This is a genomic window from Rhizobium sp. YIM 134829 (assembly GCF_046546455.1).
On record NZ_JBKHKI010000002.1, the window covers coordinates 279045 to 394387 of the forward strand.

Annotated in this window: 103 protein-coding genes and 1 pseudogene (2 of these 104 cut by a window edge); 53 read left to right on the forward strand and 51 right to left on the reverse strand. The window is 65.3% G+C overall.

Annotated elements, in window-relative coordinates:
* From ACLE20_RS06230 to ACLE20_RS06285, 12 genes are all read left to right on the forward strand, one after another.
* On the forward strand, positions 1-945 hold the 3' portion of the coding sequence (locus tag ACLE20_RS06230; RefSeq protein WP_410939391.1) for a Zn-dependent hydrolase. The gene continues 306 nt to the left of window position 1, outside the view; the window shows 945 of its 1251 coding nt (coding positions 307-1251); the start codon falls outside the window, past its left edge; its stop codon occupies positions 943-945.
* Between the two features lie 32 nt (positions 946-977).
* Positions 978-1190 (forward strand): antitoxin MazE-like protein, encoded by a 213-nt coding sequence (locus ACLE20_RS06235; protein WP_410939392.1) that lies wholly within the window; start codon positions 978-980, stop codon positions 1188-1190.
* Positions 1187-1552, forward strand: coding sequence for a type II toxin-antitoxin system PemK/MazF family toxin (locus ACLE20_RS06240; RefSeq protein WP_410939393.1), 366 nt, complete (start codon positions 1187-1189; stop codon positions 1550-1552). Before ACLE20_RS06235 ends, ACLE20_RS06240 begins: the two co-directional genes overlap by 4 nt.
* 8 nt (positions 1553-1560) lie before the next feature.
* Entirely contained in the window at positions 1561-3015 is a 1455-nt protein-coding gene (gene hydA / locus ACLE20_RS06245; RefSeq protein ID WP_410939394.1) for a dihydropyrimidinase, read from the forward strand.
* 5 nt (positions 3016-3020) lie between these two features.
* The gene (locus tag ACLE20_RS06250; RefSeq protein ID WP_410939395.1) at positions 3021-3383 is read left to right on the forward strand and encodes a hypothetical protein; all 363 of its coding nucleotides are present in this window, start codon (positions 3021-3023) and stop codon (positions 3381-3383) included.
* Positions 3380-4201, forward strand: coding sequence for an ABC transporter ATP-binding protein (locus tag ACLE20_RS06255; RefSeq protein ID WP_410939518.1), 822 nt, complete (start codon positions 3380-3382; stop codon positions 4199-4201). Before ACLE20_RS06250 ends, ACLE20_RS06255 begins: the two co-directional genes overlap by 4 nt.
* A 7-nt stretch (positions 4202-4208) precedes the next feature.
* Complete coding sequence (locus ACLE20_RS06260) at positions 4209-4664, forward strand: GNAT family N-acetyltransferase (protein WP_410939396.1); 456 nt, start codon at positions 4209-4211, stop codon at positions 4662-4664.
* Positions 4661-5533 carry an ABC transporter permease gene (locus ACLE20_RS06265; protein WP_410939397.1) on the forward strand — a complete coding sequence of 291 codons (873 nt, stop codon included), beginning with the start codon at positions 4661-4663 and terminating at the stop codon, positions 5531-5533. Before ACLE20_RS06260 ends, ACLE20_RS06265 begins: the two co-directional genes overlap by 4 nt.
* Complete coding sequence (locus ACLE20_RS06270) at positions 5530-6393, forward strand: ABC transporter permease (RefSeq protein WP_410939398.1); 864 nt, start codon at positions 5530-5532, stop codon at positions 6391-6393. The genes ACLE20_RS06265 and ACLE20_RS06270 overlap by 4 nt, the downstream gene beginning before the upstream one ends.
* 31 nt (positions 6394-6424) lie before the next feature.
* Positions 6425-7417 (forward strand): ABC transporter substrate-binding protein, encoded by a 993-nt coding sequence (locus ACLE20_RS06275; RefSeq protein WP_410939399.1) that lies wholly within the window; start codon positions 6425-6427, stop codon positions 7415-7417.
* A gap of 281 nt (positions 7418-7698) precedes the next feature.
* The gene (locus ACLE20_RS06280) at positions 7699-8895 is read left to right on the forward strand and encodes an efflux RND transporter periplasmic adaptor subunit (protein WP_410939400.1); all 1197 of its coding nucleotides are present in this window, start codon (positions 7699-7701) and stop codon (positions 8893-8895) included.
* 13 nt (positions 8896-8908) lie between these two features.
* Positions 8909-12229, forward strand: a complete 3321-nt coding sequence (locus ACLE20_RS06285) for an efflux RND transporter permease subunit (RefSeq protein ID WP_410939401.1) — start codon at positions 8909-8911, stop codon at positions 12227-12229.
* Positions 12230-12834: 605 nt separating this feature from the next.
* Here ACLE20_RS06285 and ureG read toward each other — a convergent pair.
* The 17 genes from ureG to ACLE20_RS06370 form a co-directional block, all read right to left on the reverse strand.
* Positions 12835-13449, reverse strand: a complete 615-nt coding sequence (gene ureG, locus ACLE20_RS06290; protein ID WP_410939402.1) for an urease accessory protein UreG — start codon at positions 13447-13449, stop codon at positions 12835-12837.
* Between the two features lie 52 nt (positions 13450-13501).
* Complete coding sequence (locus tag ACLE20_RS06295) at positions 13502-14197, reverse strand: urease accessory protein UreF (protein ID WP_410939519.1); 696 nt, start codon at positions 14195-14197, stop codon at positions 13502-13504.
* Positions 14190-14816 (reverse strand): urease accessory protein UreE, encoded by a 627-nt coding sequence (locus tag ACLE20_RS06300; RefSeq protein ID WP_410939403.1) that lies wholly within the window; start codon positions 14814-14816, stop codon positions 14190-14192. The genes ACLE20_RS06295 and ACLE20_RS06300 overlap by 8 nt, the downstream gene beginning before the upstream one ends.
* 84 nt (positions 14817-14900) lie before the next feature.
* On the reverse strand, positions 14901-16613 hold the full coding sequence (ureC, locus tag ACLE20_RS06305) for an urease subunit alpha (RefSeq protein WP_410939404.1): 1713 nt from the start codon (positions 16611-16613) through the stop codon (positions 14901-14903).
* A gap of 5 nt (positions 16614-16618) precedes the next feature.
* The gene (locus ACLE20_RS06310; protein ID WP_410939405.1) at positions 16619-16987 is read right to left on the reverse strand and encodes a PIN domain-containing protein; all 369 of its coding nucleotides are present in this window, start codon (positions 16985-16987) and stop codon (positions 16619-16621) included.
* On the reverse strand, positions 16987-17607 hold the full coding sequence (locus ACLE20_RS06315) for a Urease operon accessory protein (RefSeq protein WP_410939520.1): 621 nt from the start codon (positions 17605-17607) through the stop codon (positions 16987-16989). Before ACLE20_RS06315 ends, ACLE20_RS06310 begins: the two co-directional genes overlap by 1 nt.
* 90 nt (positions 17608-17697) lie before the next feature.
* The gene (locus ACLE20_RS06320; protein WP_410939406.1) at positions 17698-18084 is read right to left on the reverse strand and encodes a lysozyme inhibitor LprI family protein; all 387 of its coding nucleotides are present in this window, start codon (positions 18082-18084) and stop codon (positions 17698-17700) included.
* A gap of 65 nt (positions 18085-18149) precedes the next feature.
* Positions 18150-18455 (reverse strand): urease subunit beta, encoded by a 306-nt coding sequence (locus ACLE20_RS06325; RefSeq protein ID WP_410939407.1) that lies wholly within the window; start codon positions 18453-18455, stop codon positions 18150-18152.
* 17 nt (positions 18456-18472) lie between these two features.
* On the reverse strand, positions 18473-18727 hold the full coding sequence (locus tag ACLE20_RS06330) for a DUF1272 domain-containing protein (protein WP_410939408.1): 255 nt from the start codon (positions 18725-18727) through the stop codon (positions 18473-18475).
* Positions 18728-18737: 10 nt separating this feature from the next.
* Positions 18738-19040 (reverse strand): urease subunit gamma, encoded by a 303-nt coding sequence (locus tag ACLE20_RS06335; protein WP_410939409.1) that lies wholly within the window; start codon positions 19038-19040, stop codon positions 18738-18740.
* A gap of 24 nt (positions 19041-19064) precedes the next feature.
* On the reverse strand, positions 19065-19898 hold the full coding sequence (locus ACLE20_RS06340) for an urease accessory protein UreD (RefSeq protein WP_410939521.1): 834 nt from the start codon (positions 19896-19898) through the stop codon (positions 19065-19067).
* Between the two features lie 62 nt (positions 19899-19960).
* Positions 19961-20656: an urea ABC transporter ATP-binding subunit UrtE gene (gene urtE / locus ACLE20_RS06345; protein WP_410939410.1), complete on the reverse strand. Its 696-nt coding sequence runs from the start codon at positions 20654-20656 to the stop codon at positions 19961-19963.
* A gap of 348 nt (positions 20657-21004) precedes the next feature.
* Entirely contained in the window at positions 21005-21757 is a 753-nt protein-coding gene (gene urtD / locus ACLE20_RS06350) for an urea ABC transporter ATP-binding protein UrtD (protein WP_410939411.1), read from the reverse strand.
* 5 nt (positions 21758-21762) lie between these two features.
* Positions 21763-22956, reverse strand: coding sequence for an urea ABC transporter permease subunit UrtC (gene urtC / locus ACLE20_RS06355; RefSeq protein ID WP_410939412.1), 1194 nt, complete (start codon positions 22954-22956; stop codon positions 21763-21765).
* Positions 22956-24596: an urea ABC transporter permease subunit UrtB gene (gene urtB, locus ACLE20_RS06360; protein WP_410939413.1), complete on the reverse strand. Its 1641-nt coding sequence runs from the start codon at positions 24594-24596 to the stop codon at positions 22956-22958. The genes urtC and urtB overlap by 1 nt, the downstream gene beginning before the upstream one ends.
* 374 nt (positions 24597-24970) lie before the next feature.
* Entirely contained in the window at positions 24971-26257 is a 1287-nt protein-coding gene (urtA, locus tag ACLE20_RS06365; RefSeq protein WP_410939414.1) for an urea ABC transporter substrate-binding protein, read from the reverse strand.
* A 141-nt stretch (positions 26258-26398) separates the two neighbouring features.
* Positions 26399-27055, reverse strand: a complete 657-nt coding sequence (locus tag ACLE20_RS06370; RefSeq protein WP_410939522.1) for a GntR family transcriptional regulator — start codon at positions 27053-27055, stop codon at positions 26399-26401.
* Between the two features lie 174 nt (positions 27056-27229).
* Here ACLE20_RS06370 and ACLE20_RS06375 point away from each other — a divergent pair, with 174 nt between their 5' ends.
* The gene (locus ACLE20_RS06375) at positions 27230-30622 is read left to right on the forward strand and encodes an ATP-binding protein (RefSeq protein ID WP_410939415.1); all 3393 of its coding nucleotides are present in this window, start codon (positions 27230-27232) and stop codon (positions 30620-30622) included.
* Positions 30623-30694: 72 nt separating this feature from the next.
* A complete protein-coding gene (locus ACLE20_RS06380) occupies positions 30695-31630 on the forward strand; it encodes a response regulator (protein WP_410939416.1) in 936 nt (311 codons plus the stop codon).
* Positions 31631-31968: 338 nt separating this feature from the next.
* On the opposite strand, the gene ACLE20_RS06385 is transcribed toward ACLE20_RS06380, so the two are convergent.
* The 6 genes from ACLE20_RS06385 to ACLE20_RS06410 form a co-directional block, all read right to left on the reverse strand.
* Positions 31969-33090 carry a branched-chain amino acid ABC transporter substrate-binding protein gene (locus ACLE20_RS06385; protein WP_410939417.1) on the reverse strand — a complete coding sequence of 374 codons (1122 nt, stop codon included), beginning with the start codon at positions 33088-33090 and terminating at the stop codon, positions 31969-31971.
* 101 nt (positions 33091-33191) lie between these two features.
* A complete protein-coding gene (locus ACLE20_RS06390) occupies positions 33192-33536 on the reverse strand; it encodes a DUF6867 family protein (protein WP_410939418.1) in 345 nt (114 codons plus the stop codon).
* Between the two features lie 58 nt (positions 33537-33594).
* Positions 33595-34317 carry an ABC transporter ATP-binding protein gene (locus ACLE20_RS06395; RefSeq protein WP_410939419.1) on the reverse strand — a complete coding sequence of 241 codons (723 nt, stop codon included), beginning with the start codon at positions 34315-34317 and terminating at the stop codon, positions 33595-33597.
* Complete coding sequence (locus ACLE20_RS06400; RefSeq protein WP_410939420.1) at positions 34314-35189, reverse strand: ABC transporter ATP-binding protein; 876 nt, start codon at positions 35187-35189, stop codon at positions 34314-34316. Before ACLE20_RS06400 ends, ACLE20_RS06395 begins: the two co-directional genes overlap by 4 nt.
* 35 nt (positions 35190-35224) lie before the next feature.
* Entirely contained in the window at positions 35225-36619 is a 1395-nt protein-coding gene (livM, locus tag ACLE20_RS06405; protein WP_410939421.1) for a high-affinity branched-chain amino acid ABC transporter permease LivM, read from the reverse strand.
* 2 nt (positions 36620-36621) lie between these two features.
* The gene (locus tag ACLE20_RS06410; protein ID WP_410939422.1) at positions 36622-37524 is read right to left on the reverse strand and encodes a branched-chain amino acid ABC transporter permease; all 903 of its coding nucleotides are present in this window, start codon (positions 37522-37524) and stop codon (positions 36622-36624) included.
* 379 nt (positions 37525-37903) lie between these two features.
* Here ACLE20_RS06410 and cysQ point away from each other — a divergent pair, with 379 nt between their 5' ends.
* Together cysQ and ACLE20_RS06420 are read left to right on the forward strand one after the other, a co-directional pair.
* Entirely contained in the window at positions 37904-38680 is a 777-nt protein-coding gene (cysQ, locus tag ACLE20_RS06415) for a 3'(2'),5'-bisphosphate nucleotidase CysQ (RefSeq protein ID WP_410939423.1), read from the forward strand.
* A gap of 98 nt (positions 38681-38778) precedes the next feature.
* Entirely contained in the window at positions 38779-39810 is a 1032-nt protein-coding gene (locus ACLE20_RS06420; RefSeq protein WP_410939424.1) for a DUF2793 domain-containing protein, read from the forward strand.
* A 164-nt stretch (positions 39811-39974) separates the two neighbouring features.
* Here ACLE20_RS06420 and ACLE20_RS06425 read toward each other — a convergent pair whose 3' ends face one another.
* Positions 39975-40352, reverse strand: a complete 378-nt coding sequence (locus ACLE20_RS06425; protein WP_410939425.1) for a response regulator — start codon at positions 40350-40352, stop codon at positions 39975-39977.
* 253 nt (positions 40353-40605) lie between these two features.
* On the opposite strand from ACLE20_RS06425, the gene ACLE20_RS06430 reads away from it, so the two are divergent.
* A complete protein-coding gene (locus ACLE20_RS06430; protein ID WP_410939426.1) occupies positions 40606-40782 on the forward strand; it encodes a hypothetical protein in 177 nt (58 codons plus the stop codon).
* A 36-nt stretch (positions 40783-40818) separates the two neighbouring features.
* Here the strand turns inward: ACLE20_RS06430 and ACLE20_RS06435 are convergent, their stop codons facing one another.
* Entirely contained in the window at positions 40819-41574 is a 756-nt protein-coding gene (locus tag ACLE20_RS06435) for a Crp/Fnr family transcriptional regulator (protein ID WP_410939427.1), read from the reverse strand.
* Positions 41575-41785: 211 nt separating this feature from the next.
* Here ACLE20_RS06435 and ACLE20_RS06440 point away from each other — a divergent pair, with 211 nt between their 5' ends.
* Together ACLE20_RS06440 and ACLE20_RS06445 are read left to right on the forward strand one after the other, a co-directional pair.
* Complete coding sequence (locus ACLE20_RS06440; protein ID WP_410939428.1) at positions 41786-42658, forward strand: SDR family NAD(P)-dependent oxidoreductase; 873 nt, start codon at positions 41786-41788, stop codon at positions 42656-42658.
* Positions 42655-44217, forward strand: a complete 1563-nt coding sequence (locus ACLE20_RS06445; RefSeq protein ID WP_410939429.1) for a VOC family protein — start codon at positions 42655-42657, stop codon at positions 44215-44217. Before ACLE20_RS06440 ends, ACLE20_RS06445 begins: the two co-directional genes overlap by 4 nt.
* A gap of 64 nt (positions 44218-44281) precedes the next feature.
* Here ACLE20_RS06445 and ACLE20_RS06450 read toward each other — a convergent pair.
* A pseudogene (locus tag ACLE20_RS06450) lies at positions 44282-44809 on the reverse strand (NADPH-dependent FMN reductase); the annotation flags it as partial.
* Between the two features lie 53 nt (positions 44810-44862).
* Positions 44863-45402: a DUF3833 family protein gene (locus ACLE20_RS06455; protein WP_410939430.1), complete on the reverse strand. Its 540-nt coding sequence runs from the start codon at positions 45400-45402 to the stop codon at positions 44863-44865.
* 250 nt (positions 45403-45652) lie between these two features.
* Between ACLE20_RS06455 and ACLE20_RS06460 the strand changes: the two genes are divergently transcribed.
* Positions 45653-46828: an aminotransferase gene (locus ACLE20_RS06460; RefSeq protein ID WP_410939431.1), complete on the forward strand. Its 1176-nt coding sequence runs from the start codon at positions 45653-45655 to the stop codon at positions 46826-46828.
* Positions 46829-46881: 53 nt separating this feature from the next.
* Here ACLE20_RS06460 and ACLE20_RS06465 read toward each other — a convergent pair whose 3' ends face one another.
* Positions 46882-47037 (reverse strand): hypothetical protein, encoded by a 156-nt coding sequence (locus ACLE20_RS06465; RefSeq protein WP_410939432.1) that lies wholly within the window; start codon positions 47035-47037, stop codon positions 46882-46884.
* 232 nt (positions 47038-47269) lie between these two features.
* On the opposite strand from ACLE20_RS06465, the gene ACLE20_RS06470 reads away from it, so the two are divergent.
* Complete coding sequence (locus tag ACLE20_RS06470) at positions 47270-49171, forward strand: PAS domain-containing protein (protein WP_410939433.1); 1902 nt, start codon at positions 47270-47272, stop codon at positions 49169-49171.
* Between the two features lie 65 nt (positions 49172-49236).
* Here ACLE20_RS06470 and ACLE20_RS06475 read toward each other — a convergent pair whose 3' ends face one another.
* The gene (locus ACLE20_RS06475) at positions 49237-49632 is read right to left on the reverse strand and encodes a response regulator (RefSeq protein WP_410939434.1); all 396 of its coding nucleotides are present in this window, start codon (positions 49630-49632) and stop codon (positions 49237-49239) included.
* A gap of 326 nt (positions 49633-49958) precedes the next feature.
* On the opposite strand from ACLE20_RS06475, the gene ACLE20_RS06480 reads away from it, so the two are divergent.
* The gene (locus ACLE20_RS06480) at positions 49959-50843 is read left to right on the forward strand and encodes an FkbM family methyltransferase (protein WP_410939435.1); all 885 of its coding nucleotides are present in this window, start codon (positions 49959-49961) and stop codon (positions 50841-50843) included.
* A 16-nt stretch (positions 50844-50859) separates the two neighbouring features.
* On the opposite strand, the gene ACLE20_RS06485 is transcribed toward ACLE20_RS06480, so the two are convergent.
* Positions 50860-51342, reverse strand: a complete 483-nt coding sequence (locus ACLE20_RS06485; protein ID WP_410939436.1) for a class I SAM-dependent methyltransferase — start codon at positions 51340-51342, stop codon at positions 50860-50862.
* A gap of 146 nt (positions 51343-51488) precedes the next feature.
* Here ACLE20_RS06485 and ACLE20_RS06490 point away from each other — a divergent pair, with 146 nt between their 5' ends.
* Positions 51489-52652, forward strand: coding sequence for a DUF3095 domain-containing protein (locus tag ACLE20_RS06490; RefSeq protein ID WP_410939437.1), 1164 nt, complete (start codon positions 51489-51491; stop codon positions 52650-52652).
* Here ACLE20_RS06490 and ACLE20_RS06495 read toward each other — a convergent pair.
* Positions 52642-54009 carry a nucleotide sugar dehydrogenase gene (locus tag ACLE20_RS06495; protein ID WP_410939438.1) on the reverse strand — a complete coding sequence of 456 codons (1368 nt, stop codon included), beginning with the start codon at positions 54007-54009 and terminating at the stop codon, positions 52642-52644. The two genes, ACLE20_RS06490 and ACLE20_RS06495, sit on opposite strands and share 11 nt — an antisense overlap.
* A 320-nt stretch (positions 54010-54329) precedes the next feature.
* Between ACLE20_RS06495 and ACLE20_RS06500 the strand changes: the two genes are divergently transcribed.
* The 10 genes from ACLE20_RS06500 (at position 54330) to ACLE20_RS06545 (ending at position 69032) form a co-directional block, all read left to right on the forward strand.
* Positions 54330-55688: an adenylate/guanylate cyclase domain-containing protein gene (locus ACLE20_RS06500; protein WP_410939439.1), complete on the forward strand. Its 1359-nt coding sequence runs from the start codon at positions 54330-54332 to the stop codon at positions 55686-55688.
* A 195-nt stretch (positions 55689-55883) separates the two neighbouring features.
* On the forward strand, positions 55884-57839 hold the full coding sequence (locus ACLE20_RS06505) for an ABC transporter ATP-binding protein (RefSeq protein WP_410939440.1): 1956 nt from the start codon (positions 55884-55886) through the stop codon (positions 57837-57839).
* Positions 57836-59755 (forward strand): ABC transporter substrate-binding protein, encoded by a 1920-nt coding sequence (locus tag ACLE20_RS06510; protein WP_410939441.1) that lies wholly within the window; start codon positions 57836-57838, stop codon positions 59753-59755. Before ACLE20_RS06505 ends, ACLE20_RS06510 begins: the two co-directional genes overlap by 4 nt.
* A 3-nt stretch (positions 59756-59758) precedes the next feature.
* A complete protein-coding gene (locus tag ACLE20_RS06515; RefSeq protein ID WP_410939442.1) occupies positions 59759-60757 on the forward strand; it encodes an ABC transporter permease in 999 nt (332 codons plus the stop codon).
* The gene (locus tag ACLE20_RS06520; RefSeq protein ID WP_410939443.1) at positions 60754-61929 is read left to right on the forward strand and encodes an ABC transporter permease; all 1176 of its coding nucleotides are present in this window, start codon (positions 60754-60756) and stop codon (positions 61927-61929) included. The genes ACLE20_RS06515 and ACLE20_RS06520 overlap by 4 nt, the downstream gene beginning before the upstream one ends.
* A gap of 69 nt (positions 61930-61998) precedes the next feature.
* The gene (locus ACLE20_RS06525; protein ID WP_410939444.1) at positions 61999-63207 is read left to right on the forward strand and encodes a glycosyltransferase family protein; all 1209 of its coding nucleotides are present in this window, start codon (positions 61999-62001) and stop codon (positions 63205-63207) included.
* A gap of 6 nt (positions 63208-63213) precedes the next feature.
* The gene (locus ACLE20_RS06530; protein WP_410939445.1) at positions 63214-64458 is read left to right on the forward strand and encodes a glycosyltransferase family 4 protein; all 1245 of its coding nucleotides are present in this window, start codon (positions 63214-63216) and stop codon (positions 64456-64458) included.
* A gap of 5 nt (positions 64459-64463) precedes the next feature.
* The gene (locus ACLE20_RS06535) at positions 64464-65600 is read left to right on the forward strand and encodes a glycosyltransferase family protein (protein ID WP_410939523.1); all 1137 of its coding nucleotides are present in this window, start codon (positions 64464-64466) and stop codon (positions 65598-65600) included.
* Between the two features lie 137 nt (positions 65601-65737).
* Entirely contained in the window at positions 65738-68452 is a 2715-nt protein-coding gene (locus tag ACLE20_RS06540; RefSeq protein WP_410939446.1) for an ABC transporter transmembrane domain-containing protein, read from the forward strand.
* Positions 68453-68555: 103 nt separating this feature from the next.
* Positions 68556-69032: a cyclic nucleotide-binding domain-containing protein gene (locus tag ACLE20_RS06545; protein WP_410939524.1), complete on the forward strand. Its 477-nt coding sequence runs from the start codon at positions 68556-68558 to the stop codon at positions 69030-69032.
* A gap of 36 nt (positions 69033-69068) precedes the next feature.
* Here ACLE20_RS06545 and ACLE20_RS06550 read toward each other — a convergent pair whose 3' ends face one another.
* On the reverse strand, positions 69069-70805 hold the full coding sequence (locus tag ACLE20_RS06550; RefSeq protein WP_410939447.1) for a metallophosphoesterase family protein: 1737 nt from the start codon (positions 70803-70805) through the stop codon (positions 69069-69071).
* 228 nt (positions 70806-71033) lie between these two features.
* On the opposite strand from ACLE20_RS06550, the gene ACLE20_RS06555 reads away from it, so the two are divergent.
* Positions 71034-71864, forward strand: a complete 831-nt coding sequence (locus ACLE20_RS06555) for an MBL fold metallo-hydrolase (RefSeq protein ID WP_410939448.1) — start codon at positions 71034-71036, stop codon at positions 71862-71864.
* Here the strand turns inward: ACLE20_RS06555 and ACLE20_RS06560 are convergent, their stop codons facing one another.
* Positions 71865-72599, reverse strand: a complete 735-nt coding sequence (locus tag ACLE20_RS06560; protein WP_410939449.1) for a polysaccharide deacetylase family protein — start codon at positions 72597-72599, stop codon at positions 71865-71867.
* Positions 72596-73699: a glycosyltransferase family 4 protein gene (locus ACLE20_RS06565; protein WP_410939450.1), complete on the reverse strand. Its 1104-nt coding sequence runs from the start codon at positions 73697-73699 to the stop codon at positions 72596-72598. The genes ACLE20_RS06560 and ACLE20_RS06565 overlap by 4 nt, the downstream gene beginning before the upstream one ends.
* Positions 73700-73894: 195 nt before the next feature.
* Between ACLE20_RS06565 and ACLE20_RS06570 the strand changes: the two genes are divergently transcribed.
* Both ACLE20_RS06570 and ACLE20_RS06575 read left to right on the forward strand, forming a co-directional pair.
* Positions 73895-75193, forward strand: coding sequence for a PQQ-dependent sugar dehydrogenase (locus ACLE20_RS06570; RefSeq protein ID WP_410939451.1), 1299 nt, complete (start codon positions 73895-73897; stop codon positions 75191-75193).
* Between the two features lie 84 nt (positions 75194-75277).
* Entirely contained in the window at positions 75278-76078 is an 801-nt protein-coding gene (locus ACLE20_RS06575; protein ID WP_410939452.1) for a Ku protein, read from the forward strand.
* Between the two features lie 84 nt (positions 76079-76162).
* Here the strand turns inward: ACLE20_RS06575 and ACLE20_RS06580 are convergent, their stop codons facing one another.
* Positions 76163-77005, reverse strand: coding sequence for an alpha/beta fold hydrolase (locus tag ACLE20_RS06580; RefSeq protein WP_410939453.1), 843 nt, complete (start codon positions 77003-77005; stop codon positions 76163-76165).
* 262 nt (positions 77006-77267) lie between these two features.
* Here ACLE20_RS06580 and ACLE20_RS06585 point away from each other — a divergent pair, with 262 nt between their 5' ends.
* The gene (locus tag ACLE20_RS06585; protein ID WP_410939454.1) at positions 77268-78254 is read left to right on the forward strand and encodes a GlxA family transcriptional regulator; all 987 of its coding nucleotides are present in this window, start codon (positions 77268-77270) and stop codon (positions 78252-78254) included.
* Between the two features lie 71 nt (positions 78255-78325).
* Here ACLE20_RS06585 and ligD read toward each other — a convergent pair whose 3' ends face one another.
* Both ligD and ACLE20_RS06595 read right to left on the reverse strand, forming a co-directional pair.
* Complete coding sequence (gene ligD / locus ACLE20_RS06590; protein WP_410939455.1) at positions 78326-80965, reverse strand: DNA ligase D; 2640 nt, start codon at positions 80963-80965, stop codon at positions 78326-78328.
* 3 nt (positions 80966-80968) lie between these two features.
* On the reverse strand, positions 80969-81784 hold the full coding sequence (locus ACLE20_RS06595) for a Ku protein (RefSeq protein ID WP_410939456.1): 816 nt from the start codon (positions 81782-81784) through the stop codon (positions 80969-80971).
* Between the two features lie 217 nt (positions 81785-82001).
* Here ACLE20_RS06595 and ACLE20_RS06600 point away from each other — a divergent pair, with 217 nt between their 5' ends.
* The gene (locus ACLE20_RS06600) at positions 82002-83123 is read left to right on the forward strand and encodes a Fic family protein (protein WP_410939457.1); all 1122 of its coding nucleotides are present in this window, start codon (positions 82002-82004) and stop codon (positions 83121-83123) included.
* A 16-nt stretch (positions 83124-83139) separates the two neighbouring features.
* Here ACLE20_RS06600 and ACLE20_RS06605 read toward each other — a convergent pair whose 3' ends face one another.
* Positions 83140-85443, reverse strand: a complete 2304-nt coding sequence (locus ACLE20_RS06605; protein ID WP_410939458.1) for an FdhF/YdeP family oxidoreductase — start codon at positions 85441-85443, stop codon at positions 83140-83142.
* Between the two features lie 302 nt (positions 85444-85745).
* Here ACLE20_RS06605 and ACLE20_RS06610 point away from each other — a divergent pair, with 302 nt between their 5' ends.
* The 5 genes from ACLE20_RS06610 to ACLE20_RS06630 are packed head-to-tail and all read left to right on the forward strand — an operon-like array spanning position 85746 to position 91510.
* Complete coding sequence (locus tag ACLE20_RS06610; protein WP_410939459.1) at positions 85746-86879, forward strand: c-type cytochrome; 1134 nt, start codon at positions 85746-85748, stop codon at positions 86877-86879.
* Positions 86876-89413 (forward strand): cytochrome c oxidase subunit I, encoded by a 2538-nt coding sequence (gene ctaD, locus ACLE20_RS06615; protein WP_410939460.1) that lies wholly within the window; start codon positions 86876-86878, stop codon positions 89411-89413. The genes ACLE20_RS06610 and ctaD overlap by 4 nt, the downstream gene beginning before the upstream one ends.
* Positions 89413-89790 (forward strand): hypothetical protein, encoded by a 378-nt coding sequence (locus tag ACLE20_RS06620; protein ID WP_410939461.1) that lies wholly within the window; start codon positions 89413-89415, stop codon positions 89788-89790. Before ctaD ends, ACLE20_RS06620 begins: the two co-directional genes overlap by 1 nt.
* Complete coding sequence (locus ACLE20_RS06625) at positions 89787-90464, forward strand: cytochrome c oxidase assembly protein (protein WP_410939462.1); 678 nt, start codon at positions 89787-89789, stop codon at positions 90462-90464. The genes ACLE20_RS06620 and ACLE20_RS06625 overlap by 4 nt, the downstream gene beginning before the upstream one ends.
* Positions 90461-91510, forward strand: a complete 1050-nt coding sequence (locus ACLE20_RS06630; RefSeq protein ID WP_410939463.1) for a c-type cytochrome — start codon at positions 90461-90463, stop codon at positions 91508-91510. Before ACLE20_RS06625 ends, ACLE20_RS06630 begins: the two co-directional genes overlap by 4 nt.
* 91 nt (positions 91511-91601) lie before the next feature.
* Here the strand turns inward: ACLE20_RS06630 and ACLE20_RS06635 are convergent, their stop codons facing one another.
* The gene (locus ACLE20_RS06635) at positions 91602-91877 is read right to left on the reverse strand and encodes a DUF2934 domain-containing protein (RefSeq protein ID WP_410939464.1); all 276 of its coding nucleotides are present in this window, start codon (positions 91875-91877) and stop codon (positions 91602-91604) included.
* 142 nt (positions 91878-92019) lie between these two features.
* On the opposite strand from ACLE20_RS06635, the gene ACLE20_RS06640 reads away from it, so the two are divergent.
* From ACLE20_RS06640 to ACLE20_RS06650, 3 genes are read left to right on the forward strand one after another with little or no spacing between them, the layout of a single operon-like run.
* On the forward strand, positions 92020-92220 hold the full coding sequence (locus ACLE20_RS06640) for a hypothetical protein (RefSeq protein WP_410939465.1): 201 nt from the start codon (positions 92020-92022) through the stop codon (positions 92218-92220).
* Positions 92221-92251: 31 nt separating this feature from the next.
* Positions 92252-92452, forward strand: coding sequence for a hypothetical protein (locus ACLE20_RS06645; RefSeq protein ID WP_410939466.1), 201 nt, complete (start codon positions 92252-92254; stop codon positions 92450-92452).
* A 3-nt stretch (positions 92453-92455) separates the two neighbouring features.
* Positions 92456-92680, forward strand: a complete 225-nt coding sequence (locus ACLE20_RS06650; RefSeq protein WP_410939467.1) for a hypothetical protein — start codon at positions 92456-92458, stop codon at positions 92678-92680.
* Positions 92681-92736: 56 nt separating this feature from the next.
* On the opposite strand, the gene yjfF is transcribed toward ACLE20_RS06650, so the two are convergent.
* From yjfF to tal, 8 genes are all read right to left on the reverse strand, one after another.
* Entirely contained in the window at positions 92737-93711 is a 975-nt protein-coding gene (yjfF, locus tag ACLE20_RS06655; RefSeq protein ID WP_410939468.1) for a galactofuranose ABC transporter, permease protein YjfF, read from the reverse strand.
* Positions 93708-94757, reverse strand: a complete 1050-nt coding sequence (locus ACLE20_RS06660) for an ABC transporter permease (protein ID WP_410939525.1) — start codon at positions 94755-94757, stop codon at positions 93708-93710. Before ACLE20_RS06660 ends, yjfF begins: the two co-directional genes overlap by 4 nt.
* Positions 94754-96271, reverse strand: a complete 1518-nt coding sequence (gene ytfR / locus ACLE20_RS06665) for a galactofuranose ABC transporter, ATP-binding protein YtfR (protein WP_410939469.1) — start codon at positions 96269-96271, stop codon at positions 94754-94756. Before ytfR ends, ACLE20_RS06660 begins: the two co-directional genes overlap by 4 nt.
* A gap of 237 nt (positions 96272-96508) precedes the next feature.
* The gene (ytfQ, locus tag ACLE20_RS06670) at positions 96509-97471 is read right to left on the reverse strand and encodes a galactofuranose ABC transporter, galactofuranose-binding protein YtfQ (protein WP_410939470.1); all 963 of its coding nucleotides are present in this window, start codon (positions 97469-97471) and stop codon (positions 96509-96511) included.
* A gap of 189 nt (positions 97472-97660) precedes the next feature.
* Positions 97661-98362, reverse strand: coding sequence for an L-ribulose-5-phosphate 4-epimerase AraD (gene araD, locus ACLE20_RS06675; protein WP_410939471.1), 702 nt, complete (start codon positions 98360-98362; stop codon positions 97661-97663).
* Positions 98363-98374: 12 nt separating this feature from the next.
* Positions 98375-99883: an L-arabinose isomerase gene (gene araA / locus ACLE20_RS06680; protein WP_410939472.1), complete on the reverse strand. Its 1509-nt coding sequence runs from the start codon at positions 99881-99883 to the stop codon at positions 98375-98377.
* A 42-nt stretch (positions 99884-99925) separates the two neighbouring features.
* The gene (locus ACLE20_RS06685) at positions 99926-101587 is read right to left on the reverse strand and encodes a ribulokinase (protein WP_410939473.1); all 1662 of its coding nucleotides are present in this window, start codon (positions 101585-101587) and stop codon (positions 99926-99928) included.
* Positions 101588-101949: 362 nt separating this feature from the next.
* Complete coding sequence (gene tal / locus ACLE20_RS06690; protein WP_410939474.1) at positions 101950-102900, reverse strand: transaldolase; 951 nt, start codon at positions 102898-102900, stop codon at positions 101950-101952.
* A gap of 364 nt (positions 102901-103264) precedes the next feature.
* Between tal and ACLE20_RS06695 the strand changes: the two genes are divergently transcribed.
* Complete coding sequence (locus ACLE20_RS06695) at positions 103265-105640, forward strand: glycoside hydrolase family 3 N-terminal domain-containing protein (RefSeq protein WP_410939475.1); 2376 nt, start codon at positions 103265-103267, stop codon at positions 105638-105640.
* A gap of 65 nt (positions 105641-105705) precedes the next feature.
* Here ACLE20_RS06695 and ACLE20_RS06700 read toward each other — a convergent pair whose 3' ends face one another.
* The 3 genes from ACLE20_RS06700 to ACLE20_RS06710 all read right to left on the reverse strand — a co-directional run bounded on the left by ACLE20_RS06700 (position 105706) and on the right by ACLE20_RS06710 (position 108280).
* Entirely contained in the window at positions 105706-106461 is a 756-nt protein-coding gene (locus tag ACLE20_RS06700) for an SDR family oxidoreductase (RefSeq protein WP_410939476.1), read from the reverse strand.
* A 64-nt stretch (positions 106462-106525) separates the two neighbouring features.
* Entirely contained in the window at positions 106526-107326 is an 801-nt protein-coding gene (locus ACLE20_RS06705) for an inositol monophosphatase family protein (protein WP_410939477.1), read from the reverse strand.
* A 102-nt stretch (positions 107327-107428) separates the two neighbouring features.
* Positions 107429-108280, reverse strand: coding sequence for an AraC family transcriptional regulator (locus ACLE20_RS06710; RefSeq protein ID WP_410939478.1), 852 nt, complete (start codon positions 108278-108280; stop codon positions 107429-107431).
* A 247-nt stretch (positions 108281-108527) separates the two neighbouring features.
* Between ACLE20_RS06710 and ACLE20_RS06715 the strand changes: the two genes are divergently transcribed.
* The 6 genes from ACLE20_RS06715 (at position 108528) to ACLE20_RS06740 (ending at position 115287) form a co-directional block, all read left to right on the forward strand.
* On the forward strand, positions 108528-109652 hold the full coding sequence (locus ACLE20_RS06715; RefSeq protein ID WP_410939526.1) for an MFS transporter: 1125 nt from the start codon (positions 108528-108530) through the stop codon (positions 109650-109652).
* Positions 109653-109699: 47 nt separating this feature from the next.
* Entirely contained in the window at positions 109700-113074 is a 3375-nt protein-coding gene (locus ACLE20_RS06720; protein WP_410939479.1) for a DEAD/DEAH box helicase, read from the forward strand.
* 174 nt (positions 113075-113248) lie between these two features.
* Positions 113249-113569, forward strand: coding sequence for a Dabb family protein (locus ACLE20_RS06725; protein ID WP_410939480.1), 321 nt, complete (start codon positions 113249-113251; stop codon positions 113567-113569).
* Between the two features lie 29 nt (positions 113570-113598).
* Positions 113599-114576: an NAD(P)/FAD-dependent oxidoreductase gene (locus ACLE20_RS06730; RefSeq protein ID WP_410939481.1), complete on the forward strand. Its 978-nt coding sequence runs from the start codon at positions 113599-113601 to the stop codon at positions 114574-114576.
* Positions 114577-114586: 10 nt separating this feature from the next.
* Positions 114587-115039, forward strand: a complete 453-nt coding sequence (locus ACLE20_RS06735; RefSeq protein ID WP_410939482.1) for a DUF3429 domain-containing protein — start codon at positions 114587-114589, stop codon at positions 115037-115039.
* 125 nt (positions 115040-115164) lie between these two features.
* Complete coding sequence (locus tag ACLE20_RS06740; protein WP_410939483.1) at positions 115165-115287, forward strand: hypothetical protein; 123 nt, start codon at positions 115165-115167, stop codon at positions 115285-115287.
* A gap of 52 nt (positions 115288-115339) precedes the next feature.
* On the opposite strand, the gene ACLE20_RS06745 is transcribed toward ACLE20_RS06740, so the two are convergent.
* Positions 115340-115343, reverse strand: partial view of a fumarylacetoacetate hydrolase family protein gene (locus ACLE20_RS06745; protein WP_410939484.1) — the final stretch only. It continues 1145 nt past the right edge of the window; 4 of the gene's 1149 nt are visible here — the last part of the coding sequence; its start codon lies off the right edge, out of view; it ends in the stop codon at positions 115340-115342.

Below are 115343 nucleotides of genomic sequence, written 5' to 3' on the forward strand. Positions count from 1 at the left end.
GTGCTGGCCGGGCTCGAAGTGGTTCGCACGCTGAACGACCTCGGCCTGCAGACCCGCCATCCCATCGTCGTCACCAATTGGGCGAACGAAGAAGGCGCCCGCTTCGCCCCCGCCATGCTCGCTTCCGGCGTCTTTGCCGGCATCCATGCGCTGGACTGGGCCTATGCCCGCCGCGATCCGGACGGCAAGACCTACGGCGAGGAGCTGGAGCGCATCGGCTGGCGCGGCGAGGAAGAGGTGGGCGCGCGCAAGATGCACGCCTATTTCGAGTATCACATCGAGCAGGGGCCGATCCTCGAGGCGGAGAACAAGGCAATCGGCGTCGTCACCCATGGCCAGGGCCTCTGGTGGCTTGAATTCACGCTCGCCGGCCGCGAGGCCCATACCGGCTCGACCCCGATGACCTTGCGCGTCAATGCCGGGCTGGCCATGGCCCGCATCCTCGAAATGGTGCAGACGGTTGCCATGGAAAGCCAGCCCAATGCGGTGGGCGGCGTCGGGCAGATCTTCGTCTCGCCCAATTCGCGCAACGTCCTGCCGGGCTCCGTCACCTTCACCGTCGATATCCGCTCGCCCGAGCAGGCGAAGCTCGACGTGATGCGCGCTCGCATCGAACGGGAAGCAGCGGCAATCTGCGAAGCGCTCGGCGTCGGCTGTTCGGTCGAACCGGTCGGCCATTTCGATCCCGTCACTTTCGATCCGACGCTGGTCGATACCGTGCGTCGATCCGCCGAACGGCTGGGTCTGTCCCATATGGATATCGTTTCCGGCGCCGGCCACGATGCTTGCTGGACGGCACGCGTCGCCCCCTCCACCATGATCATGTGCCCCTGCGTCGGCGGCGTCTCCCACAACGAGGCCGAGGAGATCTCCAAGGACTGGGCGAGTGCCGGCTGCGACGTGCTCTTCCACGCCGTCGTGGAGACGGCGGGGATTGTGGAGTAGGATCGAGGAGGACCGACAGGAGGGAGCGCGCGATGGGACGTCCAAGAGAGCTTTCGCCGGAAGAACGCGCCGATCTGCTGCGCCAGGGTTATCGGCCGATCGAGATTTGGGTACCAGACTTTTCGAGCCCCACCTATCGGGCGGAGGCCGCTCGACAAGCGCAATCGTCCGTCCAAGCGGATCGGCGCGAAGGCCTGACTGATCTCCTTGGCGAGGCCGACTATCAGGATTGGGACGAAGCGTGACACCCAAGCGCGGCGACATGGTGACGGCGGCCTTTCAAGGCGATCTTAAGAAACCGCGCCCGGCCGTCATCCTCCATGCGGACGAATTCATAGAAGCGCATGAAAGCCTGATCCTCTGTGCCTTCACGTCCTCGCTTGCGGACGCGCCGAGCTTCCGGCCGACGATTGAACCTTCGGCTGAGAACGGCCTCGAAGTGACCTCGCAGATCATGGTCGACAAGATTACCCATCTTCGCAAGACCGCCATCCGACAGGTGATCGGCCGGTTAAGCGACGAGGATATGCAGCGGCTGGAAGCTGCTCTCATCACCATCACCGGATTGCATCGAACCAGTCTGCCCCTGCTGGCAGCGGGAAGATAGGAGAGCTCATGACCACCATCATCAAGAACGGCACCATCGTCACCGCCGACCTGACCTACAAGGCGGATCTGCGGATCGAGAATGGGGTGATCGCCGAGATCGGGCCGCACTTGTCCGGCGGCGAGGAGCTGGATGCGACCGGGTGCTATGTCATGCCCGGCGGCATCGATCCGCATACCCATCTCGAAATGCCCTTCATGGGCACCTATTCCTCCGACGATTTTGAAAGCGGCACCAGGGCCGCCCTCTCCGGCGGCACGACCATGGTGGTGGACTTCGCGCTCCCCAATCCCGGCCAGTCGATGCTCGACGCCCTGACCATGTGGGACAACAAGACCTCGCGCGCCAATTGCGACTATTCCTTCCATATGGCCATCACCTGGTGGGGCGAGCAGGTCTTCAACGAGATGGAGACGATCGTCCGCGACAAGGGCATCAACACCTTCAAGCACTTCATGGCCTATAAGGGCGCGCTGATGGTGGATGACGACGAGATGTTCTCCTCCTTCCAGCGCTGCGCCGAGCTCGGCGCGCTGCCGCTCGTCCATGCCGAGAATGGCGACGTGGTGGCGCAGATGCAGGCCAAGCTGATGGCCGAGGGCAATGACGGGCCGGAGGCGCATGCCTATTCCCGCCCGCCCGAGGTCGAAGGCGAAGCCACCAATCGCGCGATCATGATCGCCGACATGGCCGGCTGCCCCGTCTATATCGTCCATACCTCCTGCGAGCAGGCCCATGAAGCGATCCGCCGGGCGCGGCAGAAAGGCATGCGCGTCTATGGCGAACCTCTGATCCAGCACCTGACGCTGGACGAAAGCGAATATGCCCATCCGGACTGGGACCATGCCGCGCGGCGCGTCATGTCGCCGCCCTTCCGCAACAAGACGCACCAGGACAGCCTGTGGGCCGGGCTCGCCTCCGGCTCGCTGCAGGTGGTGGCGACCGACCACTGCGCATTCACGACCGAGCAGAAGCGCTTCGGCGTCGGCGATTTCCGCAAGATCCCGAACGGCACCGGCGGGCTTGAAGACCGCATGCCGATGCTCTGGACGCATGGGGTGGCGACCGGGCGCATCACCATGAACGAGTTCGTAGCGGTCACCTCCACCAATATCGCCAAGATCCTGAACATCTATCCGAAGAAGGGCGCGATCCTCGTCGGCGCCGATGCCGACCTCGTCGTCTGGGATCCGAGCCGCTCCAAGACCATCACCGCCAGCACCCAGCAATCGGCGATCGACTACAATGTCTTCGAGGGCAAGGTGGTGACCGGCCTGCCGCGCTTCACGCTGACGCGCGGCGTGGTGGCGATCGAGGAGGACACGGTCAAGACCCGCGAGGGCCACGGCGCCTTCGTCAAGCGCCCGCCGGTCACCCCTGCCGCCAAGGCGCTCTCGACCTGGAAGGACATCACCGCGCCGCGCAAGGTGACCCGCAGCGGCATTCCGGCGAGCGGGGTTTGACAGTCATGAAGCTTGCCGCCCTCCTGCTCGCGTGCGGCTGCGTCATCGATGCAGCCGTCGCCTCGCCGAGCTTCCTCGACGGTGCCTATGGCAATGCGGAGGGCTGCCGCTATGCGAAGACCGGCGAGTCGAGCGGCGCAGACGTGTTCTTTCTGCTCAACGACGAGGGCGTGACGACGGCGGCCTCCTACTGTCAGTTCAAGAGTACCGCCAAAAAGACGTCGAAAGGCTTTTCGATCCGCATGCAGTGCGAGTCGGAGGGCGAGACTGGGGACGAGGAAACCGTGACGCTCGAGAAGACCAAATCCACCTACCTCGTTCGCTTCGCGGACGGCACCAGCTGGGGGCCGCTCGCACAATGTCGATGATCTCCCGCGAACAAAGCGTTGCAGCGTCCGCGCCCTCCGCTTCTTCCGTCGTCTCCGCCCGCGATCTCGGCCTGGTGTTTCAGACCAATGACGGGCCGGTAACGGCGCTGACGGGCGTCAATCTCGATATCCGCAAGGGCGACTTCGTCTCCTTCATCGGCCCGTCGGGTTGCGGCAAGACGACCTTCCTGCGCGTGATCGCCGATCTCGAGAAGGCGACCTCGGGGACGATCACGGTCAACGGCACCACGCCGGAGGATGCGCGGCGCAACCGGTCCTATGGCTATGTCTTCCAGGCGGCAGGGCTCTATCCCTGGCGCACGATCGAAAAGAACATCGCCCTGCCACTGGAGATCATGGGCTATCCGGAGGCCGAGAAGCGCGCGCGCATCGAGCGCACGCTGGAACTCGTCAACCTCACCGGTTTCGGCAAGAAGTTCCCCTGGCAGCTGTCCGGCGGCATGCAGCAACGCGCCTCGATCGCCCGGGCGCTGGCCTTCGATGCCGATCTCCTGCTGATGGACGAACCCTTCGGCGCGCTGGATGAAATCGTCCGCGATCACCTGAACGAACAGCTGCTGAAGCTCTGGTCACAGACGGAAAAGACCATCTGCTTCGTGACCCATTCCATCCCCGAAGCCGTCTATCTCTCGACCAGGATCGTGGTGATGAGCCCGCGCCCCGGCCGCGTCACCGACATCATCGACTCGACCCTGCCGCGCGAGCGCCCCCTCGACATCCGCGAAACCCCCGAATTCCTCGACATCGCCAGCCGCGTCCGCGACGGCCTGCGCGCAGGGCACAGCTATGAGGAATAGTCAGGGTTTGACGATCCGCTCGGCGAACTTTGGGGACATGCGATCCTGCGCCTCGATCGTGAACGACTGGATCGACGGCACTCCCCGGATGCCGCGGTGTCATGACCATCACGATGTTGTTCGGTTCTACGAGAACGACGTGTTTAGGGACGGTCGCGTTTTGGTGGCACAGATCGGCACGGAAATCTGCGGCTTCACCAGCTTGGACGACGACGGCACAGTTACAGCTCTCTACGTCGATGAAAGCCAGCGTGGCTGCGGCATTGGTAAGGCGCTTGTCGATCGATTGAAGCGAGAGCGCGCTGATGGACTTAAGCTCTGGACGATGCAGGCGAATCGTTCTGCGCAGCGCTTCTATCTACGGGAAGGTTTCAGCGAGGTTCGACGCACTGACGGCGACAATGAAGAGGGGCTCCCGGATATCCTTTATGGCTGGGGGCCCCTAGCGAGGGTATCAGCATGACCCTGCGCGAAAAAATTATCCCCGTCCTCACCGTCCTCGCCGCGCTGCTGATCCTCTGGTACGCCGCGGTCGTCTTCCTCAACGCCCCCTTCGAGCGCGACACGGCCGCACGGGCGGGCACCACGATCGGGTTTGCCGATCTCGTCAAAAACACCATGGCACAGGCCCGGCCCGTTCTGCCGGCGCCGCATCAGGTCATGGCGGAACTGTGGGATACGGTGGTCGACAAGCCTGTCACCTCCAAGCGCAGTCTCGTCTACCATGCCTGGATCACGCTTTCGGCGACGCTCATGGGCTTCGGCATCGGCACGGTGCTCGGCGTCCTGCTTGCCGTCGGCATCGTCCACAATCGCGCCATGGACCGATCGCTGATGCCCTGGATCATCGCCAGCCAGACGATCCCGATCCTCGCCATCGCGCCGATGATCATCGTCGTCCTGAACGCCGCCGGCGTCTCCGGCCTGTTGCCGAAAGCGCTGATCTCGACCTACCTCTCGTTCTTCCCCGTGGCCGTCGGCATGGTGAAGGGGTTGCGCAGCCCGGAGCAGATCCAGCTCGACCTGATGCGCACCTATCATGCGAGCGGCGCACAGATTTTCTGGAAGCTGCGCTGGCCCTCGGCCATGCCCTATCTCTTCGCCTCGCTGAAGGTGGCGGTCGCCATCTCGCTGGTCGGCGCCATTGTCGGCGAGCTGCCGACCGGCGCGGTGGCCGGCCTCGGCGCGCGGCTGCTCGCCGGCTCCTATTACGGCCAGACGGTGCAGATCTGGGCGGCGCTCTTCATGGCGGCCGGGCTGGCGGCGCTGCTGGTGCTTCTCGTCGGGGCGCTGCAGTCCCTCGTCAATGCCCGCATGGGAGCACGGCCATGAGCGCGATCCTGCCGGCTGTCGCCTTCTGGCTTGCAGCCTGGGCGCTGAACGAGTGGCTGGTGCGGCTCAAACCGCGCCATCGGGCCGTGGACCGGGCGATCCGGCTCGCCGTGCCACTTCTCTTCGGGCTCAGCATCCTGATCCTCTGGGAAGGGCTGGTGCGCGGCTTTAACGTGCCGAGCGTGCTGCTGCCGCCGCCGTCGATGATCTGGGCGCGGCTCATCACCTCGCTCCCCATCCTCTGGGCCGATTTTCGGCAGACCTTCCTGAAGTCCGTACTGACCGGTTATGCGCTCGGCTGCGGCCTCGGCTTCCTGGTCGCGATCGCCATCGACCGCTCGCCCTTTTTGCAGAAGGGCCTGCTGCCGCTCGGCAATTTCGTCTCCGCCCTCCCCGTGGTCGGCGTCGCGCCGATCATGGTCATGTGGTTCGGCTTCGACTGGCCGTCCAAGGTGGCGGTGGTGGTGATCATGACCTTCTTCCCGATGCTGGTGAACACCGTCACCGGGCTGGCGGCGGCGAGCAGCATGGAGCAGGACCTCATGCGCACCTATGCCGCCTCCTGGTTCCAGACGCTGGTCAAGCTCCGGCTTCCGGCGGCCTGGCCCTTTATCTTCAACGCCTTGAAGATCAACTCGACTTTGGCGCTGATCGGCGCCATCGTGGCGGAGTTCTTCGGCACGCCGATCGTCGGCATGGGCTTTCGCATCTCCACCGAGGTGGGGCGCATGAATGTCGATATGGTCTGGGCGGAGATCACCATCGCCGCACTGGCCGGATCCTTGTTCTATGGGGCGGTGGCGCTCATCGAGCGCGCCGTCACCTTCTGGCATCCGTCGGTCCGCGGTGGGCAGACGTAGGACGACCCCAATAACAAAAGAGGGAACTGACATGACCAAAACATTTGCATCCCTGCTGCTGGCGAGCGCGCTCTCGCTCGGCGCCTTCCAAGCGAATGCCGCGGACAAGGTGACGCTACAGCTGAAATGGGTGCCCCAGGCCCAGTTCGCCGGCTATTACGTGGCCAAGGACAAGGGCTATTACGAGGAAGAAGGCCTCGACGTCGAGATCAAGCCGGGCGGCCCGGATATCGGCCCGGCCCAGGTGATCGCCGGCGGCGGCGCTGATGTCGTGGTCGACTGGATGCCCTCCGCGCTCGCCACCCGCGAAAAGGGCGTGCCGCTCGTCAACATCGCTCAGCCCTTCAAGAAGTCCGGCATGATGCTGACTTGCCTCAAGGAAAGCGGGGTCGCGACGCCGGCCGACTTCAAGGGCAAGACGCTCGGCGTCTGGTTCTTCGGCAATGAATATCCGTTCCTTTCCTGGATGAGCCAGCTCGGCCTCAAGACCGATGGCGGGCCGGATGGCGTCACCGTGCTCAAGCAGGGCTTCAACGTCGATCCGCTGATCCAGAAGCAGGCCGCCTGCATCTCCACCATGACCTACAACGAATATTGGCAGGTGATCGACGCCGGCATCAAGCCGGAGGATCTGATCACCTTCAAATATGAGGACCAGGGCGTCGCGACGCTCGAAGATGGACTCTATGTGCTCGAAGACAAGCTCAAGGATCCGGCCTTCAAGGAGAAGATGGTTAAGTTCGTCCGCGCCTCGATGAAGGGCTGGAAATATGCCGAGTCCAATCCGGACGAGGCAGCCGGGATCGTGCTCGAAAACGATGCGACCGGCGCCCAGACCGAAGAGCACCAGAAGCGCATGATGGGCGAAGTCGCCAAGCTGACCGCCGGCTCCAACGGCGCGCTCGACGAGGCCGACTACAGCCGCACCGTCGCCTCGCTGATGAAGGGCGGTTCCGACCCGGTCATCACCAAGGAGCCGCAGGGCGCCTGGACACATGAGATCACCGACGCCGCACTGAAATAGACCATCCCGCGGGGCGACCCGCGCGATCCTGCCTGAAAAACGCCTCGGAGCTCTGTCACGACGCTCCGAGGCGTCTTCAATTCCGCTGTCGTATAAAATAGTGAGGCACCATTCTTTCTTCTTGCGGCAAGCGGAAATGCTGCTTAAATGCGCAGAGCTACGGTGCCGTCTTATGGGCTGGAGGGGCGTTCCGAGCAGCAGCACATCCGAATGGATGGTGCGGGCGTATATACGCCCAGTCGAAATGACGCAGATTCTCAGACAATGGGACGAACTGGCCGATGGCTGTCTTTAGAACCTATGCACCGGGCGCCTTCATCGCCCTTTCGCTCCTTGCCGGCGTGGCGCTTGCAGAGGAGCAGAAAGCGGCCGCACCGGCCGAGCCCTTGCTTCCATCGATCGTGGTGACCAAGGCGACGCGCACGCCGGTCGTTGACCGCGTTGTGGCGACGGGCACGATCCAGGCCGTTGAGGAAACCTATGTGGCGCCGCTGGTCGATGGGCTTTCGATCCAGAGCCTTGCCGTGGATATCGGCGATCGCGTCCAGGCCGGCCAGGTGCTGGCGGTGCTGAATTCCGATGCGCTGGTTCTGCAGAAGAGCCAGAACGAGGCCAGCTTGGCCAAGGCGAAGGCCGCTCTTTCGCAGAACGAGGCGCAGCTGATCGAGGCGCAGGCGAATGCCGAGGAAGCCGAGCGGGTGGCGCAACGCAATGCGCGGCTCAAAGAGACCGGCTCGGTTTCGACCGCGCTCGCCGACCAGACGGAGTCCGCCGCCGCCGTCGCTCGCGCTCGCGTTCGCTCGGCCGAACAGCTGATCGACGTCGCGAAGGCGGACATCCAGGTTTCCGAGGCACAGATTTCCGACGTGGACCTGCGGCTTGCCCGCACCGAGGTCAAGGCGCCGGTCGCCGGCACCATCTCCGCCAAGACCGCCAAGGTCGGTGCGATCGCCAATGGCAATGACGATCCGCTCTTCACCATCATCCGCGACAGTGCGCTCGAAATGCGCGCCGATGTGACCGAGGCGGATCTTCTCAAGATCGCCGTCGGCCAGAAGGTCGCGCTGCGCTTGACCGACAGCCGCGAGGTGCTGGAGGGAACGGTTCGTCTCATCTCTCCGATGGTCGACAGCCAGACCCGGCTCGGCACCGTCTATCTCTCCATCGCCAAGCCCGAGCGCGCCCGGATCGGCATGTATGCGACCGCCGATATCATCGTCGCCGCACGCGAGGGCCTGGCCCTGCCGCTGACCGCTGTGACCAGCGGCCGCGAGGGCACCACCGTGCGCAAGGTGGAGAACGGCATCGTGCAGATGGTCAAGGTCACGACCGGCATTCAGGACGGCAGCAAGATTGAGATCCTTTCCGGCCTGTCGGAAGGCGAAGCCGTTGTCGCCAAGGCGGGCGCCTATGTCCGCGACGGCGATCACATCAAGCCTGTGGACGCCGTGGCCTCCGCCGCGCCGAGCACCAACTGAGGAGAATGGACCCATGAATTTCTCCGCCTGGTCGATCCGCAATCCGATCGCCCCTCTCCTGCTCTTCGCGCTGCTGATGGTACTCGGCTGGCAGTCCTTCAACTCCCTGCCGATCACCCGCTTTCCCAATATCGACGTGCCGATCGTCGCGATCAGCGTGACGCAGAGCGGTGCGGCCCCAGCCGAACTTGAAAGCCAGGTGACCAAGGAGATCGAGGATGCCGTCGCCGGCGTCACGGGTGTCAAGCATGTCACGTCGACGATCACCGATGGCCTTTCGACCACGGCTGTCGAATTCCAGATCGAGATCCCGACCGAACAGGCCGTGCAGGACACGAAGGACGCGATCGACCGCATCCGCGGCGACCTGCCCGCCTCGATCGAGGAGCCGATCGTCTCCAAGATCGACGTCGAAGGCCAGGCGATCCAGACCTTTGCCGTCTCCTCGCCGGGCATGACGCTCGAAGAACTCTCCTGGTTCGTTGACGACACCGTCAAGCGGGCGCTGCAAGGCCAGACCGGCATTGGCCGCGTCGATCGCTATGGCGGGTCGGACCGCGAAGTGCGCGTCGAGCTCAATGCCGAGCGCCTGAACTCCTATGGGATCACAGCGGCGGATGTGAACACGCAGTTGCGCCGGGTCAATGTCGATCTCGGCTCCGGCCGTGGTCAGGTTGGCGGCGCTGAACAGGCGATCCGCACGCTGGGCGACGCCCGCTCGGTCGAGACGCTGTCGCGCACGATGATCGGCCTGCCGAACGGCCGCTTCGTCCGCCTGTCCGAGCTTGGCTCCATCACCGACACCTATGCCGAGCCGAAGAGCTTCTCGCGCTTCGACGGCAATCCGGTCGTCACCTTCGCCGTGTTCCGCTCCAAGGGCGCCAGCGAGGTGAGCGTCGCCGAGACGGTGGCGAAGACCTTGGACAAGGTGCGCGCCGCCAATCCGAATGTCACGATCAGCCTGATCAACGACCTCGTCTATTTCACCTATGGCAATTACGAGGCGGCGATCCATACGCTGATCGAAGGCGCGCTGCTGGCCGTGGCGGTGGTCCTGCTCTTCCTGCGCAACTGGCGCGCGACGCTGATCTCGGCCGTGGCCTTGCCGCTTTCGGCGGTGCCGACCTTCTGGGTCATGGACCTTCTGGGCTTCTCGCTCAACCTCGTCTCCTTCCTGGCGCTGACGCTGGCGACCGGCATTCTGGTCGACGACGCGATCGTCGAGATCGAGAACATCGCCCGCCACATCAAGATGGGCAAGTCGCCCTTCCGGGCAGCGATCGAGGCGGCGGACGAGATCGGCCTCGCCGTGATCGCCACCACCTTCACGATCATCGCCGTCTTCGTGCCCGTTTCCTTCATGCCGGGTATTCCGGGGCAGTACTTCATCCAGTTCGGTCTCACCGTCGCGGTCTCGGTCTTCTTCTCGCTGATGGTCGCCCGCCTGATCACACCGGTCATGGCCGCCTATCTGATGCGCTCCAGCGATGCCGACGGCCATGAAGAAGGCCATGAGGGCGCCTTCATGCGCGGCTATAGCTGGCTCGTCTCGGCAACGACGCGGCGTTGGTATATGCGCTATGTCACGCTCGCCTGCGCCGTCGCCTTTCTGGTCGGCTCGGTCATGTTGCTCGCCACCGTGCCCGGCAGCTTCCTGCCGCCGGAAGATGCCTCGCGCATCACCCTCTCTGTGGAGCTGCCGCCGAACGCCATGCTGGAAGACACCGACGCCGCCACGACAGCGATCTTCGACTGCGTCAAGTCGATCCCCGGCGTCGAAAGCGTCTTCGTGCTCGGCGGGGCATCGCCCAAGGGCGACCTGGAGCTGCGCCGCGCGACGGTGACGCTGGAGCTGTCCAAGCGCGACCATTCGCTGGTCAACAAGGTCGTCAACGACATCTTCGGCCGTATTCCGGTCGTCGGCCCCATGCTGCCCAAGCTGCCGCCGCAGGGCCGCACGGTGCCGCAATGGGAGATCGAGAAGGAGGTCTATGCCGCCATTCGCGACGTTCCCGATGTCCGGGTGCTGAAGCTCAATGACCGCGGCGAGCGCGACCTCGCCTTCAACCTGCTCTCGCGCAATGATGCCGATCTCAACGAGGCCGTCGGCCTGCTCGAAACCAAGCTGCGCGGCGAACCAACGCTCGCCAATGTCAGCCCGGACGGCGCCCTGCCACGACCCGAGCTGCAGATCCGGCCGCGCGCCGACCAGATGTCGCGCCTCGGCATCACCACGGCGCAGATCGCCGAGGTGGTTCGCGTCGCGACCATAGGCGATATCGACTCGTCGCTGACAAAAATCTCGCTCGACGACCGCCAGATCCCGATCCGCGTGCAGGTCGACACCGCCATGCGCGCCGATCTTGCCGCGATCCGCAACCTCAAGGTCCAGACCGCCGGCGGCGCGCTGGTGCCGGTCTCCAGCGTTGCGCAGATCGATTATGCCGAAGGTCCGAGCTCCATCCAGCGCTATGACCGGCTGCGCGTCATCAAGCTCGGCGCCGACCTGCCCTCAGGCGTGGCTCTCGACACGGCCTCTGGCCGCTTCAAGGCGATCGCGGCTGAGACCAAGTTGCCGGAGGGTGTGCAGTTCCTCGAGAGCGGCGACGCCGAGGTTCAGGCGGAAATGCAGAGCGGCTTCCTCAACGCCATGCTGCTCGGCCTAATGCTGGTGCTGGTGGTTCTCATCCTGCTCTTCAAGGACGTGATCCAGCCCTTCACCATCCTCTTCTCGCTGCCGCTCGCCATCGGCGGCGTCGCGGCGGGCCTGATCGTCACCCAGAACCCGATGTCGATGCCAGTCCTGATCGGCATTCTGATGCTGATGGGCATCGTGACGAAGAACGCGATCCTGCTGGTCGATTTCGCCATCGAGATGAAGCGGCACGGCATGGAGCGGGTGGAAGCGATGATCGAGGCGGGCCGCAAGCGCGCCCGTCCGATCATCATGACCTCGATCGCCATGTCGGCCGGCATGCTGCCCTCCGCGCTCGGCGTCGGCGAAGGCGGCACCTTCCGCGCGCCGATGGCAATCGCGGTGATCGGCGGCATTATCGTCTCCACCGTGCTGTCGCTGGTCGTCGTGCCGTCCTTCTTCCTCATCATGGACGACCTCTCGCGCCTGCTCGGCTGGGCCTTCGGCCGCCTGGTTGGCAAGAAGGAAGTGGAGACCGTGCCGCTCGACCGTACCGCGCTGACGGAAACCGTTCAGGATCAGGCAGAAACCATTGCCACCCTGCAAGAACGGATCGACCGCCTGGAAAACCGCAACGGCGGCACGCTGCGCGCCGTCGGCGGCACCGTGGTCACGCATCCGGCGCTGGCGGCGGAGTAAGCAGGCCGGCCCCGCGAGGGGCCGGCTCTCGCTGTTGCGTTTCCGGTCCAAGCCAGAAGCCCCCCTCTGGCCTGCCGGCCATCTCCCCCACAAGGGGGGAGAAACTTTGGGCTGGCTCCCCGCCTCAACATCCCTGTCAGAACCAAGCGCGCCGTTCTTCACTGCGGTCGTTCGCAGCGGCGTGATGACTTTCGACAAAAGGGAGCGAGCGGCGGCGGCTGGGTCTCTCCCCCCTTGTGGGCCCTTGTGGGGGAGAAACTGTGGGGCTGGCTCCCCACCTCAACATTTCTGTCAGAACGAAGCGCGCCGTTCTTTACTGCGGTCGTTCGCAGCGGCGTGATGACTTTCGACAAAAGGGAGCGAGCGGCGGCGGCTGGGTCTCTCCCCCCCTTGTGGGCCCTTGTGGGGGAGAAACTGTGGGGCTGGCTCCCCACCTCAACATTTCTGTCAGAACGAAGCGCGCCGTTCTTTACTGCGGTCGTTCGCAGCGACGTGATGACTTTCGACAAAAGGGAGCGAGCGGCGGCGGCTGGGTCTCTGCCCCCTTGTGGGGGAGATGGGCGGCAGCCCAGAGGGGGTTTTTCGTCTGAGAATCAGGAGAGCTTCTACAGCCCCCCTTCCACCCGAAGGAACTCCACAATCCGGTCCACGCCCTCTCCCCGTTTCATGTCGGAGAACACGAAGGGTCGCGATTGGCGCATCCGGTCGGCGTCGCGCTGCATGACGTCGAGGTCGGCGCCGACATAAGGCGCGAGATCCTTCTTGTTGATCACCAGCAGGTCGGACTTGGTGATGCCGGGTCCGCCCTTGCGCGGGATCTCCTCGCCCTGGCAGACGGAGATGACATAGAGGGTGATGTCGGCGAGGTCGGGGGAGAAGGTGGCAGCCAGATTGTCGCCGCCGGATTCGATGAAGACGACATCGAGATCGGGAATGCGGCGATTGAGATCGGCGATCGCCTGCAAATTGATCGTCGCATCCTCGCGGATCGCCGTGTGCGGGCAGCCGCCGGTTTCCACGCCGACGATGCGATCGGAGGGCAGCGCCTGCATGCGCACCAGAGCTTCGGCGTCTTCCTGCGTGTAGATATCATTGGTGACGACCGCCACCGAATAGGTCTCCCGCATCGCCTTGCAGAGCTTGTCCGTCAGCGCCGTCTTGCCGGAACCGACCGGCCCGCCAATGCCGACCCTCAAGGGGCCATGTGCTGATCTCGTCATCGTCATTCCTTTCCATCGCGCCGCGGCGGGCGCCCATTTGTCCGGGGTCGCTCTAGGAGCGAAACAGCCGCGGCTCCAGTGTTTCATGCGCCAGACTGGCAATATCGGCCAGGAGCGTCGCGGTTCCGAGACCGTCGAGATCGCTTTCAGCCGCGCGCGCCGCCTGCGCGAGGCTCAGCGGTTCCAGCGCGGCCAGAAGGATGACCGCCTGGCGCTGGCCGATCAGGCTGCAGCGGATGGCGACCGAGGCGAGCGTCGAGACCATGGCCTGGAGGAAGGCGGCCAGGGCCGCCTCCAGCCCGGTCTTATGTGCGCCCGCGACGGCGCCGACCGCGACAGGATAGGCTGCGCGCCCCTGCAGCGCCTCGAGCGCCGGATGCGGCCAAGCGGAGGCGGCGGTAAGGAAGGCCTCGCCGAGGCTCATCACCTCCAGATGCCGCTCGCGCCCGCCACTCATCGCTTCCGCCAGCGTCGCGAGTTCGCGCAGCGCCTCCGGCTCTTCCGATCGGCGATAGGCCTCGGCCAGCAGCACCGCATCGTTCCAGCCGGCACCATGCCCGATAAGAGCAGTGATCCAGGCTTGCAGCCCTTCGGCATCGCCGATCGCCCCGCTGCGGATCGCCTGTTCGAGCCCGCCCGAATAGGCAAAGGCGCCGACCGGAAAAGCCGGCGAAAGCCAGGCCGCGAGCCGGATCAGCGCCTGCGGCGCGCTTGTCGCCGGCAGAGCGCGGGCAACCCCCTCACCCATGGCGATGGCCGTGCGACCCATGCGCCGGATCGCCAGCGTGATCATGATCATGCTCATGGTCGTGGTCATGGCCGTGATGATCGTGGTCGTGGTGATCATGACCGCGGTGATCGTGGCCGGCGTGGCTCGCGTGAGAATGACCGCCATGGCTGCCATGATCGTGGCCTCCGGTGCCGTGATAGGCGCCCCGCATCGGGTGGAAGGCGGCAGTGATCTCCGTCACCTCGGCGCCGAGCCCGTTCAGCATGGTGCGGATCACCGGATCGCGCTGGATGAGGATGCGGTCTTCGCCGATCTCGACAGGCAGGTGGCGGTTGCCGAGATGCCAGGCGAGCTCGGTCAGATGCAGCCGGTCGCGGGCGGTTACCGCATAGAGCGGCTCCTCGACAGCGCCGATCTCGACATAGTCGCCGGTGTCGAGCAGCAGCACATCGCCATCCGCCAGCATCACCGCCTCTTTCAGGTCCAGCATCACCACATCATCATCCGGCAGATGCAGGAGCTTGCGGCGGAGATGCCGCTGGTCGCTCGGGAGCGCCAGCACATGAAGCGGCGCCTTGTCGCGCGGGCCGGGCGAGAGAACCTTGGTGGAGCGATAGGGCATGGCTTGAACTTTCATGCATGTCCGGCCAAGGCCGGAGGCTGGGGGCAATCCGCGCGGAGCCCGTGGCTCCGCCGCGTGAGAACTCGACCGACGGCCGGGTCAGAACAGGAAGTAGCGCTGCGCCATGGGCAGGACGGTTGCGGGCTCGCAGGTCAGAAGTTCGCCGTCGGCGCGGACCTCATAGGTTTCCGGATCGACCTCGATCACCGGCGTCAGGCTGTTGTGGATCATCGAGGCCTTGCCGATGCCGCCGCGGGTGTTCTTGACCGCCATCAGCGTCTTGGCAACGCCGAGCTTGGCAGCAAGCCCGGCATCGAGCGAGGCCTGGGAGACGAAGGTGACGGAGGAATTGGTGCGCGCCTTGCCGTAGGAGCCGAACATCGGGCGGTAGTGAACCGGCTGCGGGGTGGGGATCGAGGCATTGGGATCACCCATCGGTGCCGCCGCGATGGTGCCGCCGAGCAGCACCATATCCGGCTTCACGCCGAAGAAGGCCGGGTTCCACAGCACGAGATCGGCGCGCTTGCCAACTTCGATCGAACCGATCGCATGGCTGAGGCCATGGGCGATCGCCGGGTTGATCGTGTATTTGGCGATGTAGCGCTTGACCCGCAGATTGTCGTTGTCGCCGCTCTCGCCCGGCAGCCGCCCGCGCTGGCGCTTCATCTTGTCGGCCGTCTGCCAGGTGCGGATCGCCACCTCGCCGACGCGGCCCATGGCTTGGCTATCGGAGGAGATGATCGAGAAGGCGCCGATATCGTGGAGAATGTCTTCCGCCGCGATCGTTTCCTTGCGGATGCGGCTTTCGGCGAAGGCGATGTCTTCGGGAATGGAGGGCGAGAGATGGTGGCAGACCATCAGCATGTCGAGATGCTCGGCGAGCGTATTTATCGTATAAGGCCGGGTCGGGTTGGTCGAGGATGGGATGACGTTCGGCTGGCCGCAGATCTTGATGATGTCAGGCGCGTGGCCGCCGCCCGCCCCCTCGGTGTGGAAGGCGTGGATGGTCCGGCCCTTGAGCGCCGCAATCGAATCCTCGACAAAGCCGCTCTCATTGAGCGTGTCGGTGTGGATCATCACCTGCACGTCATACTCGTCGGCAACCGAGAGGCAGCAGTCGATCGCCGCCGGCGTCGTGCCCCAATCCTCGTGCAGCTTCAGCGAAGTGGCGCCGCCGAGCACCATTTCGACCAGCGCGCCGGGCAGCGAGGCGTTGCCCTTGCCGGCAAAAGCGAGGTTCATCGGAAAGGCGTCCGCCGCCTCGATCATCCGGGCGATGTGCCAGGGGCCGGGGGTGCAGGTGGTGGCGAGCGTGCCGTGGGCCGGCCCCGTACCGCCGCCGAGCATGGTGGTCAGCCCGCTCATCAGCGCTTCTTCGATCTGCTGCGGGCAGATGAAATGGATGTGGCTGTCCATGCCGCCGGCGGTAACGATCTTGCCCTCGCCGGCGATCGCCTCCGTGCCGGGGCCGACGATGATGTCGACATTGGGCTGCGTATCCGGATTGCCGGCCTTGCCGATCGCCACGATCAGCCCGTCCTTCAGCCCGATATCGGCCTTGACGATGCCCCAGTGATCGACGATCAGCGCGTTGGTGATCACCGTATCGACCGCGCCTTCCGCCCGCGTCACCTGGCTCTGGCCCATGCCATCCCGGATTACCTTGCCGCCGCCGAACTTCACCTCGTCGCCATAGGTGGTGAAATCCTTCTCCACCTCAATGAAAAGCTCCGTATCGGCAAGGCGCACCCGATCCCCGGTGGTCGGCCCGAACATGGCGGCATAGGCGGCACGCGGCATTTTATAGGACATGGGGCTTACCTCGAAAGCTCGGAGAAAAGGGGCGACCGAGCCGCAGCGCGGTCGAAGGTGAAGGTGGTGCTGCAGCCGTTCCGGCTGTTGATCTCGCCGATCGGGTGGTCGGCGACGTCGCCGGGATGTCGCTTGAAGGAGTGAAGCGCAGCCCGAACGACATCGGCATCATGCATGCGGATCTGATGTGCATCGAAGATACGCTCCACGATCGCGGCAATGGTCGCTCTGCTGCATTTGGTTTGCCTGGACAGGACCCAGATCGTTTCCGCGATCACCGCATGATTGACAAGCCCCAGCGTTTCGAGCACCGTTTCCCGAAGCTTGATCGTGCCGGCCGTGATCCGCGCCGTTTCGCCCATCATCCGCTCCATCAGGCCTGCGCCGCGCGCGTCGTTGGCTTCATACCCAGCCGTTGCAGCCGGCCGGCCGCAATCCAGCTGTCAACCAGCCGCGCCTCCGCGGCGAAAGGATGGCCCTCCCAGCCCTGGTGGGTGAAGCCGGTCAGCTGGATGACGGCCGCAGGGGCATCCTCCAGCATGGCCGCGATGACCATCAGGCCGCTGCTCGGCACGACATAATCGGATGGCGGCGAGAAGGGCGCGAGCGCGGCCGTCACGCGGTGATGCAGGCTGGCATCGAGCACGCGGAACGACTTGCCCGAGGCAGCGGCGAAGGCGGCGAAGCCCGGCGTGCCGTCATCGCAAAAGTCGTCGAGTTCGGGATGGCTGAGGGCAAGAGGGGCACGCAACGCCTCGAAGAAAACCGGATCGCGCACGCCCCAGATCTCGCCTGCCGCCATCACGGCCGGGTGGCGGGCCCAGGCTGGCTCCTGCAGCATGGCGCGGGCCGGTCGGCCGGTATTGCACACGGCAACGACATCGCAACGCTCGCCCGGCCGGAAGGAGTGGCAGTCATTGAAGCGGATCACCCGATCGGCCAGAGCGATCGCCGCACCGGCGCTCTCCGGCACCGGTCCATTCCCGACGATCACGATGCGCTCCGAAGCCACAAAATCCTCCTGACTGCTCCCCACCTTGCCAGGCGGTCCCGATCCTGTTCGACTCCCGCTCAGGCGGCGTCGTTATTGTGCCACCAGGGCGGCATCCAGTTCCTTGGTCCGCGCCCGGCTGAGATCAGCCAGGCACTGGGCCACCAACATTGGCTCCATGGACCCGCCGCGTGCCGAAAAGCCGACCAGCGCGCATTGCCCGTCGCGATAGGGGATCCAGGCGCGCTGGGCCGCCCGCAGCGCTTCCGCGGCGCCTGTCATGCCCTCGCCGAGATCGGCGAGATCCTTGTCCATGGCGATCGCCCTCGTCATGGCATTGCGGTAGGCGGTGTTCAGCGCCTGATCGGCCTCGCCATAGTCCTGCCGCGCGCAGATCGTCATGTCGGCCTGCGTGACCGCCTCGCTGCATGCGACCGCAGGCGCATCTTGCGCGCCGGCAGACGCAGGCAAGAGCATCATCAGGCCGAGACCGCCAAAGATCGCTGGGCGGAGCCCGACCAAGCGCCCGCCATGCCTGCGCATTCTCACAACGCGCCCATCACCATCCGGCGGAACCCATAGACGGCACGATTGCCGGAGAAAGGGATCAGCGTCACAGCCCGTGTCTGGCCCGGCTCGAACCGCACCGCCGTACCGGCGGGGATATCGAGGCGTCGGCCATGGGCGGCAGCCCGATCGAAGGACAGGCCGGCATTGGTTTCGGCGAAATGATAATGGCTGCCGACCTGGACCGGGCGATCGCCGGTGTTCGACACCTCGATCGTCACCGTCTCCAGCCCGACATTCAGCTCGATCTCGCCCTCGGCGGCAAGAATTTCTCCGGGGATCATGATCCTCCTCCTTTTCTTCAGGCCGCCTGTGCGGGCGGGCAGCCTTCGGCCTTCAGCACGCGCGCGGTGGATGCGGGATATTTGGCGAGCAGACGCGCCGCGCGCTGCGGCCGTTCGGTAAAGCCGCCGCCACAATTGGGGCAGACGCCGCGAAGCCTGTCTTCCACACAGTCGGCGCAGAAGGTGCATTCGAAGCTGCAGATCCGCGCCTCCGGGCTCTCCGGCGGTAGATCGCGGTCGCAGCATTCGCAATTGGGACGCATGGCCAGCATCGAAGCCTCCTCAGCGGATCGGTTCGTGAACGGTCACCAGCTTGGTGCCGTCGGGAAAGGTCGCCTCGATCTGGATGTCGTGGATCATCTCCGGAATGCCCTCCATGACCTGATCGCGCGAGATGACATGGGCCCCCGCCTCCATCAGATCGGGCACGGAGCGGCCGTCGCGAGCCCCCTCCACGACATAGTCGGTGATCAAAGCGATCGCTTCCGGATGGTTGAGCTTGACGCCGCGCTCCAGCCGCCGCCGCGCTACCATCGCCGCCATCGAAATCAGCAACTTATCCTTCTCGCGAGGCGTCAGATTCATGCGTGTTCACCGAGGTTCATGGGGTTACAGGCTCCAGACTTTCGGCACAGACGCGCCGTCGCGCAAGTGCGAAATCATCGGCACGAGCAGTTTTCTCAAGGAGTAGCCATCCGGCGCCACCAATCTGGCGATGAGCTTCTCCTGGCCGCCGATCGCGACATGGCTGACGGCGCCCCGCCCATCCGCAAGCAGGCTGCGTAAGGCCGGCACATGTCGCTCGCAGCCTTCATCGGTGAAGAGGAGCGTCGCAAAGGCGACCTGACCGTCGAGCGTCGCCGCCTGACTTGTCAGCGCCGCCAAATCGCCGGCAAAGCTGAGCTGGTCGGCATGCAGCAGCACGTCTCCCTTGCGGATGCGCCACTTGTCGCGGAACTGGCCGGTCACCATGCGCTCGCCCATGGCACGCCGGCCGAGCAGCACGGCCTCGACCGCGAGGAAGCGCGCATCGCCTGCCAGATCGACATCGAGCGAACGCGTCATTGAAGCACCGTCGAAGAGGATCGTCTCCTGCGGCAGCCAATGGACCGTGGCCCCGGCGCTTGCCCGGATGGCGGTCGTCACGGTGGTGGTGCCGGCGCTGGCGCGGTAGATCTTTTCGCAGGCCTGGGTGGAGAGCGTCAGATGCGTTCCCGCCCCCGCCTCGAAGCGCCAATCCATCACGTCGCCGCCGGTCAGTCCGCCGGAACTGTTGATCAGCACCGCCTCCATCCGCCCGTCGAACATTTCGGGCAGGCGGATCTTGGCGCAGCCCTCCTGGTAGAATTCCTGCAGCCGGGTCCGCCCGTCGAGCGGCTTGGCGATCAGCCGGCCGCGGCCCCAGGCGCGCTGGGGGCGGCCGATGCTCAAGGCCTCAGCCATCGGCGCGGCCGGACTTTGTGGCGCAGGAGCAAGCAGAGTGGCGGGGGGCATGCAGGCTTCGATCAAACGGTGAGGTGCCGGCGGGCGTCCTGCGTGTCCAGCGTTTCGGCGGGCCCTTCATGCACGATCTCTCCCCGGTCCATGATATAAACATGGTCGGCCAGCTCGCGGCAGAAATCAAGATATTGTTCCACCAGCAGAATTGCCATTCCGGTGCTGTCGCGGAGATATTGGATCGCCCGGCCGATATCCTTGATGATCGAAGGCTGGATCCCCTCGGTCGGTTCGTCGAGAACCAGGATCTTCGGCCGCGTCACCATGGCCCGGCCGATCGCCAGCTGCTGCTGCTGACCGCCCGAGAGGTCGCCGCCTCGCCGGCCGAGCATCGATTTGAGGATCGGGAAGAGCGTGAAGATTTCCTCGGGGATGAAGCGATCCTTGCGCGGCACGGGCGCATAGCCGGTTTCGAGATTCTCCTTCACCGTCAGCAGCGGAAAGACCTCCCGCCCCTGCGGCACGAAGCCGACGCCGAGCTTGGCGCGGTTATAGGGCGCGAGCCCGTTCAGCGCGACGCCGTTGAACCGCACCTCGCCGGCGCTGGTTGCTTGCTGACCGGTAATGGCGCGCAGCAGGCTGGTCTTGCCGACGCCGTTGCGCCCGAGCACGCAGGTGATCTTGCCCATCGGCGCCTCGATCGACACGCCGCGCAGCGCCTGAGCAGCGCCATAGTGAAGATTGATCTTGTCGACGGTCAGCATGGGGCACCTGTCGGGAGGAAGGGGGTGGATCTCGGGAGGGCTGGATGCCGCGCTTGGATGTGCGTCGCGGCTCGCTGTTGAGCGTGCGGAGAAGTCCCGCTCTGCCTGCCGGCATCTCCCCCACAAGGGGGGAGAGGACTCGCGGCAGCCGCCTCGCTCTGCCAAGGACCCTCTTCAAAGTGGACTGAAGAGCGTGCGCCCAGCGGTCTCCCCCCTTGTGGGGGAGATGCCGGCAGGCAGAGGGGGTCTTCGCGGCGGACACCGCCTCGCCCTGGCGCCGACGGCGGCAGCGCCCCACTCACCACCACGCTCTGAACCGCGAACATCGAAACATTGTAATGCATCGCCTCACCGCCCCAGATAGTTTTCGATGACCTTGGCGTCGTTCGAGACGAAGTCGATGGAGCCTTCGGCGAGCACCGAGCCTTCCGCCAGGCAAGTGACCTTGACGCCAAGGTCGCGGATGAAGCCCATGTCGTGCTCGACGACGACGACCGAGCGGGTCTTGGCGATCTCCTTGAGCAGGATCGCCGTTTCCGCCGTCTCCGCATCGGTCATGCCGGCGACCGGTTCGTCGACCAAAAGCAGCTTCGGCTCCTGCGCAAGCAGCATGCCGATTTCCAGCCATTGCTTCTGCCCATGCGACAGGCTGCCGGCCAGTCGGTCGCGCTTGTCACTCATGCGCACGGTTTCGAGGATCTCCTCGATGCGCGCCTTGTCGGCGGCGCTCAGCGTATAGAACAGAGTGGCAAAGACACCGCGTTTGCGGTTGAGAGCCAGCTCGAGATTGTCCCACACGGTGTGGCTTTCGAAGACGGTGGGCTTCTGGAACTTGCGGCCGATGCCGAGCTGGGCAATGTCGGCCTCGTCGCGCTTGGTGAGGTCCACTTGCCCGTCGAAATAGACCGTGCCGCTGTCCGGTCGGGTTTTGCCGGTGATGATGTCCATCATTGTCGTCTTGCCGGCCCCGTTTGGGCCGATGATGGCGCGCAGTTCGCCGGGTGCGACGACGAAGGAGAGCGAATTCAGCGCCTTGAAGCCATCGAAGGAGACGGAGACATTGTCGAGATAGAGGATGGAGTTGGTGATCTTCTGGTCCATGGTGCTCACTCGGCGGCGTGGGCTTGGGGGGTGAGACCGGGCGTTTCAGCCGGCCGCGCAGCGGCTTCGACCCGGCCCTTCTCGGCGGCGGCGGCCTCGCGATAGGAGCGGCGCGTCGCGAAACCCTGCTGAATGGTGCCGACGATGCCCTTGGGCAGGAAGAGCGTGGTGGCGATGAACAGGGCGCCGAGCGCGAAGAGCCAGAATTCCGGGAAGGCAGCGGTGAAGATGCTCTTGCCGAAATTGACGAGCACCGCCCCGATGATTGGCCCGATCAGCGTGCCGCGCCCGCCGACCGCGGTCCAGATGACCACTTCGATCGAATTGGCTGGCGCAAATTCGCCGGGATTGATGATGCCGACTTGAGGGACATAAAGCGCGCCGGCAATGCCCGCCATCATGGCCGAGACGGTGAAGATGAAGAGCTTCACATTCTCGACCCGATACCCGAGGAAGCGGGTACGGCTTTCCGCATCGCGCACGCCGACCAGCACCTTGCCATATTTGGAGCGGGTGATGGCCGAGGCGAGCAGCAGCGCCAGCGCGAGCGCGATGGCAGTGGCGGCAAAGAGCGTGGCGCGTGTGCCGGAAGCCTGGATGTTGTAGCCGAGAATATCCTTGAAGTCGGTGAGGCCGTTATTGCCGCCAAAGCCCATCTCGTTTCGGAAGAAGGCGAGCAGCAGCGCATAGGTCATGGCCTGGGTGATGATCGACAGATAGACGCCGGTGACGCGGGAGCGGAAGGCGAACCAGCCGAAGACGAAGGCGAGAAGGCCGGGGACCAGCAGCACCATCAGCGCCGCGAAGGGGAAGGAATTGAAGCCGTACCAGTACCAGGGCAGCTCCTTCCAGTTCAGGAAGACCATGAAATCGGGCAGGAGCGGATTGGCATAGACACCGCGCGCGCCGATCTGGCGCATCAGATACATGCCCATGGCATAGCCGCCGAGCGCGAAGAAGGCGCCATGGCCGAGCGAGAGGATGCCGCAATAGCCCCACACCAGATCGAGGGCCAGCGCCAGCAGCGCATAGGAGAGATATTTGCCGAGCAGTGGCACCAGATGATCGGGCACATGCAGGGGATTGGCGGGGTCGAGAAGCAGGTTGGCAGCCGGAACGGCGAAGGCGATCAAGAGGATGAGACCGGCGATGACGACCGTCTTCGTCTCATGCGCCGTGATGAAGCGGGTGGTGAACATTATTCGATCGCCCTTCCCTTGAGCGCGAACAGGCCCCGCGGCCGCCGCTGGATGAACAGGATGATGAGGACAAGGATGAGGATCTTGCCGAGCACGGCGCCGGCATAGGGCTCCAGAAACTTGTTGGCGATGCCGAGCGACAGTGCGCCGACGAAGGTGCCCCAGAGGTTGCCGACGCCACCGAACACCACGACCATGAAGCTGTCGATGATGTAGTTCTGCCCGAGATTGGGGGAGACATTGTCGATCTGGCTGAGCGCCACGCCGGCAATGCCGGCAATGCCGGAGCCGAGCCCGAAGGTCATGGCATCGACCATCGGCGTACGGATGCCCATGGAGGAGGCCATGCGGCGGTTCTGGGTGACGGCGCGCATCTGCAGGCCGAGCTTGGAGCGCTTGAGCAGGGTCAGGAGCGCCAGGAAGGTGACGAGCGAGAAGACGATAATCCACAGCCGGTTATAGGTGATGGACATGGCGCCGAAGTCGAAAGCGCCGGACATCCAGCTCGGATTGTCCACCTGCCGGTTGGTGGGCCCGAAAATGGTGCGGATCGTCTGCTGCAGGATCAGCGACAGGCCCCAGGTGGCAAGCAGGGTTTCCAGCGGACGGCCATAGAGCCAGCGGATGATGCCGCGTTCGATGGCAATGCCGACGAGGCCGGTGAAGAGGAAGGCGGCCGGCACCGCGAAGACCAGGGAGATGTTGGAGAGGCTCGGCGCATAGGTCGCGAGCGCCTGCTGCACCACATAGGTCGTATAGGCGCCGAGCATGACCATCTCGCCATGCGCCATGTTGATGACGCCCATGACGCCGAAGGTGATGGCAAGTCCGATGGCGGCGAGCAGCAGGACGGAGCCGAGCGACAGACCGTACCAGATGTTCTGCGCCACATCCCAAAAGGCGAGCTTGGTCTCGATCGATGCGATCTCCCGCTCGATCAGCGGCACGAGATCCGGCGGCGAGGCGGAAAGCGCGGCGGTGAGCAGCGTCAGCGCATCGCGATTGCCGCGGGCGGCGACGTTCTCGATCGCCTTGCGCTTCTCCTCGATGCTGACATCGGTCTTAAGCATGATGACGGCGCGGGCCTGCTCCATCACGGCCTTGATCTCGGCATCCTGTTCCTTGGCGAGCGCGCCGTCGAGCAGGGCCAGATTGTCGGCCTTGCCGCTGGCGAGGATATCGCGGGCGGCAGCCAGGCGCTGGGTGCGGTCGGGGCTGAGCAGGGTCAGCTGGCTCATCGCCTCGCCGATTGCGCCGCGCAGGGCATTGTTGAGTTTAAGGCGGGTGAGGCTCGCCGCCGGGACGCCTTCGACAGCCGCGCCGGTCAGCGGATCCGTCACGCTATCGCCATCGACGACATAGACCGCGCCGCCGGACTTCGGTGCATAGAGCTTTCCATCGCTGAGCTTGTTCAGGATATCCGGCACTGCTGGGTCGCCGCTCGCGGCCAGCGCCTTGACCGCCTCGACGCGCTGGGGGAAGCCGGTTGCGCCGAGGCTATACACCAGCGGCTTCAACCCTTCCTGCGCCATCGCGCCGGTAGCGAGCAGGCCGATCGACAGCGCGACGAGCAGGACCAGGCTTCGGCCCAGGCGGAGGAGTGCTGACGGGACTTGGCGGCGGGAAGAGAGTGAGATCATGGCGTGCGGCTCTCCAGCTCGAAGGCAGTGGGGGCTCGAAGGCAAAGGGGCCCGAACGCTTGGGCAGGTGAAGATCAGGGCGCCGGCCGATCAGCCGATGCTGCATTGTTTTTCCGCAAGATTTTCGCGGAGTTGGCGCGAGAAGTTGCATCCATCGTCAACACCGCTGGCAACCGGAGTGCGGACTATCGACGTTGCATAAACCGTGCCATCCGACGCTCGCCGTTGCGCAGCCCTCGGAAAAGCGCTTCCGCCCAGGTGGTGGGAGGGCGGAAGCGAAGGGGTCTGACTTTGGCGAATGTCATGGTGGGAGCGGCCGGACCGGCCGCCCCTTAGGCTTGCGTCATGAAAACGGTTGCTCGATGCGGGAAGGATCAGGAACCCTTGCCGCCGCACTTGCCCGTTGCAACGTTGAAGTTGCCGCAGGACATCGGCTTGCGCCAGTCGGAGATCAGGTCCTTGGAGTCTGGCAGATAGTCGGACCATTCGTCGCCGACGACCTGTGCGGTCTGCTGGACGATCTCGAACTGACCATCGGCCTGGATTTCCCCGATCAGCACCGGCTTGGTGATGTGGTGGTTCGGCATGACGGTGGAATAGCCGCCCGACAGGTTCGGAACCGAGGTGCCGATGATGCTGTCGAGAACGGCGTCGGTTTCGGTCGTGCCGGCGGCCTCGACGGCCTTCACCCAGGCGTTGAAGCCGATATAGGCGGCTTCCATCGGGTCGTTGGTCACGCGCTTGTCGTTCTTGGTGAAGGCGTGCCAGGTCTTGATGAACTCGGCATTGACCGGCGCATCGACCGACTCGAAGTAGTTCCAGGCAGCCAGATGGCCGACCAGCGGCGCGGTGTCGAGACCGGCCAGCTCTTCCTCGCCGACCGAGAAGGCCACGACCGGGATGTCGGTCGCCTTGATGCCCTGGTTGCCGAGTTCCTTGTAGAAGGGAACGTTGGCGTCGCCGTTGATGGTGGAGACGACGGCGGTCTTCTTGCCGGCCGAGCCGAATTCCTTGATCTTCGCCACTTCGGTCTGCCAGTCGGAGAAGCCGAAGGGGGTGTAGTTGATGATGATGTCTTCCTTCGGAATGCCCTTGGAGATCAGATAGGCTTCCAGGATCTTGTTGGTCGTGCGCGGATAGACATAGTCCGTGCCTTCGAGAACGAAGCGCTCGACACCTTCATTGGCAATCAGATAGTCGACGGCGGGGATCGCCTGCTGGTTCGGCGCGGCACCGGTGTAGATGATATTGCGCGAGGACTCTTCGCCTTCATACTGCACGGGGTAGAAGAGCAGCGAGTTCAGCTCTTCGAAGACCGGCAGGACGGACTTGCGCGACGAGGAGGTCCAGCAACCGAAGACGGCGGCGACCTTGTCGACCGAGATCAGCTCGCGAGCCTTTTCGGCGAACAGCGGCCAGTCGGAGGCCGGGTCGACGACGACGGCCTCGAGCTTCTTGCCGAGCAGACCGCCCTTCTTGTTCTGCTCGTCGATGAGCATCAGCATGGCGTCTTTCAGCGTCGTTTCCGAAATCGCCATCGTGCCCGAGAGCGAGTGCAGGACGCCGACCTTGATCGTGTCTTCGGCGCGGGCAGCGGAAAAGGCGGTGGTGGCGAGCGCACCGGCGAGGAATGCGCTGAGAATATTGGCTTTGAAATTCATTGGTGAACCCCTCTCGTTCGTGGCGACCGCTCTGGGAGGCCGTCGGTCGCAGGCGGACTATCCGACAGGGGTTCGGCGAAGCGAATACGTCAATTGACGTAGGCGATGGGGGGAAAGGCGGACGCGCGAAGAGGCGCCGGATCAGCCGAGTTCGAGCACGGCCAGGAGGTCGGCGCGCACCTGCTCGACATGGTCCTTCAGCGCCGCCGCGGCCGCGTCGAACCGGCCTTCGCGGCAGAGCGCGATCAGGGCGGCATGTTCGCTCACGGCGCGCGCCATCGCCTCCGGCGTCGACAGCTGAAGACGCGTGTAGCGATCGCTGATCTGCAGCAGCGAGGCAACGGTCTGCGTCGTGCGCGGCAGGTCGGCATGGCGGTAGAAGGCCTGATGCAGCGCGGCATTCAGCGTCCCATATTGCGTCTTGTCGCCGGCCGAGGTCGCCGCGACGAACTGCGCCTGCAGAGCGTCCAGCCGGTCAAAATCCTCCGCCGCCAGATGCGGCGCCGAGGCCGCCAGCAGCCGCGGCTCGAGAATGGCGCGGAGGTCGAAGACATCGTGGATCTCCGAGAGCGACAGCGGCGCCACCACCGCACCCTTTTGCGGCACGATGCGGACCAGACCTTCGGCTTCCAGCTGGAACAGCACCTCGCGGATGGGGATGCGGCTGACATTGTAGGTCGCCGCCAGCATGTCCTGGCGCAGCTGTGTCCCCGGGGAATAGACCCCCGACAGAATGGCCTGCCTGAGATCGTCCAGCAGGGCACCCGACAGGGTTCGATGTTTGAGCGCGTCCCTCATCTTCTCCTGATAGCGGGCGGCTCCATCGAAATCCAGCGGCGGACCATGCGGAAACTGCGCCAGTCCCAGCATTTTCCGCAGCGCACTGGACAGAGCCGGCGCGAGCGCTCAAAGTTGTCGGCGCCCTCCCCGGCGCCTCCCCGCATCGCGCTTGCAAGGATCACCTCCGCCCCGATGACAGCCCGCCAGCGCATCATTCCTGTCCGTCGCGATTATAATCGCTGGGTGGCCAATCAGACGCTGGAAGACTATGCGCTGCGCTTTACCGCCAAGAGCGCCCGGCGCTTCTCCGCCAGCCGCATTTCGCAGACGGCCATCGGCGCGATTTCCTTCCTGGCGCTGGAGGCGATCGGCGGCACGATCACGCTCTCCTACGGCACGACCAATGCGGTCTTCGCCATCCTCGCCGCCGCGGTGATCATGCTCGTCGTCGGCTGGCCGATCAGCCGCTATGCGATCCGCCATGGCGTCGATATCGACCTTCTGACCCGTGGCGCGAGCTTCGGCTATATCGGCTCGACCATCACCTCGCTGATCTATGCGAGCTTCACCTTCATGCTGTTTGCGATCGAGGCCTCGATCATGACGGCGGCGCTGGAGCTCGCCTTCGGCCTGCCGCTCTGGATCGGCTATATCATCAGCTCGGTCGTGGTCATCCCGCTGGTGGTCTATGGCGTCAGGCTGATCTCGCGCTTCCAGCTCATCACCCAGCCCTTCTGGATCGTCCTCAATATCCTGCCCTTCCTGTTCATCGCAGCGCTCGACTGGGAGAAGTTCGACCTCTGGCGCGCCTTCGCCGGCATCGATCATTCCAATGCCCAAGTCGGTGGCGCCGCACCCTTCAACCTCGTCGAGTTCGGTGCCGCCTCGGCGGTCATCCTGGCGCTGATGCCGCAGATCGGCGAACAGGTAGACTTCCTGCGCTTCCTGCCGGCCAGCGGGCTTGACCGCCTGCGCCATCGGCTTGCGGTCTTCCTCGCCGGCCCCGGCTGGGTGGTGGTCGGTGTCCCGAAGCTCCTGGCCGGCTCCTTCCTCGCCGTGCTGACGCTTTCTACCGGCGTGCCGTCGCACCAGGCGGCCGACCCCGCTTATATGTATCTGACGGCCTTCGGCTACATGATCCCGCAGGAGACGGCGGCCCTCCTGCTGATGGCGGCCTTCGTGGTCGTCTCGCAGCTGAAGATCAACGTGATGAACGCCTATGCGGGCTCGCTCGCCTGGTCGAACTTCTTTTCCCGCCTCACCCACAGCCATCCCGGCCGGGTGGTCTGGCTGGTCTTCAACGTGGCGATCGCACTTCTGCTGATGGAGCTCGGCATCTACCGGCTGCTGGAGGCGACGCTCGGCATCTTCTCGATCATCGCCATGTCCTGGCTCGCGACGCTCTCGGCCGATCTCGTCGTCAACAAGCCGCTCGGCCTCTCCCCGCCCGGCATCGAATTCAAGCGCGCCCATCTTTATGACGTGAACCCGGTCGGCCTCGGAGCGATGATCCTTTCGGCAGGGCTGGCGCTTTCGGCTCATTTCGGCCTGTTCGGGCCGCTCGCCGCGTCGCTGGCCACCTATCTGACGTTGGTGGCCTTCCTGATTTCACCGCTGATCGCCTACGCGACCAAGGGCCGGTTCTACCTTGCCCGCAAACCGCGGGCGAACTGGCAGGGGCGCGGGACGCTCACCTGCTCGATCTGCGAACATCCCTTCGAGCCGGAGGACATGGCCTGGTGCCCTGCCTATGCCGCGCCGATCTGCTCGCTCTGCTGCTCGCTCGACAGCCGCTGCCACGACATCTGCAAGCCGCATGCCCGCTTTCATGCCCAGGCGGCGACGGTGGCGCGCGCGGTGCTGCCCGAACGGGCGATCGAGACGCTGTCCAGCAGGCTCGGCCGCTATGCGATCGCCGTCGCACTATCGGTCTCTGCCCTCGGCGCAATCCTCGCCATGATCGCTTACCAGACCGGCGAAGCCTCGCCGCAAGCGGCCGAGGTGATCAATGCGACGATCGCCATCGTCTTCTTCGTCTTTTCGGTCGTCGCCGGCATCGTCTGCTGGTTCTATGTGCTCGCCCATGACAGCCGGTTGGTGGCGGAGGAGGAATCTTCGCGCCAGAACACGCTGCTGCTGAAGGAGATCGCCGCCCACAAGAAAACCGACGCAGCCCTGCAATATGCCAAGGAGACGGCCGAGGCCGCCAACCGCGCCAAGAGCCGCTATGTCGTCGGCCTCAGCCATGAGCTGCGTACGCCGCTCAACGCCGTTCTCGGCTATGCCCAGATCCTCGAGCGCGACGAGACGATCCCGGCGCCGCGGCAATCGGCGATCCGCGTCATCCGCCGCAGTGCCGACCATCTCTCCGGCCTGATCGACGGGCTGCTCGACATTTCCAAGATCGAGGCCGGGCGGCTCCAGGTCTATTCGAACGAGATCAAGATCGGCGATTTCCTCGACCAGATCATCGACATGGTGAGCCCGCAGGCCCAGGCCAAGGGCCTGATCTTCGCCCATGAGCGCGCGCCGAGCCTGCCGACCTTCGTGCGAACGGACGAGAAGCGGCTGCGCCAGATCCTCGTCAATCTGCTTTCCAACGCCATCAAATTCACCGACGAAGGCACGGTGCGCTTCGAGGTCGGCTATCGCAGCCAGGTCGCGACCTTCACCATCGCCGACACCGGCCGCGGGATTTCCGAAGCCGATCTGCCGCGGATCTTCGAGCCCTTCCAGCGCGGCGAGGCCGAGCACATTCAGCGCATGCCAGGGCTTGGCCTCGGGCTCACCATCACCCGGCTGCTCACGGAGACGCTGGGCGGCGAGATCGCGGTGGAGAGCGAGCGCGGCCGCGGCTCGACCTTCCGCGTGCGGCTGATGCTCTCCGCCGTTCGCCGGCCGGCGGCCCTCGCCGCGCCCGCTCTGCGCAAGGCGACCGGTTATGCCGGACCGCGGCGCACCATCGTCGTCGTCGACGACAATCAGGATCATCGCGAGCTGATGCGCGAGGTGCTGATGCCGCTCGATTTCGTCGTGCTGACAGCGGTGGACGGGCCGGACTGCCTGACGCTGATCGAAGGCATTCAGCCGGATCTCTTCCTCGTCGACATTACCATGCCCGGGATGAGCGGGTGGCAGCTGGTGACCAGACTGCGTGACGCCGGCCAGGGCGCGCCGATCATCATGCTCTCCGCCAATATCGGCGATGGCAGCGCGGCGAGCGCCCATACCGGCCATGACGACACGCTGGCCAAGCCCGTCGATGTCCGTCAGCTGCTGAACAAGCTCGCCATCCACCTGAAGCTCGACTGGACCTATGAGGCGCCGACACCCCTTCGCCAGACGCCGGAGCCCGCGACGGCACCGCTGCGCGCGCCCTCGCGCCTGCATCTGGAGGAACTGGTCAGCCTGGGCGAGATCGGCTATGTGCGCGGCATAGAAGCGAAGCTGGCGGAGCTTGCCCGCGACGACACCTTCAAACCCTTTGCCGAAACACTCGGTGCCTATGTGCAGGCCTTCGACATGGCCGGCTACACCGCCTTCCTCAAGGGCATGACGGAGACGAAGGAGACGGCCGGTGAGTGACGCGCGCCCCCTGCCCCGCCGCCTGCCGCCCGGCTACCCGCGCCGCAGCTCCCCCGCGCTCGAGGGCGGCCGATGACGGCGCGCGACATCGTCCTCATCGTCGATGACAGCCCGGAGGCGCTCGGTTTTCTCACCGATGCGCTGGAGCAATCCGGCTATTCCGTGCTGATTGCCACCTCCGGACAGGCGGCGCTGAACGTCGTCGACCGGATCACCCCCGACATGGTGCTGATGGACGCGGTGATGCCCGGCATGGACGGCTTCGAGACCTGCCGCCGGTTGAAGGCCCATGGCGCGGCCGCGGTCGTGCCGGTGATCTTCATGACCGGCTTGACCGAGACCGAGCATGTGGTGCGGGCACTGGAGTCCGGCGGGGTCGATTATCTGACCAAGCCGATCAATATTGACGAGCTGCGGGCGCGCATCCGCGTCCATCTCGCCAATGCACGCTCGGCCCGCTCCGCCCATGTGGCGCTGGATGCCACCGGCCGGCATCTTCTGGCCGTCGGCCGCGACGGCGCCTTGCGCTGGTCGACGCCGCAGGCGACGCGGCTGGTGGAAACCGCACTCGGCGCCGAAACCGGCTTCCAGCAGCTTGCCTCGACCATCGCCCAGTTCATGGAGCAGCGGGCGGGCGAGAGCAGGGCAACCGGAGAGACCCGGCGGACCGACCCTCCCTCACCGCTGGTCATCGAGGCGGACGGAACGGGCGTCCTTCAGCTCGCCTTTCTCGGCGCGATCGGCCAGGACGAATTCCTCTTCCGCCTCACAGCACTCCGCCAGACGAGCGACGAGGACACGCTGCGCGCCACCTTCCAGCTGACGGTGCGCGAATCCGAGGTCCTGCTCTGGATCGCCCGCGGCAAGGCCAACCGCGACATCGCCGACATCCTCGGCCTCTCCGCCCGCACGGTGAACAAGCACCTAGAGACGATCTACGTCAAACTGGGCGTGGAGAACCGGGCGTCTGCGGCGGTGAAGGCGGCGGATGTGTTGCGGCAGGGGTGATAAAGTCAGACCCATTGTTGCGCCGAACCTTCTTTTAGCCAGCATCCCAAGCATTCGGTATCAGGAACGTTCCCTCCTGAGCGTGCAGGTCGCGGAACGCTGCGAACTTCTCTCCGGCCGTCGTCATCAAGCACCCTTCTTATTCGACATTTCTAACATGAACGAAACAGAAAGTGAACAATGTTGGTGGAAAAATGTTAATTTGCCCGAGAGACACGGCTGGAATAGCAGTCGTCACGCTGAAAACCCTCCCTTAAGTCGCCCTCCCCCAAACGCAAGGAGCCCGGCGCAAGGCCGGGCTCCGCGAGATCGGGTTTGCCCTCTCGGGCGAGCCAATCTTAGTCCTGCTGGAAGTAGCTGTACTTGCCGTCCGTGCCCTTCTTCCACTCGTACATGACGTAGCCGGGCAGCTTGGGGTCGCCCTTTTCGTCGAAGGCGAGGTCGCCGAGGGCAGTCTTGAACGGGCCCTTTTCCTTCAGCGTCTTGCCAACGGCTTCGGCGTCGTCGGCCGAACCGGCGGCCTTGATGCCTTCGGCGATGACCTGAACGGCGGCATAGGAGTAGAGCGTGTAGGCTTCCGGGTTGAAGCCGGCAGCCTTGAACTTCTCGACCAGCTCCTTGTTTTCCGGGCGCAGCGTCGGATCGGGGCCGAAGGTGTTGAGCGTGCCTTCGACGGCGTCGCCGGCGATGGAAGCAAGCTCGTTCGAGACGATGCCGTCACCCGAGACGAGGGTGGCCTTCAGGCCCTGGTCCTTCGCCTGGCGGATGATGAGACCGGCTTCGGTGTGCAGGCCGCCCCAATAGATGATCGAGACGCCGGCTTCCTTCATCTTGGCGATGAGGGCCGAAAAATCCTTGTCGCCGACATTGACCGACTCGCGGACGACTTCGGTGACGCCGGCAGCGTTTGCAGCCTTCTTGGTTTCTTCAGCAAGGCCCTGGCCGTAGGGGGTCTTGTCGTCGATGATGGCGATCTTGGAGTCCTTGAACTTGTCGGCCAGATACTTGCCGGCCACGCCACCCTGCTGGTCGTCACGGCCGCAGGTGCGGAAGGTGTTCCACAGGCCACGCTCGGTGAAGACCGGGTTGGTGGCGGCGGGGGTCACTTCCAGGATGCCGTTTTCGGCATAGACTTCCGATGCCGGGATGGAAACGCCCGAGTTGAAGTGACCGACCACATACTTGACGCCGTCGGCAACGAACTTGTTGGCGACCGAGATGCCCTGCTTCGGATCTGAGACGTCATCGCCGAGCACGATCTTGATCTGCTCGCCATTGATGCCGCCGGCAGCGTTGATGTCGGCCGCAGCCTGTTCGGCACCCTTCTGCAGCTGTGCGCCAAAGGCAGCGTTCGGGCCGGTCAGCGGGCCGCCCACGCCGATGACGACGTCAGCCCAGGCCGTACCGCCAAAGGCCACCATCGCAGTCAGCGCAACGGCAGAGAGAAGAGATTTCTTCATAAAATTACTCCCGATCTAGAGGTGAGATTGTCTCTGACCGGTCGCAACACCCACCATGATTGCGCCGGTGTCTTTTCCAGCGGCAAGCCGCCAGTGTTCCCTTATTTTGCCTTCCAGCTGAAAGGCGAGGCTTTTTCGTAGAGCCAGTAATAGCTCGTCGTCATTTGCCGCGTTCGGTAGAACCGGAAGCCGGCGGTAGAAAACAACAAAAGGATGATCGTGTCCACGACGTAGTAGTGCAGGCTGAACATCGTGCCGCCGAAGAGCGCATGATGGACGAAGCGGATGGCGACGCCGAGCAGCAAAGTGTAGATCACCACCGTCGTATAGGTCTGCCAGCCATCGGCAACGCTCTTGCCGGTGCGCCAGGCGGTCCAGCCGCCGATCAGGCAGGTGATCAGCAGGAACTGCAGGATCGAGGGTTCTTCGTGGAGAATGCCTTGCATCTCTTTTATCCTTCACGCGAGGCGGGAGCGGATCGGCCGCTCAAGGAGGGCCGGGCGCTCAATGGTGGCCGCCTTCGAGATAGGCAGCGCGGACTTCCGGATTGGCCAGCAGTTCCTTGCCGCCGCCGCTCATCGTCACCTGGCCATTGACCATGACATAACCGCGATGGGAGAGCTTCAGCGCCGCGAAGGCGTTCTGCTCGACGAGGAACACGGTCAGCCCTTCTGTTTCGTTCAGCTTACGGATCGCCTCGAAGATGCCCTTGACGATCAGCGGCGCCAGCCCCAGCGACGGCTCGTCGAGCAGCAGCAGCTTCGGCCGCGCCATCAGCGCGCGCCCGATCGACAGCATCTGCTGCTCGCCACCGGACAGCGTGCCGCCGCGCTGGGATTGGCGCTCTTTGAGCCGCGGGAAGAGCGTGAAGATCTTCTCGACGTCCTCGTTGAAATATTTGAGGTTGTCGAGGCTGGCGCCCATCTGCAGGTTTTCGTAGACGGTCATGCGCGGGAAGATCCGCCGGCCTTCCGGCGATTGCGCAATGCGCAGCCGGGCGATCTCGTGCGTCGGCATGCGGGTGATCTCGCGGCCTTCGAAGAAGACCGAGCCGGTGCGGGCCTGCGGGCTGCCGCAGATCGTCATCATCAGCGTCGATTTGCCGGCGCCATTGGCGCCGATCAGGCAGACGATCTCGCCCTTGTTGACCTCAACATCGACGCCGCCGAGCGCACGGATATTGCCGTAATAGGTCTCGACGCCCTTGACCTGAAGAAGCGCGCTCACTTCGCACCTCCTTCTTCGCCGGTCACTTCGGCGGCAACCTCTTCCACTTCGGCAATCACGTCCTCGACCTCATCGTCCTCGACACCCAGATAGGCCGCGATGACCTTCGGATCGTTCTTCACGAAGTCCGGCGTTCCATCCGAGATCTTCTGTCCATATTCCAGCACCACCACATGGTCGGAGATCTCCATGACCACGGACATGTCGTGCTCGATCAAAAGCAGCGACGTACCGCTGTCGGCACGGATGCCGCGCAACAAGGTGTTCAGCGCCAGGGATTCGCGCGGATTAAGGCCAGCCGCCGGCTCATCCAGGCAGAGAAGCTCCGGCCCCGTGCACATGGCCCGGGCGATCTCCAGCCGGCGCTGGGCGCCATAGGGCAGATCACCGGCGGGATCATCGGCCCGGTCCAGAAGCGAGGCCTTGTCCAGCCAGTACTTTGCGAGCTCGATCGAGTCCTTCGAGGCGCGGCGATAGGCCGGGAAGCCGAGCAGGCCGAGGAAGGTATAGCCGGACGCCCGCATCAGCGCATTGTGCTGCGCGACCAGCAGGTTTTCGAGCACCGTCAGACCGGTGAAGAGCCGGATGTTCTGGAAGGTACGGGCGACCTTCGCATGTTTGGTGATCTCGAAATCCGGCAGGCGCTCCAGCAGGTACTCCTTGCCAGCCTTCTGACGCATGGTGATCATGCCCATGGTCGGCTTGTAGAAGCCGGTAATGCAGTTGAACACCGTCGTCTTGCCGGCGCCGTTCGGGCCGATCAGCGCGGTGATCTCGCCGCGATAGGCTTCGAAGGAGAAGTCGTTGATCGCCATCAGGCCGCCGAAGCGCATCGACAGATGCTCGACCTTGAGGATCGGGTCTTTCATCATGGGGGATCCAGAACTTGCCGTCATCGCCGCAGCCATCAGCCGTGCCCTTCCTTGGTGAAGCTGCCGGAGACGGCCTTGCGCTCGTGCAGGAAGGCAGTTGGCTCGCGCGAGCCGACGAAGCCGCGGGGTTTGAGGACCATGACCACGACCATGGCGAGGCCGAAGATCAGCATGCGGAAGAGTTCGGGCGTGAAGTCCGGGCCGAACACGGCTTTGAGGAAGGAGAGCTCGCGCAGGATTTCCGTGCCGCCGACCATGACGACGGCCGCGACCGCGATGCCCATCAGCGAGCCCATGCCGCCGAGAACGACGATGGCAAGGATAACGGCCGACTCCAGGAAGACGAAGCTTTCCGGGGAGACAAAGCCCTGGCGCGCCGCGAAGAACGAACCCGCAAAGCCGCCGAACATGGCACCGGTGGCAAAGGCCGTCAGCTTGGTGGTGACCGTGTTGATGCCGAGCGAGCGGCAGGCGATCTCATCCTCGCGCAGCGCCTCCCAGGCCCGGCCGATCGGCATGCGGCGCAGGCGGATGGTGACATAGGCCGTCAGCAGCGCAAGGCCGAGGATCAGGTAGAAGAGGAAGATCTTGTAATAGGCCGAGGACGACGCCAGGCCGAAGGCCTTGGAGAAGCTGGTCGGCGAGGAGGCATCGAAGGTGTAGATGCCGAACAGGGTTGCCTTGGCGATGCCCGAGATCCCGAACGTGCCCTTCGTCACTTCCGTCCAGTTGATCAGCACCAGGCGGATAATCTCCCCGAAGGCGAGCGTCACGATCGCGAGATAGTCCCCTCTCAGTCGCAGGACCGGGAAGCCGAGCACCATGCCCCAGAGCGCCGCCAGCAAGCCGGCGAGCGGCAGCAGCAGCCAGAAGGACAGGCCGAGATAGGTGGAGAGCAGCGCATAGGAATAGGCGCCGACCGCATAGAAGGCGACATAGCCGAGATCGAGCAGGCCGGCGAGACCGACGACGATGTTCAGCCCCCAGGCGAGCATGACGTAGATCAGGATCTGGACGCCGAAATTATCGACCCACTTCAGCGAACCCTGCACGCCGACCAGCGCGATGATGACCGGCGGATAGAAGAGCAGCGCGATAATGGCGATGCGCGACAGGTTGCGCTTGAAGAAGGAGGGCTTGACGTCCGTCGGCGTGGCGCGGGCGCTTCTTTCCGCCTTGCGGGCCTTCGACCAGGGCTGGACATAGGCGACGACCAGGAAACGGCCGACGGCGGCGACGAGGACGAAGATGGCGAGCAGGCCCCAGCGCTGGCTGAGGATCAGTTCGTTGCTGATGTTCTGCTCGCTCTTCAGGCCGACGAAGAGAATGAACAGGCCGAGCGAGATGAGGCCGGCATAGACGGCCTCGCGCAATGCCAGCGCGGTCCGGTCGGGAGCGGCGGTCGAGGTTGAAGTGGGAATGGAAGCCATAATCATACCTTCTCGACTTCGGGACGTCCGAGAATGCCGGACGGCTTGAAGATCAGCACGATGGCGAGGATCGAGAAGGTCGCCACATCCTTGTAGTCGATGGAGAAATAGGCCGACCAGAGGCTCTCGATGAGACCGATCAGCAGCCCGCCGAGAACCGCGCCCGGCAGCGAGCCGATGCCGCCGAGGACGGCTGCGGTAAAGGCCTTCACCCCCGGGACAAAGCCGTCATTGAAGGAGACGACGCCGTAATACATCAGATACATGGTACCGGCGACGGCGGCGAGCGCCGCCCCCATGATGAAGGTCACCGAGATCGTCCGGTCGACATCGATCCCGAGCAGCGCTGCCATCTTGCGGTCCTGTTCGGTCGCGCGCTGGGCGCGGCCGAGCGGCGTGCGGTGCACGATGTACCAGAAGGTGGAGAGCAGCACGGCAGTGATGACGATGATCAGGATCTGCTTCAGCGAGACGGAGATGCCGAACACATCGTAAACCGTCGAGACCATCGGCGGGATCGGCTTGTTGCGCGGGCCCTGGGTCACCTGGATGAAGTTGGACAGCGCGATCGACATGCCGATGGCGGTGATCAGCGGCGCAAGCCGGAACGAGCCGCGCAGCGGACGATAGGCGACGCGCTCAATCGTCCAGTTCCAAAGGCTGGCGACGAGCATGGCCGCCACCATCATCAGGACCAGCATGACGACGATCGGCAGGCCGGCGAAGAAACTGGTCAAGACGAGAAAGACGATCAGTGCCGCAAAGCCGCCCAACATGAAAATGTCGCCATGGGCGAAGTTGATCATGCCGATGATGCCATAGACCATCGTGTAACCGATGGCGATCATTCCATAAATAGATCCGAGAGTCAGCCCGTTGACGAGCTGCTGGACGAAGTACTCCATCAAACTTCCCCTGAGCTGGATTGCCACTGTTCCAGCCTGTTGTCGTCGGCCTTTGCCCGGCCGCCATTTGCGGCGATTCCATACCGTTTTGGATCGAAAAGAAAAGCACAAAAAAGAAGCAGCCAACAGTTTCTTTACGCGATGGTGACGTTTCGACCAAATTGGTTTCACGCTGCACGGAAACGTGAAGAATTCGGCTAAGAGTTGTGCAACCCTAGTAGGAAATGCCTAAGGCGAAGCGTCGAAATTGGCCGCCGGTCGCGGGGCACGAATTGTGACGCTTCGTCATAGGGTTTGGGATGACGCAAGCTTTGAGCCTCGCTACATTGGAGGCTGGGACGAGGCGTCACACATGCGTGAGGAGAGGCGGACAGCCGCAATGCTCGAGATTCTGGAGAAGGCCGCCGTGGAGGCCGGGCGGGTGATCCTTGGCGTCTACGAGGCAGGGATCGAGGTGCGTCAGAAGGCGGATTGTTCGCCGGTGACCGACGCCGACGAGGCGGCGGAGCGTATCATCCTGCGCCATTTGGAAGAGGCTTTTCCGCAAATCCCGGTTGTCGCCGAAGAAGCCGCCTCGGCCGGGCAGGTCCCGGAGATCGACGGACGCGCCTTCTTCCTCGTCGACCCGCTCGACGGAACCCGCGAATTCGTCGGGCGCCATCATGACTTCACCGTCAATATCGCGCTGATCGAAGAGGGGCGGCCCGTCGCCGGCGTCGTCTATGCGCCGGCGCTCGGAATTCTCTACAGCGGCGACGGCGCTGCCGCCCGCAAGTCGGTGGTCTCGGGCGGGATCGAGATCGGCGCTTCCATGGTCATCGGCTGTCGCATGCGCGGCGATCGCGTGACCGCGCTTGCCAGCCGCTCGCACAACAATGCCGAAACGGTCGCCTATCTCAGCGAACACGGCATCACCGACTATGAAGCCGTCGGCTCGTCGCTGAAATTCTGCCTGCTCGCCGAAGGCCTCGCCGATCTCTATCCCCGTTTCAGCCGGACGATGGAGTGGGATACGGCGGCGGGCGACGCGATCCTGCGCGCGGCCGGCGGCGAGACGCTGACGATGGACGGCACGCCGCTCGTCTACGGCAAGCGCAACCAGCCAAGCGACGTCGACTTCGCCAATCCCTCCTTCGTCTCGCGCGGCCGCGCCTGACCGGTCGTCCGGCCCGGCCGGAAGGGTCTGGCGCTCGGCCCCAGCCTCCCCGCACCCTCGGCCTGCCTCAGACTGGCGCTCTTTGAACGGAGAGCGCCATGACCGACGTGACCGCCAATCTCGAAATGCCCTATATCCTGCCCTCGCAGGCGCAGAAGCACGTCACCCACAACGAGGCGCTGCAGCGGCTCGATGCGGTGACGCAACTGGTGGTGTCGGAGACGCGCAGCGCTCCTCCGGCCAATCCTCCCGAGGGCAGCTGCTATGCCGTCGGCCCGTCCCCCACCGGCGATTGGGTGGGGAAGGCCGGGCTGATCGCCGTCCGCCAGGATGGCAGCTGGCTGTTCATCGCGCCACGGCGCGGCTGGAGTGCCTTCTTTCTCGATATCCAGGCTCTCCAGCTCTTCAACGGCAACGCCTGGACCCCCTTCGATGCGGTCGCCGGTCTGCAGCGACTGGGGATCAACGCGCAGGCGACCGGCGCCAATCGGCTCGTGGTCCAAGGCGAAGCAACACTTCTCACCCATGAAGGCCACGGCCACCGGCTGACGCTGAACAAGGCGGCCGCCGGGGACACCGCCAGCCTGATCTACCAGACAGGCTATTCCGGCCGGGCGGAGATGGGGCTGGCGGGATCGGACGAGTTTGCCATCAAGATCAGTCCGAACGGCGCCGACTGGCTGACCGCGCTGACCATCGGCGCAGCCGGCCAGGTGCGCACGCCGCTCCGCCCCTTCGCGCGTGCCACGCGCAATGCCGGGATCCAGACGCCGGCCAACAATGCGCTGACCGGCTTTTCCACCCTCTCGATCGCCAATGGCGGCATGGCGCTCGGCGCGTCGCTTCCGGGGGGCGGCCAGTCGCTGGTCATCCCGGTTGCCGGCGCCTATCTCGTCCTGCTCCGCGTCGAGGTCGATCCGGCCGGGGCCTTTTCGGCTGCCGTGCAGGTGAATGGCGCAACCGCGATCGCCACGCTCCGCGGCGCCGAAGGCACGCCCGCCATGCAGAGCCTCAGCACCTGCGGCCTCGCCCTGCTGCAAGCCGGCGACACGCTGGCCATCCGCCATACCGGCTCCGCATCCATCGACTTCGGCGCGGACAAGACGGAGCTGATGGTGCTGATGCTGTGAGGGGAGACGCTCTCCCCGTTTACGCAACTGGCGACCCGTCTCATGTCGATCAGACTGAGAATTTGATACCGGTCGAGCGGGCGCGGCTGGGTCTCTCCCCCTTGTGGGGGAGATGGGCGGCAGCCCGGAGGGGGCCTGTGCCGCTGTAACCGCCGGCTGAAGTCTTACGACCCTGCGACGGACTGCAGCAGCTGGCCCATGGAGGTTTCGTTGAAGGGCTTGGTGATGCGGGGACGATCGCGCAGCTCGACCGGGAAAACCGCGCTTTCGCCATAGCCGGTGACGAAGCCGAAGGGCGTCATGCGGGAGGTCAAGAGATCGGCGAAGTCGAAGCTGGTTTCATTGCCGAGATTGACGTCGAGCAGCGCGAAGTCGAAGGCCTGTTCATCCAGCAGGCCGCGCGCCTGGGCTGCATTCGTGGCGATGTCGACATGTTCCACGCCCAGAGTCCGCAGGATATCCTCGGCTTCCATGGCGATGATGAAATTGTCTTCGAGAACAAGCACCCGTTTGATCGGGAACGATGTTTCCAAATCGGGCACCGGTCTCTTTTCCTGTTGAATGCGCAAGCCACGATACCCCTTTGATTCGTAGCTCTCAAAGTCTGCTTATAGGGTTGTAACCCCAGCCTCACATTTAAATAAGACACAGCAACAGGCCGCCTCGTCAAGGGCCTCACGCATTGTATCCGCGTCGGACGTTCGGGGCGCGATCACGGTAATGATATCCGCGGAATCCACTGGAACTTACGCCCGCACGCGCGCATTATCGGGTTGCGCACTCTGGGAGGATTGCATGACCGCCACCGACATCGAACGCCTCGAACATGCCGCCCGCAGCGTCTTCGGCCATGAGGAGATGGACGGCGGCGAACGGGACGAAATGACGCAGGCCAAAACCCCGTCCTTGCTCGCCCGCATGCTGGATTATCTCCAGAAGCGCACCTCTGTCGCGCCCTCCGCTCTGTCCTGAGCCATCCGCGGCACATCCCGAGCGACGAACGGTCCCTCAGATGAACGGCCGGCGCATGGGCTCCAGCCCTTCCCAGCCGGACAAACGGCGTAGGCCATCCTCGTCCAGAATGTCGCAGCCCCGGTCTGCCCAGCGGATCAGGTTGCGCTCCGCCAGCTTCTTCAGCGTCTTGTTCGTGTGAACGATCGACAAACCCAGCGTATCGGCGATGTGTTGCTGCGTGATCGGGATCGACACGCGTTCGTCGCGAAACAGGTTGGAATAGGACGCACGCTGGCAGAGGAAGGACAGGAGATAGGCGGCGCGCTCCAGCGCCGTGCGCCGGCCGATGCTCAAGAGATGCTCGTCGAGGATCCGCTCCTCCTGCGAGGCGATCCAGGTGACGTCGAAGGCGAGCTCGGGATGGTTGCGATAGACCTGACCGAGCCGGTCGCGGTCGAAGACGCAGAGCGTCAGCGCCGACAGAGCCTCGACCGAATGCTGCATCTCTCCCATCAAACTGCCCTGCAGGCCGACGAGGTCGCCCGGCATGATGTAGTTCAGGATCTGGCGGCGCCCGTCGCCCAGCATCTTGTAGCGAAAGCCCCAGCCGGCCAGCACGGTGAAGAGATGGGCGCTGTGCGACCCTTCGGCCAGGACCATGCCGCCGGGTTCGACCAGCAACTCGCCCTGCTTGAAATCAGAGACGAAGGCAAGTTCTGAAGGCTCAAACTCCCGAAATGTTGGAAGGCTGCGCAGGGGACATTGCTCGCACGGCGTCCGCCGGCTGGTTCGGGTCTTCGGGACGTTCATTCAAAACTCGGGATCACGAGCACAGCGATGGGTGTCGGGAGGCAGCGCCGCCCAACTTCCTGACGCGGGGGCGCGGAGGTTAGCATGGACTTGCGCTGCTCCCTTATCTAGTTTTGACCTCAGCACCATTAAATTTGCTAATCCATCCCGAATTATCGCATGGGGCGAAAAAAACCGCCTCGCCCGAAAGAAAAGACCGGACACGCTGCTCATGACCCACCCTGCCCTCCTTCCCAACGCCGTCGCCCTGGTGACCGGCGGCGCCTCCGGCATCGGCCGTGCCGCAGCGGAGCGCTTCGCCGCGCTCGGCCTGAAGATCGTGATCGCCGACCGGCCGGGCCATCGCCTGGAGGAAACGGCTGCGGCGCTCGCCAGCCTCTCGCCGCTCGGCGCGGATGGCGTGATGGCGGCTGCCTGCGACGTCGGCGACCTCGAGGCGCTGGAGAGCCTGCAGGAAGATGTGATCGCCCGCTTCGGCAAGGTCAATGTGCTGATGAACAATGCCGGCATCCAGCCGGGCAGCGCGCTGTTCGGCCCGATCGAAAACTGGGAGCGGGTCATGGCCGTCAATCTTGGCGGCGTCCTCCATGGCAGCCGCATCTTCGGCCCGGCGATGATCGCGCATGGCGAACCGGGGCTGATCATCAATACCGGCTCCAAGCAGGGCATCACCACCCCACCCGGCGATCCCGCTTACAATGTCGCCAAAGCCGGCGTGAAGGCCTTCACCGAGGCGCTGCAGCACGAGCTGCGCTCGACGCCGGGCTGCCGCATCTCCGCCCATCTGCTGATCCCCGGCTTCGTCTATACCGGGCTCACCGCCAATGGCCGGACGGAGAAGCCGGCCGCGGCCTGGACCGCGGAGCAGACGGCCGACTTCATGCTGGAAAGCCTGGAGCGCGGCGACTTCTACATTCTCTGCCCGGACAACGACGTGCCGCGCGAACTGGACGAGAAGCGCATTCTCTGGGCGGCCGGCGATATCGTCGAAAATCGCCCGCCTCTGTCGCGCTGGCATCCGGACTATGCCGATCTTTTCAAGACCTATCTCGAGGCCGAACGCCCGCGGCAGCCGCGCAGATGACCAGCGGCCTCCACCATGTGACGCTGATCACCCGCAAGGTTCAGCAGAATGTCGATTTCTATGCCGGGTTTCTCGGCCTGCGGCTGGTGAAGCGCACCGCCGGCTTCGAGGATTCGGCCCAGCTCCATCTCTTCTACGGCGATCGTTTGGGTTCGCCGGGCTCGCTCGTCTCCTTCCTCGTCTGGGAGGACGGCGCGCCCGGCCGGGTGGGTGAAGGCCAGGCCGGCGAGATCGCTTTTGCCATCCGCCCCGAGGCGATCGGCCAGTGGCTGACGCGAGCCCTGCGCTATCATGTGCAGGTGACGGGACCGGCTCAGGAATTCGGCGAGCCGGTGCTGCGTTTGAAGGATCCGGACGGCGTGATCGTCAAGCTGGTCGGAACAGCGTCGCTCTCGGCCACGGCGCCCTTCGTGGCACCCGATCTGACCGCCGAGGACGCGATCCAGCGCCTGCGGGCGGCGACCATCTTCACCGAGACGCCGGACGAGACGTCTGGTTTCATCAGCCGGCACCTCGGCTTTTCTGAAGCCGGGCGGGAGGGGGCTGTGCGGAGGCTCGTCTCGGAAGCCGGCGACGCGATCGACGTGCGCGATGCCGCGGGTTTCTGGAAGGCGGCCCCCGGCACGGGCACGGTCGACCATATCGCGGTGCGCGCCGCCTCGCGCGATGCCGTGCTCGCACTGAAAGATCGGCTGCAGGCGGAAAAGGCCGGACCGACGCCAGCGCATGACCGTCGCTACTTCTTCTCGCTCTATGTGCGCGAGCCGGGCCGCACGCTGCTGGAGGTGGCGACCGACGAGCCGGGCTTCACCCTCGACGAGTCGGAAGAGGAGTTGGGGCGGACGCTGTTCCTGCCCGGCAAGAGCGAAGCGGAGCGGCAGGATGCGGCCGTCGTGCTGCCGCAATTCGGCCTGCCGGGCGAAGAACGGGAGGTGGCGCGCGATCTGCCCTTCATCCACCGCGTCAACCGGCCGGAGGCGCCGGACGGGCGGACGCTGTTCCTGCTGCATGGCAGCGCCGCCAATGAGCTCAGCCTTTTGCCGCTCGGCCGGCGCGTGGCGCCGCATGCGCTGCTGGTCGCGCTTCGCGGCCGCAGCCTGGAGGAAGGCGTGCCGCGCTTCTACCGCCGGCTGACGCCCTTCACCTTCGACCAGGCGGATATTCGCGGGGAATCCGAGGCTTTCGCTGCCTTCATCGAAGGCGCCATCGCCGCCTATGAGATCGATCCCGACCGTGCGGCCTTCGTCGGCTATTCGAACGGGGCCAATCTGATCGCCGCCACCCTCTTCCTCCATCCGGGGCTGATCCGCCGGGCGGCGCTGCTGCGCAGCATGAACCCGCTGGATACGACGCCGACGGCGGATCTGAAGGGCACGGAGGTCCTGTTGATCGAGGGGCAATCCGACCCCTACCGCAAATATTCGCCCGAGCTTGAGAAGGACCTGCGTGCGGCCCAGGCGACGGTGAGCAAGGTGACGCTGAAGGCCGGCCATCTGCTGACCGCGACCGACCCGCCCACCATCGCGACCTGGCTCGACGGGCTCGACCCAGCGGACTGAGGGCGGGCGGCCTTCGCCCACCCCTCCCCGTCTCAGCCGCCCTTGCGGGCCCGGACATAGTCGGAAAGGCCATGACGAAGGCGGCGAGCCGGTCGCGGGCCTCGGCGTCGATCAGCCGTCCTTCCGCATCGAAGGCCGCAGCCGCCTTCGGCAGCATCAGCCGCTTGCCGGCCCAGAGATCGGCGCCCAGCGTGCGGAACACCGGCAGCCAGGCATTCTGGCTGAGCAACGTGCCGAAGGGGCCGGGCGAGGCGCCCGCCAGCGCGAAGATCTTGCCGGCAAAGACCTTCGTGCCACCACTGCCAGACGAACTCGCCCAGTCGATGGCGTTCTTGAAGACGCCCGGCATGGAATTGTTGTACTCGGGCGTGAAGAGGATGACGCCATCGGCACCCGCGATTGCCGCGCGTAGAGCGAGAACCGCCTCCGGCACGCCGACACGCTCCTCATCGGCATTGTAGAGCGGAATGCCGCTGATGCTCGCCTCGGTGAGGCTGACGCCGTCAGGGGCGAGCGAGAGGGCGGCGCGCAAGAGCGCCGTGTTGTAGGAGCCCGTGCGCAGGCTCCCCGAAATTGCGACCAGCGTGACCATCTGAGCTCCTTGTCATCCTCGGCGCCCATTCACCTCTGGCTGACGGGCGGACGCTACTTCTTAAAGTCAATCTTGACGCTTGCCACCGGAAAGATCGCCTTCCACACCGTTGCCGTGTTCGTCATGCTGCGGCCATCGGGCGAGAAGGTCAGCCGGTCGTAGAAGCGGTAGAGCGACTGCTTCGGGCCGGGGTCGAGATCGACGAGATAGGTAAAGCGTGCGGTATTGCCGTTCACATGCACGGTCGTGCCGCCGACCACGTCCTCGCGGGTGCCGTGATAGGTGGTCGGTCCGGTGCGCGTGAAGCGCCAGGTCTTGCGCTCCGCCTGGCCATCCTTGTAGCGGATATCCTCGCGCAGAGTCAGTCCGCCCGGCCGCACCGTTCCGCGCAGGCGGATGTCGAGATCGCGACGCAAGCCTGTGATTGCTTTGAACGTGCCGCTGGCGGTGGAACTGCCGGCGAAATAGCGCTCCATCACGGTCTTGTCATAGGTCGTGACGGGGCGGGGCGGCGCGGAGGTTGCGGCCAGCACGGGGACGGCGAGTGCCAGCGACAGGGTGAGACCGGCAGCGGTGGAAATGAAGGCCTTCATGGCGTTTCTCCCTTGTTCTGCCGCTCCCTACGCGCCACGGCCGCGATCGGTTTGCCCCTTGGGCAGGAGCATCGGGCATGCAAATGGTCACGGCGGCGAGAGCGCGCACCTGTCCTTCGCCGCCCGCCTTCTCCCTCCCGGCAGTCGCGCCTCGACAAGGGCTGGAAAATGGCGGGCTGCGGCGCTACTCCATGCGCTTAGCAGCCGCGAACCGGCGATGCGGCGTGCGCGCCGCCTGAGGAGACATGCCATGCCCAAATTCAGCCCCCTCGTCTCCGCCCTGACGCCGCCGCCGATCCCGGGCGTGGCCGCCTGGGGTCGGATGTATGAGGGCGGGCGGGGGCCGTTGATCGATCTCAGCCAGGCAGCCCCCGGCTATCCGCCGCATGACGACCTGCTCGGCTGGCTGGCGGAGACCGCCGGAGCGCCGCGTTTCGCGGGCTACGGCCCGATCGAAGGCGAGCCGATCCTGCGCAAGGCCTATGCCGAACATGTCGCGGCGCTCTATGATGCGCCGATCGCCAATCGCAACATCCACATCACCGCCGGCTGTAACCAGGCCTTCGTCGCCACCATTCTCGCGCTCGTGGCGCCGGGACAGACGGTGCTGCTCACCAATCCGCATTATTTCAACCACGAGACCTCGCTGACCATGCTCGGCATCGAGACCGATCTCGTCCCCTGCGATGCGGCGGCCGGTTTCCTTCCTGATGTCGAGGCAGTCGCCGCGGCGCTCCATCCCGATGTCCGGGCGCTGGCGCTGGTCTCGCCCAACAATCCGACGGGCTCGGTCTATCCGCCGGAGCTTCTCGAAGCAATCGACACGCTCTGCCGCACCCGCGGCATCTGGCTGATCCTCGACGAGACCTATCGCGACTTCCTGCCCGACACGCGCCCGCCGCATCGGCTGTTTGCCCGGGAGAACTGGCAGAACCATGTGGTCAGCCTCTACAGCTTCTCCAAGTCCTACTGCATCCCGGGCCACCGCCTGGGCGCGATCACCGGGGGCGTGCAATTGATCCAGCAGGTGGCGAAGATCATGGACAATCTGCAGATCTGTGCGCCGCGCCCGGCACAGGTCGCGGTGGCCAAGGCGATCCCCGCACTGGCAGGGTGGCGCGAGCAGAACCGGCTGGAGATTGTCGGTCGCGCCGATGCGCTCCGCGCTGCCCTGTCCGGCCTCGAGGACTGGGACATCAAGGCAATCGGCGCCTATTTCGCCTATGTCCGCCATCCCTATCCGGATATCAGCGCCGAATTCGTCGCGGGGAAGCTGGCGTCGCTCGCCGGTGTGGTGTCGATCCCAGGGGAATACTTCGGCGAGGCGCAGGAGCCCTATCTCCGCTTCGCTTTCGCCAATGCCGACCAGGCGACGATCGCCCAGCTGACCGACCGCCTAGGCGGCTTCGAGCTGCCCGGCATCTAGCCGCCGGGCCTAGTCACGGAGCGTGGCCGCCTGGCTTGGCGACGGGGACTGGCTTAGATCGCGCCGAAGACGCAGGCGGCAACGAAGCCGAAGGCCGAGACAAGCGCCACGACGCGGGCGCAGGCGGGCAAGGTGGCAGCCGTCAGCATGGACCGGCGACCGGTCTCGTTGACGGTGGTGAGCGTCGAAAACACTGCTGTCTTGGACATCGCGGGATCTCCTCCATCGGCTGATTCAACGGACGCATCGGCTGCCGGTTCCGCTTAAGGATTCTTTATTTCACACCGATTTACTAGAGAACGTTTTTCTAGGTTTGCGCCTGGATGAGAAAATCTGTTCAGGCAGATTGCGGCAGCAAGGGCCGGCATTCGGACTGACTTTTCTGCGCAATGGTCTATATTCCGGCCTGTGCGCCTTCCGCGCGAGGATTTCTACACACTCATGCCGTCCTTTTCCGCGTCCGACAGCCCTGCTGCCGCTCCCTTGCCGGCTCGTACCGTCGATCTGCTCGAAACGACACGATGGGAGGAGACGCCGCTCGGTCCGCGCGCCGCGTGGCCGGCAACCCTGACCGCGACCATTCGTGTCATCCAGTCCTCGCCGGTGCCCATGGTGCTGCTCTGCGGGCCGGAGGGCGTCCTCATCTATAACGAGGGCTATGCTTCCGTCGCCGCGGGCCGCCACCCGGCTTGCTACGGGCAGCCTGCTGTCCTCGCCTGGCCAGAAGTCGCAGATTTCAACCGCGCCATCATTGCCGCCGTCTCGACCGGCGAAACGCGTACCTTCAAGCGACAGCCCCTCGTTCTCTATCGCAACGGCGCTGCGGAGGAAGTCTGGCTCGATCTCGACTACAGCCCGGTCATTGACGAAAGCGGGACAGGGATCGCCGTGCTGGCGGTGGTGGTGGAGGTCACGGAAGCGGTAAAGGCCGAGGCGGCGCTCGAGCGCAACCGGGAGAAGCTCGCGCTCGCGCTTCAAGCTTCGGGCATCGTCGGCATCTGGGATTGGGACGTCATCGCCGACAGGGTCTTTTCCGACGATAAGTTCGCCGCACTCTACGGCGTCGATCCGCAGGCGGCGGCCGCCGGCGCGCCGATCTCCGCCTTCATCCGGTCCGTTTATCCGGAGGATGGAGCGGCGCTGGCGGAAGCCATGGACCACGCGATGCGGACGGGTGACCGCTTCTCGCAGGAATACCGGCTTATGCAGACCGACGGCTCGGTCCGCTGGGTCCTCGCGGAAGGGCGGCCGCTGCTGGTGGAGGGGCGCTGCGAGCGCTTCCCCGGCATTGCGATCGACATCACCGCGCAAAAAAAGGTGGCCGAAGCCCATGCCCGCGCCGAGGCCGGGTTTCGCACGCTCGCCGACGCCATGCCGCAGATGGTGTGGTCGACCCGGCCGGACGGGTTCCACGATTACTACAATGCGCGCTGGTACGAATTCACCGGCATGCCGGCGGGCTCCACCGATGGCGAGGCCTGGAACGGCATGTTCCATCCCGATGACCAGGAGCGGGCCTGGGCGGCCTGGCGGGCGAGCCTTGCGACCGGCGATCCCTATCAGATCGAATATCGCCTGCGCCATCACAGCGGCGCCTATCGCTGGGTGCTCGGCCGGGCCCTGCCGATTCGCGATGCGGCCGGGGCGATCATGCGCTGGTATGGCACCTGCACCGATATTCACGACGCGAAGATGCTTCAGGCCGAGCGGGAGGTGGTGGCGCATGAGCTCAGCCACCGGATCAAGAACATCTTCTCCGTACTCAGCGGCATCATCAGCCTCTCCGCCCGCGCCCAGCCGGCGGCCCGCGCTTTCGCCGACGAGCTGCGAAGGCGGATCGACGCCATGGGCCGCGCCCACGACTTCATCCGCCCCCACAGCGATGCCTCGCGCCAGAGCATCGGCGAAAGCACCTTCTTCGGCCTGACCCAGCGCCTGCTCGAACCCTATACCGGCGAGCACGGTTCCGACGCGATCCGGCTCGAAGGCGACGATGCGCCGATCGCCGATGCGGCCGCGACCCCGCTCGCGCTCATCCTGCACGAACTCGGCACCAATGCCGCCAAATATGGCGCGCTCTCTGGCGCAGGCGGTCGTGTGAGGCTCATCGGGCGCATCGAATCCGATGTGTATCACCTGATCTGGAAGGAAGAGGTGCCCGAGGCGGCTGTCACCGCGCCGGCCCGTGAAGGCTTCGGCTCGCGGCTGATTGCGATCAGCGCCGAGGGGCAGTTGGGGGGAAGCATCACCAAGACCTGGGAACCCGATGGCCTGCGCGCCGACATCCGCCTGCCGCTCGCGTCGCTGACCCGCAGCGGCCGCTTGGGGCGGCCGGGGACGTAGTCATAGTGCTTGGGTGGTGAATAAAGACGAATCTCGCGGCGCGCGAGACGCAGCCAGGGTGCCGCTCAGAACGTCCGCAGACGGCGCGGGGCGACCCCGTCCTTCGTCATGCGGTGGGCGACGGTGAAGCGGACGGCGTCTTTCAGCTCGTCTTCGGCGACCGGCTTTGGCAGAACACCAAGCGTGCCGGGCACGCCGTCGCCGAGCTGGGAGGGATTGGCGGTCATGTAGAGCACGGTCACGCCATGCATCTCAGCCAGTCGACGGCCGATCTCGCGCCCTGTTGCGCCGTCCTTGAGGTTCAGATCGACAAGAGCGATATCGGCGAAGGGCGCCAGACTGAAGGCGGATGCCGTGTCGGCTGCGATGCCGACCGGCTGGTGGCCAAGCTCCTCGACGATATATTCGATCTCGGTGGCCACGAAGATCTCGTCTTCCACCACCATTATTCTGCAACCCATGACGAAACGTCCGAATTTTCGAAGGCCCTGCCGACACAATGCCGGAAAGCACGTTCACCCTGATCGTGTGACAAAGCCCCACTCACCCCTGGCCCCTCCCGGACCGTCGCTGCGAAGCAACCTGTCACAAGGTGGGTCCGTCGCAACGCAACCTGCCACGAATGGTTCCGCAAAAAAATGAAGAATTCCTCGCCGCCGGTGCAAATGCTCGCAGAAGATTGGTGTCGTGGCGCTTTGGAACAACAGTTTGCTGTCGCCCCGCCCTGTCCTTCGACCAGCGCCTGTGCTGTAAGGCGGAAAGTTAAGCTCAGAAGAAGGCCCGCGCCATGACGCCGCTTCTTGCCCGATGGCGCCGCTCCCGGCGCAAGCTGCGAAACCGACTGGCACGTCGCTTCTTCGCCACGCGTTACGGGCGGGAGCTTCTGATCCAGTGCATCAGCCCGAAGGTCTTGAGCATGACCGCCGATTGCGGCGATCATGTCATGAGCTTCTCCCCGCACGACTATATCGGCCGCAAGATCTACCGGAAGGGCCAGTTCGAGCGCGACCATGTCGATCGGCTGATCGCGGTACTTGCCGGGGAAGGACTGCTGCCGAGCGCGGGGACACTTCTGGAGGTCGGTGCCAATATCGGCACGCAGAGCCTCTATTTCGCGTTGAGTGGCCATTTCGCGCGCGTCGTCAGCATCGAGCCTGATCCGCGCAATGCCGAGCTCCTCGCCCGAAACATTGCCGACAATGGCATGACCGGGCGGATCGTGCCCGTGCGCTGCGCGGCCGGCGAGACGGAAGGGACCATCGATTTCTACCAGCATCGCGACAATCACGGCAAAAGCAGCGCGGTGGCGGCAGCCGTGAAGGGCAGCGCCGACAAGGCGCCCAATCGGATCCCTGTGCCCGTGCGGCCCGTCACGCGCATTCTCGCCGATCTCGCCATTCCGCCCGAGGAGGTCGATCTGATCTGGATGGACATCGAGGGTTACGAGCCGGTGGCTGCCCGCTCCATGACGCCGCTCCTCGCCCGGCGCACCCCCTTTTATCTCGAATTCTCGCCGGTCTTCTACGGTCCGGAGGCGACGCGGCTTTTCGCCGGCGAGCTTGCCCGGCATTACGACCGCTGCATCCTCTTTCACGAGGACCGGCTGGAGCGGATGCGGGTCTCCGACATCCCGCTCGACCGGCCGCAATTCGACCTGCTGCTGCTCCCCTGACCCCGCCTGGCCGGGATCAGCGGCGGCGATAGAGGAAATAGCGCTCGGGATCGACGCCGTCCGGCACTGGCAGGGGTGCAAGATCCGCATGGTCGAGCGGCAGTCCGCTGGCAACGATCCCGCCCGGGGCCAGCGCCGCGGCAAGAGCGCCGGGCAGCCAGCTTTTGGTGCGGGCATCGACATCGGGATACGCGGTGCCGATATCGGCATGGGCGAAGGCGGCATTCGCGCCGGCAAAGCCCGGCAGCGTTTCGGCGATCTCGCCGAGCACCGTATCCTCCGGGGCCGGCGTCGAGGCCGGATGGGAGCCGACGGCCCGGTCGAAGGCGATGATCCGGCGATCGGCGAATTTCTCGCGCAGGTGGTCATAGGTGCGGCCATTGCCGAGCCCCACCTCCAGAACAGCACCCTCGGCCGGAAGATCGAGATCGTCCCGCACATGGTCGATGATGATGCGCTGGGCAATGACGCGGGCGATGAAACTGTCGAGGCGGCTCATGAGGTCGGCTTGTCCTGTCGGGCGATGCGGGAACGGGGGAGCATCTAGCGCGCCTGTGGGACAAGGAACAGCGTCCCGACACGAAAGACGGGCTTTCTGCGCTGCTATCCATCGCCCGGCGGATCGGATCATGCTAAAGCATGGTCATGCCGGCGCCGACCTCAGATCCGTTCTTCCGCACGCTGCCGCTCTTCACCGCCTTCGCGGGCGTTGCGGAGGCGGCGAATTATCGACCATTGCCGGAGGACTGGTGGCTCGCCAGCGCCGACATCGTCGACTCGACCGGCGCCATCGCGAAGGGCCAGTACAAATCGGTCAACATGGCGGGCGCCAGCGTCATTTCCGCCGTCCTGAATGCGGTCGGGAACTATGAGATCCCCTTCGTCTTCTCCGGCGATGGCGCCCTGTTGGCGCTGCCGCCGTCCGGCCTCGATGCGACGCGCGTGGCTCTGGCTGCCGTCCAGACCCATGTGGCGGCAACGCTGGGGCTGGACCTGCGCGCAGCGCTGGTGCCGGTGGCCGATATCCGGGCCGCGGGCCTCGATGTGCGGGTGGCGCGCTTCCGGGCGAGCAGCGAAGTTTCCTACGCCATGTTTACCGGCGGCGGCGGCGCCTGGGCGGAAGCACAGATGAAGGCCGGGCTCTATCGCGTGCAGCCTGCCTCCGATGACAGCCAACCCGACCTCACCGGCCTCTCCTGCCGCTGGAGCCCCATTCCGGCGCGCCATGGCGCGATCGTTTCGATCATCGCCGTGCCTGTTGCAGGAACCGATCCGCGCGCTTTCGAGGCGCTGACCAGCGATATCATCGGGCTTGCGGCCCAGGAGGAGCGCAGCGGCCATCCCGTTCCGCCCGACGGGCCGCCGGCAGCGCTGTCGATCGAGGGGCTGAACATCGAGGGCAAGGTCGCTCCCGAGGGCAAACGCCTCAAGCAAGGACTATCGGCCTATCTGCAGGCCGTGCTCACGCTGGCGCTCATCAAGACCCGCACGACACTCGGCCGCTTCGACCCGCGGCGCTATCGGCAGGACATCGCCAGCAATTCCGATTTCCGCAAGTTCGACGACGGGCTGAAGATGACGATCGACGTCGATGCCGGCCGCCGAGCGGCGATCGAGGCGCGGCTGGAGGCAGCGGCGGCTGAGGGCATCTGCCGCTACGGGCTGCATGTCCAGGATGCGGCACTGATGACCTGCATCGTGCCGACCCCGCTTGCCCGCGACCACATGCATTTTATCGACGGGGCGGATGGCGGCTATGCCCGTGCGGCGAGCCTGATCAAGGCCGAGCGCGCCGCCCTTACGCCTTGATGATCAGCCCCGTCTCGATCCCCCGGCGCGCCATGGCATTGCGCGTATCGACGACCAGCGGTGCGGCGGTGGCGAGTGCTGCATAGTCGACCGCGTCGTGATCGGTCGCGATCAGCACCGCGTCGAAGCCGGCGATCGACTCCTCAGTCAGCCCCACGGACCGCCGGCCCTTCAGCGCCATATATTCCCGCGTGCGCGGGATTTCCTCCACATGCGGATCGTGATAGTCGGCCGAGCCGCCGCGCTCCTCGATGAGTTCGATGAGCTTCAGCGACGGGCTTTCGCGGATGTCCGGCACGTTCTTCTTATAGGCGAGACCGACGACGAGGATGCGGGCGCGGCTTAGCGCCTTGCCGCAATGAATGTCCAGCGCCTCGGCAAGCCGGCCGACGACATGGCGCGGCATGGCCGAATTGATCTCGCCGGCCAACTCGATGAAGCGTGTCGGCAGCTCGAACTCGCGCGATTTCCAGGTGAGGTAGAAGGGGTCGATCGGGATGCAGTGGCCGCCGAGGCCGGGGCCGGGATAAAAGGGCATATAGCCGAACGGCTTGGTCTTGGCGGCGTCGATCACCTCCCAGACGTCGATGCCCATGGCGTCGAACACCACCTTCAGCTCGTTGACGAGCGCGATATTGACGGCGCGGAAGACGTTCTCCGTCAGCTTGACCGCCTCGGCCGTTGCGGTGGAGGAGACCGGCACCACCCGCTCGACCACCGCGCCATAGAAGGCGGCGGCAGCAGCGCCGGCCGCCTCGTCCTCGCCGGCGACGATCTTCGGAATGCTGGCCGTGTGGAAATCGCGGTTGCCGGGGTCCTCGCGCTCCGGCGAGAAGGCGAGAAACAGATCTCGCCCTGACACGAGCCCACCCTCCTCCAGGATCGGCCGCATCACCTCATGCGTGGTCCCCGGATAGGTGGTCGATTCGAGCACGACCAGCCGGCCGGGCTTGAGCCGGGACACGATCTCGCCGCAGGTGCGGATGATGTAGGTGAGATCCGGATCGCGATGCTTGGTGAGCGGCGTCGGCACGCAGATGATGATGATCTCGACCTCGGCGAGCCGATCGAAATCGCAGGTGGCGGCGAAGCGGCCGGCATCGCGTTCGCCGACAAGCTTCGCATCGCTGACAGCCTCGATATAGGACCGGCCGGCCTCCACCGCCTCGATCTTCGCCGGATCGATATCGAAGCCGAGTACGGAAAAGCCGCTGCCCGCGACGGTGATGGCGAGCGGCAGGCCGACATAGCCGAGACCGATGATGCCGACCCGGGCGGTCCGATCGGCGATCGCCGCCATCAGCTGCCGATGGACCTCGCCGGAGTTGGCGGAGGAAGACGAATCGATGGCGGTCATGGTCGGGCCTCGCTGCGGGGGATGGCGCCCACGCGCCGGACGATACCCGCTCAGCAAGCGCAGATGCGAGCTCGGCCACGCTCTGTCAAGCGTCATGCGCGGGTGCCGGGTATTCGGGTGAGAGCCGCCCAATTTCTTGCGTCAGCCGTTCTGGCATGGGCGCAATCTCCATCCTATATTGTCGGCGCGCCGTTCAACATCCCGCTGCTGCCGGGGCTTGCGCGACGCGCCGAACGCGCCTTCGCAAGCACCAGCCCGGCAAGAGCCAGGGCACCACAGGGGTGGAGGGTGCCGGAAGGCTGGCAATGAGGGCGCCGATCATGAAAAACCCCACCGTCTTAGCCGCGGGAAGCCGCGTATCCTCGCATCTGCTCGACCGCGTCTCGCTCTGGCTTAAACAGGCCGCTTTGAGCGACGAGCCGCTGGAAAACATCGTCACCGGCTTCTGCGAGCGGCTTGCGGCCTCGGGCCTGCCACTTGCCCGCGTGCATCTGAGCTTTGCGATGCTGCACCCGCTCTATGACGCGCTCGGCTTCACCTGGCTGCGCGGCAAGGGCGTGACCGTGGAAGGTTTCCGGGCGGACGAGAGCGAGGGCAATGCCGACCGCTTCCTCAAGAGCCCCTATTACTACCTGCTCAGCAACAATCTCGAACATCTGCGCCGACGGGTCGATCCCAACCAGCCGTCGGAATTTCCGATCTTCGACGATCTCAAGGCCGATGGGATCACCGACTATATTGCCTTCATGCAGCCCTTCGGCGGGGCCTCCGGCCAGGGCATGGTCGGATCCTGGGCGACCGACCTGCCGGAGGGTTTCAGCGACGAGGTGATCGAGGCGCTGCTGCGCGTGCAGAGCAGCCTGGCGGTGGCGGCCAAGATGGCGGTGCTCGGCAAGCTCGCCGACAATATGCTCACCACCTATCTCGGCGGCAATGCCGGCAAGCGCGTGCTTTCCGGCCAGATCCGCCGCGGCGATGGCGAGACGATCCGCGCCATGCTGGTCATGGCCGATATGCGCAACTCGACCATGCTCGCCGAGAAGGAGGGCCGCCAGGCCTATATCGATACGCTCAACCACTTCTTCGACGCGATCGCCGTGCCCTTCAACCGCAATGGCGGCGAGATCCTGAGCTTCATGGGCGACGGATTCCTGGCCGTCTTCCCCTGCGGCCGGCACCGGGAGCCCTCGCAGGTGGCGGCGATGGCCGCCATGGCGGCGGTCCGCCAGGCCATGGCACGAATGGAGGAGCTGAACAGCGAGCGCGAGCAGAAGCAGCTGGGGCCGATCGGCTATGGCATCGGCCTGCATGTCGGCAATGTCATGTTCGGCAATGTCGGCCTGCGCGATCGGCTGACCTTTTCGGCCTTCGGTGCGGCGGTCAACGAGGTGCAGCGCCTGCAGGAGCTCACCAAGAAGCACGCGACCCCGGTGCTCGCAAGCCAGGCCTTCTCCGCCTATGCCGGCGGCGAGTGGGAGACGATCGGCGAGGAGCGGCTGCGGGGCGTGCGCCAGAAGGTGACCGTATTGGTGCCGCATGCCAACCAGCTGAAGCTCGGCAATGCCGAGGCCTTGCGCCACCGTGCCCTCGAAAAGCGCTCGGAGGCCGAGCAGGTCATGCTGCTCTACCGCAACAACAGCCAGCGCCCGCGCGACCTGTGGAACAAACTCCTGCAGTGACTGTTTTTTGAGCGTGCGACGAAGAATTCAAAAAATCGATACATGAGACAATTAGGTCTCCGCCTGCAGACGGTCGTTGCGCGGTTGCGCAGGGTCATGGACAGGCCCTGCGCGCTACGATAGTCTTTTCCGAAAAACAGGGCGAAAATGCCCGCAGCCGCGCGCAGAAAGCGCCGGGATACGGGGAATGCGGGAATGACATCAGGGACGGACCTGCTGCGGATTGAGAACCTGAGTGTGTCGTTCTCGATCTTCGGCGGACGGATCGAAGCGGTACGTGGGGCAAGCCTGCGTGTGCTCCCCGGCAAGGTAACGGCGCTGGTGGGCGAGTCCGGCTCCGGCAAGTCGGTGATCAGCCAGGCGATCATGGGCATTCTTCCGAAGACGGCACAGTCCTCCGGCCGCATCATCTTCAACGACCCGAAACTGCCGAATGGCGCGCTTGACCTCGCGGCGCTGGACCCCGAGGGCGCGCAGATGCGCGACGTGCGCGGCAACCGCATCGGCATGATCTTCCAGGAGCCGATGACCTCGCTCTCGGCGCTCCACACGGTCGGCAACCAGATCAGCGAGTCCCTGAAGATCCATCGCGACATGACGAAGGAGGAGCGCCGCGCCCGCACCGAGGAGATGCTGGGCCTGGTGGGTTTCCCGAACCCCAAGCGCGCCTACGACATGTATCCCTTCGAGCTTTCGGGCGGCATGCGCCAGCGCGCCATGATCGCCATGGCACTGGTCTGCAACCCGTCGCTGCTGATTGCCGACGAGCCGACGACCGCGCTCGACGTCACCATCCAGGCGCAGATCCTGCAATTGCTCAAAGACCTGCAGTCGCGCTTCAACATGGCGATGCTGTTGATCACCCACGATTTGGGCGTCGTCGCCAACATGGCCGACGAGGTGGTGGTCGTCTATCACGGCGAGATCATGGAGGCCGGGCCGGTCGAGGCGATCTTCCGCAGTCCGACCCATCCCTACCTGAAGGGCCTGATGAAGGCCGTGCCGCATTTCGACATGAAGCCCGGCGAGCGACTGAAGGCGCTGCGCGACGTGCCGGTCGACGTCGAGACGCTGATTGCCAAGCGCAAGGCGAAGCCGCTGCCGGCCGAGCCACGCGCGGCCCGCCCGCCGCAGCGCCTGGCGGCCGACGGTCTGCCGGAGCCCGCTTCCGACGTCATTCTCTCTGTCCGGCACATTGGCAAGACCTTCTCCTCCCGCAAGGGCGGCTGGTGGCGCAAGGGCGAGGCGAGCCTGCACAAGGCGGTGGACGATGTGAGCTTCGACATCCGCCGTGGCGAGTGCCTCGGCCTCGTCGGCGAGAGCGGCTGCGGCAAGACCACGGTCAGCAAGATCCTCATGCGGGCGATCACGCCGGAAAGCGGCTCGGTGACGCTCAACAGCACGGCCGGGCAGATTGACGTCCTCCACGCGAAGGGCAAGCAGCTCGACGAGCTGCGCACCCGCATGCAGATGGTATTTCAGGATCCGGTCTCCTCGCTCTCGCCGCGCATGACCGTGCAGAACATCTTAAGCGAGCCGCTGGAAATCCACGGCCGCGGCGATCCGTCGAGCCGCAAGATGTATGTGAAGGCGCTGCTGAAGGCGATCGGCCTCGATGCGCGGCACCTGAACCGCTACCCGCATTCCTTCTCGGGCGGCCAGCGGCAGCGCATCGGCATTGCCCGCGCGCTGGCACTTGGGCCCGATCTGCTGATCTGCGACGAGCCGGTTTCGGCGCTGGATGTCTCCGTCCAGGCGCAGATCCTCAATCTCCTGAAGGACCTGCAGGCTCAGCTGGGGCTGACCTTCCTCTTCATCTCCCACAATCTCGCCGTGGTCGACTATATGGCCGACCGGATCGCCGTGATGTGCAACGGGCGCATCGTCGAGCTCGCGCCGCGCGAGAACCTGATGCGCGCGCCGGTTCACCCTTATACCAAGGCGCTGCTTGCGGCCGTTCCCTTCCCCGATCTCGACCGCCCGCTGGACTTCGCGGCGCTGAAAGCGGGTGGCGCCTCCGACAAGAGGCGCTGGAAGGGCGCCTTTCTCGCGGGCGATGGCGATCCGGCGACGCTGGCGCCGGCCAATGTCGCCGATGGCCACTGGGTGCTCGCCAACCGCAATGCCGATATCCGGGAGCTTCAGCCATGATCACGCGCCGCACGACGCTGGCCCTCCTGGGCGCTGCCGCCTTCTCGCCCGCCCTGCCCCGCTTGAGCCATGCTGCGGGGCCGGAGGAGTCGGAGATGCTGCTGGAGCAGGTCAAGGCCGGCACGCTGCCGCCCATGGCCGAGCGGCTGCCCAAGACGCCGCGGGTCGTCAACCTCTCCGCCATGGGCCGCACGCCCGGCACCTATGGCGGGACGGTGCGGATGATCATCGGCAGCCAGAAGGACATCCGCCTGATGTTCATCAACGGCTATGCCCGCCTCGTCGGCTACAATCCCGACCTGACCTTCGCACCCGACATTCTCGAGCGCTGCGATGTTGAAGGCGACCGCATCTTCACCTTCGTCATCCGCGAAGGGCATCGCTGGTCGGACGGCAGCCCGGTTACGTCCGAGGATTTCCGCTACACCTGGGAAGACGTGATCCTTAACGAGGACCTTCGCAAGGGCGGCGTGCAGCGCGAGCTTTTGGCCGATGGCAAGCCGCCGCGTTTCGAGGTGATCGACGCCCGCACCGTGCGCTATTCCTGGGACGCGCCGAACCCGGATTTCCTGCCGAACCTCGCTGCCGCCTCGCCGCTGATTCTCCTGCTTCCCGCGGCTTACATGAAGCAGTTCCACAAGAAATATCAGACGGAAGACGAACTGAAGACGTTGATGAAGGCCAACCGCGCCAAGAAGTGGGCCGACCTTCACATCAAGATGTCGCGCCAGTACCGGCCGGAAAATCCGGACCTGCCGACGCTCGACCCCTGGCGGAACACCACGCCGCTGCCGGCCGAACAGTTCGTCTTCGACCGCAACCCCTATTTCCACCGGGTCGACGAGCGCGGCATGCAGCTGCCCTATGTCGATCGCTATGTGCTCAACGTCTCCTCCTCCTCGATCATCGCCGCCAAGACCGGCGCCGGTGAGGCCGACCTACAGTCGCATGGCGTCGATTTCATCGACTATGCGTTCCTGAAGGATTCGGAGAAGCGCTACCCGGTGAAGGTCTCGCTGTGGAAGCGGACGCAGGGCTCGCGCGTCGCGCTGCTGCCCAACCTCAATTACGGCGATGCGGAATGGGTGAAGCTTCTGCGCGACGTCCGCTTCCGCCGGGCGCTGTCGCTGGCGATCAACCGGCGCGAGATCAACATGGTGGCCTTTTACGGCCTGGGTCGCGAGAGCGCCGATACCGTGCTGCCGGAAAGCCAGCTCTTCAAACCGGAATACGCCGCCGCCTGGTCCGCCTTCGACCCCGACCAGGCGAACCGGCTGCTCGACGAACTGGGCCTGACGGAGCGCGACGGCGACGACATGCGCCTGCTGCCCGACGGGCGCGTGGCACGGATCGTGGTCGAAACGGCCGGCGAGAGCACACTTGAAACCGACGTGCTCGAGCTGGTCACAGACCATTGGGCGAAGATCGGCATTCCGCTCTTCATCAAGACTTCCCAGCGCGAGGTCTTCCGCAACCGGACCATGGGCGGCGAGATCATGATGTCCATGTGGCTCGGCCTCGACAATGGCGTGCCGACCGCGGACATGAATCCGAGCCAGCTGGCGCCGAGCGCCGACAGCCAGCTGCAATGGCCGGTCTGGGGCATGCACTATCTCTCGCTCGGCCAGTTCGGCCATCCTCCGGAGCTGCCCGAGGCGCAGAAGCTGGTCGACCTCCTGAAGGAATGGAAGCAGTCGGGCGAGATCGAGGCACGCACCCGCATCTGGCACGAGATGCTCGCGATCTATACCGACCAGGTCTTTTCGATCGGCATGGTCAATTCGACGCTGCAGCCGATCCTGCATTCCTCCAAACTCAACAACGTGCCCGACCAGGGCCTCTACGGCTTCGAGCCGACCTGCTATCTCGGCGTCTATCTGCCGGATACCTTCTGGTACGGCGACAAGGTGAGCTGACCCATGCTGCGCTACATTCTCTGGCGCATCGGCGCCATGATCCCAACGCTCATCATCATCTCCGCCCTCGTCTTCACCATCATCGAGCTGCCGCCGGGCGATTATTTCGAGAGCTATGTGTCGGAACTGCGCGCCCAGGGCGAAGGCGTCGACATGGCCGAGATCGAGGCACTGAAGGCTGAATATGGCTTCGATCGCCCGCCCCTGTTGCGCTACTTCCACTGGGTCGCCGGCATGCTGCATGGCGATTTCGGCTATTCCTTCGAATATCAGCTGCCCGTCTCCGATGTGGTCGGCGACCGGCTGTGGCTGACGGTGCTCGTCTCCTTCGTCACCATCCTCTTCACCTGGCTGATCGCCTTTCCGATCGGCATCTATTCGGCCACCCACCAATATAGCTGGGGCGATTACGGGCTGACCTTCCTCGGCCTGCTCGGCATCGCCATCCCGAACTTCCTCTTCGCGCTGATCCTGATGTATTTCGCCAATATCTGGTTCGGCACCTCCGTCGGCCATCTGATGGACCAGAAATATCTCTCGCAGCCGATGAGCTGGGAGAAGTTCACCTCGATCCTCGAGCATTTGTGGATCCCGGTCATCATCATCGGCACGGCGGGGACGGCCGGCATGATCCGGCGGTTGCGGGCCAATCTGCTCGACGAGCTGCAGAAGCAATATGTGGTGACCGCGCGCGCCAAGGGTCTCCATCCCTTCCGGGCGCTGGTCAAATATCCGCTGCGCATGGCGCTCAATTTCTTCATCTCCGACATCGGCTCGATCTTGCCCGCCATCATCTCCGGCGCAGAGATCACTGCGATCGTGCTGTCGCTGGAGACCACCGGGCCCATGCTGATCAAGGCACTGCAGAGCCAGGACATGTATCTCGCGGGGTCCTTCCTGATGTTCCTCGCCTTCCTGACGGTGATCGGCGTGCTCGTCTCCGATATCGCGCTGGCGCTGCTCGATCCGCGCATCCGGCTGCAGGGAGGCGCGCGCAAGTGACGCTCTCCCTCCCCCCGGCCGGCGCGCCGCTCCCGCATTACGTCTCCACGGCACCGTTCGACCCCTTGTCGGTCGAGGCGATGAGCGAGAAGCAGGCGGAGGTCTACGAGGCCTCGCAGCTGCGTCTCATGTGGTGGAAGTTCAAGCGCCACCGGCTGGCGCTGATCTCGCTCTACTTCCTCGCGGCCGCCTATGCGATGATCGCGATCGTCGAGTTCCTGGCGCCGTATAATCTGCACACGCGCAACGTCGACTACATCCACGCCCCGCCGCAGGGCATCCATCTGTTCGACAAGGGCGAATTCGTCGGGCCCTTCGTCTATGGCCGCTCGATGACGCTCGACATGGACACGCTCCGGCGCATCTATACCGACGATCCGAACCGGGTGGAGAAGCTGCGCTTCTTCTGTTCGGGCGATCCGTACCGCTTCTGGGGCCTGGTCGATTCCAGCCTCCACCTCGTCTGCCCGGCCGAGGGCGGCGAGCTCTTCCTGCTCGGCAGCGACCGGCTGGGACGCGATGTTCTGTCGCGCATCCTCTACGGCGCGCGCATCTCGCTCACCATCGGCCTGCTCGGTGTCAGCGTCAGTTTCCTGCTCGGCATCGTGATCGGCGGGCTGGCCGGCTATAAGGGCGGCGTTTTCGATCTCATCGTCCAGCGCATCATCGAGGTGCTGCAGTCGATCCCGAGCATTCCGCTCTGGATGGCGCTTGCCGCGATCATGCCGGTGACCTGGAGCCCGCTGCTGATCTATATCGGCATCACGCTGATCCTCGGCCTGCTCGACTGGACGGGACTGGCACGCGCCGTGCGCTCCAAGCTGCTGGCGCTGCGCGAGGAAGACTATGTGCTCGCCGCCCAGCTGATGGGCGCGCGCACCAGTCGCATCATCGGCCGGCATCTGGTGCCGGGCTTCATGTCGCATCTGATCGCCACCGCGACCATGTCGATTCCCGGCATGATCCTTGGCGAGACCGCGCTGTCCTTCCTCGGCCTCGGCCTTCGCCCGCCGATTACCAGCTGGGGCATCCTGCTGACGGAAGCCCGCAGCGTCAGCACCATTGCATTCTATCCCTGGCTGCTCTACCCGACCATTCCGGTCATCCTCGTCATCCTCGCCTTCAACTTTTTGGGTGACGGATTGCGGGATGCCGCCGATCCTTACAAATGAGGTGGATGCCTTGATGCGGCCGCAAGTTCAAAGTCAGTTGGGATCGGCTGCGTCAGGAGATGCCATGTGATGAGCCGCCGGATCGAGAATGCCCGCGTGCTCATGTACAGCCATGACACGTTCGGCCTCGGACATTTGCGCCGCTGCCGCACCATCGCGCATTCGCTGGTCGAGGATTATCGCGGCCTGCATGTGCTGATCATTTCCGGCGCCACGATCGCCGGCGCTTTCGACTACCGCGCCCGCGTCGATTTCGTGAAGATCCCGAGCGTCATCAAGTTGCGCAACGGCGAATATACCTCGATGGATGCGCATATCGATCTTCAGGAAACGCTGAAGATGCGCCGCTCGATCATCCGCCATACGGCCGAGACCTTCCAGCCGGACCTCTTCATCGTCGACAAGGAGCCGATGGGGCTGCGCGGCGAGGTGGAAGAGACGCTCGCCTATCTGAAGAGCCTGGGCACCACCACGGTGCTGGGCCTGCGCGAGGTCATGGATGCCCCGCATCTGCTCGAAGCCGAATGGCAGCGCAACGACGTGATGCGCAAGATCGGCCAGTTCTACGACAGCGTCTGGGTCTATGGCCCGCCGGACTTCTACGACCCGCTGACCGGCATCGAGGTGCCACCCCAGGTCCGCTCCCGGATGGAGTTCCTGGGCTTCCTGCAGCGCAGCGTCTCTCTCGACGTCAGCTCCGAGCACAAGCCGAAGGGCGACTATCTGCTGATTACCACCGGCGGCGGTGGCGATGGCGCGGATCTGGTGGATGACGTCGTGGAGGCCTATCGCGCCGATCCGACGCTGACGCATCCGGGCCTCGTCGTGCTCGGCCCCTATATGCCGGCCCGCCAGCGCCATGAGCTCCTGGAGAAATGCAACAGCACCGGGCATCTCGAGGTGATCGACTTCGACAACCGCATGGAAGAGCTGATCGCCGGAGCCAGCGGCGTCGTCGCCATGGGCGGCTACAACACTTATTGCGAGATCCTCTCCTTCGACAAGCCGGCCTTGATCGTGCCGCGCGTCGTCCCGCGCGAGGAGCAGCTGATCCGGGCGCGGCGCGCCTCCGAGCTCGGCCTGATCGACATGCTGCTGCCCGGCGAAGCCGGTGATCCGAAACGGCTCGCCGCCGCGCTGCATGCGCTGCCCTCCCGCCGCCCGCCCTCGCAATGCGGCGGCCATATGCGGCTCGAGGGCCTCGCCAACATCTCGCGCATCGTCGGAGACATGCTCGACCGCCGCAGCCATGAGCACCTCGCCGTCGTGAAGGCCTGACCACGCATGGACCGACGCACGATCGTCGTGGTGCTGAAGGGCTATCCACGTCTCTCCGAAACCTTCATCGCCCAGGAACTCCTGGGGCTCGAGCGGGCGGGCTTCACCCTGTCGCTGATCTCGATGCGTTACCCGACCGACAAGAAGCGCCATCCGATCCATGACGAGATCCGCGCGCCGGTCCACTATCTGCCGGAATATCTGCATCACGCGCCGCTCCGGGTTCTCCGCGCACTCTGGCAGGCGCGCCGGCTGCCGGGCTTCAAGGCCGCCTGGCGCGCCTTCACCCGCGACTTGAAGCGCGACATCTCCCGCAACCGGCTGCGCCGCTTCGGGCAGGCGGCCGTGCTGGTGGCGGAATGGCCGGCCGGCGGGGCCTGGCTGCATGCGCATTTCATCCACACGCCGGCCTCGGTCGCCCGCTATACGAGCCTGATGACCGGCACGCCCTTCACCTGCTCCGCCCATGCCAAGGACATCTGGACCTCGAAGGACTGGGAGCTCGCCGACAAGCTGACGGAGAGCCGCTGGACGGTGACCTGCACGGAGACCGGCTTCCAGCATCTCCGCACGCTCGCCGCCGAACCGGCCCGCGTGCATCTGAGCTATCACGGCCTCGACCTCTCCCGCTTCGCGCCCTTCGACGGGGAACGGCCGGCCCGCAACGGGTCCGATTCCGCAAACCCGGTGATCATCCTCAGCGTCGGCCGGGCGGTCGAGAAGAAGGGCTATGACATTCTGCTCGAGGCGCTCGCCCGCCTGCCCGCAGATCTCCATTGGCGGATGATCCATATTGGCGGCGGCACATTGGCCAAGACGCTGAAGGCGCAGGCCGAACGACTGGGACTCGCGGAGAAGATCAGCTGGAACGGCGCGCTCGCCCAGGAGGCAGTGCTGGATCACTATCGCCGCGCCGACCTCTTCGCACTCGCCTGCCGCATCGGCGCCGATGGCGATCGCGATGGGCTGCCCAATGTCATCGTCGAGGCAGCGAGCCAGCGTTTGATGCCGATCTCCACCACGATTTCCGGCGTTCCGGAGCTGGTGAGCGATGGCGAGAACGGCCTGCTGGTGCCGCCGGAAGACCCCGCCGCTTTGGCGAACGCTCTCGAGCGGGCGATCCGAGATCCGGCGCTGCGCAAGCGTCTGGGCGATTCCGCCGAAGCGAGGGTGCGGCGCGATTTTGACCATCACCGCTCGATCACCCAGTTGAGCGCCCTTTTCGACACCGAATGGCGGAGCCTCGCATGAGCCAGATCGCGCAGAAGCGCGTCCTCTTCTATGTCCAGCATCTGCTCGGCATCGGCCATCTGACCCGGGCAAGCCGCATTGCCCATGCGCTTTCCCGCCGCGGCTTCGACGTGACGGTGGTCACCGGCGGCAAGCCGGTTGCGGGCTTCCCGGGCGAAGGCGTGCACCATGTCGCGCTGCCCCCCGTCGTCTCGGCCGACGAGGGGTTCTCCAAGCTCGCCGATATAAACGGCCGGCCGGTCGATGATGCCTTCAAGGCAATGCGGCGCGATCGACTGCTCGAGATCCTCGACGCTGTGCGCCCGCAGGCGATCCTGACCGAAGCCTTTCCCTTCGGCCGCCGGCAGATGCGCTTCGAGCTCTTGCCCTTCCTCGACGCCGCACTCGCTTTGCCTGAGCGGCCGAAGATCTTCGCCTCGATCCGCGACATCCTGCAAAAGCGTCCGAAGCCGGAGCGCGATGTCGAGACACTCGACTATGTCGAGGCCTATTTCGACCGGGTGCTGGTGCATGGCGATCCGAGTTTCGTGCGGCTGGAAGAGACCTTCCCCTTCGCGGAACGGATCGCCGACAAGGTGGTCTATACCGGCCTCGTCGCACCGCCGCCCCCACCGCCGCCGAGCGAAACATTCGAGGTCGTCATTTCGGCGGGCGGTGGCGCGGTCGGTCGGCAGATGCTGGCTTGCGCGGTCGAAGCGGCGGCTCAGATCGAGGCCACCGGACGCTGGCTGCTGATCACCGGGCCGAACCTGGCGGAAGCCGATTTTGCGGCGCTGCAGGCCAAGGCGCCGGCCCATCTTGCCGTCACCCGATTCCGCCCGGATTTTGCGAGCCTGCTCGGCGCTGCAGCGCTGTCGGTCTCGCAGGCCGGCTACAACACGCTCTGCGACATCCTGCGCGCCGGCTGCCGCTCGATCGTTGTGCCCTTCACCACCGGCGGCGAGACCGAACAGGCCGCACGCGCCGAGCGGCTGCACGCGCTCGGCCTGCTGACGGCGATTGCCGAGACGGAGCTGACGCCGGCACGCCTTGCCGAGGCGATGCGCCGGGCGCTCGCCTCACCGCCACCGGACCGTGGCCTCCTCGCGCTCGATTTGGAAGGCGCCGACAATACGGCGACGATCCTCACCGATCTGCTCTGAGGTGGCGCAGGGCCGCAATCATCGACGCAAACGCCGGGTGGCAATCCTCTCGGTGCTGCATTAAGTTGTCCGAACGGAGGAGACAGCGTTTCGCTTGTGGCCGCCGCCCCGCCACTATCGCATGCTGGCCGTCATCCATGGAAAATCGCCTCTCCCGGTACATCTGGACCCATACGCGCAAGCAGCAGCTCTTCATCCTGCTGGTCGTCGCCGTGTCGATGATCCCCTATTTCATGTCCTTCGACCTGCCGAAGCGGATCGTCAATGGACCGATCCAGGGCAAGGGATTCGAACAGCCGGGCGCGACCGAAACCTTCTTCGACATCAACCTGTGGCTCCCCGGCATCGGCAGCTTTCCGCTGTTCGGCGGCATCGAGCTGACGCGCATGCAGACGCTCTACGCGCTGAGCGCCGTCTTCCTGCTGCTCGTCATCATCAACGGCCTCTTCAAGCTCTACATCAACACCTATAAGGGCCGGCTCGGCGAGCGGCTCCTGAGGCGCATCCGCTTCGATCTGGTCGATCGCATCCTCCGTTTCCCGCCGACCCAGTTCAAGCGAATGAAGGGGGCTGAGGTCTCCTCCATGGTCAAGGACGAGGTGGAGCCGCTCGGCGGCTTTACCGGCGATGCCTTCGTCTCTCCCGCTCTGCTCGGCGGCCAGGCGCTGACCGCGCTCGCCTTCATCTTCATGCAGAATCTCTGGCTCGGCTTCATCGCCGCTTTCATGGTCGGCATCCAGGCGACGATCATTCCCCGCATGCGCCGGCGCCTGCTGGTGCTCGGCCGCGAGCGCCAGATCACCGCGCGCGAGCTCGCCGGCCGGGTGAGCGAGATCGTCGACGGCATCGGCACGATCCATGCCTATGACACCTCCAACTACGAGCGCGCCGACATCGCCTCACGGCTGGGGCGGATCTACAAGATCCGATACGATCTCTACCAGTGGAAGTTCATGGTGAAATTCATCAACAACTTCCTCGCCCAGCTGACGCCCTTCCTCTTCTATTGCATCGGCGGCTATCTGGCGCTGCGCGGCGAGCTGGATATCGGCCAGCTGGTCGCCGTGATCAGCGCCTATAAGGACCTGCCGGGACCGCTCAAGGAGCTGATCGACTGGGACCAGCTGCGCCAGGATGTGCAGGTGAAGTTCCAGCAGGTCGTCGAGCAATTCAGCGTCGACCAGCTGATCGATCCGAAGATCCAGGCGATCGGCGCCACCACCGCCGCCCTTTCCGGCCCACTTGCCGCCTCGAACCTGACGCTCGCCGATGACAGCGGCGCGCGGCTGCTCGAACATGTCTCGGTCGAGATCCGACCGGGCGAGAAGGTGGCGATCATTGGCAGCGCCGGCAGCGGCGGTGACGTGCTGGCGGAAGCCTTCGGGCGGCTGATCTGGCCGGAAAGCGGGCGGGTGACGGTGGGCGGCGAGGACATTCTGCAGCTGCCGGAATCGGTTGTCGGCCGTGGCATCTCCTATGCCTCCTCGGATGCCTATTTCTTCTACGGCTCGCTGCGCGACAACCTGCTCTATGGGCTCAAACATGCGCCGCTCGCAGCTGCGACCTATGAGGGGAGCCTGGCGGCGCATCGCAAATGGGAGCGGCAGGAAGCCAAGCTCGCCGGCAACCCCGATCACGACATGAACGACGACTGGATCGACTACAGCGCCGCCGGCGCGACGCGGGCGGAGGACCTCTTTCCCTCCATTCTCGCCGTGCTCGACACGGTGCAGCTGTCGAAGGACATTCTCGATCTGGCGCTGCGCACGGCGATCAACCCTGCCGACCGACCGGATTTCGCCGAGCGGATCGTCGCCATGCGCCAGGCGCTGCGCGAGGAGCTGGAGGAAGCCGGCCTTGCCGGTCTCGTCGCCTATTTCGAACCGGGTGCCTATAACAGCGAGGCGACCGTCGGCGAAAACTTCCTGTTCGGCAATGCCGTCAGCGACGCGGTGAGGGGCCGCAACATTGCCAAGAATGCCCATTTCCGCTCCGTCATGCGGCAAACCAGCCTCGAGCGGATCCTGTTCGACATGGGCTACTCGATCGCCGAAACCGCGGTCGAGCTCTTCTCCGACCTGCCGCCGGATCATCCCTTCTTCCAGCAGCTCACCTTCATGACCGCCGACGACATTCCGATGTACCAGGCGCTCCTGCAGAAATATGCCGGCAAGTCGGTGGAAGACGCCAGCGACGACGACCGGGGCGCCATCATCCGGCTGAGCTTCAACTATGTCGAACCCCGCCACCGCTTCGGTCTTTTGACACCCGAGCTGATGGCGACGATCGTCGATGCGCGTCGCCTCTTCCACGAGACCATGCCGGACGACCTCGCCGCCCAGATCGAGCGCTACGATCCGGAGAAATATCTGGCCTCCGCGACCCTGATGGACAACGTGCTCTTCGGCCGCATCAGCCAGAAGCATACCGATGGCTCGAACCGCATCCGCAGCGTGGTCAGCGCACTGCTCAATGCCGAGGGCCTGATCGAAGAGGTGCTCGACATCGGCCTCGACTTCAACCTGGGCGCCGGCGGCAAGCGGTTGACCGCCGTACAGCGCCAGAAGCTCAACCTGGCGCGCGCCATCATTCGCCGCTCGGATTATTACATCTTCAACCGGCCGCTGCCGTCACTCGACCATCGGCTGCAGGACGAGATCGTGCGCGACGTGATGAAACTGCTGAAGCGCAACGATGCCAACCCGGCCGTGGTCTGGGTGCTCTCCAATACGAGCCTGACCTCGCTCTTCGAGCGCGTTCTGGTCTTCGACCGCGGCGCGCTTGTGGAAGATGATACGCATGAGAAGCTGACGCAAAATAACGGTATCTTTAAACAGCTCGTCTCGTCATAATATTGTAGCTTGGACGGGTTTTCGGCAGCAAACCCGTCGAGACTGCTGCAAAGGCGACCGCGCGGACGGTGTGGCGGCGAGATGGAAGGAGTGGGTGACAACGATGCTTCTGAAGGACGAAGTGCAGATGCTGCGGCGCGTGCCGCTTTTTGCCGGCGTCGAGCCGGGCAAGCTCAAGCTGCTGGCCTTCACCTCCGATCGGGTCAGCTATTCGCCGGGAGAAACCTTGTTCCACCAGGGCGATGCGGGTGATGCCGCCTATGTCGTGCTGACAGGAAAGGCCGACATCCTCGTGGAATCGGTGACGGGGCCGATCAAGGTCGCCGAGGTCGAGCAGAATTCGATCGTCGGGGAGATCGCCATCCTCTGCGACGTTTCGCGTACCGCGACGATCAAGAGCACGACGCCGCTCGAGGCGCTCCGCATCCGCAAGGATCACTTCCTGAAGCTGATGACCGACTTCCCCGAGATCACCATCCAGGTGATGCGCGTGCTGGCCGAGCGTCTCAGCCACACGACCAGCGAACTGACTGATGCCCGCAGCCGGGTGCGTGAACTGGAAAAGGCGCCGCAGGGCTGAGCTGTTCCAAGTGATGCGGCGGAGAGCGCATAAGCGCTAGAGGGCGCGGATCTTGCCCGTCCGCATGTCCAGGCTGAAATTCTCCGAAGGGAGCCCGTCGGCGAATCGTTCGAGAAGATCGAACATCTGCCGCAGAGTGGCCTGCGCGCTGCCAGCCCCATGCGCCCGCTGCCGCAGGGCCCCTGCAAGGCGGCGGTAAAGCGCTAGCCGCTCCGGCCCGACACGGCGGAGCCCAAGCCCGCTGCCCATGCGCAGCCGATACCAGTCCCCCAACAGCGCGATGCCGCTTATGCCTTCGAGCAGCGCCGGATCGTCCGCCGGAGTGAGCGCCGCGTCCTCCTCGCCTGCCTGCGCTCGCTCTCTCAACTGCTGGACAGCCGAAACCGCCTCTTCGAGCGGAAGGTCATGCGGCAGCGAAGCGAGGCGAAAGAGATCGCCCAGATGGGCGATGCGCAGCAGCGCGGCGAGCGGCGCCGGCCATTCGCGCTTCAGGTGACGGCGCCAGGCGATATGCCCGATATGGGCGGAAAGAAAATCGCCATAGTCGCGGGCCGTCAGCAGCGCGCTGCCATTAAGACCTGCATGGCGCGCCTCTGCCTGATACAGCGCCATGATCCCGGGGTCGAGCGGCAGGTCGTCGAAGGTCACCGTCTCCACCGCAACCTCCGCCTCATGGACAGACAGGATCTTGATCGCCGCCGGAAAGCCGCCGAGCGAAGGGACGGCGAGATTGACGAGGAACCGCTCCTGGTCCCGCATCCTTGCCGTGTCGTTGACATGGATGTGGCCGCTCACATGCAAACGCAGCCCAGCCGCCATCAGCGCCGCGCCGATCTCCGGTCGCGGTAGGCGTCCGGTCGTCTCCGTAGGCCCGAGCAGGGCCGCCTCGTCGTCGCGCGTGCCGTCGAGCGGATCGAGAAGCGGATAATGGGAAAAAGCGACGAGGCGCTTGCCGAGCCGGTCGGCCCGCGCCGTCACCTCGGCGATCCAATCGACCAGAAACGCCTTGTGGGCGACAAGCGCGGTCCAGCCTGCGGCCGTGCTGTCCTCGAAGGCATCGCCGCCATCGACCGGCACGAAGACATTGGCGTCGATCATCAGCAGCCAGAGCCCCGCCTCCGGCTCGACCAGATAGGAGGCATCCATGAGCGTGCGGACCGTCTGGCCGGAACGGGAGCGGACACTGTATCGGCGAGCCAGGGGATCGGACTGAGTTCCAAAGGGCGTCTCCCAGTGATAGGCCCCGTCCGCACCGAAATAGCCATGCGCCCTGAGGGCCAGCAATCCCTCCGGCTGGCCAGGACAATACATGGCCGGCGAGCGGGTGACCGGTAGCCCACCGCCGGTGCGATCCGGATCGCTGGTCACGATCTCCAGGCTGCCGTCGGCCCGCAGGAAGCGCTTGGTGCGATGCCGGCCGCGATCGGCGAAGACATCGTGATTGCCGGGCGTCAAATAAAAGCGCAGTCCATGCGCGCGGCGATACCGGGTCAGGATTTCCGCGATCCGGGCGGTCGTCGCCACCTGACCGTCATCCGTATAGTCCCCGAGCAGCACGACGTGTCGGATGCCGCGTCGGACGATCTCGTCGAGCGCCGCGAGAAAGGCGGCCTTCGTCTCGTTGAAGACGCGCGTTGAGCGCGCCGCTTCCGAAAGCGGCCGCAGGCTGAGGCCCCCCGTCTCCGCCGCGCCGGGCCAACCGAAATCGACCGTGGGATCATGGAGATGAGCATCGGAAATCACGGCGATCGCGACGGGAGGGGCACTCGACATGGATCAGCGGAAACGGCTTTGAAAGATTCTGGCGCCAAGGTGGCTCCAGGCTCTGTGCCACGCCGTGAGACAAAAAGCGACGACCTGTCTCGCTTCGGCCGTACACATTGTCTAAAGTGGCGGAAATAAGGCCGGACAGAAGACGCCATCCATGCGTTTGACCAAGTCGGATGATGAAGGGACAGTTATCGCAGGCCCGCGGTGCGGTCCCTCGGAGCTGAGGAAAGAGTGGACGACACCGCGTTTCGTGTGCGCTTCTGGGGAGTTCGGGGAAGCCTGCCCGTGTCGGGGCCGGACTTCCAGCGCTATGGCGGCAACACGATCTGCATCGGCATGGAGTGCGGCACCCATCAGCTGATCTTCGATGCCGGCTCGGGCATCATGCCGGCGGGGCTGGCGCTCAAGGGCGAAGGCGTCTCCAACTTCCATATCCTCTTCACCCACTGCCACTACGACCATATCGTCGGCCTGCCCTTCTTTCCGCCGCTCTATGATCCGCGCTGCAAGGTGGCGCTGTGGTCGGGCCATATGGCCGGGCGGATGACGACGCGACAGATGATCGGCGAATTCATGCGGCCGCCCTGGTTCCCGATCGAGCCGGACATCTGCCGCGCCTCGTTGAACGCCAAGGACTTCAAGGCCGGCGACGTGCTGCGCCCGGAGAGCGGGCTCGTCATCCGCACCGGTAAGCTCAACCATCCGGGCGACGCGATCGGCTACAGGGTCGAGTTCGCAGGTCGCGTCTGCGCTCTGATCACCGACACGGAACATACGCCGGGTACGCTCGACACGGCGGTGCTGTCGCTGATCAAGGATGCCGATTTGATGATCTATGACTGTACCTATACGGATGACGAGATGCCGCGCTTCCTCGGCTATGGTCATTCCTCCTGGCAGCAGGCGATCCGCTTGGCGCGCACGGCGGGCGTCAAGAAGGTTGCCTTCATCCACCATTCGCCGCTGCGCACCGATGACGAGTTGGACGCCATCGCCGCCGCAGCCGCCGAGATCTACGCCGGCGCCTTCCCGGCCTATGACGGACAGATCGTCACGCTCTGATCAGCGAGCGAGGAGCGTGGAGAGCCCCACCCAGCGGCAGGCCGGGTGCCGCTCTGTCGCCTCGAAGAGCCGGGCGAGGAAGACCCAGACGTCTTCATCATGGACCAGATGATGGGTGAGCAGGCCGACATGGTTCCCGTCATCATCGAGGCGCGCAACGATTTCCGCGGCGAGCACCTGCACATCGCGGCAGCCGCGGGTGCCATGCCAGTCCATGACGTCGACATGCGTGTTGATGACCGGCAGCGGCGCCGACGTCTCGGCTCCGTAGACCGAAAGAGCTTGGAAGCCGAGCGCCGGCAAGGCGGCGATAAGCGCTGTGTCGATCCGGTTCCACGGCGGAACGAGGACCGGCAGGAGCTGCGGGCCGAACAGACGCCGGAGCTTTTCCAGCGCCTCGGCCAGCTCGGCCGTGACGGTCTCGGCCGGACGATCGGCGCCGAGTTCGGCCTTCTTGGCGTCCGCGGCCGCGTGGTTCGAGTGTGCCCAGCCATGCACCGCGACCGTCACATGACCCTCGCCCGCGAGCCGCTGTTGCAGGGCCGACCCGGCGGGCTCCGGGATGACGGCGAGCGTCAGCGGCACGCCATGGGCGGCGGTCAATGCCAGGAGCCGGTCGAGCGCTTGCGTCGGGGCAACGGCATCATCGTCGCGCAGCCAGAAGCGTGCGGTACGCCCCCCGGCCTGCAGGCGGTCGAGAGCAGCCAGGATCGGCTCTTCAAAGGATTGGCTCATGCCCCGGCCCTCGATATTTTGAGGCCGACAAAGCGGGTGAGGATCGCGGCGAGGTCGGCGGACGCCGCGGCCATGTCGCGCTCCTCCGCCACGAAGCGGCGCGCTTCAGCCGCGAAACTCTGGCGCTGCGCCTCGTCGCCCAGAAGCGTGCCGATGGCGGCGGCGTAGCGGGCGACATCCCCGGGCGGCGTCAGGATCCCCGTGCGCCCGTCGACCACCACCTCCGGCACGCCGGCAATCGCCTGCGCGACAACGGGCAGCCCGGCAGCCTGCGCCTCGAGATAGGCAAGACCATAGGCCTCGCCGCATCCGGGCCAGACATAGAGCGCGGCGGTGGAGAGCAGCGCCGCCAGCTGCGGCGGGTCGAGCGCGCCATGCCAGATGACGCGGCCGGGCCCAAGCGGCGCAAACAGCGCCTCGACCTCGCCGCGCAGGGCGCCGTCGCCGATGATCGACAGCGTCCATGGGCGATGGAGGAGGTGATGCAGCGCCTCGGCCAGCATGTGATAGCTGTCCATCTTATCGCCCGGGCGCATCATGGCGACCGTGACGAGACGGCCCGGATGGGGCTGCGGCACGACTTCGAGAAAGGGCGCGGCCGCGATGAAGGGTTTCAGCCGGGCGATGCGGGCGAGTGGCGCCCCGGTCATCAGCCCGACCCGGTCCCGCTCCGTGAGAGCGATGTTGACGGCCGCGGCGTTCAGGGTCTCGATCAGCGCCGCCTGCGCCTCTCTCCAGCCATCCGCATCGCGACGGGCGGAATAGGAGGCTTCGGCTGTGATGTAGGGCAGCGCGAATTCGCGGCACAGCGGCGGGCCGAGGAGGTCTGGTGCCTTGTAATAGGGGTGGTAGCAGAACCAGGCATCGGGCGCGCCCTCCGCCCGCCATTGCGTGGCGATCCGCGCCCGCTCTTGCGCCGCCGTCTCTTCCAGCGCCGCCCGCGCCTCCGGCACCTTGATGAAGCCGCGCAGCTCGGAGGCCAGCGTCACGCCGTGGCCGGCGAGCTTCAGGGCGTGCATGAGCTGGCGGGCCATCAGCCGGTCGCCGGATGGCACGGGATGACGGGGCGATTTGAGCGGGCAATAGACGGCGATCTGCATGCTGGCGATCTAACGCAGTTTGCCGTTCGCGCCCAGAGGTTGGCTTGCTGGCGAGCCGGATAAAGCAATGGTGAATGGCCTGTGAGCGGCGGCGCCGTGCGGCCGCCCTAGGTCCCTCTCATGCGGGATCAAGGCCTTGCGCCACGCTCGACCTGTCCCCTTGCTTGACCCCTCGCTTGACCAGGAGCCGCCTCGATGACCCCCACCGCCCGCCTTCTCGCCGGAACCATGCTTTCGGCGCTCTTCCTCGCCTTCCCCGCCGCGGCGCAATCGACCGGTGACACCTCGCCGATCGACCATGTCGAAGGTCAGCCGCCGGCGACCGGGGCGGAGAACACGGCCTCTGGCCAGCCGGTCGAGACCGAAGCCGCCAATGCGCCGGACCAGACCCCCGCCTTCGCCAACCAGACCCGCGCGCCGCAGCCGGCCGAAATGCCGAAGGTGGAGACGACGACGGTGGCGGAAGGCCTGCCGCACCTCTGGGCCATGGAATTCCTGCCGGATGGGCGGATGCTGGTGACGGCCAAGAAGGGCTCGATGCACATCGTCTCCAAGGAGGGCAAGGCGAGCGCTGCGATCGAGGGCGTGCCGGAGGTGGTTTCCTCCGGCCAGGCCGGGCTGCTGGATGTCGCGCTGGCACCCGATTTCGACAGCTCGAAGCGGATCTTCTTCTCCTTCTCCGAGCCGCGCGACGAGGGTAACGGCACCTCGGTCGCCTCCGCCCGTCTGGTGGAGGATGGAACGGGCGCTGCCAAGCTCGAGGATCTGACGGTGATCTTCCGGCAGATGCCCTCCTATGACAACACCAAGCATTATGGCTCGCGCCTGACCTTCGCCCCGGACGGAGCGCTGTTCGTCACCGTCGGCGAGCGCTCCGACCGCGAGACCCGCGTCTTCGCCCAGGATCTTGCAAGCGGCTTCGGCAAGGTGTTCCGCATCGATGCGAGCGGCAAGGCGATCGCCGACAATCCCTTCATTTCGAGCGGCGGCGCGCAGCCGGAGATCTGGAGCTATGGTCACCGCAACCTGCAATCGGCCGCACTCGACGGCCAGGGCCGGCTCTGGACGGTGGAACACGGGCCGAAGGGCGGCGACGAGCTGAACAAGCCCGAGGCCGGCGTCAATCATGGCTGGCCGGTCATTACCTATGGCGTCGAATATAGCGGCGGTGCGGTCGGCGACGGCATCACCGCCAAGGAGGGCATGGCCCAGCCGGTCTATTACTGGGATCCGGTGATCGGCCCTTCCGGCATGGCCTTCTATGACGGCGCGGAGTTCCCGGAGTGGAAGAACAGCTTCATCATCGGCGGCCTCGTTTCCACCGGTCTCGTCATCGTGCATCTCGATGGCGACAGGGTTGCGCACGAGGAGCGCGTGCCGCTGGAGGCCCGCATCCGCGACGTGAAGGTAGGCCCGGACGGCGCGGTCTATGCCGTGACCGAGAACCCGAGCGCCGGCAGCTCCAGCGTTATTCGCGTCAGCCGCGCGGATTGAACGATGGCCAGCGGCGGGCGGGCAACCTTTCCGCCTGCCGCGTGTTGAGGGCGGAGACCCGTCACGACAGGAAAGGCGCTGCCTTTGGCCCGCAACACGTTCTGGAAAGGTTATCTCCGGCTTTCCCTCGTCACTGCCGCCGTCACCGTTTCGCCGGCGACGACGGAAAGTGCCAAGGTGCGCTTCCATGTTCTCAACCGCGCCACCAACAACCGGGTCGAAAGCCGCTATATCGACAGCGTGACGCATAAGCGCGTCGCCGAGAAGGATCAGGTCAAGGGCTTCCCGAAGAGCGAAGACGAGTATGTCCTGATCGAGGACGACGAGATCGAGGCGCTGGGACTTGAAAGCACCCGGACGATCGATATCGAGACCTTCGTGGCAAAGGATGCGATCGACTGGATCTGGTACGACAAGCCGCATTTCCTCGCGCCGGGCGACAAGGTGGGCGCCGAGGCCTTTGCCGTCATCCGCGAAGCCATGGTGCGCGAGGATGTGGTCGGCATCGCGCGACTCGTCCTCTACCGCCGCGAACGCGCCGTGCTGCTCGCGCCGAGCGGCAAGGGCATGATCCTCTGGACGCTGCATTATGGCGAAGAGATGCGTGACGCGGTGGCCGAGCTCGAGACGGAGAGCAAGCAAGCCAAGCGCGAGGCGCCGGCCCTCGAGAAGCTCTTCGAAAAGGACAAGGGAACCTGGAGCGCCTCGCTCGTGCAGGACCCGGTCCAGAAGCGGATCAAGAGCTTCCTCAAGACCCGGGAAAAAGATGCGGCGCCGAAGAAGACCAAGGCCCAGGCCAAATCCGGACCCAAGACCTCCGGCAATGTGATCAACATCATGGACGCGCTGAAGAAGAGCCTGAACGAGGAAAAGCGCAGCTCGTAACTTGCGTCTCGGACGCTGTCCCGGATGCAGGACGCCCTAGAGGCTGCGGCAGGCGTCTGCCGCAGCCCGGGTGTTTCGCGCCGGTCAGGCCTTGATGAACTGAAGAAGATCTTCGTTCAGCACATCGGCATTGAGGGTGAGCATGCCGTGAGCGAAGCCGGGATAGGTCTTGAGCGACCCGTTCTTCAAAAGCTTGACCGACTTCAGAGCGGAATCTGCGATCGGGACGATCTGGTCGTCTTCGCCATGCAGGACGAGCGTCGGCACCGTGATGGCCTTCAGGTCCTCCGTCTGATCGGTCTCGGAGAACGCCTTGATCCCATCATAATGCGCCTTGGCACTGCCCATCATGCCCTGGCGCCACCAATTCTGGATGACGCCTTCCTGAGCCTTCGCGCCATCGCGATTGAAGCCATAGAAGGGGCCGGCGGGCACATCGCGGAAGAACTGCGCGCGGTTGGCGGCGAGAGCGGAGCGGAAACCGTCGAAAACCTCGATCGGCAGGCCTTCCGGATTGGCGGCGGTCTTCAGCATCAGAGGCGGAACGGCGGAGACGAGCACGGCCTTGGCCACCCGTCCCGAGGGCTCGCCATGCTTGGCGACATAGCGGGCGACTTCGCCGCCGCCGGTGGAATGGCCGATATGGACAGCGTTCTTCAGATCCAGATGTTCAGCGACCGCGAAGGCATCGGCCGCGTAATGGTCCATGTCGTGACCATCGGCCACCTGGGTCGAGCGGCCATGGCCGCGGCGATCATGGGCGACGACGCGGTAGCCCTTCGACAGGAAGAAGAGCATCTGCGCGTCCCAGTCGTCCGACGACAGCGGCCAGCCGTGGTGGAAAACGATTGGCTGGGCGCTCTTCGGACCCCAGTCCTTATAGAAGATGTCAACGCCGTCCTGGGTGGTGACGAAACTGCTGGTCATGTCGGTCTCTCTTTGGGTCTTGGTTGCGGTTTGGGTCTGGGCGGATGCAGGGATCTTGACGACCGCGAGCGACACGGCTGCGCCGCCCGCAATCAGTAAGTTCCGACGTGTAGCCATCGGGCCGGAGCCAGGTTCATTCGATGTCATGGTCGTTTCCCTTTAGAAAAGTCGGGCTTCGTCGTTTCGACATGGACATATGTAAGTGAAACGTGCCCCATAGAGAGGCGGCGGAAATGACGATTACGATGCGGAAACTGACAAAATGGCCGAGCAGAGAGATGTCGTGGCGGAAGTCGGGCTGCTGATCTATCCCGACTGCCAATTGTCGGCGGTCTATGGCCTGACCGACCTTTTTCGGATCGCCAGCCAATGGGTGCCTTACCAGGCGGACCATCAACGGAGCGTCAGGGTCTCCCACTGGCAGGTCGCGCAGGACGATGTCGTCTGTGTCTGGGATAGCCATCCGGGATCGGCGCATCGTCTCAGCTATATCATCGCACCGCCGAGCATCATCATGCCCGCCAAGATGCAGGCCATGCCCGTGGCGGCGCGGTGGATGATAGCCCAGCATGATAAGGGTGCCACGATCGGATCGATCTGCGCCGGCGCCTTTGTGCTGGCCGAGACGGGATTGGTGGACGGCCGGCGTGTGACCACGCATTGGGCCTTCAGCGACGAACTGGCTGCGCGTTACCCGAAGCTTGAGCTGGCAGCCGAGCGAATGGTGATCGACGACGGCGACATCCTGACGGCCGGCGGAATTCTCGCCTGGACGGATCTCGGCCTGACGCTGGTCGAGAAACTGATGGGCGTTCAAACGATGCTGGCCACGGCCCGGTTCCTGCTGGTGGATCCACCCCGTCGCGACCAGGATGTCTACAGGTCCTTCGTTCCCAAGTTCGACCATGGCGATGCCGCGATCCTGCATGTCCAGCATCATATCCATGCCAAGGCATCGGAGGCTCATGACATTTCGGACTTCGCCGACCGGGCTGGGCTGACGGAACGCACCTTCCTGCGCCGGTTCGTCAAGGCGACAGGGCTTCGTCCGACCGAGTATCTCCAGCAGATCCGCATGATGCAGGCGCGGGACGCCCTGGAGACGACCGGATTGCCTGTGGCTCAAATCTCCTGGAATGTCGGCTATTCCGACGTCACCGCCTTCCGCCGAATCTTCCTCCGCGTAACCGGGCTGACACCGATGCAATACCGACAACGCTTCGGAGTTCGCTCCAATCTCGCATCTTAAGGGTATCTCCGCTCTTCGCATCATCTGGACAGAGGATCATGGAGCCCTACTGACTGCTCACTGCTCACTGATCACCGCTTCCCCTTCGGCAACGTCCCCGCGGACTTGAAGAACCCATCCCAGGGATCGTGCTTCAGGCCAGCAAGGCGGTTGGGGAGGCTATCGACGGTGAAGGTCGCCGGGCCGATCGCTTCGGTGAGTTCCTCCCAGGCGATCGGCGTGGAGACGGCGGCGCCGGGGCGGGCGCGGGTGGAGTAAGGAGCGACGGCGGTGGCGCCGCGACCATTGCGCAGATAATCGATGAAGATGCGGCCCTTGCGTTTCGCCTTGGTTGCGACGGCGAGGTACTTGTCCGGTTCGGCCCGGGCGGCTGCGGTGGCGAGACCCTTGGCATAGGCCTTGACCGACGCCCAGGTGGCGGAGGGTTTCAAGGGAACCACGACATGCAGGCCCTTGCCGCCGGAAGTCTTGACGAAGGCGGTCAGCCCGTCTTCCTCGATGAGTCCTTTCAGCAGATAGGCGCCCTCGATCACGGCGGACCAATCGACATCCTCGCCGGGGTCGAGATCCATGGTGATCATGTCCGGCTTTTCCATCGCCCTGGTCGTGGCGCCCCAGGGATGGATCTCCAGCGTCGCGGATTGCACCAGCGCCACCAGTCCGTCGAAATCGAGGATGCGCAGCAGCGGTTCGCCGCTCTTGTCCTTCGGGTCCTTGACCTGTCCGACCGCCTTGTTCATGCCGCGCCAGGCATGTTTCTGGAAGAAGCGCTGCTTGCCGTCGATGCCGTCCGGGCAACGCAGCAGCGACAGCGGCCGGTCGACGACGAAGGGCGCCATCAAGGGCCAGACCTGCGCATAGTAATCGGCAAGCCCCTGCTTGGTGACCCCCTCCTTCGGCCAGTAGATCCGGTCGGGATGGGTGAGCGCGATGCGCGCCTTGGGCACGGCAGCCGGTTTGACAGATGCTTCCTTGCCCGCCTTGGCACCCTTGTCCGGCTTGGCCGCCGGGGGCTCCGCGGTCTCATCCTTGGTCTCGCGCATGACGGCCTCCGGTCCCTTGTCCTCGCGCAGCCCGCGGAAGGCGGCGTGGCGCAGATTGCCATCGGCCGACCAGGCGCGGAACTCGACCTCCGCGACCAGCTTGGGTGCTGTATAGACGAGCCCGCGCCGCGCATCGGCCGTCAGTTTCTCGGCATATGGACTTTCATCCTGCTCGAGCGCCGACAGCTTCTCGAACAGCGACTCGGCCACACTGCGGGTGAACCCGGTGCCGACGCGGCCGACATGACGCAGGGCATTGCCCTCATAGACTCCCAGCGCCAGAGCGCCGATCGCGTGATCCGACGTCGATGACGGGACATAGCCGCCGATCACGAATTCCTGTCGCTCGGAGCATTTGGACTTGATCCAGAGCTTGGAACGGCCGGACTCATACGCGCTGTCCCGATCCTTGGAAATCACGCCTTCGAGGCTCAGCCGGCAGGCATGGGTCAGCACCAGATTGCCGTCGTCTTCGAAGTGCTCGGAATAGCGCAGCAGCGGATCGTCGCTGCGCAGCAGCTTCTGCAGGAGCGCCTTGCGCTCAACGAGCGGTGCCTTCCTCAGATCATGACCGTCGAGATGCATGCAGTCGAAGAGGTAGAAGGTGAAGCGGTCACTGCGGCCCTCGCTCAAATCCTCCTGGAGCGCGGAAAAATCCGAAGCGCCGTTGTCGCGCTCGACGACGATCTCGCCATCGAGGAGTGCGGTCTGGACCGGAAGGGCAGCAAGCGCTCCGGAAATGGCCGGACCGAACCGCTCCGTCCAGTCCAGCCCGCCACGGGTCAGGAGCTTGACGGCCCCTGCTTCGATGCGCGCCTGCAGGCGGTAGCCGTCGAACTTGATCTCGTGCAGCCAGCGTGTGCCGCCCGGCGCCTTGGCCTTTAGCGTTGCGAGCGCCGGATCGACAAAATCCGGCAGTGCGCCCTTGCGCGCACCCTTCGGCCAGGCATGGGCCTGCTGAGCTTCGGCGACAGCTGCGACCTTCTCCTTGCCCTTTGACCTTGACGGGGCTGTCTTCGTTGATCCGGCGGGCTTCGAACGAGCCCTGGCCGAGGCCGGCTTGGCCTTTTCCTTGGAATTCCAGGTATCCTCCGGTGCGGCCTCCACCTCGTCCAGCGTGCGGCCGGACTTGACCGACTCCGGGCGATCCTCGAGAAGCGCCTCCCCTTCCCCGGGCCGCGCCTCCTCGTCATCGCCCTTGATCAGCAGCCAGTTTTCGCGCGTCTCGCCGGGGCGGCCATGCATGCGGACCAGATGCCAGCGGCCCTTCAGCTTATCGCCGTCGAGCGTGAATTCGAGATGGCCCTTGCGGTAGGATTTAGCGAGGTCATGGATCGGGTTCCAGGTGCCGCGATCCCAGACGATCACCGTACCACCGCCATACTGGCCCTTGGGGATGACCCCTTCGAAATCATTGTAGGAGAGCGGATGGTCTTCGACATGCACGGCGAGCCGCTTGTCCTCGGGATCGAGGCTCGGCCCGCGCGTCACCGCCCAGCTCTTCATCACCCCATCCATTTCGAGGCGGAAGTCATAATGCAGCCGCGTGGCATCATGTTTCTGGACGACGAAGCGCAGCTGCCCTTCTTCAGCCGCCGCGGCAGGGTCCCCCTTCGGCTCGGGAGTGCGGTCGAAGCGGCGCTTGGCGTTGTAGGTCTCCAGGCTCATGGCTCAGCCCGCCTTACGGCGCGAGCCGCCGCGGGCCCCCTTGCCGCCTTCCGCCACGCTGCGCCGCAGCGCTTCCTTCAGGTCGACGATATTGTCGCGCTTCTCCACCTTGCGCTTGGGCAGCGTCTTGCCGGCAATCTTCGCCTGGACGAGCTCGGTCAAGGCCTCGTTGTAGCGGTCGGTGTAAGCCTGCGGATCGAAGCGGCCGGACTTGGTCGAGATGATGTGGCCGGCCAGCTCCAGCATCTCGTCGTCCATCTTGACATCGGGGATGGACTTGAAGGCCGTCTTGGCGGAGCGGACCTCGTAATCGAAATTGAGCGTCGTCGCGACGAGCGTCTCGCCCTGCGCGCGGATCAGCAGCGTGCGGTTGCGGCGAAACAGGATCGCCTCGCCGATCGCCGCCATTCCGTCCGCCGCCATGGCGCGGGCGAGCGCCGCCATGGTCTCGCCGTCGTGCTCGCCAACGGGTGCCAAATGATAGGGCCGGTCGAAATAGAGCGTGTCGACCGCCTCGATCGGCAGGAAGCGCTTGAGCGTGATCGTCTTGTCGTTTTCCGGCATCAGGGCGGCGAGCTCATCGCCTTCGATGGTGATGTAGTCACCATTGTCGAGCGCATAGCCCTTGATCTGGTCATCGCGCTCGACCGGCTTGCCCGTCTCGCTGTCGACGAACTGGCGCTCGACGCGGTGGCCGGTCTTGCGGTTGATGATGTTGAAGGAAATCTTCTCGGTGGAAGACAGCGCCGAATAGAGCCCGACCTCGCAGGAGATCGTCCGAAACTTCAATGTCCCCTTCCAACTCGCCCGCCGCGTCATCCACACACCCCGCCTCAGGATCTTCCACTCGTCCCCTACAACGACTGGACCGTGCGGCGGTTCCAGAGAGGGAGGCGGCGCGCGGTGTTCGCTGACCGGTGCGGTGCGTGGCGTTGTGGATGCAGAGTGGGACCGGCGGCCATGATCCATGGATCCGCTTTTATCGATCATTTTCTGCGCGTATGGTGATCGATAAGGCCACTGGATATCGCTCATCATGTCTTGGAACTGGGAACTGCGCGACTGGCCGAGCTTCACCTGGCAGGAGGAGCGTCTCAGGGACAAGGAGCAGGCCTTTATCGAGAACGCCGCTGTTTCCGTTGGCACATTGCGGCATCTCAGCGACACCGACCGCGCCGAGATCGTCATCGAGCGCCTCAGCGCGGACGCGTTGAGCACCTCGGCCATCGAAGGCGAGTTGCTCGACCGGGACAGCATCCAGTCTTCGCTCCGCCGCCAGCTTGGTTTGTCCGGGACACCATTTCGCAGCCGCCCGGCGGAGGCTGGCATTGCCGAGATGATGGCCGACCTCTACCGCCACCCTCATCTGCCGGTCACCGAGGCGCGATTGTTCGACTGGCATCGCATGATCATGAACGGACGCCGTGACCTGAGCGCGATCGGGAGTTACCGGCGCGACCCCGAACCGATGCAAATCGTCTCCGGTGCCTATGGCCGCCAGCATGTGCATTTCGAGGCACCACCGTCCGACCGCGTCCCCGCAGAGATGGGGCAGCTGCTGGATTGGTTGCGACGAACGGCGCCAGGCGCGCCTCAGGCCTTGCCAGCGATCACGCGCGCGGGGATCGCCCACCTCTGGTTCGAAAGCATCCACCCCTTCGAAGATGGCAATGGCCGTGTCGGCCGCGCGCTTGCCGAGAGCGTGCTCGCCCTCGCCGTCTCAAGCCCCACCTTCTGCGGCCTGTCGAAGGTGCTGCTTCGACACCGCAAGGCCTATTATGCCCAGCTGGAGGCCGCCAGCACGACGCTCGCCATCGATGAGTGGCTGAGCTGGGTTGCCGACCGCGCCCTGGAATCTCAGGAGGGTGCCGACCAACTGGTGAGCTTCGTGCTCGAAAAGGCGCGGATCATGGATCGATTGCGGGGGACTTTGAACTCGCGGCAGGAGAAGGTGCTGCTCCGGATGTTCGAAGCCGGGCCGGAGGGGTTCGAGGGCGGACTGAGCGCCAGCAAGTATGCGACGATCACCGGCGCGCCACCGGCCACCGTTACCCGCGACCTCAACGATCTCGTGGAGAGGGGCGCGCTGGTCCGCACGGGCGAAAGGAAGTCGACCCGCTACCACCTGCCGGTCCCGACCAGCGGCGCGCGCCGCTGATCGGGTGCTATTGCCGTCAGACGGTGGTGGTTGGTGCGCTTGTGCGGACAATGCGTACGGGGACGGATTTGGCGGCGGGGACCTTGCTCTTCTCCGCATGCTGCCAGAGCGGGATCAGGCCGTTGGCTTCTGGATAATAGGCGCCGGCGCAGCCGTCGGGAATGTCGTAGGGCACGACGCGCAGGCCATCCAGGCGACGCTCGATCTTGTCGTCGGCCACCGTTTCCAGCGCCACGATCTCCGCCTCGCGGATGCCGAGTTTGGCCATTTCCGCGCGGTTGAGGAAGAGCACCATGCGCGTGCCGTCGACGCCGCGGAAGCGATCGTCATAGCCATAGACGGTGGTGTTGAACTGGTCGTTGGAGCGCAGCGTCATCAGCCGCAGCACGCCCTCCTCGGCGAAGCTTGCGGATAGGGCACTCGGCAGCTTGAACTCGGCCTTGCCGCTCTCGGTTTTCCAAATGCGGGCGCGCACCGGCAGCGGTTTCTCCATGCCACCCGGCGTGTGCATGCGGGCGTTGAACTCGCGGAAGAGATCGGGATAGGTGGCCTCGATGGCGTTACGCACGATCGAGTAATCGGCGACCCATTCGTCCCATGGCACCTTCGCGTTCGGCTCCAGGCAGGATTTGGCAAGTTCCGCGACGATGCGCGGCTCGGAGAAGAGATGGGGCGAGGCCGGCTCGTGGAAGCCGCGTGAGCCGTGGAAGCAGGCGGTGCTGTCCTCCATGCTGACCGTCTGTGGCCCGGTCGCCTGCTGGTCGATCTCGGTGCGGCCGAGGCAAGGCAGCAGGTAGGCGACGCGGCCGTTGAAGAGATGGCCGCGATTGAGCTTGGTCGCCACCTGGACGGTGAGCCGCATCTTCGGCCAGTGCTCCTCCATCAGCCGCTGTTCTGGCACGGCGCGCAGGAAATTGCCGCCGAGGCCGATGAAGGCCTCGACCGTGCCGTTGATGATGCCCTCGCAGGCATCGACGGTCGACAGCCCATCCTCGCGCGGCGGCTCGAAGTCGTACAGCTCCTTCAGCCGGTCGAGCGGCACGAGATGCGCCTTCTCGGCAATCCCGACCGTGCGCTGGCCCTGGACGTTGGAATGACCGCGCACCGGACAGATGCCGGCGCCGTCGCGGCCGAGATTGCCGCGCAGCATCAGGAGGTTGACGAGCACCTGGACGGTCTCGACCCCGCGCCTGTGCTGGGTCAGCCCCATGCCATAGATGCCCATCACCGCCTTGGAGGTGAGATAGACGCCGGCCGCTTCCGTCATCGCCGACCGCGGCAGGCCGGATTCGCGCTCGAGCTCGGCCCAGTCCTGGGCGCGCACATAGTCGATGAAGGCTTCGGCGCCCTGGGTATGCTCGGCGAGGAAGTCGCGGTCGAGCACGCCATAGCCGCCCTTGGCGAGATCGACGTCGTCCGCCTCGATCACCGCCTTGGCCATGCCGACGATGGCGGCAATATCGCCGCCCGCCTTGACCTGGTGATATTGGCAGGAAATCTCGGTCGCCTTTTCAACGGTCATCTGCAGCGGGTCCTGCGGATTGACGAAGCGTTCCAGACCGCGCTCGCGCAAGGGGTTGAAGGTGACGATGCGGGCACCACGCTTCACGGCCTCCTGCAGCTGGTGAAGCATGCGCGGGCTGTTGGAACCGGGGTTCTGGCCGAAGAAGAACATGGCGTCGGCCGTTTCGAAATCCGAAAGCCGCACGCTGCCGACTGGCTGGCCAATGCTTTCCGCCAGGCCGACGGAGGTGGATTCGTGGCACATGTTCGAACTGTCGGGCAGGTTGTTGTTGCCGTAGAGCCGCGCCATCAGCGCGTACATGTAGGAGGTTTCGAGCGAGGCGCGGCCGGAGGCGTAGAAGACAGTGCGCTTCGGATCCTCGGCGCGGATGGCTTTCAACTCGCGGCCGATCTCGCGGAAGGCCTCCTCCCAGGTGGTTTCGACATAGTGGTCGGTGGCTGCGTCATAGCGCATGGGGTGCGTCAGCCGGCCGGTGCGCTCAAGCGTATAGTCGTCCCAGCCCTTCATTTCCTCGACCGTGTGCCGGGCGAAGAGCGCCGGGGTGGCGCGGTCGGGCGTCAGCTCCCAGAAGGTGGCCTTGGCGCCGTTCTCGCAGAATTCCGCCGGGTGCGGCTTGGCGGGCTTGGCCCAGGCGCAGCTGACGCAGGCAAAGCCATCCGGCTTGTTCTGCAAGGCGAGACCGCGAATGACGGATGCCGGGCGCTTGTTCTGCTTCGCCTGGCGCATCAAGGATTTGACGGAGCCCCAGCCGCCGGCCGCGCCGGTATAGGTCGTGATCTTCGGTACCTCGGACATGAGCAGTCTCCATGCGCTGCGGGAGGGGACGGCACGGGCGCCGCGGACAGGAACGGCCGGCCGGACTTTAACGTTCCACCACCACTGCCCTTACAGCGAACACCTATGGCGGGGCCGCTTCTTGGAAAGCCGACACCCGAAAATCTTTGCCGCGGATTTCACCTGTCTGGTGCGATCCGAACCTTGCCGTCATTCACGCGCGCGACATATAGCGCCGTGAACGCTCGACAATCCGCGACTGACAGGCTGCCAGCCGAAACGGGACGGATGACCGGGACCGCCTGCCCCTTCGACCCGGCCCCTTGAACCAGGGCCACAGCCACGGAGCGACGGACATCTCTTCACGGCCCCTCACGCCTTCGCCTGCGCCTCTCCGGCTCGCCCTCCTGCCAAGGCTGTCGGCGCCGGCCTGCGCGGGCCGGACAGGCCTTGCCTCTCCTCCGTCCATCTCCCGCCCGCTCGCCGCCTCTCTTCTCATCCTGCCGCTGGCCGGCTGCAGCGGCCGCCAATCCGCCCTGGACCCGGCGGGCACCGAGGCGAGCGCGGTCCATGATCTCTTCTTCGTGATGCTGATCGGCGGCGCGGTCATCTGGGCCCTGGTGATCGGCCTGCTGCTCTATGCCGGCCGCAGCCGGCCGGAGCCCGTCTCCGCCAAGGCCGCCAACCGGCTGATCCTCTGGGGTGGCGTCGCCTTTCCGGTCACCACCCTGTTCCTGCTGCTCGCCTATGCCGTCTGGCTGATGCCGCAGGTCAGGCCCTGGCTCGGCGCCGCGCCCGATGGCGCGCCACAGATCGAGGCGACGGGCGAGCAGTTCTGGTGGCGACTGCGCTATCTCGACCAGCCGGGCCAGCCCGGCTTCGAAACGGCCAACGAGGTGCGCCTGCCGGTGGGCGAGCGGACGATCTTCGCGCTCGAGGCCGCCGATGTCATCCATTCCTTCTGGATCCCGACGCTCGGCGGCAAGATGGACATGATTCCCGGCCGCACCAACATCCTCTCGCTGGAGCCCACCCGGACCGGAACCTTCCGCGGCCCCTGCGCCGAATTCTGCGGGACCTCGCATGCGCTGATGGCCTTCACCGTCGTGGTGATGGAGAGGGCGGACTATGAGAGCTGGCGCGCGGCGCAGGTGGCCGGGCATCCGGCCGTGCCGGAGCCGGTCAATGTTGGGCGGGACCTCTTCTTCCGCCACGGCTGCGCGGCCTGCCACGCGATCAATGGCACCGCCGCCATCGGCCGCGTCGGCCCGGACCTCACCCGGATCGCCGGCCGCGGTACGCTCGCCGCCGGCACGCTTTCGAACACGCCGGAGAACCTGGCTCGCTTCATCCGCGATCCCGGCGCCGTCAAGCCGGGCGTGAAGATGCCGGCCTATACCATGCTGCGCGCGGACGAGATCGATGCCATCGCCGCCTATCTCGGAGAGTTGCGATGAGCAGCGTTGATCTGGCGAGCCTGAAGGAAAACGACTTCTCGGAGGAGGAGCGCAAGGCGCAGGAGGAGCGGCTGCGCAAGGTCTGGGAAACGCCCAAGGGCTGGCGCTACTGGACATCGGTCAACAATACCGAGATCGGCCTCTGGTACGGCGCCACCGCCTTCATCTTCATGCTGTTTGCCGGCCTGCTCGGCCTTCTGGTGCGCGTCCAGCTCGCCGTGCCGGAAAACAGCTTCATCTCCGCCGATCTCTTCAACCAGGCCTTCACGCTGCACGGGACCATCATGATGTTCCTGTTCGCCGTGCCGATCTTCGAGGCGGTGGCCGTCTATCTGCTGCCCTCCATGCTCGGCACGCGCGAGCTGCCCTTCCCGCGGCTTTCCGCCTTCGGCTATTGGAGCTTCGCGCTCGGCGGCGTCTTCGTCTGCGGCTCGATCTTCTTCAACGCCGCGCCCAACACCGGCTGGTTCATGTATCCGCCGCTCGCCACCGACAAGGAGACGGCGGGGATAGGCGCCGATATCTGGCTGCTCGGCCTCTCCTTTATCGAGGTGGCCTCGATCGCCGCGGCCGTGGAACTGATCGTCGGCATCATGAAATGCCGCGCACCCGGCATGCGCATCAACATGATGCCGCTCTTTGCCTGGTATCTGCTGATCGTGGCGGGGATGATCCTCTTCGCCTTTCCGCCGCTGATTGCCGGCGACATCCTGTTCGAGATGGAACGGATGTTCAACTGGCCCTTCTTCGACGTGGCGCGCGGCGGCGATCCGCTGCTCTGGCAGCACCTCTTCTGGATCTTCGGCCATCCGGAGGTCTACATCATCTTCCTGCCGGCGATCGCCATCATGGCCATGGTGGTGCCGACCTTCTCCCGCCGGCCGATCGTCGGCTATTCCTGGATCGTGCTCGCCGCCGTCGGCACCGGCTTCTTGAGCTTCGGCCTGTGGGTCCACCACATGTTCGCGACCGGCCTGCCGCAAATGTCGCTCGCCTTCTTCTCCGCCGCGTCCGAAGCGGTGGCGATCCCGACCGGGGTGCAGATTTTCGTCTTCATCGCCACCATGCTTGCCGGCCGGGTGATCTTCTCGACGCCGATGCTGTTCGGCGCCGGCGGGCTGGCGATCTTCATCATCGGCGGTCTCACCGGCGTCATGGTGGCGCTAGTGCCCTTCGACTGGCAGGCGCACGACACCTATTTCGTCGTGGCGCATCTGCACTACGTGCTGATCGGCGGCATGCTCTTCCCGGTCGTGGCCGGCATCTATTACTACTACCCGCTGCTCGACGGAAAGAAGCTCTCCGACCGGCTCGGCAAGATCGCCTTCTGGCTGATGTTCGTCGGCTTCAACACCGCCTTCTTCCCCATGCATTTTGCGGGCCTGCGCGGCATGCCGCGCCGGGTCTTCACCTATCCCGCCGACATCGGCTGGGACTGGTTCAACCTCATCTCGACCATCGGCGCCTTCATCTTCGCCGCCGGCGTCGGCACGGTGCTGATCGATGTCGTCCGGCCAAAGGGCAAGGAGCCGCGCTGCGGGGACAATCCCTGGGGCTCCGGCACGCTCGAATTCATCTCCGAGCCCGATGAAAGCTGGGGCGTGCGCTCGGTGCCGATCATCACCAGCCGCTACCCGGTCTGGGACCAGCCGCAGCTGATCGAGAAGATGCGCGCCGCCCGCTATTTCCTGCCCGACGCCAAATCGGGCGCGCGCGAGACGCTGGTGACGACCGTGCTCGATGCCCGGCCGGTGCAGTGCCTGAGGGTCGGCGGCACATCGGTGGTGACGATGGTGGCCGCCTTCATGCTGGGCGGCGTCTTCATCGCACTCACCTTCCACTGGTGGATCCCGACCATCCTCTTCGCCATCGGCACGCTGATCGCCATCCTCTACTGGCTGTGGACCGGCACGGCCGAGGTGCCGAAGGAGGACGATTATGATGTCGGCATGGGCGTGCGGCTGCCGGTCTACGCCTCCGGCCCGGATTCGGTCGGCTGGTGGGCCATGTTCATCACCATGGTCGGCGACGGCACGGCCTATGCCAGCCTGATCTTCTCCTACTTCTTCTTCTGGACCATCCATGACGACTTCACCAACGGCATTAACGGGCCGGGCGCCTTCTGGCCGATGGTGGCGCTCGCCACTTTCGCTCTCGCCTGGGCAGCGATGCTCGCCGCGCGCCGCACCAACCGGGCAGACCGTCGCGGGGTGACGCAGGCGCTGCTGTCGGCCTCGGCGCTCCTTGCCATCGCCGGCTGCGTAGCCGGGCTCGCAGGGCCCTACACGGCCGGCATGGACCCGACGCAGCACTCCTATCCGGCGATCGTCTGGGTGGTGGCGATCTGGACCGTCGTGCATGGCGCGGTCGGCGTCCTGATGCAGCTCTATTGCCTGGCCCGCAGCCTGACCGGCCGGCTCACCGCGCGCTACGACATGGATCTCGGCAATGTCGTGCTCTACTGGCATTTCATGGCCATCACCGCCGTGACCAGCTTCGCGGTCATCGGTCTCTTTCCGCTGGTGAGGGCGTGATGCGGTTCATCAAGGAAATCGAGACCTTCTGGACCCTGTTCACCGCGCCGACCGTCTGGGCGCTGCACTTCCTCGTCTGCTATGTCGCCTTCGCTATCTACTGCGCGAAACAGGGTGCGCTGGCGCTCTCCTTCGACACGCTGCGGATCGGGCTTGGCCTCGTGACGCTGCTGGCGCTGGCGATGATCGTGCTCGCAGGCTGGCTCGCCTGGCGCCAATGGGGCTTCGGCACGGATGATCCGCCGCATGACGACCCGACCGACGAGGACCGCCGCAAGTTTCAGGGCTTTGCGACACTCTTGCTCTCGGGCCTAAGCTTCATCGCCGTCCTTTATACGGCGGTGCCCCTGCTCTTCATCGCGGCCTGCCAGTCATGACCGCGCCGCGCCGTACCCTCTTGATTGCCGGCCTCATCGTCTCCGCCCTGATCCTCGCCGCGATCGTGGCAAGCTGGGGCGACGGCTCCTTTGCCGCCCATATGATCATCCATATGGCGATCGTCGCCATCGCCGCACCGCTGCTCGCCGCTGCGCTCTCCGGAACGACCCTCGACGTCACACGAACACTTTCCTGGCTGACGCCGCTCAACGCTTCGTTGATCGAGCTCGTCATCGTCTGGCTCTGGCACGTGCCGGCCATGCGTGCGCTGGCGGAGGGTGCCCCGCTCTTCGCCGTGGCGGAGCAGGCGATGTTCCTGGCGGGCGGTCTGCTGCTCTGGCTCGCCTGCCTCGGTGGCCGCGCCGATGGCCGGATGGGGCGGCAGCTCGCCGGGGCGATCGGGCTCCTCTTCACCTCCATGCATATGACCCTGCTCGGCGTTCTCCTCGCGCTCAGCCCGCGACCTCTCTATGGCAGCGGCACGGTCACCTGTTTCGGCATGCCGCTCAGCGCGGCGCTCGACCAGCAGGCGGGCGGTGTGGTGATGCTGCTCGTCGGCGCCGTCTCCTATCTCGTGGGCGGCGTCGCGCTGCTCGCCGGCATTCTGGGCCCGGACGCAGCCGGTCATGCGGCCCCCGGTCCCGCGCACCATGTCAGGGAGGATGCCGCATGAGACTGCGCCTCAAACATCTCGTCGCGACCCTCGTCGCCGTGCCGATCCTGGGCCTGCTCGTCGGCTGGCTGGGGCTTGTGCCGATCGGTGCCTCCGGTGGCCACTGGGCGGCGACCGACTGGTTCCTGCACTGGGTGATGCGCAATTCGGTGCGCACCGCCTCGCTGGGGACCACGGTGCCGCCGCTCGAGGATCCGGCCATGCTGCCGCTCGGCGCCGGCCATTTCGAGACCGGCTGCGCCTTCTGCCACGGTTCCCCGGCTCAGGACCGCTCGGCCGCAGCGCTTGCCATGCTGCCGCCGCCGCCGAATTTGAGCGAGGTCGTGCCGACCTGGACGGATGCGGAACTGTTCGAGATCGTCCAGCACGGCGTGCGCCTTACCGGCATGCCCTATTGGCCGGTGCGAAACCGGGAGGACGAGGTTTGGTCGATCGTCGCCTTCCTGCGCCAGCTGCCGGAAATCGATGCCGCGACTTATCGCCAGCTTTCCGGCCTCGCAGAGCCCGTGCCCGGCGCCGTCGAGCCGCCGGCGCTCTCCTGCGATGGCTGCCATGCCGAGGAGCGGCTGACCGGCCGCAGCCTCATCCCCTCCCTCGCCGGCCAGTCGGAAGCCTATCTGCTCGACAGCCTGCGCGCCTACAGCGCGGGCACGCGGGCGAGCGGCGTGATGTCGGTGGCGATCAGCGCGCTCAAGGACGAGGATCTGCCAGCGCTCGCCACCGCCTATGCCGAGCGCGCCCGCCAGCGCAAGGAGCCGGCGGAAGCAAAGCCCGCCATGGTCGAGCTGGGACGCACGCTTGCCGAGCAGGGCGATCCGGCCCGGCGCATCCCGGCCTGCCTCTCCTGCCACGACAAGCCGGACGCCAACCCTGCCTTCCCCCACCTCTCCGGCCAGTCCGCCCCCTATCTGCAGAGCCAGCTGCGCCTTTTCGTGGCGAAGACCCGCGGCGGCAGCCAGTACCGCGATCTGATGCAGCATGCCGCCGAGCATCTGGAAGAAGCCGACATCCAGGCACTCGCCGCTTATTTCGCTGGTCGGCCCTGAGCCATGCGCAGCTGGGTACCGGCCATCAAAAAGGGCGGCATCGCCGATGCCGCCCTTCTCGTCAGGTGCTGATCTCTGCGCAGCGAGTGCGTCACGTCCCCTGCATGTTGCGGGCCGATTGCTGCGTCGCGCCCCGGACGACTTCGGCCTGCTCGGCATCCTCCGGCGTGTCGCTCTCCGGCGTGTTGGCGGGATCGAGCTCATGCGCGCCGCCATCGGCGAGTGCGCTGCCATAAAGCTCGCGCTCGGCATCCTGCCAGTGACGCTCATGGCTGCCATGGCTGCCGCCGTCCTTTTCCCAAAGCTCGTAGGCCCGGTTGCGGATCCGCTCCTCGCGATTGTCGTCCTGCGGCCTGTCCTGATCCATGGTCGTTCCTCCAGTGTAGCGAAGTCGGTGAAAACATCAGCAGCTGCCGATTGTTCCGGCCCCTGCCCTGCGGATGGCGGAACATTTGCGACGATTTCCGGTTTGGCTCCCACTAGACCCATACTCGGAAGGAGTACCCGCCATGCAACCTGTCAAAGAACCGAAGGCGCAGGGTTTCTACGAAGGCCGTGCGGAAGATTGCCAGGAAGCCATAGCCAGCAAGCTGCAGATGGTCACCGAGGCTGCGATGCATGCCGGCTGGTCGCGCGACGAAATCCGCGCCGCCTTCTGTGCACTGTCGTCGGAATTCAAGGATCACGAGACGCAGGCCGAAGCCGCGTGAGCGGCAACGAGGCCGCAACAGGGAGGACGCCATGGACGAGACCGTGAAAAGCAACGCCGCGCCCGGCACCACCGATCAGCTGCCGCGCTGGGAAGGGCCCCAGGCGACACGCCCGAGCAGCTACCTGCCGGCCAAGGATGATCCCGATGAGGCACCGGACGCGAATGGCGAGACCAACGCTGCGCCGGAGCGCGCCAAGGTCTCCGATGCCGGCAAGGTGAAGGGAGACTGAGCGATGAGCGACAAGCCTGCCGCAGAGAAGGACGCCGCCGGCGCCTTCACCCGCCCGACCATCGGCCGCACCAATGATGGCGTCTCCAGCGCCAAGCCGACGGTCATCACCGGCTCCGAGGATGCGACCGAGCATCGCGAGCCACCATCGCGCGACAAGTCCGCCAAGGACTTCGACCTGAATTTCAAGGAACGCGACGCAAGCGCGGGTGACCCGAACAAAGCCTGACAGCCTTAGAAAAGAAAAGGCCGGCTTCTCCCCACGGGGTAGCCGGCCTTCTTGCGTCAGGCCACGGCCAAGGCGCGATTGTTGCGCGACAGGTAGAGAATCCCCTTCTGGAGCAGGATGAAGGCAAAGAGCAGCACGCCGATGAGGATCTTCGTCCACCAGGAGGACAGCGACCCGTCGAAGGTGATGTAGGTCTGGATCAAGCCCTGGATGAGAATGCCGATCAGCGTTCCAGCTACGAAGCCGGAGCCGCCGGAGAGAAGCGTCCCCCCGATCACCACCGCCGCGATGGCATCGAGCTCTACCCCGACGGTGGCGAGCGAATAGCCTGCCGAGGTGTAGAGCGAGAAGACGATGCCGGAGAGGCCGGCAAGTAGGCCGGAAAAGGCATAGATCATGATCGTCGTCGTCGCCGTCGGCACACCCATCAGCCGCGCCGTCGCGGTGCCGCCGCCGAGTGCATAGACATTGGTGCCGAAACGGGTGCGGTGGGCGATCAGGATGCCGACGAGGAAGACGAGCAGCATCAGCCCGCCGATCAGCGTCAGCCGCCCGCCGCCCGGCAGCTTGAGATAGAAGCTCTTCATCGTCGCATAGAAGGGGTGGCGGATCGGGATGGAATCGATCGACAGCACGAAGGCCATGCCGCGTGCGAGAAACATGCCGGCGAGCGTGACGATGAAGGCCGGCATTTCCAGATAATGGATGATCGCCCCCATGATCGCCCCGAAGGCGGTGGTGATGACAAGCGCCAGCGCGAAGGCGGCGAGCGGATGGATGGAGGTCGATTCCATGAGAACGGCCAGGAAGACGCCGGTGAAGGCGATGACCGAGCCGATCGATAGATCGATGCCGCCGGAGAGAATGACAAAGGTCATGCCGACCGCCGCGATGCCAAGGAAGGCGTTGTCGGTCAAGAGATTGCCGATGACCCGCGTCGAGAACATCGCCGGGAACTGGATCGTACACAGCACATAGCTCAGCACGAAGATGAGGATCGTCGCGGCCAGGGGAAGGTGACGGGCTTTCATTTCACTTTGCTCCCAATGGCAGGCTTCGTGCCTTCGACCGGCGTGTTCGGCCGGTCGTCGCGGCGCGAGAAGAAGGCGAGCGTGCCTTGCAGCTTCGGCGACTGCAGAAGCAGGATGAAGACGATGATCGCCGCCTTGATGATGAGATTGAATTCCGGCGGGAAGCCGGAGAGCAGAATGCCGGTGTTGATCGCCTGGATGATCATGGCGCCGAAGAGCGAGGCGGCAATGGAGAAGCGTCCGCCCAGCAGCGAGGTCCCGCCAACGACGACCGCCAGGATCGCGTCGAGCTCGAGCCAGAGGCCGGCATTGTTGGCATCCGCACCGCGAATATCGGCGGCGGCGATCAGGCCGGCCACCGCGGCGCAGAGGCCGGAAAGCACATAGGCCGCAATCAGCAGGATCGGGGTGGAGACGCCCGAGAGCGTCGAGGCGCGTCGGTTGACGCCGATCGACTCGATCAGCATGCCAAGTGCCGTGCGCCGGACGAGGAGCGCCACGAGCAAGCCGGCCATGAGCCAGATGACGACCGGCATGGGCAGATAGAAGAGCGAGCCGGAGCCGATGAAGATCAGGCCGGGATCGTTGAAGGTGAGGATCGCGCCGCCGGTGACCATCTGCGCGATGCCGCGGCCGGCGACCATCAGCACCAGCGTGGCGATGATCGGCTGGATGTCGAGCAGCGCCACCAGCACGCCGTTCCACAAGCCGCAGGCAAGGCCGACGCCGATGGTGATCAGCAGGGTGAGCGGCAGAGAGACGCCGGAGGTGATGCAGGAGGCGGCGACCGCCCCGCAGATCGCCATGACCGCGCCGACCGAGAGATCGATGCCCTTGGTGGCGATGACGACGGTCATGCCGATGGCAAGCAGCGCCACCGGCGCGCCGCGGTTCAGGATGTCGATCAGGCTGCCATAGAGCCGGTCGTTCTGGACGGCGAGATTGAAGAAGCCGGGAAAGGCGACCGAGATCAAGCCGAGGATGATGGCGAGCGCGATCAGCTGGGGAAGCAGACGCCGGCCATAGGCGCTGAGGATCGACATTATGCGGCCTCCGTCTTGTGGGCGGTGGCGATCGCATTGACGATGCCGTCCGTGGTGATGGCCTCGCCGGTCAGCTCCGCCACATGTTCATGGTCGCGCAGCACGATGACGCGGTGGCTGTAGACGACCAATTCCTCGATCTCCGAGGAGATAACGACCAGCGCCATGCCCTTCCGGCAGAGCTCCTCGATCAGACGGATGATTTCGGCATGGGCGCCGACATCGATGCCGCGGGTCGGCTCGTCGAGGATGAGGAAATCGGGATCGGTCGCCAGCCAACGGGCGAGGATCGCCTTCTGCTGGTTGCCGCCCGAGAGCAGCTTGATCGGCTTTTCCCGGTCGGAGGTGCGGATGTCGAGCGCCTTGATGTACTGGTCGGCCAGCCGGTCCTGTTCGGCGCGCGAGATGGGCCGCGCCCAGCCGCGTCGCGCCTGCAGGGCGAGCGCGATGTTCTCCCGCACGGAGAGATCGCCGATGATGCCGTCGGTCTTGCGATCTTCCGGGCAGAAGCCGAATTTCTGACGAATGGCGGCGCGCGGCGAGGTGAGATCGACCGGCTTGCCGTCGATCTCGGCCGTGCCGCTATCGGCCTTGCGGGCGCCGAACATGACTTCCGCCGTCTCGGTGCGGCCCGAGCCGAGCAGGCCCGCAATGCCGATCACCTCGCCGGGGCGGACATCGAGATCGAAGGGATTGATACGCCCCTTGCGGCCAAAACCACGGAAGCGAAAGCGGACATCGCCGGCCGAGCTTGTATCGGCATGGGCGGCGGAGCGCACCTCCTGGTGCAGTTCGCGCCCGAGCATCATGGCGATCAGATCCAGACGCTCGAGGCCGGCCGTCTCGCGGGTGCCGACCAGCTGGCCGTTGCGCAGCACGGTGATGCGGTCGGTGATCTCGAAGACCTGCTCGAGGAAATGGGTGATGAAGATAATGCCGAGCCCGCGCTCCTTCAGCCGCCGCACGACGCGGAACAGCATGGCGACCTCGTGGGCGTCGAGGCTGGCGGTCGGCTCGTCGAGGATCAGCACCTTGCCGGACAGATCGACGGCGCGGGCGATCGCGATCACCTGCTGGATGGCCACCGAATAGCTGTCGAGCCCGGCGGTGACGTCGATATCGAGCTCGTAGTCTTTCAGAAGCGCGCGCGCCATGCGGTTCATGCGGCGTGTATCGACCAGGCCGAAGCGGCGTGGCTGGCGGCCGATATAGAGATTTTCAGCGACGCTCAGGTTCGGCAGGAGATTGACCTCCTGATAGACGGTGCCGATACCGAGGCGCTGGGCATCCAGCGTGTCGCGCGGATCGACCTCGACGCCGTCGAGCGTGATCGTGCCGCCGTCGCGGTGATAGGCGCCGGTCAGGCATTTGACGAGCGTCGACTTGCCGGCACCGTTTTCGCCGAGCAGCGCATGGACCTCGCCGCGGCGCAGCTCGAAATCGACCTTGTTGAGGGCGCGGGCACCCGGGAAGATCTTGTCGATGCGGCTGGCGGACAGAATGATGGTGGACTGCATGACCCTCTTTCCGGAATACGCGACAGGCAGGCCGAGGGGCGCGGATGGCTTCCAGAGGCATGCGGGGACGATGGTGTCGCGGGACGGCACGCGCCTCGGCCGGCGCGAAGATGCGCCTGCCGGATCGAGGGAAGCGACCCGGCAGGCGCTCGATCAAAGAGAGGGTGGGACGCGGGCCTCCAGGCCGGAACAGATCCCGGCAAGGCCCACGTCATGCCCTCAACCTGAAGGCGCAGCTTAGTAGCCGAGGCCCTTTTTCTCTTCATAGACCTTCTTCGGATCGTCGGCCTGGGTGTAGAGCTTCGATTCCGTCTGGATCCACTTCGGCGGCATGGTGCCGTCTTTCTTGAAGGCGGCGAGCGCGTCGAAAGCCGGGCCGGCCATGTTCGGGGTCAGCTCGACGGTGGCATTGGCTTCGCCGGCAGCCATGGCCTGGAAGATATCCGGAACGGCGTCGATCGAGACGACGAGGATGTCCTTGCCGGGCTTGAGGCCGGCTTCCTTGATCGCCTGGATGGCGCCCACGGCCATGTCGTCATTATGCGCATAAAGGGCGCAGATGTTCTTGCCGCCGTTTTCGGCCTTCAGGAAGCTTTCCATGACTTCCTTGCCCTTGGTGCGGGTGAAGTCGCCGGTCTGCGAGCGGACGATCTTCAGATTGTCATGGCCCTTCAGCGCCTCTTCGAAGCCCTTCTTGCGGTCGATGGCCGGCGAGGAGCCGGTCGTGCCCTGGAGCTCGACGACGTTGCAGGGCTTGCCGGCGGTGTTGTCCACCAGCCACTTGCCGGCGACATTGCCTTCATGGACGAGGTCGGAGGTGACCGCCGTCATGTAGAGGTCCTTGTTGGCATCAACGGTGCGGTCGAGCAGGATGACCGGGATCTCGGCATCCTTGGCTTCCTGCAGCACTTCGTCCCAGCCGGTGGCGACGACCGGGGCGACGAGGATCGCGTCCACGCCCTGGGCGATGAAGGAGCGGAGCGCCTTGATCTGGTTTTCCTGTTTCTGCTGCGCATCGGCAAACTTCAGATCAATGCCGCGCTTCTCAGCTTGCTGCTTGGTCAACGTCGTTTCAGCAGCACGCCAGCCGGACTCCGAACCGATCTGCGAAAAGCCGACCGTCATATCCGCAGCCGAAGCGGCCGAAAAAACGCAGGCAGCCAAAACCGTTGCACAGCTAAGTGCCTTGACGAATTTCATGGATTTCCCTCCCGAGGAATATCGCATCAGTGCGATGCGAGGATTTAGTCATATAGTATTATTATTGTAAAGTGCTTTTGTGACCGTTTCCAACATTGCTGGAGCGGTCCAGACCCTCCGCATCCTCCTCGACGCGGAATGCGGGCCGCACTCGCCGAAACGGCATGGTGCGACCCTCAGTTCGTAAGATCAAGCTTTCGTTTCAGCCTGCCCGTAATAGGCGCCCGGCCCATGTTTGCGCTTGAAATGCTTGGCAAGCAGCTCCGGCTCGATCTCCGGCAGGCGCGGCTCGAGCTGCAGCGACATCAGCGCCATCTGGGCGATGCATTCGACCGCGACTGCGACCTCCACCGCCTTCGCCACCGTCTTGCCCCATGTGAAGGGCGCATGGCGGTTGACGAGGACGCCCGGGAAATCCAGCGGATCGAGATTGCCGATCCGCTCGACGATGACGTTGCCGGTCTCCCATTCGTAAGCCGTGGCGATCTCCTCTTCCGTCATCTTGCGGGTGACGGGGATGGCGCCGTTGAAATAGTCGGCATGGGTGGTGCCGAAGATCGGGATCGCCCGGCCGGCCTGGGCAAAGGCGGTGGCATGCGAGGAATGGGTGTGCACCACGCCGCCGATCTCCGGAAAGGCCATGAGCAGGCGCCGATGGGTCGGCGTGTCGGAGGACGGGTTCAGCGTCCCCTCCACCCGCTTGCCGTCGAAATCGACGATGACCATGTCCTCCGGCTTCAGCGCCACATAGTCGACGCCGCTCGGCTTGATGGCGAAGACGCCGCGGGCGCGGTCGACCGCGCTCGCATTGCCGAAGGTGAGGTTGATGAGGCCATGGCGCGGCAGCGCCACATTGGCCTCGTAAGCCTCCCGTTTCAGTTCGGTATACATGCCGCCCTCCCCTTACGCCCGGATGCCGCGCGCGAAGTGGTAATAGACCTCGTTGTTGCGCAGATCCTGCTTGAAGGTCGGCAGCGTCGTCTCGTCATTGATGACGGCAAGCTCAATGCCGGCGATGGTGGCGAAGTCTTCCAGCATCTCGGTCGTCACATCATAGCTATAGGCCGTGTGATGCGCGCCGCCGGCGAGAATCCAGGCCGTGCAGGCGGTCTTGAAGTCGGGCTTGCACTTCCAGACCGCGCGGGCGACGGGAAGGTTCGGCAAGGCCGGATGCTCGACCGCCTCGACCTCGTTGACCAGCAGGCGGAAGCGATTGCCGAGATCGACGAGCGTGACGTTCAGCGCGTTGCCGGTGCGGGAATTGAACACCAGGCGGACCGGATCTTCCTTCCCGCCGATGCCGAGCGGATGGATCTCGACCGCCGGCTTGTCCGACGCGATGGTCGGGCAGATTTCGAGCATATGGGCGCCCAGCACCTGCTCCTCGCCCGGAGCCATGTGGTAGGTATAGTCCTCCATGAAGGAGGTGGCGCCGGACATGCCGTGGCCCATGACCTTGACGGCACGCAGCAGCGCCGAGGTCTTCCAGTCGCCTTCGCCGGCAAAGCCGTAGCCGTCGGCCATCAGGCGCTGCGGCGCGAGGCCCGGCAGCTGGGTGAGCCCGTGCAGATCCTCGAAAGTGGTGGTAAAGCCCTTGAAGCCGCCCTCCTCAAGGAAGGCGCGGATGCCGAGTTCCTGGCGGGCGTTGTAGAGCAGCCGGTCATGGCGGGCGCCGCCCTTGGCGAGTTCCGGGACCACCGCATAGAGCGTCTCATATTCGGCGGCGAGTGCTTCGACATCGGCATCGCTGATCGCATTCATCTTGGCGACGAGATCGCCGATGCCATAGCCATTGACCGAGAAGCCGAAGGCCATTTCGGCCGAGACCTTGTCGCCCTCAGTGACGGCCACCTGACGCATATTGTCGCCGAAGCGGCAGAAGCGGGCGCCCTGCCAGTCGGCCCAGGCGCGCACGGCGCGGATCCAGGCGTCGATGCGGGCATGGACTTCCGGGTCCGTCCAGTGGCCGACGACGACCTTGCGGCCGAGGCGCAGGCGGGTATGCATGAAGCCTGCTTCGCGGTCGCCATGGGCGGACTGGTTGAGGTTCATGTAGTCCATGTCGATCGTGCCCCAGGGGAGCTCGCGATCATATTGCGTGTGGAGATGGAGGAACGGCTTCTGCAGCTGCGAGAGGCCGCGGATCCACATCTTGGCCGGGGAGAAGGTGTGCATCCACAGGATGATGCCGGCGCATTCCGGATCGGCATTGGCGGCGATGCACATCTCGGCGGCCTGGTCCGGCGTCGTCACGATCGGCCGGTTGACGATTTCCAGCGGGAACTTGCCCTCGCGGCCGAGGCCGGCGGCGATTTCGCCGGCATGCGCGGCCACCTGCTCCAGCGTCTCCGGCCCGTAGAGGTGCTGCGACCCGCAGACGAACCAGATCTTCAGAGGCTTCAACCCAATCATGTCTTTCAACCCTTGCTCCAAGTGGCAGTGAGCGCGCGGCGCTTAAGCGTGCGCGGCGTATTTGATGTCGATCAGCTCTTTCATGAGCTGTGTGAGGTCGGCCGAGGCGGTCAGCCCGCCGAAGCTGTCGTGCAGCTGCCGGTAAAGGCCGTAGATCCGCTCGTAGACGGCCTGGTTTTCCGGATCCGGTGCATAGCTTTCGCTCCGCAGCGAGGTCATGGCCGCCTTGGCGCTGTCGAAATCCGGATGGGCGCCGGCGAGGACCGAGGCCGCGATGGCGCCGCCGAGCGCACAGGTCTGGCTGGAGCCGGCGACAAGCATGGTGCAGCCGGTGACATCGGCATAGATCTGCATCAGCATCGGGTTCTTCTCGGCAATGCCGCCGGTGCAGACGACGCGATCGACGGCGACGCCGTACTCCCGAATGCGCTCGATGATGGCGCGGGCGCCGAAAGCGGTGGCTTCCACCAGCGCGCGATAGATCTCGGCGCGGGTGGTGTAGAGCGTCTGGCCGAGCAGCAGGCCGGTGAGGCGCTGGTCGACGAGGATCGTGCGGTTGCCGTTGTTCCAATCAAGCGCCAAGAGGCCGGACTGGCCGGGCTTCAGCCGGCTGGCTTCGGCCGTCAGCTCTCCATGCAATGCGCCGGAGCCGCCACAGACGCCTTCGACCCACCATTTGAAGATATCGCCGACGGCCGATTGGCCGGCTTCAACGCCGAAGAAGCCCGGGAGGATCGAGCCCTCGACGATGCCGCAAATACCGGGAATATCTCCCGGATTCTTGGAGACGGGAATGACCGCGCAGTCGCAGGTGGAGGTGCCGATAACCTTGACCAGCGTGCCCTCTTCGACACCGCAGCCGATGGCGCCATAGTGGACGTCGAAGGCGCCGACAGCGATCGGGATGCCCGCGGGAAGCCCGAGCTTATCGGCCCATTCGGGGCTGAGCGTGCCGGCGGGCGTCGCGGCATCATAGGCCACGTCATAGAGCCGGTCCCGGAGATCGGCGAGCTTGGGGTCCAGCATGGACAGGAATTCCTTGTCCGGCAGGCCACCCCATTTCTTGTTGTAGAGCCCCTTGTGACCGGCGGCGCAGACGCCACGCACCACGGCCTTCGGATCGGTGACGCCGGCGAGCTGCGAGGGAAGCCAATCGGCCAGCTCTACCCAGGAATGAGCCGCCTCGAAAACCTCGGGCGCGACATTCAGGCAGCGCCAGATCTTCGACCACCACCATTCCGACGAATAGGTGGAGCCGACCATGGCGATATAGTCGGGCCGATGCGCGGCGGCAATCTCGGTGATCCGCGCGGCCTCGCGCCAGCTCGTATGGTCCTTCCACAGCCAGCACTGGGCGTCGTAATTGTCCGTGAAGCGCGGATCCATGCCGAGCGCGCGGTTGGCGCTGTCGACGGGGAGCGGGCTCGAGCCGGTGGAATCGACGCCGATGCCGGCCACCTTCGCCACGTCGAAGTCCGGCTTGGTGCGGGCCTCGGTCAGCGCACGGGCGACGCTCTGCTCCAGGCCGTAGAGGTAATCGGCTGGGTTTTGGCGGGCGACATTGTGGTCGTTGGCGTCAAGCAGGACGCCCTGCGTGCCGCTCGGATAATCGACGACGCCGGTGCCATATTCCTTGCCATCGGAGGCGCGCACGATCAGTGCACGGACCGAATTGGTGCCGTAGTCGATGCCGAGTGTAAACATGAACGCTCCGTCTCTGCCTGATGCGGACCTGCCGCCTGCGACCAACCGGGGCCGGTCACCGGTCCCTTGATGTCGTCCGCTCTTTGTTCGTCGCTCTCGGGGCTGCGAAAGACCGCCAAACGGCAAGAAGGCCCGCGCGCCTTTCCTCGAAAGGGCGCATTGGCATTTCCGCTCGCTCTGCTATCCTCCCACGCGCCGACCCCGTCAGCGCCGTAGAAACATCATATCGTATTACTTTTGTAAACAGGGTGCTGCGGCTTTTTTGCCGGTCCCTCCCCACCCTCGCCGCCGCGGGCAAAAAGAAAACCCGGCGCCCTTGCGGACGCCGGGTTGGGCAGAAATTTGAAACACTTCGCCTGCACTCAGGCGAGACGCTTGCGAACCTGATCGCGCAGCGCGTTCAGGTCCTTGCCGAAGGCGCGGATGCCTTCCGAGAGCTTCTCGGTCGCCATGGCGTCTTCGTTCAGCATCCAGCGGAAGGTCTTCTCGTCGATCGCGATCTTGTCGACCGGCTTGACGTTGTCGGGCGAGAGCTTGCGCTCCAGCGTGCCCTGATCCTTGTCCAGCTCTTCAAGCAACGCCGGGCTGATCGTCAGGCGGTCGCAGCCGGCCAGCGCTTCGATCTCGCCGATATTGCGGAACGAGGCGCCCATGACGACGGTGTCGATGCCGTTCGACTTGTAGTAATTATAGATCTCGCGAACCGACACGACGCCCGGATCGGTTTCGGACGTGTACTTCTCGCCGGTCGACTTGACGTACCAGTCGAGGATGCGGCCAACGAAGGGCGAGATGAGAAAGACCTTGGCGTCGGCGCAGGCGACGGCCTGGGCCATGCTGAAGAGAAGCGTCAGGTTGCAGTCGATGCCTTCCTTCTGCAGCACTTCCGCGGCGCGGATGCCTTCCCAGGTGGAAGCGAGCTTGATCAGAATTCGGTCGCGTTCGATGCCGCGCTCCTTGTAAGCCGCGATGATCTGACGGGCCTTGGCGATCGAGCCTTCCGTGTCGAAGGACAGGTCGGCATCGACCTCGGTCGAGACGCGGCCGGGCACGAGCTTGGTCAGTTCCGCGCCGACAGAGACGGCTAGGCGATCGGCGACGGCACCGACCAGCGCATCGCCGCTGGTGCTCTGCGACTTCGCCCAGCGGATCGCCTCGGCGTTGATCTCGTCGAACAGCGGCGTGCTGAGGGCCTTGAGAACGATGGTTGGGTTGGTGGTGCAATCGACCGGCTTCAGGCGCGCCACCGCCTCGATGTCGCCCGTATCCGCGACGACCGTGGTCATTGCGCGCAGTTGTTCAAGCTTGGACATGTGAGAGCCTTTCCTGTTGCCTTTCACGAGGGCGCACCACCGCTGCGGGACTGAACCCGCCTGCACGCTCCTCTCACGCTCGCCGACGGGTATGGCAAAGCTTGCGGATGGTTGTCAAACCGGCATTTCGACTCGGCGGCGGGAAGCGCTCCTTCGTCGTCCACCGCGTCTGCCGCAGACGCTCGAACGGCGCGCGATCCTCTCCGCTTCTTCAGCTCGTAGGTCATCGGTGCCTGACGGAATTGGCGGGAGCAGCGAACGGCGGCTGGTCTGGGCGACGAAGATGACGTACGTTCCTCAAAAATTCGGCCAGGCGCCTGAGGAGAAGGTTGCGGGCCTGGATGAACAACGGGAGAGACGAACCATGACCTTGCCTTACAGAAATGCGGCCCTGACGCCGGACGTGCGCGTGGCCGATCTTCTTGGGCGCATGACGCTGGACGAGAAGGCGGCGCAGATGCATGCGCTCTGGCTGATCCTCTCGGAAGACGGCAACCACACGGTGCGCACCGACGAATTCACGGGTGCGACCGATCCGGACCAGCTGAAACGCATCCTCTCCTTCGGCCTCGGCCAGATCACCCGGCCGCTCGGCTCGCGGCCGATCGACCCGGTGGCGGGCGTCAAGGCGCTCAACCGGCTGCAGAAGTTTCTGCTGGAGGAGACCCGGCTCGGCATTCCCGTCATGTCGCATGAGGAGTGCCTTTCCGGCGTCATGGCGCGGGGAGCGACGCTCTTCCCCTCCTCGCTCGCCTATGGCGCCACTTGGAACCCGGAGCTGATCGAGGCCGTGGGCCGGGCGATCGGAGTGGAGGCCAGAGCGATCGGCTGCCATCAGGGGCTCGCCCCGGTTCTAGACGTGGCGCGCGATGCCCGCTGGGGCCGGACGGAGGAAACGATCGGCGAGGATCCCTATCTGGTCGGCGTGCTCGCCACCCGCTATGTGCGCGGCCTGCAGGGCGAGAAGCGCGATCTCCTCGCGACGCTGAAACACTATGCCGGCCATTCCTTCTCCGAAGGCGGGCGCAACCATGCGCCGGTGCATCTCGGCTGGCGCGAGTTAAACGACACCTTCCTCCTGCCCTTCGAGATGGCGGTGAAGCTCGGCCAGGCGGCCTCCGTCATGCCGGCCTATCACGATATCGACGGCGAGCCGCTGCACGCCTCCCGCCACCTGCTGACCACGGTGCTGCGCGAGCGCTGGGGATTCGACGGCCTGATCGTCGCCGATTATGTCGGCGTCAGCCTGCTCTACCAGCATCATGGCGTGGCCAGCGATCGCGCCGAGGCTGCCGCACTTGCCTTCAATGCAGGGCTCGACATCGAGCTGCCGGGCGAGGATTGCAGCACGCATCTGGAGGAGGCTTTGAAACGCGGCCTCATCACGATCGAGACCGTCGACGAGATCGTCCGGCGGATCCTCACCGAGAAGGTCCGCATCGGCCTGTTCGAGAAGCCTTACGCCGACGAGAACGCCGTGACGCTGCAGGCGCCGGAGACCGTTGAGCTCGCCCGCACGGTCGCCACCCAATCGGTGACGATCCTCGAGAACAACGGCATCCTGCCACTCATGGGCACGCCGAGCATTGCGCTGATCGGCCCGACGGCCGACGATCCGCTCGCGCTGCTCGGGGACTATTCCTTCCCCGTCCATCTGATCGTCAAGGACGAGGTGGAGGCGACGCGGGAGGTGGTGACCCCGCGCGCTGCCTTCGAGTCCGCCTATGGTGCCAACCGGGTAACCTATGCCAAGGGCTGCCACATCCTCGAGGAGCGCCGCTTCGGCGCGCCGGTCTTTCCCGGCGATGTCGACGACAGCACCAGCCTCGCCCAGGCCTCGACGCTTTCCACAAGGCTCGATCTCATTCCGGAGGCGGTGGCGGCGGCAGAGGCCGCCGACATCGCCATCCTCTTCCTCGGCGATCTCTCCGGCATCTTCCAGACCGGTACGGTCGGGGAAGGTTCCGACGTGGATAGCCTCGAGCTGCCCGGCGTGCAGCAGCAGCTGCTCGAAGCCGTGGTCGAGACGGGCAAGCCCGTGATCGTGGTGCTGACCTCCGGACGGCCCTACACGCTGGGCGGGCTGGAGCCGAAGCTGGCGGCGCTGGTCATGGCCTGGTTCGGCGGGCAGCAGGGCGGACCCGCTCTTCTCGACATACTGACCGGCGCGGTCGAGCCCTCCGGCCGGCTGACCCTCTCCGTGCCGCGCAGCGCCGGCGCCGCGCCCTATTTCTACAATCACAAGCTCAAAAGTGCCGGCACACCGATCGCCCGCCATTTCGGCAGCGCCTATCCTTTCGGCCATGGGCTCAGCTACACGCGCTTCGACTATGAGGATCTGTCGCTTGCCGACGAGCGCGTCGATCTGGCCACCGGCACGATCGTGCTCAGCCTGACGATCCGCAACATGGGCGACCGCGCGGGCTTCGCCGTGCCGCAGCTCTATAGCCGCGACCGCGTCACCTCCGTCGTCCGGCCGGTCAAGGAGCTGAAAGGGTTCGGCCGCCTCCATCTCGAGGCGGGAACGAGCCGTCGCGTCACCTTCCACCTGCCGACGGACATGCTCGCCTTTACCGGGCCGGGCGGCATCCGCATCGTCGAGCCCGGCGAGATCGACCTGATGGTCGGCGCGTCGAGCGCCGACATCCGCCTGCGCACGACGGTGACGCTGACCGGCGAAACACGGCCGCTACCGGAGGACTGGCGGATGGAGAGCCGCTTCACCGTCAGCGACGCCTGACGCTAGAACCTTGTTTCGCTACGTTGTCCGACGCCGAGGCGACCATGTTGCGGCTGGAAATGCTCCTAGAGCGAGATCGTCAGGCCGCCATCGACATAGAGCGTATGGCCGTTGACGAAGGAGGAGGCGTCGGAGGCCAAAAACAGGCAGGCGCCAATGAGTTCGTCCACCTGCCCCCAGCGCCCGGCCGGCGTGCGCTTCTGCAGCCAGTCGGTAAAGGCGGCATCGGCGACGAGCGCCGCATTCAGCGGCGTTTCGAAGTAACCGGGCGCGATCGCGTTGCATTGCAGCCCATACTTTGCCCAGTCGGTCGCCATGCCCTTGGTCAGATTGGCGACGGCACCCTTGGTCGCTGTATAGGGCGCGATCGAGGTGCGGGCGAGGGCTGCCTGGACGCTGGCAATATTGACGATCTTGCCCTTGCCGCGGGCGATCATGTGGCGCGCCACCGCCTGGCCGACATGGAAGACACTGGCGATGTTGGTCTGCAGCAGCCGCTCGAAGGCATCGGCCGGAAACTCCTCCAGCGGCGCGCGATGCTGCATGCCGGCGTTGTTGACCAGGATATCGATCGGCCCGGTCTCCGCCTCGAACCCGTCGACTGCGGTGCGGGCTGCCTGGTGATCGGTCACGTCGAAGGCGAGCGTGGTGGCGCCCGGCACCTCGGCAAGCGCCGCCTCGAGCTTGCCCGCATCGCGCCCGTTGAGGATCACCTCGGCCCCGGCCGCGGCGAGACCCCGCGCCAGCGCCAGGCCGATGCCCTGCGACGAGCCGGTGACCAGCGCCCGCCGACCGGTCAGGTCAAACAACTGGATGCGCATGAAACCCCCTACCAACCCTTCCGCGACAAGAGCTAGCGGCAGCGATGGAAAGGCAAGAGGCCGATTACTCCGCGGCCACAAGTTCCTGCGCCGGCAGGCAGATTTCGGGCCAGAGCGCCTCGGTCGCCGCCATCAGCTCCGGTGTCGCGGCAGCGATCCAGGGACTCTCGGTGCCAGTCTTGATGCCGATGCGGACATCGAGCCCGGCTTCGCGCGCAATGACGGCGCCACCGGCCAGGTCCCACATGGTGGTCTGCTTCTGCAGATGGCCGTCAAAGGTGCCGCGGGCGGCGAAGGCAAGGCCGACCGAGGTGGACTGGATCGATTCAACCACGAAGCCGGCACGCCTGAGGCCGAGATTGAGCGCGGCCACCTCTTCCAGATAGATCGCGGCGCTATCGCCCAAGGACAGGACTCGGATTTCCTCGAAGGGCACGATGCGCTGGAAGGGCTGGCCGTTGCGGTAGAGCCCTTCGCCCGCAGCCGCGGAATAGACCTCGCCGAAGGCCGGCAGCGCCACGACGCCGAGCTCCGGCTGGCCGGCGCGCACGAAGCCGAGCGAAATGCCGAAGAGCGGCGAGCCGCGCAGGAAATTGGTCGTGCCGTCGATCGGGTCGATGATCCAATAGGCCTCGCCGGCCTCGCCACCCATCTCCTCGCCGACGATCGCTTCATCCGGGAAGTGCTGGGCGAGACGCGCGCGGATCAGCTGCTCGACGCTGGTATCGGCCTCTGAAACGAAATCCTGCACGCCCTTGGCGCGGGCCGCGATGCTGCCGCGCGCCTCAAAGAAGGCGAGCGCGGCGCCCATCGCCTCGTCGACAATTTCGGTGGCGCGCGCCAGCCGGTCACTCATGCTCGTCATCGGCGCGAAGCCCCCTGAGTCGGCCGCCCCCTCCCCCAAGGCAGCCCTGCCAAAACCTCGGCCACGTTTGTAAAACACGGCCGCCGGCTCCGACAAGATCATTCAGAGCTTGCGCGCCGCTGAAGCGTCGGCCGCTGCCGACTGAAAGCGGTCGCGAAAATAGGTGCTGGGCGGGCTGCCGAGCATGCGGCGGAACATGGTCGTGTAAGCCGCAATGTTTTCATAGCCGGCGTCGAGCGCGACCGAGGTGACGCTCTCGCCGGAGGCGAGCTTCGGCAGGGAGGCGAAGAGGCAAGCCTGCTGGCGCCAGGTGACGAAGCTGAGGCCGATCTCGGCGCGAAACAGCCGCGTGAAGCTGCGGCGGCTGATGGCAAGGGCTGCCGCCCAGTCATCGATGCTCTCGGTGGCGGAGGGCGCCTTCAGGAAGCGGCGGCAGAGCCGCGCCAATCCATCATGGCTCGGGATCGGGAGGCCGAGCGGCCGGTGCGGCAGGCGGGGGATTTCGTCGAGCAGCAGGTTCATGACCAGCTGCTGGCGGTTGGCGTCCGGCGGGCGCCCCTCCTCTGCCACCAGATCCTGCATCAGGCTGCGGGCGAGCGGCGTGATCTCCACCACCCGCGGCCGCTCCACTCCGCCATGCTGCGGCGAGACGTAGATCGACAGCATCTCCACCTCGCTCATCGCCTCCGACCCATGCTCGAGCCCAGCCGGGATCAAGAGCCCGTGCCCGGGCGGCACCATGAAGCGACCATCGGCGGTGGAGACCATGACGACGCCGCGCCGCGCGCCCCAAAGCTGCGCCTTGCGGTGCGAGTGCCGCGGCGAACGGTAACCGAGCGGATAGACGCGGCGGAGCGCATAGACCGCCTCATTGGCGCCGTCGATGCGCTGGAGGCTCGCACGGTGGTCATCGCCATCGGGCGGTGCAGAAGAGAGACGATAATCGGACGTCATGGCGCAAATCTGGCCCACTCACGAAAGAATGCGACCAGATCGCAAAAGCAGGCCAGCGTCAATCACGATAGAGGAACGCCATTCGCACCGTTGCGTCGCATCCGGCTTCAGCCGAGGAGCTCCCATGGCCAGTGTCGTATCCCCCGCCCCGCTTTCGCCCGCTGCCGGCACCGTACCCGGCGCCGCTGCCGGCGTCAGCCTCGAGAAGACCACCTTCTCGATCATCTTCGCCGCCAGCATCTGCCATATGCTGAACGACATCATGCAATCGCTGCTGACCTCGCTCTACCCGCTGCTGAAGGAAAGCTATGCGCTCGATTTCGTGCAAATCGGCCTGCTCACCTTCGCCTTCCAGGTCACGGCCTCGCTGCTGCAGCCGGCCGTCGGCGTGGTCACGGATCGCTGGCCCATGCCCTTCTCGCTGCCGGTCGCCATGCTTTCCACCTGTGCAGGCCTGCTGACGCTCGCCTTCGCCAACAGTTTCCCGATCCTGGTTCTCGGCGCCTGCCTGATCGGCATCGGCTCGGCGATCTTCCACCCGGAAGCCTCGCGCGTGGCGCGGGTTGCGTCCGGCGGCCGCCACGGCCTCGCGCAATCTGTCTTCCAGGTCGGCGGCAATACCGGCACGGCGATCGGCCCGCTGCTCGCCGCCTTCATCGTCATCCCGCACGGCCAGGCGAGCCTCGGCTGGTTCTCGCTGATCGCGCTCGCGGGTTTCGCCATCCTCTCCTTCGTCAGCGTCTGGTACACCCGCCACCGCCGCAGCATGGCCGGCCGGCCGCCGGCCAGCCGCGCCTTCCCGCTGCCGCGCCGGCAGGTCTTCTTCACGCTGGCCGTGCTCGTGGTCCTAACCGCCACAAAGAACGCCTACCTCGCCAGTATCTCCAGTTACTTCACCTTCTACACGATCGAGAAATTCGGCGTCGGCGTGCAGGATGCGCAGCTTCTGCTGTTCCTGTTCCTCGGCGCCTCCGCGACAGGCGTCTTCTTCGGCGGACCGATCGGCGACCGCTTCGGCGCCCGCGTCGTCATCTGGTTCTCGATCCTCGGCGTCATCCCCTTCGCGCTGATGCTGCCTTACGCAAACCTGGTCTGGACCTCGGTGCTGGTGGTGCTGATCGGCTTCATCTTTTCCTCCGCCTTCTCGGCCATCGTCGTCTTCGCGCAGGAGCTGGTGCCCGGCCGCGTCGGGCTGATTGCCGGTCTGTTCTTCGGCTTTGCCTTCGGCTTCGGCGGCATCGGCGCGGCGGTGCTCGGCCTCTTCGCCGACCGGGAAGGGATCGAGTTCGTCTACCGCATCTGCTCCTACCTGCCGCTCCTGGGGCTCTTGACCGTGCTCCTGCCCCGGCTGCCGCGCGCGAGAACCGCGTAAGCCTGTGGATGACATTCGACGGCGGGAACTTTGGCGCCGCCGGATGATTGAATGAACCTCTCGCGCAGGGTGGCGACGTGCCGCCCTGCCGGCTCCAGTTCGAGGTTCCCGTGTCCGCAGCGTCTGTCAGTACCGCGCTTCCCATCGACGAAACGCACCCTCAGCCTTCGCAGACACCGCCGGCTCCGGACATTGTCACCACCCCGCCGCTCCGCCTCTCCGCCTCCCTGATCGCGACCCGGCTTTTGCGGGCGCTGGCCGAAAGCGGGCAGCCGCTCCTCTATGTGGCGCGCACCGAATCGACCGCCATGGCGATCGCTCGGGCGCTGGAGGCGCTGGCGCCCGAAAGCGGCCCGGTGCTGCTGCCGCCCTGGGACTGCCTGCCCTATGACCGAATCCTCCCTTCCCGCCGCGCCATGGGCCGGCGGATGGATGCGCTGCGGGTTTGGCTGGACGAGGCCGGCAAGAGCCGCCACATCCTGATCGCGCCCCTTGACGCCCTGCTTCAGCGCGTGCCGCCGCTCGACGTGATCCGGGGGACGCGGCTGACGATCGAGACCGGCAAGCCCTTCGACCGCGCCGCCTTCGAGCGCTTTACCGAGGAGACCGGCTATCTCTCCGACAGCGTGGTCGATGAGCCGGGCGAGGTGAGCTTTCGCGAGGAGATGGTCGAGATCTTCCCGGCCGGCTGGGAACATCCGATGCGCATCGTGCTCTCCGAGGATCAGATCGTCGAGGAGCTGCGCGTCTATGATCCCGAAACGCAGCGCAGCGTCCAGACGCTCGACACAATGCTGTTCGGCCCGGCCTCAGAGCTGATCGGTGCGCTCTCGGATGGTGAGGAAGGGCAGTCGGGCGACATGGAGCGCACGCTCTTCCGCCATTATGGCCAGCTGCCCTCGGTTCTCGAACTGCTGCCGCCCTGCCGGCTGCTGCTGGCGGAGGAAATGGACGCGCGGCTGGACGCGGCGCTGGACACGATCGCCGAAGCGCGCAGCGCCCAATGCGAGCTCGGCGGTCTGCGCGAGGGGCAATCGACCCTTTATCTTTCCGCCAAGGAATGGAAGACCGATCTCGCCCGCCATGCGGTCGCGACCTTCATCCTGCCCGGCGCCGAGCGGCTGCCGGACATGCGGGCCGAGCCGGCAGCGCCGCGCGCCTTTTTGCGCGAGGAACTGGACAAGGGACAGCGCGTGCTCGTCACCGGCCGGCATCCGCGCCTGGCCGCGCTCCTCAAGCGCCTCGAGGAACGGCTCGGACACCGCTTCGAGGCCGTGGAGCGCTTCACCGATCTTGATGAGGGGCCGCTCTTCAAGGGTGCTTTCGAGCTCGAGAAGGGTTTCATCGATCGCGAGGCGCGGCTGACGGTGATCGCCGCCGCCGATCTCTTCGGCCATGCGACGGAGACCGGCGAGAATGGCGCCACGCTGCGCGACCCGGACCTTGCCGTCGGCGATGTCGTCGTTCACCAGGATCACGGCGTCGGGCTGCTGGCGGCGGTGGAAACGGTGGAGATCGATGGGGTCGCCACTGATACGGCGCGGCTGACCTATCACGGCGACAGCTCCGTCCGCGTGCTGATGCGCGACTTCGGCCGGATCTGGCGCTATGGCTCGGCGCCCGAAACCGTCTCGCTCGACCGGCTGCACACGGATGCCTGGTCGAAGAAACGGGCGATCGTCTCGCGCGAGATCGACCAGGCGGCCCGCAAGCTCGCCAAACTCGCGCGCCAGCGGGCCGCCACCGCCGCACCCACCCTCGTCGCCCCGCGCGAGGCCTATGCACGCTTCGCGCTCCGCTTCCCCTTCCCGGAAACTCCCGACCAGTCTGCCGCGATCGAGGCGGTGCGGGCCGATCTCGCCTCCGGCCGGCCGATGAACCGGCTGATCTGCGGCGATGTCGGCTTCGGCAAAACCGAGATCGCGCTGCGTGCGGCGGCCATCGCAGCGCTCTCCGGCCACCAGGTCATCGTGCTGGCCCCGACCACCGTCCTTGCCCGCCAGCACCAGGCGACCTTCGAGCGCCGCTTCGCCGGCACGGGCAAGCGGGTCGCCCTGCTCTCGCGCCTGGTCAAGCCGGCCCAGGCGAAGCGCGTCAAGGCTGCGCTGAAGGAGGGCAGCATCGATATCGTCGTCGCCACCTCTGCAGTGCTGGCGCGCGATGTCGGCTTCGCCAAGCCGGGGCTGATGATCATCGACGAGGAGCACAAGTTCGGCGCGCGGGACAAGGCGTCCATCCGCCGCTTGAGCCCCGGCCTGCATGTGCTGGTCATGACCGCGACGCCCATCCCGCGCACGCTGCAACAAGCGTTGATCGGCCTTCAGGATGTGAGCCTGCTCACCACGCCGCCTGCCCGCCGGCGCCCGGTACGCACCTTCCTCGCCCCCTTCGACCCCGCCACAGCCCGCACCGCGCTGATGCGGGAGAAGCGGCGCGACGGGCAATCCTTCGTCGTCGTGCCGCGGATCGAGGATCTGGCGACGGTCGAGGCGCTGCTTCGCGAGCTGGTGCCCGATCTGTCGCTCCGCATCGCCCATGGCAAGCTGCCGGCGGCGGAGGTGGACGAGGTGATGGTCGGCTTTGCGGAGGGCAAGGGCGATATCCTGCTCTCGACCAACATCATCGAAAGCGGGCTTGACGTGCCGCGCGCCAATACGATCCTTATCTGGGATGCCGAGCGGTTTGGCCTGGCGCAGCTGCATCAGCTTCGGGGCCGGGTCGGGCGCGGCCGCATGCAGGGCATCGCCTATCTCACCACGCCCCCCGGCGAGGCGGTGTCGGAGGAGACGACGGCGCGGCTTTCCGTGCTCGTGTCCAACGACCGGCTCGGTGCCGGCCTCGCCATCAGCCAGCAGGATCTCGACCTGCGCGGCACCGGCGATCTCTTCGGCGAGGATCAGGCCGGCCATGTGAAGGTCATCGGCACCAGCCTTTATCAGGAGCTGCTGGCCGCGGCCGTGGGCGGCGAGCGCGCGGTGGGCAACCGGCTGTTCCAGCGCCCAACACTTAGGATCGGTCTCGACGGTCGCCTGCCGGACGACTATGTGCCGGATCCCGCCGTCCGGCTGACGCTTTATTCCCGTCTGCTCAAGGCGCAGCGCCTCTCCGAAGTCGATCGGATCGAGGAGGAGATGGAGGATCGCTTCGGCTCGTGCCCGCCGGAGGTGCTGACGCTGCTTCGCCTGGCGCGCCTGACCGTTGCGGCTGGCGCCCACCGCATGACCGACATCGACGGCGGCCCGCTGGCGCTCGCCTTCAGCTTCTCCCGCAAGCCGGCCGCCGCCACCACGCGGCGCCTGCGCCAGGGCGGGCCGTTGAAGGTGAAGGATGGCCGGCTGCTCCTCGCCCGGGAAACCGCCGACGGCGGGGCGCGGCTCGAGCTTCTGGAAACCCTGTTCGGCCTGTCGGGCGCGCAGGACTGACCGCGGCATTCGGCGCGGGCCGCTGCGCAATACACCGCCTGGCCACCCCATGAGCGCCGAGCGCCGACATACGCTGTCCTGCAGCGTTTATCCCGTGGCGATCCATCCGGATTGCCGAATCGTATAGGGCGCTGCTCGCTCGAGGACGCTTCCCGTTCTTCCAAGGATAAGATCATGATCCGACACTGCGTCTTCATTCGTTTCCGTCCGGCCGTCACCCCGGCTGAGAAGGCCGAAATCTATCGCGGGATCGCCGCGCTCGGCGAACGGGTCGCCGGCATGCGGACCGTGCATCACGGGCCGAACGTCTCTCCCGAAACGGGAATGGACAAGGGTTTTGCCGAGGGCTTCATCATCGACTTCGACCATGCCGCCGCGCGCGACGCCTATCTGGTCGACGATGAACATCGCCGGCTTGGCGCCCTGATCGTCGCGGCCGCCGCTGGCGGGGTCGAGGGCGTGCTGGTCTTCGATCTCGAAGTGAGCGGCGCATGATCCAAGCGCTCCGGACGGAGTAGGCCGTGATGGCGAGGCGAATCGCGATCATAGGTGCCGGACTTGCCGGCCTGACCGTCGCCCGCGCGCTTGCGGGCACGGCGGCGGTGACGCTGTTCGAGAAGAGCCGCGGACCCGGCGGGCGCATGGCCCATCGGAGTCGTGACGGCTTCGAGGCCGATCATGGCGCACAATATTTCACCGCCCGCTCGCCGACCTTCCGCGACCTTGTCGCTGCGGCAGAGGCGGCCGGAGCAGTGGCACCCTGGACAGTGGATCTCGTCCGGCTGCCGGACCGGGAAGAACGACCGTCTCACGCCTCCGAGCCGCGCTATGTCGGGACGCCCGGCATGAACGGGCTTGCCGCCTTTCTGGCGGAGGGCCTCGACCTGCGGCGAGAGACGGAGATTTCAGCCATCGAAGGCAGCGCAAGGCGCTGGACGCTGCGAGACAAGACCGGCGCGGCCCACGGCCCGTTCGACGTGGTGGTGGCGGCCGTCCCCGCGCCTCAGGCCGCCCGCCTCTTGCCAAAGGTGTCGCCCCTGCAGGCCCCGTTGGCCGCGGCCCGAATGAGCGGCTGCTTCACGCTGATGGTCGGCCTCGTCGCCCCGCTCGATCTGCCGGTCGAGGCCGCGCGGATCGACCATCCGGTCCTGTCCTTCCTGGCCCGCAACACCTCCAAGCCCGGCCGCGGTCCGGCCGAAAGCTGGGTGGCGCATAGCCGCAACGACTGGGCGGAGGCGCATCTGGAGGTGGATCGCGCGACGATCGAAGCGAGGATGCTGGCGGCACTGAAGGAGTTGACCGGCCTTGACCTCTCGGCCCCGCCTTGGCTCGACCTGCACCGCTGGCGCTATGCCAATGTCGAGCATCCCGCCGGCCTGCCGCATCTTCTCGATGCGGATCAGGGCCTTGCCGCCTGTGGCGACTGGTGCCGGGCAAACCGGGTGGAGGCGGCCTTTGAGAGCGGTGAGAGCCTCGCGGCAGCGCTTTCCGATTTATCCTGAGGAGGACCGCATGGACCGATCGAAGCGCCTGACGCAGACCCTGACGCTCCTCGGCGCCCTGCCCTTTCTGGCTCTGGCGATCGGCCATAGTGCCGGGCTGGAGCTGCGCCTCTTCGCAGACCTTCCGCCCGGCAGCCTCGCCCACGCCTTCCTCGCCTATGGCGCCGTGATCGGTAGTTTCATGGCGGGCACGATCTGGATGCAGGCGGAGATTCACGGCCTCAAGGTCGCTCTCCTGCTGCTACTCTCCAATGCCGTGGCACTGGTCCTCTTCGCGACGCTGATCGTTCCGCTGCCCCTTCTTCTTGCCCTTCTCCTCCAGGCGGGCGCCTTCATCCTGCTGCTTGGCTGCGATTCGGTTGCCTACCGCGCCGGCCGGCAAAAGGCCTGGTATTTCCGCCTGCGCTGCCTGGTGACGGTCATCGTGCTCTGTGCCTATGCCCTCATGATCATCGCTCGTTGACACGCAACCGGAACATCAGCCGGCATCGCCCGGTCTCCCGCTGCCGCGCAGCAGCGATGCGCAGAACGCACACCACTTTCTGGCGGATCTCTGTAGAAGGGGCGCAACAGACAGTGGAGACGACCATGAACGCCAAGCACAGCTTCCAGACCGCCGCGGTTCGCAGCCGGATCTGGGACAGCTTTGTTGCCCCCCGCAGCGACGCCGCACCGCGCGACACGGCCAAGCGCCAGCAGCGCGGCTTCTAAGCCAAGACCATGAAGCCGGCGTCCCGCGGCGCCGGGTCGAGGGGCCGACGCTTCAG

Coding starts and splice junctions, on each gene's coding strand:
- ACLE20_RS06235 (WP_410939392.1), top strand. CDS start 978: ATGGGACGTCCAAGAGAGCTTTCGCCGGAAGAACGCGCCGATCTGCTG.
- hydA (WP_410939394.1), top strand. CDS start 1,561: ATGACCACCATCATCAAGAACGGCACCATCGTCACCGCCGACCTGACC.
- ACLE20_RS06250 (WP_410939395.1), top strand. CDS start 3,021: ATGAAGCTTGCCGCCCTCCTGCTCGCGTGCGGCTGCGTCATCGATGCA.
- ACLE20_RS06255 (WP_410939518.1), top strand. CDS start 3,380: ATGATCTCCCGCGAACAAAGCGTTGCAGCGTCCGCGCCCTCCGCTTCT.
- ACLE20_RS06265 (WP_410939397.1), top strand. CDS start 4,661: ATGACCCTGCGCGAAAAAATTATCCCCGTCCTCACCGTCCTCGCCGCG.
- ACLE20_RS06270 (WP_410939398.1), top strand. CDS start 5,530: ATGAGCGCGATCCTGCCGGCTGTCGCCTTCTGGCTTGCAGCCTGGGCG.
- ACLE20_RS06275 (WP_410939399.1), top strand. CDS start 6,425: ATGACCAAAACATTTGCATCCCTGCTGCTGGCGAGCGCGCTCTCGCTC.
- ACLE20_RS06280 (WP_410939400.1), top strand. CDS start 7,699: ATGGCTGTCTTTAGAACCTATGCACCGGGCGCCTTCATCGCCCTTTCG.
- ACLE20_RS06285 (WP_410939401.1), top strand. CDS start 8,909: ATGAATTTCTCCGCCTGGTCGATCCGCAATCCGATCGCCCCTCTCCTG.
- ureG (WP_410939402.1), bottom strand. CDS start 13,449: ATGACGAGATCAGCACATGGCCCCTTGAGGGTCGGCATTGGCGGGCCG.
- ACLE20_RS06295 (WP_410939519.1), bottom strand. CDS start 14,197: ATGGGTGAGGGGGTTGCCCGCGCTCTGCCGGCGACAAGCGCGCCGCAG.
- ACLE20_RS06300 (WP_410939403.1), bottom strand. CDS start 14,816: ATGAAAGTTCAAGCCATGCCCTATCGCTCCACCAAGGTTCTCTCGCCC.
- ureC (WP_410939404.1), bottom strand. CDS start 16,613: ATGTCCTATAAAATGCCGCGTGCCGCCTATGCCGCCATGTTCGGGCCG.
- ACLE20_RS06310 (WP_410939405.1), bottom strand. CDS start 16,987: ATGGAGCGGATGATGGGCGAAACGGCGCGGATCACGGCCGGCACGATC.
- ACLE20_RS06320 (WP_410939406.1), bottom strand. CDS start 18,084: ATGATGCTCTTGCCTGCGTCTGCCGGCGCGCAAGATGCGCCTGCGGTC.
- ACLE20_RS06325 (WP_410939407.1), bottom strand. CDS start 18,455: ATGATCCCCGGAGAAATTCTTGCCGCCGAGGGCGAGATCGAGCTGAAT.
- ACLE20_RS06330 (WP_410939408.1), bottom strand. CDS start 18,727: ATGCTGGCCATGCGTCCCAATTGCGAATGCTGCGACCGCGATCTACCG.
- ACLE20_RS06335 (WP_410939409.1), bottom strand. CDS start 19,040: ATGAATCTGACGCCTCGCGAGAAGGATAAGTTGCTGATTTCGATGGCG.
- ACLE20_RS06340 (WP_410939521.1), bottom strand. CDS start 19,898: ATGGCTGAGGCCTTGAGCATCGGCCGCCCCCAGCGCGCCTGGGGCCGC.
- urtE (WP_410939410.1), bottom strand. CDS start 20,656: ATGCTGACCGTCGACAAGATCAATCTTCACTATGGCGCTGCTCAGGCG.
- urtD (WP_410939411.1), bottom strand. CDS start 21,757: ATGGACCAGAAGATCACCAACTCCATCCTCTATCTCGACAATGTCTCC.
- urtC (WP_410939412.1), bottom strand. CDS start 22,956: ATGTTCACCACCCGCTTCATCACGGCGCATGAGACGAAGACGGTCGTC.
- urtB (WP_410939413.1), bottom strand. CDS start 24,596: ATGATCTCACTCTCTTCCCGCCGCCAAGTCCCGTCAGCACTCCTCCGC.
- urtA (WP_410939414.1), bottom strand. CDS start 26,257: ATGAATTTCAAAGCCAATATTCTCAGCGCATTCCTCGCCGGTGCGCTC.
- ACLE20_RS06370 (WP_410939522.1), bottom strand. CDS start 27,055: ATGAGGGACGCGCTCAAACATCGAACCCTGTCGGGTGCCCTGCTGGAC.
- ACLE20_RS06375 (WP_410939415.1), top strand. CDS start 27,230: ATGACAGCCCGCCAGCGCATCATTCCTGTCCGTCGCGATTATAATCGC.
- ACLE20_RS06380 (WP_410939416.1), top strand. CDS start 30,695: ATGACGGCGCGCGACATCGTCCTCATCGTCGATGACAGCCCGGAGGCG.
- ACLE20_RS06385 (WP_410939417.1), bottom strand. CDS start 33,090: ATGAAGAAATCTCTTCTCTCTGCCGTTGCGCTGACTGCGATGGTGGCC.
- ACLE20_RS06390 (WP_410939418.1), bottom strand. CDS start 33,536: ATGCAAGGCATTCTCCACGAAGAACCCTCGATCCTGCAGTTCCTGCTG.
- ACLE20_RS06400 (WP_410939420.1), bottom strand. CDS start 35,189: ATGATGAAAGACCCGATCCTCAAGGTCGAGCATCTGTCGATGCGCTTC.
- livM (WP_410939421.1), bottom strand. CDS start 36,619: ATGGCTTCCATTCCCACTTCAACCTCGACCGCCGCTCCCGACCGGACC.
- ACLE20_RS06410 (WP_410939422.1), bottom strand. CDS start 37,524: ATGGAGTACTTCGTCCAGCAGCTCGTCAACGGGCTGACTCTCGGATCT.
- cysQ (WP_410939423.1), top strand. CDS start 37,904: ATGCTCGAGATTCTGGAGAAGGCCGCCGTGGAGGCCGGGCGGGTGATC.
- ACLE20_RS06420 (WP_410939424.1), top strand. CDS start 38,779: ATGACCGACGTGACCGCCAATCTCGAAATGCCCTATATCCTGCCCTCG.
- ACLE20_RS06430 (WP_410939426.1), top strand. CDS start 40,606: ATGACCGCCACCGACATCGAACGCCTCGAACATGCCGCCCGCAGCGTC.
- ACLE20_RS06435 (WP_410939427.1), bottom strand. CDS start 41,574: ATGAACGTCCCGAAGACCCGAACCAGCCGGCGGACGCCGTGCGAGCAA.
- ACLE20_RS06440 (WP_410939428.1), top strand. CDS start 41,786: ATGACCCACCCTGCCCTCCTTCCCAACGCCGTCGCCCTGGTGACCGGC.
- ACLE20_RS06445 (WP_410939429.1), top strand. CDS start 42,655: ATGACCAGCGGCCTCCACCATGTGACGCTGATCACCCGCAAGGTTCAG.
- ACLE20_RS06455 (WP_410939430.1), bottom strand. CDS start 45,402: ATGAAGGCCTTCATTTCCACCGCTGCCGGTCTCACCCTGTCGCTGGCA.
- ACLE20_RS06460 (WP_410939431.1), top strand. CDS start 45,653: ATGCCCAAATTCAGCCCCCTCGTCTCCGCCCTGACGCCGCCGCCGATC.
- ACLE20_RS06465 (WP_410939432.1), bottom strand. CDS start 47,037: ATGTCCAAGACAGCAGTGTTTTCGACGCTCACCACCGTCAACGAGACC.
- ACLE20_RS06470 (WP_410939433.1), top strand. CDS start 47,270: ATGCCGTCCTTTTCCGCGTCCGACAGCCCTGCTGCCGCTCCCTTGCCG.
- ACLE20_RS06475 (WP_410939434.1), bottom strand. CDS start 49,632: ATGGGTTGCAGAATAATGGTGGTGGAAGACGAGATCTTCGTGGCCACC.
- ACLE20_RS06480 (WP_410939435.1), top strand. CDS start 49,959: ATGACGCCGCTTCTTGCCCGATGGCGCCGCTCCCGGCGCAAGCTGCGA.
- ACLE20_RS06485 (WP_410939436.1), bottom strand. CDS start 51,342: ATGAGCCGCCTCGACAGTTTCATCGCCCGCGTCATTGCCCAGCGCATC.
- ACLE20_RS06490 (WP_410939437.1), top strand. CDS start 51,489: ATGCCGGCGCCGACCTCAGATCCGTTCTTCCGCACGCTGCCGCTCTTC.
- ACLE20_RS06495 (WP_410939438.1), bottom strand. CDS start 54,009: ATGACCGCCATCGATTCGTCTTCCTCCGCCAACTCCGGCGAGGTCCAT.
- ACLE20_RS06500 (WP_410939439.1), top strand. CDS start 54,330: ATGAAAAACCCCACCGTCTTAGCCGCGGGAAGCCGCGTATCCTCGCAT.
- ACLE20_RS06505 (WP_410939440.1), top strand. CDS start 55,884: ATGACATCAGGGACGGACCTGCTGCGGATTGAGAACCTGAGTGTGTCG.
- ACLE20_RS06510 (WP_410939441.1), top strand. CDS start 57,836: ATGATCACGCGCCGCACGACGCTGGCCCTCCTGGGCGCTGCCGCCTTC.
- ACLE20_RS06515 (WP_410939442.1), top strand. CDS start 59,759: ATGCTGCGCTACATTCTCTGGCGCATCGGCGCCATGATCCCAACGCTC.
- ACLE20_RS06525 (WP_410939444.1), top strand. CDS start 61,999: ATGAGCCGCCGGATCGAGAATGCCCGCGTGCTCATGTACAGCCATGAC.
- ACLE20_RS06530 (WP_410939445.1), top strand. CDS start 63,214: ATGGACCGACGCACGATCGTCGTGGTGCTGAAGGGCTATCCACGTCTC.
- ACLE20_RS06540 (WP_410939446.1), top strand. CDS start 65,738: ATGGAAAATCGCCTCTCCCGGTACATCTGGACCCATACGCGCAAGCAG.
- ACLE20_RS06545 (WP_410939524.1), top strand. CDS start 68,556: ATGCTTCTGAAGGACGAAGTGCAGATGCTGCGGCGCGTGCCGCTTTTT.
- ACLE20_RS06550 (WP_410939447.1), bottom strand. CDS start 70,805: ATGTCGAGTGCCCCTCCCGTCGCGATCGCCGTGATTTCCGATGCTCAT.
- ACLE20_RS06560 (WP_410939449.1), bottom strand. CDS start 72,599: ATGAGCCAATCCTTTGAAGAGCCGATCCTGGCTGCTCTCGACCGCCTG.
- ACLE20_RS06565 (WP_410939450.1), bottom strand. CDS start 73,699: ATGCAGATCGCCGTCTATTGCCCGCTCAAATCGCCCCGTCATCCCGTG.
- ACLE20_RS06570 (WP_410939451.1), top strand. CDS start 73,895: ATGACCCCCACCGCCCGCCTTCTCGCCGGAACCATGCTTTCGGCGCTC.
- ACLE20_RS06580 (WP_410939453.1), bottom strand. CDS start 77,005: ATGACCAGCAGTTTCGTCACCACCCAGGACGGCGTTGACATCTTCTAT.
- ACLE20_RS06585 (WP_410939454.1), top strand. CDS start 77,268: ATGGCCGAGCAGAGAGATGTCGTGGCGGAAGTCGGGCTGCTGATCTAT.
- ligD (WP_410939455.1), bottom strand. CDS start 80,965: ATGAGCCTGGAGACCTACAACGCCAAGCGCCGCTTCGACCGCACTCCC.
- ACLE20_RS06595 (WP_410939456.1), bottom strand. CDS start 81,784: ATGACGCGGCGGGCGAGTTGGAAGGGGACATTGAAGTTTCGGACGATC.
- ACLE20_RS06600 (WP_410939457.1), top strand. CDS start 82,002: ATGTCTTGGAACTGGGAACTGCGCGACTGGCCGAGCTTCACCTGGCAG.
- ACLE20_RS06605 (WP_410939458.1), bottom strand. CDS start 85,443: ATGTCCGAGGTACCGAAGATCACGACCTATACCGGCGCGGCCGGCGGC.
- ctaD (WP_410939460.1), top strand. CDS start 86,876: ATGAGCAGCGTTGATCTGGCGAGCCTGAAGGAAAACGACTTCTCGGAG.
- ACLE20_RS06620 (WP_410939461.1), top strand. CDS start 89,413: ATGCGGTTCATCAAGGAAATCGAGACCTTCTGGACCCTGTTCACCGCG.
- ACLE20_RS06625 (WP_410939462.1), top strand. CDS start 89,787: ATGACCGCGCCGCGCCGTACCCTCTTGATTGCCGGCCTCATCGTCTCC.
- ACLE20_RS06630 (WP_410939463.1), top strand. CDS start 90,461: ATGAGACTGCGCCTCAAACATCTCGTCGCGACCCTCGTCGCCGTGCCG.
- ACLE20_RS06635 (WP_410939464.1), bottom strand. CDS start 91,877: ATGGATCAGGACAGGCCGCAGGACGACAATCGCGAGGAGCGGATCCGC.
- ACLE20_RS06640 (WP_410939465.1), top strand. CDS start 92,020: ATGCAACCTGTCAAAGAACCGAAGGCGCAGGGTTTCTACGAAGGCCGT.
- ACLE20_RS06645 (WP_410939466.1), top strand. CDS start 92,252: ATGGACGAGACCGTGAAAAGCAACGCCGCGCCCGGCACCACCGATCAG.
- ACLE20_RS06650 (WP_410939467.1), top strand. CDS start 92,456: ATGAGCGACAAGCCTGCCGCAGAGAAGGACGCCGCCGGCGCCTTCACC.
- yjfF (WP_410939468.1), bottom strand. CDS start 93,711: ATGAAAGCCCGTCACCTTCCCCTGGCCGCGACGATCCTCATCTTCGTG.
- ytfR (WP_410939469.1), bottom strand. CDS start 96,271: ATGCAGTCCACCATCATTCTGTCCGCCAGCCGCATCGACAAGATCTTC.
- ytfQ (WP_410939470.1), bottom strand. CDS start 97,471: ATGAAATTCGTCAAGGCACTTAGCTGTGCAACGGTTTTGGCTGCCTGC.
- araD (WP_410939471.1), bottom strand. CDS start 98,362: ATGTATACCGAACTGAAACGGGAGGCTTACGAGGCCAATGTGGCGCTG.
- araA (WP_410939472.1), bottom strand. CDS start 99,883: ATGATTGGGTTGAAGCCTCTGAAGATCTGGTTCGTCTGCGGGTCGCAG.
- ACLE20_RS06685 (WP_410939473.1), bottom strand. CDS start 101,587: ATGTTTACACTCGGCATCGACTACGGCACCAATTCGGTCCGTGCACTG.
- tal (WP_410939474.1), bottom strand. CDS start 102,900: ATGTCCAAGCTTGAACAACTGCGCGCAATGACCACGGTCGTCGCGGAT.
- ACLE20_RS06695 (WP_410939475.1), top strand. CDS start 103,265: ATGACCTTGCCTTACAGAAATGCGGCCCTGACGCCGGACGTGCGCGTG.
- ACLE20_RS06700 (WP_410939476.1), bottom strand. CDS start 106,461: ATGCGCATCCAGTTGTTTGACCTGACCGGTCGGCGGGCGCTGGTCACC.
- ACLE20_RS06705 (WP_410939477.1), bottom strand. CDS start 107,326: ATGACGAGCATGAGTGACCGGCTGGCGCGCGCCACCGAAATTGTCGAC.
- ACLE20_RS06710 (WP_410939478.1), bottom strand. CDS start 108,280: ATGACGTCCGATTATCGTCTCTCTTCTGCACCGCCCGATGGCGATGAC.
- ACLE20_RS06715 (WP_410939526.1), top strand. CDS start 108,528: ATGCTGAACGACATCATGCAATCGCTGCTGACCTCGCTCTACCCGCTG.
- ACLE20_RS06725 (WP_410939480.1), top strand. CDS start 113,249: ATGATCCGACACTGCGTCTTCATTCGTTTCCGTCCGGCCGTCACCCCG.
- ACLE20_RS06730 (WP_410939481.1), top strand. CDS start 113,599: ATGGCGAGGCGAATCGCGATCATAGGTGCCGGACTTGCCGGCCTGACC.
- ACLE20_RS06735 (WP_410939482.1), top strand. CDS start 114,587: ATGGACCGATCGAAGCGCCTGACGCAGACCCTGACGCTCCTCGGCGCC.
- ACLE20_RS06740 (WP_410939483.1), top strand. CDS start 115,165: ATGAACGCCAAGCACAGCTTCCAGACCGCCGCGGTTCGCAGCCGGATC.